The organism is Cohaesibacter marisflavi (assembly GCF_963665895.2).
GTDB lineage: Bacteria > Pseudomonadota > Alphaproteobacteria > Rhizobiales > Cohaesibacteraceae > Cohaesibacter > Cohaesibacter marisflavi.
The window spans coordinates 4,835,307-4,949,978 of sequence record NZ_OY762534.1; the positions used below are offsets into that span (position 1 = coordinate 4,835,307).

The 114,672-nt window shown below is 55.0% G+C and carries 103 protein-coding genes, 1 tRNA gene and 1 riboswitch (1 of these 105 cut by a window edge); of the genes, 60 read left to right on the forward strand and 44 right to left on the reverse strand.

Going from position 1 to position 114,672, the window contains the following annotated elements; genetic code table 11:
- The 11 genes from ACKPCT_RS22445 to ACKPCT_RS22495 all read left to right on the forward strand — a co-directional run bounded on the left by ACKPCT_RS22445 (window position 1) and on the right by ACKPCT_RS22495 (window position 10,412).
- Entirely contained in the window at window positions 1-1,530 is a 1,530-nt protein-coding gene (locus ACKPCT_RS22445) for a CHAD domain-containing protein (protein WP_319568020.1), read from the forward strand.
- Window positions 1,527-2,276 carry a ParA family protein gene (locus ACKPCT_RS22450; protein WP_090075255.1) on the forward strand — a complete coding sequence of 250 codons (750 nt, stop codon included), beginning with the start codon at window positions 1,527-1,529 and terminating at the stop codon, window positions 2,274-2,276. Before ACKPCT_RS22445 ends, ACKPCT_RS22450 begins: the two co-directional genes overlap by 4 nt.
- Window positions 2,276-2,788: a CYTH domain-containing protein gene (locus tag ACKPCT_RS22455; RefSeq protein ID WP_090075254.1), complete on the forward strand. Its 513-nt coding sequence runs from the start codon at window positions 2,276-2,278 to the stop codon at window positions 2,786-2,788. Before ACKPCT_RS22450 ends, ACKPCT_RS22455 begins: the two co-directional genes overlap by 1 nt.
- 450 nt (window positions 2,789-3,238) lie before the next feature.
- Window positions 3,239-3,892 (forward strand): CoA transferase subunit A, encoded by a 654-nt coding sequence (locus ACKPCT_RS22460; RefSeq protein ID WP_319568021.1) that lies wholly within the window; start codon window positions 3,239-3,241, stop codon window positions 3,890-3,892.
- A gap of 1 nt (window position 3,893) precedes the next feature.
- Window positions 3,894-4,544, forward strand: a complete 651-nt coding sequence (locus tag ACKPCT_RS22465; RefSeq protein WP_319568022.1) for a 3-oxoacid CoA-transferase subunit B — start codon at window positions 3,894-3,896, stop codon at window positions 4,542-4,544.
- A 675-nt stretch (window positions 4,545-5,219) separates the two neighbouring features.
- On the forward strand, window positions 5,220-5,564 hold the full coding sequence (locus ACKPCT_RS22470; protein ID WP_319568023.1) for a cupin domain-containing protein: 345 nt from the start codon (window positions 5,220-5,222) through the stop codon (window positions 5,562-5,564).
- Window positions 5,565-5,567: 3 nt separating this feature from the next.
- Window positions 5,568-6,365, forward strand: a complete 798-nt coding sequence (locus ACKPCT_RS22475; RefSeq protein WP_319568024.1) for an SDR family NAD(P)-dependent oxidoreductase — start codon at window positions 5,568-5,570, stop codon at window positions 6,363-6,365.
- Window positions 6,366-7,298 (forward strand): 3-hydroxyacyl-CoA dehydrogenase family protein, encoded by a 933-nt coding sequence (locus ACKPCT_RS22480; RefSeq protein ID WP_319568025.1) that lies wholly within the window; start codon window positions 6,366-6,368, stop codon window positions 7,296-7,298. It abuts the gene before it with no gap.
- A 162-nt stretch (window positions 7,299-7,460) separates the two neighbouring features.
- Complete coding sequence (locus ACKPCT_RS22485; RefSeq protein ID WP_090075248.1) at window positions 7,461-8,942, forward strand: sodium:solute symporter family protein; 1,482 nt, start codon at window positions 7,461-7,463, stop codon at window positions 8,940-8,942.
- 17 nt (window positions 8,943-8,959) lie between these two features.
- On the forward strand, window positions 8,960-9,091 hold the full coding sequence (locus ACKPCT_RS22490; protein ID WP_280141797.1) for a hypothetical protein: 132 nt from the start codon (window positions 8,960-8,962) through the stop codon (window positions 9,089-9,091).
- Between the two features lie 388 nt (window positions 9,092-9,479).
- Complete coding sequence (locus tag ACKPCT_RS22495; RefSeq protein ID WP_090075246.1) at window positions 9,480-10,412, forward strand: BKACE family enzyme; 933 nt, start codon at window positions 9,480-9,482, stop codon at window positions 10,410-10,412.
- Window positions 10,413-10,605: 193 nt separating this feature from the next.
- Here ACKPCT_RS22495 and ACKPCT_RS22500 read toward each other — a convergent pair whose 3' ends face one another.
- From ACKPCT_RS22500 to ACKPCT_RS22515, 4 genes are all read right to left on the reverse strand, one after another.
- Window positions 10,606-12,003, reverse strand: a complete 1,398-nt coding sequence (locus ACKPCT_RS22500) for a bifunctional enoyl-CoA hydratase/phosphate acetyltransferase (RefSeq protein WP_319568026.1) — start codon at window positions 12,001-12,003, stop codon at window positions 10,606-10,608.
- A 159-nt stretch (window positions 12,004-12,162) separates the two neighbouring features.
- Complete coding sequence (locus tag ACKPCT_RS22505; RefSeq protein WP_090075244.1) at window positions 12,163-13,338, reverse strand: acetyl-CoA C-acetyltransferase; 1,176 nt, start codon at window positions 13,336-13,338, stop codon at window positions 12,163-12,165.
- A 322-nt stretch (window positions 13,339-13,660) separates the two neighbouring features.
- Entirely contained in the window at window positions 13,661-14,431 is a 771-nt protein-coding gene (locus ACKPCT_RS22510) for an IclR family transcriptional regulator (protein ID WP_090075243.1), read from the reverse strand.
- A 266-nt stretch (window positions 14,432-14,697) separates the two neighbouring features.
- Window positions 14,698-15,969, reverse strand: coding sequence for an HAD family hydrolase (locus tag ACKPCT_RS22515; protein ID WP_319568027.1), 1,272 nt, complete (start codon window positions 15,967-15,969; stop codon window positions 14,698-14,700).
- A gap of 713 nt (window positions 15,970-16,682) precedes the next feature.
- Between ACKPCT_RS22515 and ACKPCT_RS22520 the strand changes: the two genes are divergently transcribed.
- Window positions 16,683-17,747, forward strand: a complete 1,065-nt coding sequence (locus ACKPCT_RS22520) for an Ldh family oxidoreductase (RefSeq protein WP_319568028.1) — start codon at window positions 16,683-16,685, stop codon at window positions 17,745-17,747.
- Between the two features lie 353 nt (window positions 17,748-18,100).
- Here the strand turns inward: ACKPCT_RS22520 and ACKPCT_RS22525 are convergent, their stop codons facing one another.
- Window positions 18,101-19,033 (reverse strand): cyclase family protein, encoded by a 933-nt coding sequence (locus ACKPCT_RS22525; RefSeq protein ID WP_090075283.1) that lies wholly within the window; start codon window positions 19,031-19,033, stop codon window positions 18,101-18,103.
- Window positions 19,034-19,543: 510 nt separating this feature from the next.
- Here ACKPCT_RS22525 and ACKPCT_RS22530 point away from each other — a divergent pair.
- The gene (locus ACKPCT_RS22530; protein WP_175528197.1) at window positions 19,544-19,708 is read left to right on the forward strand and encodes a hypothetical protein; all 165 of its coding nucleotides are present in this window, start codon (window positions 19,544-19,546) and stop codon (window positions 19,706-19,708) included.
- A 52-nt stretch (window positions 19,709-19,760) separates the two neighbouring features.
- Here the strand turns inward: ACKPCT_RS22530 and hydA are convergent, their stop codons facing one another.
- The 7 genes from hydA to ACKPCT_RS22565 all read right to left on the reverse strand — a co-directional run bounded on the left by hydA (window position 19,761) and on the right by ACKPCT_RS22565 (window position 27,090).
- A complete protein-coding gene (gene hydA / locus ACKPCT_RS22535) occupies window positions 19,761-21,176 on the reverse strand; it encodes a dihydropyrimidinase (protein WP_319568029.1) in 1,416 nt (471 codons plus the stop codon).
- Window positions 21,177-21,194: 18 nt separating this feature from the next.
- Window positions 21,195-21,977 carry an ABC transporter permease gene (locus ACKPCT_RS22540; RefSeq protein ID WP_090075239.1) on the reverse strand — a complete coding sequence of 261 codons (783 nt, stop codon included), beginning with the start codon at window positions 21,975-21,977 and terminating at the stop codon, window positions 21,195-21,197.
- Entirely contained in the window at window positions 21,974-22,843 is an 870-nt protein-coding gene (locus tag ACKPCT_RS22545) for an ABC transporter permease (RefSeq protein WP_319568030.1), read from the reverse strand. The genes ACKPCT_RS22540 and ACKPCT_RS22545 overlap by 4 nt, the downstream gene beginning before the upstream one ends.
- Window positions 22,844-22,845: 2 nt before the next feature.
- Window positions 22,846-23,922 carry an ABC transporter ATP-binding protein gene (locus ACKPCT_RS22550; RefSeq protein WP_319568031.1) on the reverse strand — a complete coding sequence of 359 codons (1,077 nt, stop codon included), beginning with the start codon at window positions 23,920-23,922 and terminating at the stop codon, window positions 22,846-22,848.
- A gap of 35 nt (window positions 23,923-23,957) precedes the next feature.
- Window positions 23,958-25,040, reverse strand: coding sequence for an extracellular solute-binding protein (locus tag ACKPCT_RS22555; protein WP_319568032.1), 1,083 nt, complete (start codon window positions 25,038-25,040; stop codon window positions 23,958-23,960).
- A 151-nt stretch (window positions 25,041-25,191) separates the two neighbouring features.
- A complete protein-coding gene (locus ACKPCT_RS22560) occupies window positions 25,192-26,082 on the reverse strand; it encodes a MurR/RpiR family transcriptional regulator (RefSeq protein WP_319568033.1) in 891 nt (296 codons plus the stop codon).
- A 159-nt stretch (window positions 26,083-26,241) separates the two neighbouring features.
- Complete coding sequence (locus ACKPCT_RS22565) at window positions 26,242-27,090, reverse strand: MurR/RpiR family transcriptional regulator (RefSeq protein ID WP_319568034.1); 849 nt, start codon at window positions 27,088-27,090, stop codon at window positions 26,242-26,244.
- Between the two features lie 150 nt (window positions 27,091-27,240).
- Between ACKPCT_RS22565 and ACKPCT_RS22570 the strand changes: the two genes are divergently transcribed.
- The 7 genes from ACKPCT_RS22570 (at window position 27,241) to ACKPCT_RS22600 (ending at window position 35,078) form a co-directional block, all read left to right on the forward strand.
- Complete coding sequence (locus ACKPCT_RS22570) at window positions 27,241-27,729, forward strand: TRAP transporter small permease (protein WP_319568035.1); 489 nt, start codon at window positions 27,241-27,243, stop codon at window positions 27,727-27,729.
- A gap of 2 nt (window positions 27,730-27,731) precedes the next feature.
- Window positions 27,732-29,012 carry a TRAP transporter large permease gene (locus ACKPCT_RS22575; protein ID WP_175528195.1) on the forward strand — a complete coding sequence of 427 codons (1,281 nt, stop codon included), beginning with the start codon at window positions 27,732-27,734 and terminating at the stop codon, window positions 29,010-29,012.
- Window positions 29,013-29,048: 36 nt separating this feature from the next.
- Window positions 29,049-30,089 (forward strand): TRAP transporter substrate-binding protein, encoded by a 1,041-nt coding sequence (locus tag ACKPCT_RS22580; protein ID WP_090075234.1) that lies wholly within the window; start codon window positions 29,049-29,051, stop codon window positions 30,087-30,089.
- 148 nt (window positions 30,090-30,237) lie between these two features.
- Window positions 30,238-31,434 (forward strand): diaminopropionate ammonia-lyase, encoded by a 1,197-nt coding sequence (locus tag ACKPCT_RS22585; protein ID WP_090075233.1) that lies wholly within the window; start codon window positions 30,238-30,240, stop codon window positions 31,432-31,434.
- Window positions 31,431-32,678 (forward strand): M20 family metallo-hydrolase, encoded by a 1,248-nt coding sequence (locus ACKPCT_RS22590; RefSeq protein WP_319568036.1) that lies wholly within the window; start codon window positions 31,431-31,433, stop codon window positions 32,676-32,678. The genes ACKPCT_RS22585 and ACKPCT_RS22590 overlap by 4 nt, the downstream gene beginning before the upstream one ends.
- 10 nt (window positions 32,679-32,688) lie before the next feature.
- Complete coding sequence (locus ACKPCT_RS22595) at window positions 32,689-33,612, forward strand: N-carbamoyl-D-amino-acid hydrolase (RefSeq protein WP_319568037.1); 924 nt, start codon at window positions 32,689-32,691, stop codon at window positions 33,610-33,612.
- Window positions 33,609-35,078, forward strand: a complete 1,470-nt coding sequence (locus ACKPCT_RS22600) for a pyridoxal-5'-phosphate-dependent protein subunit beta (RefSeq protein ID WP_319568038.1) — start codon at window positions 33,609-33,611, stop codon at window positions 35,076-35,078. The genes ACKPCT_RS22595 and ACKPCT_RS22600 overlap by 4 nt, the downstream gene beginning before the upstream one ends.
- Before the next feature lie 63 nt (window positions 35,079-35,141).
- On the opposite strand, the gene ACKPCT_RS22605 is transcribed toward ACKPCT_RS22600, so the two are convergent.
- From ACKPCT_RS22605 to ACKPCT_RS22625, 5 genes are read right to left on the reverse strand one after another with little or no spacing between them, the layout of a single operon-like run.
- Complete coding sequence (locus tag ACKPCT_RS22605) at window positions 35,142-35,888, reverse strand: copper homeostasis protein CutC (RefSeq protein WP_319568039.1); 747 nt, start codon at window positions 35,886-35,888, stop codon at window positions 35,142-35,144.
- Between the two features lie 36 nt (window positions 35,889-35,924).
- On the reverse strand, window positions 35,925-36,833 hold the full coding sequence (locus tag ACKPCT_RS22610) for an ROK family protein (RefSeq protein ID WP_319568040.1): 909 nt from the start codon (window positions 36,831-36,833) through the stop codon (window positions 35,925-35,927).
- A gap of 11 nt (window positions 36,834-36,844) precedes the next feature.
- A complete protein-coding gene (gene nagA, locus ACKPCT_RS22615) occupies window positions 36,845-38,014 on the reverse strand; it encodes an N-acetylglucosamine-6-phosphate deacetylase (protein ID WP_319568041.1) in 1,170 nt (389 codons plus the stop codon).
- Complete coding sequence (locus tag ACKPCT_RS22620; protein ID WP_319568042.1) at window positions 38,011-39,030, reverse strand: SIS domain-containing protein; 1,020 nt, start codon at window positions 39,028-39,030, stop codon at window positions 38,011-38,013. Before ACKPCT_RS22620 ends, nagA begins: the two co-directional genes overlap by 4 nt.
- 39 nt (window positions 39,031-39,069) lie before the next feature.
- The gene (locus ACKPCT_RS22625; protein ID WP_090075225.1) at window positions 39,070-39,825 is read right to left on the reverse strand and encodes a GntR family transcriptional regulator; all 756 of its coding nucleotides are present in this window, start codon (window positions 39,823-39,825) and stop codon (window positions 39,070-39,072) included.
- A 287-nt stretch (window positions 39,826-40,112) separates the two neighbouring features.
- On the opposite strand from ACKPCT_RS22625, the gene ACKPCT_RS22630 reads away from it, so the two are divergent.
- The 7 genes from ACKPCT_RS22630 (at window position 40,113) to ACKPCT_RS22660 (ending at window position 47,750) form a co-directional block, all read left to right on the forward strand.
- On the forward strand, window positions 40,113-41,009 hold the full coding sequence (locus ACKPCT_RS22630) for an N-acetylmuramic acid 6-phosphate etherase (RefSeq protein WP_090075279.1): 897 nt from the start codon (window positions 40,113-40,115) through the stop codon (window positions 41,007-41,009).
- Between the two features lie 55 nt (window positions 41,010-41,064).
- Entirely contained in the window at window positions 41,065-42,312 is a 1,248-nt protein-coding gene (locus ACKPCT_RS22635) for an ABC transporter substrate-binding protein (protein WP_319568043.1), read from the forward strand.
- Between the two features lie 191 nt (window positions 42,313-42,503).
- Window positions 42,504-43,418: a carbohydrate ABC transporter permease gene (locus tag ACKPCT_RS22640; RefSeq protein ID WP_090075278.1), complete on the forward strand. Its 915-nt coding sequence runs from the start codon at window positions 42,504-42,506 to the stop codon at window positions 43,416-43,418.
- Window positions 43,419-43,427: 9 nt separating this feature from the next.
- Window positions 43,428-44,267, forward strand: coding sequence for a carbohydrate ABC transporter permease (locus ACKPCT_RS22645; protein WP_090075223.1), 840 nt, complete (start codon window positions 43,428-43,430; stop codon window positions 44,265-44,267).
- A complete protein-coding gene (locus tag ACKPCT_RS22650) occupies window positions 44,264-45,298 on the forward strand; it encodes a Gfo/Idh/MocA family protein (RefSeq protein ID WP_319568044.1) in 1,035 nt (344 codons plus the stop codon). Before ACKPCT_RS22645 ends, ACKPCT_RS22650 begins: the two co-directional genes overlap by 4 nt.
- On the forward strand, window positions 45,295-46,272 hold the full coding sequence (locus tag ACKPCT_RS22655) for an ABC transporter ATP-binding protein (RefSeq protein WP_090075222.1): 978 nt from the start codon (window positions 45,295-45,297) through the stop codon (window positions 46,270-46,272). Before ACKPCT_RS22650 ends, ACKPCT_RS22655 begins: the two co-directional genes overlap by 4 nt.
- Window positions 46,273-46,469: 197 nt before the next feature.
- Window positions 46,470-47,750, forward strand: coding sequence for a DUF2254 domain-containing protein (locus tag ACKPCT_RS22660; RefSeq protein ID WP_319568045.1), 1,281 nt, complete (start codon window positions 46,470-46,472; stop codon window positions 47,748-47,750).
- 19 nt (window positions 47,751-47,769) lie between these two features.
- Here the strand turns inward: ACKPCT_RS22660 and ACKPCT_RS22665 are convergent, their stop codons facing one another.
- Together ACKPCT_RS22665 and ACKPCT_RS22670 are read right to left on the reverse strand one after the other, a co-directional pair.
- Window positions 47,770-48,615, reverse strand: coding sequence for a PfkB family carbohydrate kinase (locus tag ACKPCT_RS22665; RefSeq protein ID WP_319568046.1), 846 nt, complete (start codon window positions 48,613-48,615; stop codon window positions 47,770-47,772).
- 100 nt (window positions 48,616-48,715) lie between these two features.
- Entirely contained in the window at window positions 48,716-49,699 is a 984-nt protein-coding gene (locus ACKPCT_RS22670; protein ID WP_090075219.1) for an SIS domain-containing protein, read from the reverse strand.
- A gap of 288 nt (window positions 49,700-49,987) precedes the next feature.
- Between ACKPCT_RS22670 and ACKPCT_RS22675 the strand changes: the two genes are divergently transcribed.
- On the forward strand, window positions 49,988-50,728 hold the full coding sequence (locus ACKPCT_RS22675) for a GntR family transcriptional regulator (protein ID WP_090075218.1): 741 nt from the start codon (window positions 49,988-49,990) through the stop codon (window positions 50,726-50,728).
- A 240-nt stretch (window positions 50,729-50,968) separates the two neighbouring features.
- Here the strand turns inward: ACKPCT_RS22675 and ACKPCT_RS22680 are convergent, their stop codons facing one another.
- From ACKPCT_RS22680 to ACKPCT_RS22695, 4 genes are read right to left on the reverse strand one after another with little or no spacing between them, the layout of a single operon-like run.
- A complete protein-coding gene (locus ACKPCT_RS22680; protein ID WP_090075217.1) occupies window positions 50,969-52,591 on the reverse strand; it encodes a hydantoinase B/oxoprolinase family protein in 1,623 nt (540 codons plus the stop codon).
- Window positions 52,588-54,642 (reverse strand): hydantoinase/oxoprolinase family protein, encoded by a 2,055-nt coding sequence (locus ACKPCT_RS22685; protein WP_319568047.1) that lies wholly within the window; start codon window positions 54,640-54,642, stop codon window positions 52,588-52,590. The genes ACKPCT_RS22680 and ACKPCT_RS22685 overlap by 4 nt, the downstream gene beginning before the upstream one ends.
- Window positions 54,643-54,665: 23 nt before the next feature.
- Window positions 54,666-55,997, reverse strand: a complete 1,332-nt coding sequence (locus ACKPCT_RS22690; RefSeq protein ID WP_319568048.1) for an NAD(P)/FAD-dependent oxidoreductase — start codon at window positions 55,995-55,997, stop codon at window positions 54,666-54,668.
- 12 nt (window positions 55,998-56,009) lie between these two features.
- Complete coding sequence (locus ACKPCT_RS22695; RefSeq protein WP_319568049.1) at window positions 56,010-56,774, reverse strand: SDR family NAD(P)-dependent oxidoreductase; 765 nt, start codon at window positions 56,772-56,774, stop codon at window positions 56,010-56,012.
- Window positions 56,775-57,034: 260 nt separating this feature from the next.
- Here ACKPCT_RS22695 and ACKPCT_RS22700 point away from each other — a divergent pair, with 260 nt between their 5' ends.
- From ACKPCT_RS22700 to ACKPCT_RS22750, 11 genes are all read left to right on the forward strand, one after another.
- Window positions 57,035-58,048, forward strand: coding sequence for a TRAP transporter substrate-binding protein (locus ACKPCT_RS22700; protein WP_090075213.1), 1,014 nt, complete (start codon window positions 57,035-57,037; stop codon window positions 58,046-58,048).
- A gap of 79 nt (window positions 58,049-58,127) precedes the next feature.
- Complete coding sequence (locus ACKPCT_RS22705; RefSeq protein WP_090075212.1) at window positions 58,128-58,730, forward strand: TRAP transporter small permease; 603 nt, start codon at window positions 58,128-58,130, stop codon at window positions 58,728-58,730.
- A gap of 19 nt (window positions 58,731-58,749) precedes the next feature.
- Window positions 58,750-60,054: a TRAP transporter large permease gene (locus tag ACKPCT_RS22710; RefSeq protein ID WP_090075211.1), complete on the forward strand. Its 1,305-nt coding sequence runs from the start codon at window positions 58,750-58,752 to the stop codon at window positions 60,052-60,054.
- 143 nt (window positions 60,055-60,197) lie between these two features.
- On the forward strand, window positions 60,198-61,004 hold the full coding sequence (locus ACKPCT_RS22715) for a DeoR/GlpR family DNA-binding transcription regulator (protein ID WP_244544802.1): 807 nt from the start codon (window positions 60,198-60,200) through the stop codon (window positions 61,002-61,004).
- Between the two features lie 334 nt (window positions 61,005-61,338).
- The gene (locus ACKPCT_RS22720; RefSeq protein ID WP_319568050.1) at window positions 61,339-62,421 is read left to right on the forward strand and encodes a LacI family DNA-binding transcriptional regulator; all 1,083 of its coding nucleotides are present in this window, start codon (window positions 61,339-61,341) and stop codon (window positions 62,419-62,421) included.
- Window positions 62,418-63,677 (forward strand): ABC transporter substrate-binding protein, encoded by a 1,260-nt coding sequence (locus ACKPCT_RS22725; RefSeq protein WP_090075210.1) that lies wholly within the window; start codon window positions 62,418-62,420, stop codon window positions 63,675-63,677. Before ACKPCT_RS22720 ends, ACKPCT_RS22725 begins: the two co-directional genes overlap by 4 nt.
- A gap of 164 nt (window positions 63,678-63,841) precedes the next feature.
- Entirely contained in the window at window positions 63,842-64,912 is a 1,071-nt protein-coding gene (locus tag ACKPCT_RS22730; protein ID WP_319513944.1) for a carbohydrate ABC transporter permease, read from the forward strand.
- Window positions 64,912-65,793, forward strand: coding sequence for a carbohydrate ABC transporter permease (locus tag ACKPCT_RS22735; protein WP_090075209.1), 882 nt, complete (start codon window positions 64,912-64,914; stop codon window positions 65,791-65,793). Before ACKPCT_RS22730 ends, ACKPCT_RS22735 begins: the two co-directional genes overlap by 1 nt.
- 7 nt (window positions 65,794-65,800) lie before the next feature.
- Window positions 65,801-66,799 carry a hypothetical protein gene (locus tag ACKPCT_RS22740; protein ID WP_319568051.1) on the forward strand — a complete coding sequence of 333 codons (999 nt, stop codon included), beginning with the start codon at window positions 65,801-65,803 and terminating at the stop codon, window positions 66,797-66,799.
- Window positions 66,792-67,862: an ABC transporter ATP-binding protein gene (locus tag ACKPCT_RS22745; protein ID WP_090075207.1), complete on the forward strand. Its 1,071-nt coding sequence runs from the start codon at window positions 66,792-66,794 to the stop codon at window positions 67,860-67,862. Before ACKPCT_RS22740 ends, ACKPCT_RS22745 begins: the two co-directional genes overlap by 8 nt.
- 158 nt (window positions 67,863-68,020) lie before the next feature.
- The gene (locus tag ACKPCT_RS22750) at window positions 68,021-69,034 is read left to right on the forward strand and encodes a helix-turn-helix domain-containing protein (RefSeq protein WP_090075206.1); all 1,014 of its coding nucleotides are present in this window, start codon (window positions 68,021-68,023) and stop codon (window positions 69,032-69,034) included.
- Here the strand turns inward: ACKPCT_RS22750 and ACKPCT_RS22755 are convergent.
- Window positions 68,982-69,998 carry an alpha/beta hydrolase family protein gene (locus tag ACKPCT_RS22755; RefSeq protein ID WP_319568052.1) on the reverse strand — a complete coding sequence of 339 codons (1,017 nt, stop codon included), beginning with the start codon at window positions 69,996-69,998 and terminating at the stop codon, window positions 68,982-68,984. The genes ACKPCT_RS22750 and ACKPCT_RS22755 overlap by 53 nt on opposite strands.
- Before the next feature lie 713 nt (window positions 69,999-70,711).
- On the opposite strand from ACKPCT_RS22755, the gene ACKPCT_RS22760 reads away from it, so the two are divergent.
- Together ACKPCT_RS22760 and ACKPCT_RS22765 are read left to right on the forward strand one after the other, a co-directional pair.
- Entirely contained in the window at window positions 70,712-71,668 is a 957-nt protein-coding gene (locus tag ACKPCT_RS22760) for an alpha/beta hydrolase (RefSeq protein ID WP_090075204.1), read from the forward strand.
- A gap of 56 nt (window positions 71,669-71,724) precedes the next feature.
- Window positions 71,725-72,636: an AraC family transcriptional regulator gene (locus ACKPCT_RS22765; RefSeq protein ID WP_319568053.1), complete on the forward strand. Its 912-nt coding sequence runs from the start codon at window positions 71,725-71,727 to the stop codon at window positions 72,634-72,636.
- Between the two features lie 69 nt (window positions 72,637-72,705).
- On the opposite strand, the gene ACKPCT_RS22770 is transcribed toward ACKPCT_RS22765, so the two are convergent.
- From ACKPCT_RS22770 to ACKPCT_RS22785, 4 genes are all read right to left on the reverse strand, one after another.
- A complete protein-coding gene (locus ACKPCT_RS22770) occupies window positions 72,706-75,861 on the reverse strand; it encodes an efflux RND transporter permease subunit (RefSeq protein WP_090075203.1) in 3,156 nt (1,051 codons plus the stop codon).
- 13 nt (window positions 75,862-75,874) lie between these two features.
- A complete protein-coding gene (locus ACKPCT_RS22775) occupies window positions 75,875-77,119 on the reverse strand; it encodes an efflux RND transporter periplasmic adaptor subunit (protein ID WP_319568054.1) in 1,245 nt (414 codons plus the stop codon).
- A gap of 131 nt (window positions 77,120-77,250) precedes the next feature.
- Window positions 77,251-77,799, reverse strand: coding sequence for a flavin reductase family protein (locus ACKPCT_RS22780; RefSeq protein ID WP_090075202.1), 549 nt, complete (start codon window positions 77,797-77,799; stop codon window positions 77,251-77,253).
- Window positions 77,800-77,988: 189 nt separating this feature from the next.
- The gene (locus ACKPCT_RS22785) at window positions 77,989-78,591 is read right to left on the reverse strand and encodes a superoxide dismutase (RefSeq protein ID WP_090075201.1); all 603 of its coding nucleotides are present in this window, start codon (window positions 78,589-78,591) and stop codon (window positions 77,989-77,991) included.
- Between the two features lie 154 nt (window positions 78,592-78,745).
- Between ACKPCT_RS22785 and ACKPCT_RS22790 the strand changes: the two genes are divergently transcribed.
- Window positions 78,746-79,354: a helix-turn-helix transcriptional regulator gene (locus ACKPCT_RS22790; RefSeq protein ID WP_319568055.1), complete on the forward strand. Its 609-nt coding sequence runs from the start codon at window positions 78,746-78,748 to the stop codon at window positions 79,352-79,354.
- A 103-nt stretch (window positions 79,355-79,457) separates the two neighbouring features.
- Here ACKPCT_RS22790 and ACKPCT_RS22795 read toward each other — a convergent pair whose 3' ends face one another.
- Both ACKPCT_RS22795 and ACKPCT_RS22800 read right to left on the reverse strand, forming a co-directional pair.
- A complete protein-coding gene (locus ACKPCT_RS22795; protein WP_319568056.1) occupies window positions 79,458-81,293 on the reverse strand; it encodes an SLC13 family permease in 1,836 nt (611 codons plus the stop codon).
- Window positions 81,294-81,673: 380 nt separating this feature from the next.
- Window positions 81,674-81,880, reverse strand: a riboswitch (cobalamin riboswitch).
- Window positions 81,881-82,015: 135 nt separating this feature from the next.
- Window positions 82,016-83,164, reverse strand: coding sequence for an aminotransferase class V-fold PLP-dependent enzyme (locus ACKPCT_RS22800; protein ID WP_319568057.1), 1,149 nt, complete (start codon window positions 83,162-83,164; stop codon window positions 82,016-82,018).
- A 221-nt stretch (window positions 83,165-83,385) separates the two neighbouring features.
- Here ACKPCT_RS22800 and ACKPCT_RS22805 point away from each other — a divergent pair, with 221 nt between their 5' ends.
- Window positions 83,386-84,738, forward strand: coding sequence for an aminotransferase-like domain-containing protein (locus ACKPCT_RS22805; RefSeq protein ID WP_319568058.1), 1,353 nt, complete (start codon window positions 83,386-83,388; stop codon window positions 84,736-84,738).
- 120 nt (window positions 84,739-84,858) lie between these two features.
- Here the strand turns inward: ACKPCT_RS22805 and rhaD are convergent, their stop codons facing one another.
- The 4 genes from rhaD to ACKPCT_RS22825 form a co-directional block, all read right to left on the reverse strand.
- A complete protein-coding gene (rhaD, locus tag ACKPCT_RS22810; RefSeq protein WP_319567082.1) occupies window positions 84,859-85,701 on the reverse strand; it encodes a rhamnulose-1-phosphate aldolase in 843 nt (280 codons plus the stop codon).
- Between the two features lie 11 nt (window positions 85,702-85,712).
- A complete protein-coding gene (locus ACKPCT_RS22815; RefSeq protein ID WP_090075197.1) occupies window positions 85,713-86,960 on the reverse strand; it encodes an L-rhamnose isomerase in 1,248 nt (415 codons plus the stop codon).
- Window positions 86,957-88,456, reverse strand: a complete 1,500-nt coding sequence (locus tag ACKPCT_RS22820; RefSeq protein WP_319568059.1) for a rhamnulokinase — start codon at window positions 88,454-88,456, stop codon at window positions 86,957-86,959. The genes ACKPCT_RS22815 and ACKPCT_RS22820 overlap by 4 nt, the downstream gene beginning before the upstream one ends.
- Before the next feature lie 510 nt (window positions 88,457-88,966).
- Window positions 88,967-89,043 (reverse strand) — tRNA-Met (locus tag ACKPCT_RS22825).
- Window positions 89,044-89,450: 407 nt separating this feature from the next.
- Between ACKPCT_RS22825 and ACKPCT_RS22830 the strand changes: the two genes are divergently transcribed.
- Both ACKPCT_RS22830 and ACKPCT_RS22835 read left to right on the forward strand, forming a co-directional pair.
- Window positions 89,451-90,116: an alpha/beta fold hydrolase gene (locus tag ACKPCT_RS22830; protein ID WP_319568060.1), complete on the forward strand. Its 666-nt coding sequence runs from the start codon at window positions 89,451-89,453 to the stop codon at window positions 90,114-90,116.
- 266 nt (window positions 90,117-90,382) lie between these two features.
- Complete coding sequence (locus ACKPCT_RS22835) at window positions 90,383-90,958, forward strand: hypothetical protein (protein ID WP_090073123.1); 576 nt, start codon at window positions 90,383-90,385, stop codon at window positions 90,956-90,958.
- Window positions 90,959-91,003: 45 nt separating this feature from the next.
- On the opposite strand, the gene ACKPCT_RS22840 is transcribed toward ACKPCT_RS22835, so the two are convergent.
- Entirely contained in the window at window positions 91,004-91,912 is a 909-nt protein-coding gene (locus tag ACKPCT_RS22840) for a metallophosphoesterase family protein (protein ID WP_319568061.1), read from the reverse strand.
- 1,271 nt (window positions 91,913-93,183) lie between these two features.
- On the opposite strand from ACKPCT_RS22840, the gene ACKPCT_RS22845 reads away from it, so the two are divergent.
- The 6 genes from ACKPCT_RS22845 to ACKPCT_RS22870 all read left to right on the forward strand — a co-directional run bounded on the left by ACKPCT_RS22845 (window position 93,184) and on the right by ACKPCT_RS22870 (window position 97,381).
- Window positions 93,184-93,684 (forward strand): GNAT family N-acetyltransferase, encoded by a 501-nt coding sequence (locus ACKPCT_RS22845; RefSeq protein ID WP_319568062.1) that lies wholly within the window; start codon window positions 93,184-93,186, stop codon window positions 93,682-93,684.
- A gap of 135 nt (window positions 93,685-93,819) precedes the next feature.
- The gene (locus ACKPCT_RS22850; protein WP_407652445.1) at window positions 93,820-94,488 is read left to right on the forward strand and encodes a DUF1285 domain-containing protein; all 669 of its coding nucleotides are present in this window, start codon (window positions 93,820-93,822) and stop codon (window positions 94,486-94,488) included.
- A 9-nt stretch (window positions 94,489-94,497) separates the two neighbouring features.
- Entirely contained in the window at window positions 94,498-95,127 is a 630-nt protein-coding gene (locus ACKPCT_RS22855) for a CoA pyrophosphatase (RefSeq protein WP_090073118.1), read from the forward strand.
- A complete protein-coding gene (locus ACKPCT_RS22860) occupies window positions 95,124-95,387 on the forward strand; it encodes a DUF6111 family protein (RefSeq protein ID WP_319568063.1) in 264 nt (87 codons plus the stop codon). Before ACKPCT_RS22855 ends, ACKPCT_RS22860 begins: the two co-directional genes overlap by 4 nt.
- On the forward strand, window positions 95,387-96,634 hold the full coding sequence (locus tag ACKPCT_RS22865; protein ID WP_319568064.1) for a CCA tRNA nucleotidyltransferase: 1,248 nt from the start codon (window positions 95,387-95,389) through the stop codon (window positions 96,632-96,634). Before ACKPCT_RS22860 ends, ACKPCT_RS22865 begins: the two co-directional genes overlap by 1 nt.
- A 90-nt stretch (window positions 96,635-96,724) precedes the next feature.
- On the forward strand, window positions 96,725-97,381 hold the full coding sequence (locus ACKPCT_RS22870) for an HAD family hydrolase (RefSeq protein ID WP_319568065.1): 657 nt from the start codon (window positions 96,725-96,727) through the stop codon (window positions 97,379-97,381).
- A 90-nt stretch (window positions 97,382-97,471) separates the two neighbouring features.
- Here ACKPCT_RS22870 and hemF read toward each other — a convergent pair whose 3' ends face one another.
- Entirely contained in the window at window positions 97,472-98,389 is a 918-nt protein-coding gene (gene hemF / locus ACKPCT_RS22875) for an oxygen-dependent coproporphyrinogen oxidase (protein WP_319568066.1), read from the reverse strand.
- A gap of 2 nt (window positions 98,390-98,391) precedes the next feature.
- Entirely contained in the window at window positions 98,392-98,853 is a 462-nt protein-coding gene (locus ACKPCT_RS22880) for a tRNA (cytidine(34)-2'-O)-methyltransferase (protein WP_319568067.1), read from the reverse strand.
- Between the two features lie 242 nt (window positions 98,854-99,095).
- Here ACKPCT_RS22880 and ACKPCT_RS22885 point away from each other — a divergent pair, with 242 nt between their 5' ends.
- The 7 genes from ACKPCT_RS22885 (at window position 99,096) to ACKPCT_RS22915 (ending at window position 106,551) form a co-directional block, all read left to right on the forward strand.
- Window positions 99,096-101,012, forward strand: a complete 1,917-nt coding sequence (locus ACKPCT_RS22885; RefSeq protein ID WP_319568068.1) for an ABC transporter ATP-binding protein — start codon at window positions 99,096-99,098, stop codon at window positions 101,010-101,012.
- Window positions 101,013-101,394: 382 nt separating this feature from the next.
- On the forward strand, window positions 101,395-101,919 hold the full coding sequence (gene petA / locus ACKPCT_RS22890) for a ubiquinol-cytochrome c reductase iron-sulfur subunit (protein WP_090073104.1): 525 nt from the start codon (window positions 101,395-101,397) through the stop codon (window positions 101,917-101,919).
- 29 nt (window positions 101,920-101,948) lie between these two features.
- Window positions 101,949-103,202: a cytochrome b gene (locus tag ACKPCT_RS22895; protein ID WP_090073103.1), complete on the forward strand. Its 1,254-nt coding sequence runs from the start codon at window positions 101,949-101,951 to the stop codon at window positions 103,200-103,202.
- 23 nt (window positions 103,203-103,225) lie between these two features.
- Window positions 103,226-104,107, forward strand: a complete 882-nt coding sequence (locus ACKPCT_RS22900) for a cytochrome c1 (RefSeq protein WP_319568069.1) — start codon at window positions 103,226-103,228, stop codon at window positions 104,105-104,107.
- Between the two features lie 214 nt (window positions 104,108-104,321).
- Complete coding sequence (locus tag ACKPCT_RS22905) at window positions 104,322-105,377, forward strand: LacI family DNA-binding transcriptional regulator (RefSeq protein WP_319568070.1); 1,056 nt, start codon at window positions 104,322-104,324, stop codon at window positions 105,375-105,377.
- 301 nt (window positions 105,378-105,678) lie between these two features.
- The gene (locus tag ACKPCT_RS22910; protein WP_090073097.1) at window positions 105,679-106,224 is read left to right on the forward strand and encodes an adenine phosphoribosyltransferase; all 546 of its coding nucleotides are present in this window, start codon (window positions 105,679-105,681) and stop codon (window positions 106,222-106,224) included.
- Between the two features lie 123 nt (window positions 106,225-106,347).
- The gene (locus tag ACKPCT_RS22915; protein WP_090073095.1) at window positions 106,348-106,551 is read left to right on the forward strand and encodes a YgaP family membrane protein; all 204 of its coding nucleotides are present in this window, start codon (window positions 106,348-106,350) and stop codon (window positions 106,549-106,551) included.
- A 161-nt stretch (window positions 106,552-106,712) separates the two neighbouring features.
- Here ACKPCT_RS22915 and ACKPCT_RS22920 read toward each other — a convergent pair whose 3' ends face one another.
- The 3 genes from ACKPCT_RS22920 to ACKPCT_RS22930 are packed head-to-tail and all read right to left on the reverse strand — an operon-like array spanning window position 106,713 to window position 110,874.
- On the reverse strand, window positions 106,713-108,230 hold the full coding sequence (locus tag ACKPCT_RS22920; protein ID WP_319568071.1) for a DHA2 family efflux MFS transporter permease subunit: 1,518 nt from the start codon (window positions 108,228-108,230) through the stop codon (window positions 106,713-106,715).
- Between the two features lie 23 nt (window positions 108,231-108,253).
- On the reverse strand, window positions 108,254-109,423 hold the full coding sequence (locus tag ACKPCT_RS22925) for an HlyD family secretion protein (RefSeq protein WP_175528066.1): 1,170 nt from the start codon (window positions 109,421-109,423) through the stop codon (window positions 108,254-108,256).
- A 5-nt stretch (window positions 109,424-109,428) separates the two neighbouring features.
- Entirely contained in the window at window positions 109,429-110,874 is a 1,446-nt protein-coding gene (locus ACKPCT_RS22930) for an efflux transporter outer membrane subunit (protein ID WP_319568072.1), read from the reverse strand.
- Between the two features lie 123 nt (window positions 110,875-110,997).
- On the opposite strand from ACKPCT_RS22930, the gene ACKPCT_RS22935 reads away from it, so the two are divergent.
- Entirely contained in the window at window positions 110,998-111,600 is a 603-nt protein-coding gene (locus ACKPCT_RS22935) for a TetR/AcrR family transcriptional regulator (RefSeq protein ID WP_090073091.1), read from the forward strand.
- 43 nt (window positions 111,601-111,643) lie between these two features.
- On the opposite strand, the gene ACKPCT_RS22940 is transcribed toward ACKPCT_RS22935, so the two are convergent.
- Entirely contained in the window at window positions 111,644-111,778 is a 135-nt protein-coding gene (locus ACKPCT_RS22940; RefSeq protein WP_407652446.1) for a DUF2256 domain-containing protein, read from the reverse strand.
- 273 nt (window positions 111,779-112,051) lie between these two features.
- On the opposite strand from ACKPCT_RS22940, the gene ACKPCT_RS22945 reads away from it, so the two are divergent.
- Window positions 112,052-112,582: an NADPH-dependent FMN reductase gene (locus ACKPCT_RS22945; RefSeq protein WP_319568074.1), complete on the forward strand. Its 531-nt coding sequence runs from the start codon at window positions 112,052-112,054 to the stop codon at window positions 112,580-112,582.
- Window positions 112,583-112,671: 89 nt separating this feature from the next.
- Here the strand turns inward: ACKPCT_RS22945 and ychF are convergent, their stop codons facing one another.
- The 3 genes in view from ychF to ACKPCT_RS22960 are tightly spaced (at most 50 nt apart) and all read right to left on the reverse strand, a layout consistent with a single transcriptional unit that may run on beyond the window.
- The gene (gene ychF / locus ACKPCT_RS22950) at window positions 112,672-113,772 is read right to left on the reverse strand and encodes a redox-regulated ATPase YchF (RefSeq protein WP_090073085.1); all 1,101 of its coding nucleotides are present in this window, start codon (window positions 113,770-113,772) and stop codon (window positions 112,672-112,674) included.
- Window positions 113,773-113,777: 5 nt separating this feature from the next.
- The gene (gene pth, locus ACKPCT_RS22955) at window positions 113,778-114,545 is read right to left on the reverse strand and encodes an aminoacyl-tRNA hydrolase (RefSeq protein WP_090073083.1); all 768 of its coding nucleotides are present in this window, start codon (window positions 114,543-114,545) and stop codon (window positions 113,778-113,780) included.
- Window positions 114,546-114,595: 50 nt separating this feature from the next.
- Window positions 114,596-114,672, reverse strand: the final stretch of a protein-coding gene (locus ACKPCT_RS22960; protein WP_090073081.1) for a 50S ribosomal protein L25/general stress protein Ctc. 544 nt of this gene lie beyond the right edge of the window; the window shows 77 of its 621 coding nt (coding positions 545-621); its start codon lies off the right edge, out of view; its stop codon occupies window positions 114,596-114,598.

Here is a 114,672-nt window from a genome sequence, read left to right on the forward strand (position 1 = left end):
ATGGCTGAGACAGATGAACATTTACTCCTTATTCCAAACCATTCCCTGGATTGTCTGATTGACGAAGATTTTGGCAAATTGCGCCCGGTCTTGTCAGAGCAGACGGATCCGGTGGATGCCACCCTGCTTGATATGTTTCCCCTGCCGCTGACGCGCTCGGGGCGCTTGCTGCTTGCGAGTGAAGGGCGCTTGCAATTGCTCGACAGGGATGGAGCCCTGATAACGCAAAAGGGCTCGGCTGACGGGGGCTTCCTGCGCGATTTGCGTAAGGGACCGGTGCGCACGGCCCTGAAGGGGTTGCCACGTCTGCGTGCGCTCATGCCCATCTGTCGTCTGCGATGCTGTTTCTCGCAAATGGCGCTGGTGGATGACGAAGGCAAGATCCACATCAAGGTGCAGTTTATCGAGACGCGCATGGTCGGTGGCGCCAATGGACTGATCGCCTTTTTGCGTCCGGTGCGAGGCTATGAAAAGGCCCTTGTGCGGCTGCGCGAAAAGCTCATTGATCTGGGGGGCGGTGAAGAGGGACTGGAAACGTTCCTCTCGGGCCTCTGTATGGGCTTTCCCTCCGGTGTACTCAAGCCCGAGATCACGATCGGAGAGGATGAACCCGCTTTTGACGTGGCGACCGACATCATGGCCGCTTACCTGCCTGCTGCTCGGGTGAACGAGAAGGGTATCGTCAACGATATCGACACCGAATTCCTGCATGATTACCGCATTGCCCTGCGCAAGATCCGCTCCGTGCTCAGTCTGTTCAAAGGTGTCTATTCTGAAGAGCAGACACAGGATCTGAAAAGGCGTTTTTCCGCTCTTATGGCAAAGACCGGTACACTCAGGGATCTGGATGTCTATCTGCTGGAAAAGCAGGATTTCTTTGCGCTCATCCCTGAAGCCTTGCATGGTGGGCTCAAGGAGATGTTTGCGCTGTTTCTGCGGGATCGGGAAGAGGCCGCTGTCGAGCTGGCCGATCACCTGATCAGCGACGCCTATCAGGCGGAAATGCAGGCGCTTTCGGATTTGCTTGCTGCGCCTGCGCGATTGGAAAGAGGGCCCAACAGCAATTTGGGCGCGCATGAGTATGCCTGTCGGCTCATCTGGAAGCGCTATCGCAAGATTTGCAAGATTGCCAAGGGCATAACCGCCCAGAGTGACGATGAAGATGTGCATGAGCTGCGCATTCATTGCAAGAAGTTGCGTTATCTGATGGAGTTTTTCGCTCCCTTGTTTCCGCGCAAGGATATCAAGCAGTTGATCAAGCCGATGAAACGCTTGCAGGACAATCTGGGGGCGTTTAACGACTGTTCTGTGCAGATCGAGTCCTTATCCGGATTTCTTGAAAGCCACAAGTTCCGCAATAAGGCAACGCAGATGAAAGTGGCCAAGAGCGTGGGGGCTCTGATTGCCATTCTGCATCATCGGCAGGCCGAAGAAAGAGCGCATGTGGTTGAGAATTTTGCGCGATTTGACAGCGAAGTGACCCAGCAAACCTTCAGGGCGCTGTTCAAAATGCGGGAGGGGGAAGAATGAAGATCATTGCCTGCTATTCAAACAAGGGTGGGGTTGGCAAAACGGCAACATCGGTCAATCTGGCTTACGCTTTGGCTGATGCAGGCAAAAAAGTGCTGCTTTGTGATCTGGACCCTCAGGGAGCCTCAAGCTTTTATTTTCGCGTCAAACCATCCAAGAAGCTGACCGATGAGCGCTTCTTTCAGGATGTGGAGCGGTTCACCAAGTCAATTCGGGGCAGCAACTACGACAATCTCGATATTTTGCCGGCGAATATGACCTTTCGGAATTTCGATGTGTTTTTGGCGCGTATGAGAAACAGCCGGTCGCGATTGAAGAAGGCGCTAAAGACGGTGAAAAAAGACTATGACGTCATTTTGCTTGATTGCCCGCCCAATATCTCGACGCTTTCCGAAAGCGTATTCAAGGCTTCCGATGTCATTCTGGTGCCGGTCATTCCTACGACCTTGTCTCAACGCACCTTTGAGCAGTTGGTCGACTTCTTCCATGTCAACAAGATTCCGCTCAAGAAGCTCTCTGCCTTCTTTTCCATGGTGCAGTCAGTCAAGTCGCTGCATGGAGAGCTGATGGACGAATTGTCCGGTCAGTATAAGAAGCAGTTTCTATCGGCTCAGGTGCCCTTTGCTTCGGATATCGAGCGTATGGGTATTCATCGGGCTCCGGTTCTGGCGAGCGCGCCCAAGAGTTCTGCATCCAAGGCCTATAAGGCTCTCTATCGCGATGTGAAAAAGAAGGTGGATTTGTAATGAGCAAGGCTGTCGCTGAAGAGGCCCCTACGGCTGTGGAGATCGAGCGTAAGTTTCTGGTGGCCGAGCTGCCCGATCTGGCTGGTCTTGAGAGTGTGGATGTTGCGCAAGGATATCTGACCCATTCGGACGATTCCGTTGAAATCAGGCTGCGCAAGAAGGCAGCCGGTGCAACTGCGAACTATTTCATGACGCTGAAATCTGATGGTGCTCTGGAGCGCAAGGAAATCGAAGTGGCAGTGAGTGCGGAGCAGTTTGAAAGCTTCTGGCTGGCAACGATGGGGCGTCAAGTCGAGAAAACGCGCTATGTTGGCGCGCTGGGGGATGGCCTTCACTATGAGCTGGATGTCTTCCATGGTGGCCTGAAAGGGCTTCTGCTGGTGGAAGTGGAATTCCCGTCCGTTGAGGCGGCCAACGACTTTGTGGCTCCTGACTGGTTCGGTGCAGATGTGACCAGCAACAAGGGATACAAGAACAAGGCGCTGGCTGTGAAGGGTATGCCGCAGCCATGACGCCTCCCTGAGGGAGGAGGCTCTCCTCTCTGATGCCGATTGATAAACGGGTTAGAAACCGCCTGATGCGCAAGACGCATTGGGCGGTTTTTGTTTTGCGCAGAAGTTATGTAAAAGTGCGTAAGTTTAAGTTGTTATATATTCTTGTTGGCCGGCTAGTAAATGCCGATTGAAGGGATTTTCTTATTTCTAACTTTGAGATTTTTTCTGGGTGTCTTAGTAAAAATCGGTGAATTGGCTGCATTTTTGGGCAATTTGTTATGTGGGTTGCCATTATTACTGGTTGACCGAATGGTGGTTCGTTTGTACCGTAATGTGGATTTTGATTGCCGGCACATTGAAAAGAATAGGTCGACTGTATGCAGTCAGAATGATGGCCAGTCCGATATCCTTTTGGAATAGGACTTTATGGGGCCTGAGGTGCTACAGCGGAGGAAACAGGAGTAGCCGATGAAGACAGCAACAAAACTGGAAGATGCTGCTGCGCTGATCCCCGAAGGAGCGGTTTTGCTCATCGGTGGATTCATGGCGGTTGGAACGCCCGAGCGCATGATTGATGCATTGGTTGAGCGGGGGGTGGGCGGCTTTACCGTCGTGGCAAATGATACGGCCCTGGTCGGAAAAGGGATCGGGAAATTGGTAACCGCCGGTTTGGTCAAGAAAGTGATCGCCAGCCATATCGGTCTCAATCCGGAAACCCAACAGAAGATGATTGCAGGAGAAATCGAGGTGGAACTTGTACCTCAGGGGACGCTGATCGAGCGCATTCGCGCGGGTGGTGTCGGCCTTGGAGGTGTGCTGACCCAGACCGGTCTGGGCACGCCCGTGGAAGAGGGCAAACAGATTGTTGAAGTGCAGGGCGAGAGATATCTGCTGGAAGAGCCGATTCGGGGAGACTTTGCGCTGATCAAGGCCAAGCAGGCTGACTATAAGGGCAATCTTGATTATGCCCTGACGGCGCATAACTTCAATCCGGTCATGGCCATGGCTGCCGAAACAGTGATTGCGGAAGCCGAAGTCATTGTACCGATCGGCGGCATTCATCCTGATGCGGTGAAGACACCGGGTATTCTGGTCGATCACATTCTGGAAGGGGAGCTTTGATATGAACGCCAAAGAGATCATTGCCCGCCGCGTGGCTATGGAAGTGAAAGACGGGATGCTGGTTAATCTGGGTATCGGACTGCCCAGCATGGTAACCAACTATCTGCCTGATGATGTGGATGTGATGTTTCAGGCCGAGAATGGTGTTGTCGGCCTTGGTGGCAGTGCTATGCCGGGCTTTGAAAACAAGGATCTGACCGATGCTGGAGGCGGATTGGTGATGGCAGTGCCGGGCGCCGCTTCGATTGATTCTGCCGTTTCCTTCGGCCTCATCCGGGGCGGTCATCTGGACATGACAGTGTTGGGTGGTCTGCAGGTGGATGAACGTGGCTATCTGGCCAACTGGATGGTTCCGGGCAAGATGGTGCCGGGTATGGGCGGCGCGATGGATCTGGTTGCTGGTGCTAAACAGGTTATCGTTTCCATGGTGCACACCGCCAAGGGAAGCCCCAAGATTGTGCCGGAATGCACGTTGCCTCTCACTGCCGAACGCCGTGTTTCGCTGATTGTTACAGAGATGGCTGTTATCGAACCGACCGATGAAGGACTGGTTCTGCGCGAGCTTGGTCCGGAGGCAACGGTTGAGCAGGTTATTCAGGCAACAACGGCCAAGCTGATCATACCGGAAACGGTGCCGCGAATGGCGCTTTAGGTCAGCGGTTGCTGCGCGGGATTGAACGCTTTGTCGCTCCGTTCCATTTACACAAACAGGCGTGAATCAGACATCCCGGATCTTAAGAGGTCCGGGTTTTTTGCATGTAAACCAAAAGGTTGCAAAGTGGTATGAGTTCGCGTTTAGCGGTATCGCATTGTGGTACATCGGTTATACATGTAATAACATAAGTAAAAACAGTTATCTTGTATTGGTTTGTGAGCATAGGTCTGCGGACAAAATAATTATAGTGAATTTTTCTCCTGTAATGCAGTATTAGTGTATCGATATACGGGACATTTGCTTGTGTTTTTGGATGGGCGTTTGTACCGTAATATGGAACAGGAGGAGGAACTATCCTGATGAAATTGAGGGAGTTGACGCATCGGCAGTGCTGATGACGGGAGGAGTTTGTGCGTTTGATCCGGTTTCGTGAAGGAGAAAGCTGGATCTCATTAACGCATTGAAGAAAATAGATTTCTCGCTTTTCACCCCCCCCCATATTTGATGGTTTCTTTTCGCCAGGTTTGGGTCGCTGCGCGCTGCATCGAATTGATCGCTGCGACCGAAATATCGGAAGCTTTCGTTCTGGTGCAGAGGGGGGGGCTTCGCAAGGCAATCGGGCGAGCCAGGAAATGAGTTTGACCCGCAGAATGAAACGAATGGAGGAAGGTAATGCATCTAAAACGTTTTGCAGATGCTCCTGCCTATGAAGCGCCCAACCATTTCGGTTGTTATGGCTTGCGGCTTCAGGGCTTTGAGGAAAACGGTCCCAAAAATCAATGGATTGGCTTTAGCCAGTTTTTCCCAGGTGGTGGCGCCGGGCCTGACTCTACGCCGTTTGAGAAAGTCTACATCATGATCGAAGGGGAAATGACCCTGATCATTGATGGTGAGGAAACGGTTCTAAAACCTCTGGACTCGTGCGTCATTCAGCCCGGGGAGGTTCGTGTGCTCGAAAACCGTACCAACATGACCGCTAAGATGATGGTCGTCATTCCTTATCCTCCGGAGGCTTGAATTATGAATGTAATGGCTAACCCCCTTTCCATGTTTGATGTGAAGGACAATGTTGCTTTGATTACCGGTGCGTCCGGTGCCTTTGGTATGGTGGCTGCGCGTATTCTGGCTGGTGCAGGCTGCAAGCTGGTGCTGGTTGCTGGCAACCAGACCGCGTTGGATGAAATTTCCAAGGAATGCACCGATATGGGAGCTGATGTCACCTGCATCAATGCGCGTCCGACGACGGAAGAGATCTGCAGTGATTTGGTCGCAAAAGCGGTAGATGCCTATGGCCGTCTGGACATTCTCGTTGTCGCGTCCGGCATGAACAAGGTTGCTCCGATTACCGAAATGGAACCAGCTACCTTTGAAGCCGTGATGGATGCCAACGTCAACCAGAGCTGGCTGCTCTCGCGTGCAGCTGCTCGGCAGATGAAAAAGCAGGGCGACGGAGGCAAGATCGTACTCATGTCTTCGGCTCGTGGTCTCCTTGGTCATCCGGCTGGTTACTCTGCTTATTGCGCTTCCAAGTCTGCGGTTGATGGCATCGTCAAGGCGCTTGGCTGCGAGCTTGGCAAGGATGGCATCACAGTCAATGCGATTGCGCCGACCGTATTCCGGTCTCCGCTGACGGCGTGGATGTTTGAAGACAACGACAATGCCAATGCCGTGCGTGCAGGTTTTCTGTCTCGCGTGCCAATCGGGCGTCTGGGCGAGCCGGAAGATCTGGCCGGTCCTTTGCTGTTCCTGGCCTCGAAGGCCTGCGACTTCTACACCGGTCACATCTTGTATGCTGACGGTGGCTATACGGCGGGCTAAATGATGAGCAGCAATATCCGTACTATCGCCGTTATTGGTGCTGGCCTGATGGGGCATGGCATTGCCCTCACCATGGCGCGTGCCGGCTATGATGTGACGATCACGGATCCGGTGGCTGAAGCGCGTGCTTCAGTCATCGAACGGATCAGGCAGAGCATGAAGGCCATGGGCGTTGCTGATGGTGAAATCGATGCTGCTGCTGCGCGTGTATCGGTCGCAGACACCATGGCCGAGGCTGTGGGCAATGCCGATGCCGTGTTTGAAGCGGCGCCGGAAAAGCTCCCACTCAAGCAATCGATTTTTGCTGAAGTGGAAGCCAATGCGCCCGAGCATTGCATTCTGGCCTCGAACACGTCGGTCATTCCCATCACCGAAATCATGAAGGATCTCAAGCTGAAGGGGCGTGCGCTGGGCACCCACTGGTGGAACCCGCCGCACATGATTCCTTTGGTCGAAGTGGTCAAGACCGAATGGACCGAGCATGACAATGCTCAGGCCATGATGGATATCTTGCAAAAATCCAGAAAGACACCGGTGCTTGTCGAAAAGGATGTGCCGGGCTTTATCGGCAACCGCTTGCAACATGCGCTCTGGCGCGAGGCAATCAGTCTCGTGGAGAAGGGTATTTGCGACGCGGAAGGCGTGGATACAGTCATCAAGTCCTGTTTTGGGCGACGGCTGTCCGTTCTGGGACCACTGGAAAATGCCGATCTGGTCGGCACGGATCTGACGCTTGATATTCACAATACAGTTCTGGCCGATCTGGAGGATCGCAAAGGGCCGTCACCTTATCTCGAAAAGCTCGTTGCCGAGGGCAAGCTGGGCATGAAGTCGGGAGAGGGATTCCGCAAGTGGACGCCGGAGGAAGCGGACGCTGTACGCAATAGGGTAGCGACCCATTTGCGCAAACTTGAGGGAATTTTGGAGGAATAAGGGGTCCAGACAAGACCTCGGGCAGGAGATGCTGTCTCCTGCCACACAAACTGAGGTGAGATGGCTTGCGCCACCTCGCTTCACGTCAAATGCCGATGCTGAGCGGGTGTGTCTCGTGCGGTATGTCTACAGGCAAGACTTCAGGGAACAGGAGGATGTAAAGTGAACTGGGGAATCATTGTTGCCGTTTTGGCCTATGAGATCATATTGATCTTTGGCCTGGGTCTCTATTTTAATATGCAGATGAAGCGCAAGGAAGGAGAGGGGAGTTTCCTTCTGTCCAACCGCGATTTGCCGGTCGCTGTTGTGGCTGTAACGATGGCTTTGACCGTGCTCGGGACGCCTCATATTTTTGGCATCTTCGAGATGAGTTGGTTCATCGGTGCCACCAGCATCTGGTTCGGTCTTGCTCACGCTGTGCTGCTTGTTGTGACCATCACGACAACTGCTCTTTGGGCGCGTCGCACGAACGTGACGTCCATGCCTGAGTTTGTCGCTCTCATTTTTGGCGAAGGACCTCGCCTCATGGTCGCCGCAATCATGGCTGGACTGATCTGGGGACTGCTTACCCTTGAAGGTCAGGGCATGGGCATTGTGTTTGCTACCATGACGGATCTTTCCATTCAGGAAGGGGCTGTTGTTGGTGGTATTCTTGGCATCCTCTATGTGGTTTTTGCCGGCATGAAGGAAATTGGCTGGGTCAATCTGGTCAACTGCATCATCATGTATGTCGGACTGGTCGTTACGATGTTCTACATCACTGCAGGCATGCCTGAGGGTGGATGGCAGACTGTCGCCGACTATTATGTCAATCAGGATCAGGCCGAAATGCTCTCGATTTTCGGCACGCCCGATCTGCTGATCACTTTCGGTCTGGCAACAGTTCTCTCGACCACATTCTGCCAGTCAATCAACCAGCAGCTTCTGCAACCAGCCATGGCTGCCAAGAATGAGAAAACCATTCGCCGCACCATCTGGATTGCAGTTCCTTTGAACGGCTTGTTTTGCGTCTTCATGGCCGCCATTGGCCTTGCTGCAAAAGCCAATCCGGAATTTTTTGAACTCGGTCCGAAAATGGCTGCTCCTGCCATGCTGGTGAATATTCTGCCTGGCTGGCTCGTCGCGTGGCTTGTTGCTTCGTTGCTGGCTGCAATGTTGTCGACCTTTGCAATGTCGTCGATGGCTCCCGCAACCATCTTTGCCAACGATGTATACAAAAACTTCTTCAACCCTGATGCGACCGAAGAGCAAATGCGAAAGGTAACCCGAATCCTGATTGTGATTTTGGGTGTTGCGGCCTTCCTGGTTGCTGGCTATCTGCCTGCGATCGTCTCGGCTATCAACTGGGTGTTTGCTTGGCTGACGCCAGTGTTCTGGTTGGTCATTATCGGCCTGTTCTGGAAACGGAACTCCGCTGCCGCGATGATTACGATGGCTGCAACATGGGTCGTCAACTCTCTTTGGAGCTTCACTGCGCTTCCCGAGATGGTCGGCTTTGCTGGCATGCCAAACGTTTACCCGAGCCTGATCGTTGGTCTCGTCCTTGGTATCGGTCTTCATGCAATCCTGCCAGGTAAACCCGGTCTGTTCCGCGGAGGAAATGACATTGCGGACTTGGCCACGGCAGAAGCTGCAACGGCATAATTGAGGGAGAGATCATCATGTTGTTCTGGAATTTGTTTATCCAAGCGGCCGTTATTGTTTACGCGATCATGTTTATCGGTGTCGGCCTGTCCTGGCTGGCTCGCAGAAACAAGAAAGATCAAGGCATGGCAAACGAGGGAGAAGTCTGATGGGTGTTGAAGCTGGATGGATGTATATGGTCATGGGTGTAATGGGCGTATATGGCGTCGCCATGATCGTCGGGCTGATCTTCAAAGCGCAGCGGAATGCAGCGAAGCGCTAGCTGAAAAGCGCTGCAAACTCGAACAGAGTGCGGTTAAGCAGCGTAACGGACGTTTTCGTCTTCCCCGGCTTTGCAGCCCCCCTCCTACCTCTTAAGCGGCTGTAAAGTCTCTTTCCCCCGGAGCTTAGGCTTCGGGGGATCACAAAATACAGGGCCGACACGGCAATCTGAGCGCAATGCTTCGCGGCGCCGGTCCTGTCAACGAAATGAAAATCCGAACCGTTTCCGCATTGCATAAGACAGAAGCCGGAAACTGAAAGTAAGGGAGCCCGATAATGGCACGTCAAAAGAAAACCGTGATTACCTGTGCGATCACCGGCGGCATTCACACGCCAACCATGTCCGATGCTTTGCCGTATACGCCAGATGATCTGGCTACCCAAGCGATTGCAGCCTCAGAAGCTGGTGCCGCTATTCTGCACTGCCACGCTCGCAAGGCTGAAAATGGCTTTATCTCTATCGATCCAAAAGATTTTTCGACCTATCTGCCTCGCATCAAGCAGGCCACGGACGCTGTGATCAACATTTCCACTGGCGGTAGTGTTCTCAATACGATTGACGAGCGCATTGCTCCTGCTCTGGCTCATTCCCCCGAAATGTGCTCCATGAATATGGGCTCCATGAACTTCTCTTTCCATCCGTTGGCCAAGCGTTATGACGAGTTCAAGTTCGACTGGGAAAAAGACTATATCAAGAATTCAGACGGCTATATCTTCCGCAATACTTTTGCCGATATCGAGAATGCCGCTACCCAGCTGGCGCCGCATAAGATCAAGTTCGAGCATGAATGTTATGATGTCGGCCATCTTTACAACCTGAAATTCTGCATGGATATCGGTCTGTTCAAAGCCCCGATTTTTATCCAGTTTATCTTCGGCATTCTGGGTGGCATCGGCTCTGATGTCGACAATCTGATCTTCATGAAGCGCACGGCTGATCGCCTGTTTGGCGATGATTATCGCTGGTCTGTGCTTGGGGCAGGTAACGCGCAGATGTCTCTTGGCACGACTGCAACGCAGATGGGTGGCAACGTCCGTGTCGGTCTGGAAGACAGCCTGTTTATTTCCCGCGGCAAGCTGGCAGAAAACAACGCCCAGCAGGTCGCCAAGATCCGCCGCATCATCGAGGATCTGGGCTGCGAAGTGGCGACACCGGATGAAGCGCGCGAAATGCTGGATCTCAAAGGTGGCGATCAGGTCGGCTTTTAGGAGCCGATCTCCGATTTCTGCGTGGTGAGCGGAAGGGGATGTAGGGGAGACCGATTGTGCATTTGATCGGTCTCCCCACGACGGGACGTTTACCACGCGCCAATTGAAAACCCTCCCGCCATGGTTGGCGGGAGGGTTTTTGCATGCGTCTATCCCTATCCCCGTCTCTGGGGGAGCAGTTGTGGCTGGTCGCTTATGAAATCTTGCCGATGCGGGCGTGATGCAGGGATGCGATGGCACAGGACGCCAGGCGGGCCAGATCGCCATCGGAGCGGGAATTGAGCACGATGGGTACCTTGGCGCCCAGAACGAGCCCTGCTGGCTCCGCATGGGAAATATAGGCCAACTGCTTGGCGAGCATATTGCCTGCATCAAGATTGGGAACGACAAGAATATCCGCTTGTCCGGCAACCTCGGAGGTAATGCCCTTGGTGCGCGCTGCAGCCAGATCGATGGCATTGTCCATGGCCAGCGGTCCATCAACGATGCCACCGGTGATCTGTCCTCTCTCCGCCATCTTGGAAAGAAGGGCTGCATCCATCGAGGAAGGGATATCCGGATTGACCGTTTCAACGGCAGAGAGTACGCCAGCTTTTGGCACCTCGATGCCGATGGAAATGGCGACCTCTATGGCGTTGCGGACAATATCGGCCTTGGTTTTCAAGTCTGGCTGGATGTTGATGGCGGCGTCTGTGACCAGCAAAGGGTGGGAAAGGCCGGGGACATCCAACACAAAGACATGGGTGAAGCGGCGGCCGGCTCTGAGACCCCGTTCCTTACGCAAGGCTGCTCGCAACAAGTCGTCGGTATGCAGATGTCCCTTCATAAGGGCACCGGCGGTGCCATCGGCGATATAATCGACAGCTTTGCTGGCAGCTCGGGCATGGTCTATCTCGTCGATAATTTCGATGCCCTCAAGAGATTGGTCCAGCTCTTTGGCCACAGCATGAATGCGCTCCTTGCTGCCAAACAGGATCGGTTCGATGATGCCCTTTTTGCGGGCAAGCAGGGCGCCACCCAGAGACCGCTCTTCCTCTGGGGCAACAACTGCCGTTATCAACGGATCAAGCGCCTGTGTCCGTTCAATAATGGCTTCAAAATGGGGGTGGTGATCGAGGATCAATTCCGGTGCGGGCAGGGCATTGAAGCGCATTTTCGTTTTCGGCGCATAGAGATCGGCTTCACCAGAGACCAAAAGTCTGTTGTCTGCAGTTCGCGTTACCCTGTTTTCAAAGCGGATGACATTATTAGGCAGTTTCGCGATGACCTTGACCTCGACAAGGAGTTCGTCACCGGCGTAGCAGACTTCATGGAAATCCAGCGTCTGCTTTTTATAGACCGAGCCGGGGCCCGGGATCTGGTTGCCCATCACGGCAGAGATCAGGGAGCCGATCCAGAGACCGGGAGCAAAGGTTTCCGGCAATCCTTCCTGTTCCTGGGCGTAAGCGGCGAGATGATAATGGTTCAGATTGCCGGAGACATTGGCAAATATCAGAAAATCCTGTTCCCTGGCGAGGCGGGTCAGGCTGGCGCTGTCGCCTATTTCAATTTCGTCGTAGGTCTTGTTCTCGGATATGAAGCGATCGGACATCGGCGGCTCCGTCTGGGGCTGAAATGTTTTTGTCTTCAGGTCTATGATAGCAAGGCAAAGGTATCCTGATATCTGAAAAAAGGCGGCTTTGAACGTGAATTCAAATCCGCCTTTTTGCTCTTTATACCTTAAAAGAAGCGACCCTGCAGGATTATCCGCTTATGGACGTTCCACGCAAAGGGCAACGCCCATGCCGCCGCCGATGCAAAGGGTTGCAAGACCCTTCTTGGCGTTGCGGCGTTTCATTTCAAACAGCAGGGTGTTGAGGATACGGCAGCCGGATGCGCCGATTGGGTGGCCGATGGCAATTGCACCGCCATTGACATTGACGATCTCCGGATCCCAGCCCATTTCCTTGTTAACGGCGCAAGCCTGCGCTGCGAAGGCTTCATTGGCTTCCACCAGATCAAGATCTTCTGCCTTCCAGCCCGCTTTTTCCAGAGCCAGACGAGAGGCATAGACCGGCCCCATGCCCATGATTTTCGGATCAAGGCCAGCAGTTGCGTAGGAAACAATGCGTGCCAGTGGTTCGATGCCGCGCCTTTCGGCGTCTTCTGCGGTCATGCAAAGGGTGACGGCCGCACCGTCATTGATGCCTGACGCGTTGCCTGCGGTAACGGTGCCTTCCTTGATGAAGGCTGGGCGCAGTTTTTGCAGGTTTTCGATTGTGGTGCCGGGACGAATGAATTCATCCTTGTCGACAATGATGTCGCCTTTGCGGTTCTTGACTGTGAAAGGAACGATCTCGTCATCAAAGCGACCGGCTTTCTGAGCGGCTTCCGCGTTATTCTGCGAGCGCAGCGCCATTGCATCCTGCATCTCGCGGGAAATTTCCCACTGATCAGCCACATTCTCGGCGGTCTGCCCCATGTGATAGCCGTTGAATGCCTCCCACAGGCCGTCCTTGATCATGGTGTCGATCATTTTCAGATCGCCCATTTTCTGGCCCTGACGGATATAGGCAACATGAGGAGCCTGAGACATGCTCTCCTGACCGCCAGCAACGACAATCTTGGCATCGCCGAGCATCACATGCTGTGCAGCAAGGGCTACGGCGCGCAAACCTGATCCACAAACCTGGTTGATGCCCCAGGCGGCGCTTTCAATCGGGAAGCCAGCATTGAGATGGGCCTGACGGGCCGGGTTCTGTCCCTGGCCTGCATTGAGCACCTGACCCAAAATGGTTTCAGACACTTCTGAGGGATCAACGCCAGCGCGCTCGACAACGGCTTGCAATACAGCAGCGCCCAGCTCATGGGCTGGAACCTTGGCAAAAGATCCTAGAAAACTGCCCACAGCGGTACGCGCTGCAGACGCAATTACGACATTGGTCATGATGGAAGCTCCTCCGACTTATTACGACTGCGGCGTCACAGGACCTGTCGCAGCGTATGATATTTGCACCAAATAACGGTACATTAGAACCGCTATGCGGTCAACGTGAATTGGCTCAATTCCACGGCCAAATTGTCTTCTTACATACGTGTTTGCACGTTAAGCGGGGAGTGTAGTGGGACTTCGAAAGTGTTTGTATTAGGAATTCTGATATTAGGCCTTTTGGTATTATGCATTCGTTGGCATAGACTTAGGCATTAAAAAAGCCCTCGCAGGGGAGGGCTTTCAGGTCATTTCGTGCTTTTGGAATGCGCTCGGCAGATTAGTTGCTGCGGCGTGTCATGCGCTTCTTGACATGGGCTGCCGTCTTTTTAAGCGCCTCTTCTATCTCTGTTTTCTTGTCCGCATAGCGGCTAGAGGGTACCGGAACGGAAATGGCGTGCAGATCACCGAACCAGTCTCTGAAGGCAAAGCCGATCGCCGAGATGCCTGGCGTATGGTGGTCTTCATCAAATGCCATGCCAACAGCCCGGATCTTGCGCAGGTCGGCCAGCACGGCATCCATGTCGCCCTTGACGCCCCACCGTTCCCATTCACTCTGAACCAGCTGTTGGGCCTTGTATTCTTCCATCAGGCTCAGGCAGGCTCGGCCATTGGCTGTGCTTGAGAGCGGAAAGGCTTCGCCAACCGCTGATACTGTACGCAAACGATGGGTGCCGGGCACCTGATCAAGAAAGATCATCGCGTCACGTCGGAAGACCGACAGGTCGGATGTCTCGCCGGTAGACTGGGTCAGCTCCGTGAGCAGCAGGCGACAATATTCCACGATATTGTAGCGGGTCGCTTCTGCCAGAGCGTTGAGCTCCGGCCCAAGGCGCAAACCGCCTCCTTGAGAATCTGTGATGATGAAATTCTCTTGCTGTAAAGCGTTCACAATGCGCTGCACAGTAGAGCGAGGCAGGTCGACGCGCTGGGCAATCTGCCCGAGGCTCATGCCCGACTGACTTGTTTTAAGGGCGCGCAGAATGTCTGCCGCTCTTGCTATGACCTGAATTCCGCCACGTGAATTCTTTTCTTTTTCATTGGTGGACATGACGTTTCCGTTAGACTCGTTGCGTTCGATTATAAGTGAATATTAAGATGCAGAAAATAGCAACCCATAATACGATACAAGCTGTATCATTTGGCGGAATTCTGGGGGTATTGGGGCAAGATTTTCGCGGTGGTACGAAAATGTACGGATATTTTCGGCGTTTCTGAAGGGATATTGCGCATCCCGAAACCAGACAAATCAGGTTGATAACGGTTCCGGGAAACGACTCTTTTTCACCAAAGACATTCTAAAGGATGAATGCAATATCAGTCTACCGTTTCCTCGCCTTCCAGCTGATCAATTATATCCAGCAGTTCGATCGGGCGGGTAATCCTGTAATCCGGTGTTTCCAGATCGTCCTTGGGCGTCTTGTCATGGCGCGGTGCCCAATCCAACCAGACAGTCTTGATGCCCAGCGCTTTGGCGCCGCGAATGTCGCGGGATAGATTGTCACCCAGCATGACGATATGCTCGGTGTCCTCGCGCCTTAGGCCCAATTGCATCAGGGCTTCGATGAAGATGCGTGGGCTTGGCTTGGTGATGCCACAATTTTCGGAAATGGAAATTGCGTCAAACTTTTCCCAGAAGCCGTTTTTCTTGAGCACATTGTGAAAACTCTGCTCCAGCCCGTCGGCGACCAGAGCGATCAGATAGCCTCTCTCCTTGAGGCCCTCAAGTAGCTGGCGACTGGTTTCGATGGACTTGGCCGAGAGGACCAGATTTTCCCTGTCTTCGCTGTAGATCCGGGTGCCTTCATCGATCAGCGTGTCGCCACTATCAAGCAGAACCGCCTTGATGCCTTTCTTGTTCTTGCGCAACAGCTCGGTTTGATCGCGCAACAGGCGCGGAATGAGAATCTCCAGTTCCCCCCAGCTCACAAAGGGAACTTTTGAAAGATCAAAACTCTTTTCGAAGCTGTAGCTTGGTGTGAAGCATTTCTTGCGCAAAAAGTCGTGGGCCAGAAAGTCGTCATAAGGGGAGAGGAAACTCATATGGTCGGTGAATTCGGCCGGAATTTCAAAGCCGATGATTTTGTCGGGATTGGTGCAGACATCATTTAGCCAGTCTTGCTTTGCAATGATTTCTGCGGAGGTAGGCGCCAGTGCGTGCTTGCCCGGCTCGCAAAAAAGCCGGATCTGACGATCCTGCCAGTTGCTCTGGCTGATGTCGATCATCTCGCCATGGGCGCTGGCGGTGATATGGATCGGTGTGTTGTTCTCATTGAGATAGATCCAAACATGGTCCAGCTCATACAAATGCTGAATGTCGCCATTCCACCAGATGGCATATTCCAAAATGCTGAAGGTTCGGTTGGGCGCCCGCGTAAACGGGTTCATGTGTTTAAAGCTCGGCGAGGTCTCCCCGCGCTTGAGGTGAGAGATGCCGACGACTGCGGGTTCGAAAGGCTCAAGCTTGTCACATAGCAAGATGGGCGCCAACTGACGCGCCAACAGTGCGGTGGCGGCGTCGATCCTTTCAGGAAGCTGAGCGGGCCTAAAGGATCTTTCTTTATCTGCGGTGCTGTCCTGATGCATCATACTGTCTTTCTATTATGGTTCGTTCTGGTTTTTCGAGCGCTCTTTGCGACGGCGAAGAACGCTTGCTGCGGCCCGCATTCGTTATTGTGTGCTTGGTGCGATCTACTGCGTCTGATCCGATCTAATTTATCGATAGCGATGGGCCTCCCTTGTGCGCCATGGCAAAAGAGGGAAAAGGGTATCTGACTGATCTGGCTTTCTGGCGCAGCATCGGTGACGCACGGTGCTTATTGGATCACATGCGTGGAATGCTCCTTCACAAGGCATTGGCCGCAATTGCCCGGCTGGGTTTCCAGCCCCCTATTAAACGCCCAAGTAAAGGACTTTGAAAGCGCATAGTTTTCTTTTTTTGTCAGGATTGTTTCATTTTGTGGATTCTTGTCCAGAATTTGTTTTCTTTTTTCCCTTTCAATAAGCACGCTGTGCTGTGATGCAGCCGGGCAGCGTTGAGTGTCTGATGGAGGGAAAGCTACAACGGGTTTGCCGCCTGACGGTTTCGTGCATTTGTTATTCGTGAATGATCCGATTATTATGCATGGTTTATCCGTTTGCCTTCTGCCCGAAGAGAGGCTTGGTCGCCGCTCAGTCCAGCTATGGATTTCCATGCTGGCACGGGGGCCGTGGGCCGCTGGAATATGAAAAAGGGCACTGGTTCAGGCCATTGGGGGAATGGGGCTGGTGCCATAAAGAGGACTGGGGATGGGAGGAGAAACATGTTCGATATAACACGTGTCTATGGGGTTGAATCCCTTGTCACATTCGCTGCTGAGGCGTTGGAGGCCGTAGGGCTTTGCGCAAGCATGAGCAAGACTGTGGCGTCGGTTTTGGTTGAGGGTGATTTGCTGGGCCATGATACGCACGGCTTGGCGCTTTTGCCGGGTTATCTGGCGTCGGCGCGCGATGGCGGGATGGCCCTTGATGGGGCGCCGGACATTCTGAATGAGCGGCCAGTCGCAGCGCTCTGGGACGGACGCAAGCTGCCCGGGCCGTGGTTGATCACCCAAGGTCTGCAAATTGCCATGGAGAAAGCCGAATATTTCGGCACCTTCACCTTGTCCATCAGGAATAGCCATCATACTGCAGGCCTGGTCTCTTACCTCAAGCCTGTTACTGATCGAGGTCTGATTGGGCTTGTGATGGCATCTGACCCCACCGAGCAATGCGTTGCGCCGTTTGGATCTTGCCAGCCGGTGCTTTCCACCAATCCTTTTGCCATTGGCTATCCTGCGCGCGGGGGCGCGGTGATGCTGGATATGAGCACTTCGGTGACAACCAATGGCATGGTCAAACGTCTTCATAATGAGAAAGCCCAGTTTGCGCATGACTGGCTGATTGACGCGGATGGAAATCCGAGCCGCGATCCGGCCATTCGCTATGCAAGGATACCCGGTGCCATTATGCCGCTTGGCGGCTTTGATGCGGGGCACAAGGGTACGGGGCTTGGTATGACGGTGGAAGCGCTAACGCACGGCCTCTCGGGCAACGGGCGCCACCGCAATCCGCAAGGCTGGCAAAATAATGTCTTCATTCAGGTGATCGATCCGGCTGCCTTTGGCGGCGGCGACAGCTTTGCCATGGAGGCCGGGTTTCTGGGAGATGCTATTCGGCACAGCAAGGCCGCTACGGCCAATGGCCCCGCACCAAGGGTTGCCGGTGAGCGTGCTCAGGCCTTAAGGGCAGATCGCCTCTTGCAGGGGATTCCGCTCTCGGAAGGCATTCTTGCCGGGCTTGCCGAATGGGCCGAGACGCTCGGCCTTCAAATGCCCCAGAATAGTTGACCATATGCCCAAACAGGCTCGACTTTCTTGATTGATCGTGGGCGTTTAAAAAAGAAATGCAGCAATCGCAGGGAGGCGAATTGCTGCATGAAAGTCGTTTATTCTATTGGACCGAAATAGTGATCACCATGAATTGGGTGATGTGTCATCCTTCAACGATCTGGACGTTGAGGATGGCGTTGCCTTTGGGACTGGGCATGAAAAGGGAATAGCGTGAGCCTGCCCCATTGGTGCTTCATGATCAGGGGAGCCCGTTGGGCGGCTCAGGGCCTGATCAGGAGACTGATGACCACGCCCGTGGCCATCAGATTGCTTTGCTGAATGCAAGAGCGTCCTTGCATTCTGTTTATGGCTTACATGGCACCATATTTGTAGACGCGTGGTTCTGCTTCCAGGACTTCATCTTCGTCGATTTCAGCAACGCAGCGTACCATGGAGCCGTCGCCCATATGCCAGCGGATTGGCAGGGCGAAGAAGCGGAATTTCTTACCCTTCACCTTGTCGAGGTCGCCGCCCAGGTTTTCAACGCCTACAATGCCGTTTCCTAACAGATATTTGTGGCAAGGTTCCCAGGTGCCGCAGTTGCCGGTTGCTTCCAGCTCACCGAATTTTTCGTCGTATTTTTCCTTGCCATGTACCTTGATGTAGGTTTCACGGTCGAACTCTGCATAGGCTTCTTCGCCAAACTCGTCGATGAATTCTTCCACGATGGTGCGTCCGGAATAGCCCGGCAGGTTCATGCAGGTGCCGTTGTTGCCCATTGAGGTGTGCAGTGGATGGTCTAGGGCCTGCTGGTCAAGAGCGACCACTTTGACCTTGTGCTTGACGAACCATTTGCCAGCGTCGATGCCGGTGCCCAGAGAATAGTGATAATAGTCTTTGGAATCGTCGAATTTGCGATGCATGCCGGTGTTGAGGCAGACAACCATGCCTTCCAAATCTTCCGGCTTCATGCCAGCGCGCTCAACAGCGGCTTCAAGGTCTTCCGGCATGATCAGTTTCCAGCGATCAACGCGCACGTCAAGGCAAACAGCATCGCCGCAATAGGCATCAACCGGCAGTTCGTGGGTGTATAGAGCGCGACTGCCGTCGAACATGCGTTCCATGACGTGGCGCGGTGCATCGCAGTGGGTGCCGGTGTGCATGGTGCATTTGATCGACTGGGTAAGAACGCCAGCTTTAGCCATGCTGTGCATGGGGGCAATTTCCGGTTTGGAGAAATATGGCCACAGGGGCATATCACCAAAAAACGGATGGCTCAGATCTACGAAGACTTTTTTTCCCATTTTTAACTCCATCATTATCGCTCTTTTCCTAAGAGCATTCTTGACGTTACCGCGCTCTCAGATCTGCCTCTGATTGCTCGAAGAAGCGCGGGCACAAGTTTTGGGGACGCGAGCAAAAGCCAAAGAGACACTGCAAGATGCCTCATCAACAGTCCGCACCATGTGTCGATATGAAGACACAGGATTACGTTTGTGACAGGTGACAGTGATCGTCCGGATAGCAGCTGAATCTGATTGGAAAATCGCGTCGCGAACGACTTCAGTCACCTTGGGTTCCTCCACTTCGGCTGGTTGACAAAACCGACCTATCCCACTTTGTGAGATAGTCGTATCGTATCGTGGTTTAACTTGCAATAGTGAAACCCCTTACCCTACTCGCATGGCGATACACTTCTTGTAATTGTGCGTATTTTCTTCTGATTGGCGGATTTACCCTGCGCGCGAATATTTGCCTCGAGGGGGCATGAATGCCGCGTTTCTGCGGCTTATAAAGCGAGCTAGTCGCAAGGAATGGCGCTGAAACAGGTGTTGAAAATTGCGCTGGAACTAGCTGAAACAGGCGCAGAAAGGCATGTACGGCAGGAATTCGGGGACGCAAAAGGGGTCAGTTGTACCGCAGGGAGCCGGGACGGCATGGCCGGAGCCTTCGGGCTCAACGGCGATGTCTATCGATGAATGCAAATGGGAAGAGGCGACAACCGGATTGGATGTCGCCTCTCAAGATTTGTCAATCAACAAAGGCGGAGTAGTCGCGCTTGAGGAACTGGCCATCACCGACCGAGCCGGTGATCTTGCCCTCTTCACAAGCGACTTTGCCGCGCACCAGTGTCATGACCGGCCAGCCCTTGACCTTGTGGCCCTCGTAGGGGGTATAGTCGGCGGCGTGGTGCATGCCAGCTTGCGTAATGGTTTCCTCACGGTTCGGGTCCCACAAAACGACGTCAGCATCAAAGCCCGGAGCGATGGAGCCCTTCTTGGGGTAGAGGCCATACATCTTGGCGTGGTTGGTCGAGGTGAGGGCGACGAACTCATTGAGCGTGATACGGCCCTTGCCAACGCCTTCGGAATAGAAGATCTGCATGCGGTTTTCCACGCCCGGCAAACCGTTTGGTACCCAGCGGAAGGATGTCTTGGCCTTGCCGGTCATCTTGCCTTGCGGCCCCTCATAGAAGAAGGGGCAGTGATCGGACGAGAAAGTCTGGAAGACGCCGCCGCGGATGCCTTCCCAGATGGCGTCCCAGCTGTCGTGATCGCGCGGTGGTGGCGAGCAGACATATTTGCTGCCGCTATCATCCATGTTGAAGCCCTTCATATCATCCTGCGTGAGAGCGATATATTGGGTGCAGGTTTCACCATAGATCTTGATGCCCTTTTGCTGCGCCCATCTGATTTGTTCCATGGCTTCGCGACCGGAAACATGCACGATCATGATGGGGACATCGAGAAGCTGGGCGTGACTGATGGCGCGATGGGCCGCTTCCCGCTCAACGATCTGCGGGCGCGAGACACCGTGGTAGTAGGGCGCTGTCTTGCCTTCGCGTTCCAGCTTTTCGGTCATGTAGCGGATGGCGTCGTAGCCTTCGGCATGGACCATGACCAGCGCCTTGCAATCCTTGGCGCAGTCGAAGACTTCCAGCAACTCGCGGTCATTGAGCACCATGTCATCATAGGTCATGAAGACCTTGAAGGAAGTGTACCCGTCGGCCACGAGGGCAGGCAGTTCCTGACCCAGAACTTGCGCGGTCGGATCGGTGATGATCAGGTGAAAGCCATAATCGCAATAGGCCTGCCCTCGGGCGCGGGAATGATAGTCCTCCACGGTTTCTCTCAGGCCAGCGCCGCGTGGCTGTTGGGCAAAGGGAATGACGGTGGTGGTGCCGCCAGCGATGGCAGAGCGGGTGCCGGTTTCAAAGCCGTCCACCATTTGCGGAGTGCCGGGTGCAGAGGGCTGGGCGAGGTGAACATGGCTGTCGATGCCGCCGGGCATGACCAGCAGACCGGAGGCGTCGATTTCCTTGTCGGCGGAGCCAAGATCCTTGCCGGTTGCAACGATCACACCATCCTTGATGGCGATATCGGCAGAAAAGGTGTCTGCCGCCGTAACGCATGTACCGCCACGGATCAGCAGGTCAAAATCAGCCATGAGCTTGTCCTTTCCAGGTTATTTCTGAGATCTCCGGCGTATGAACTCGCCAAACCCGATGAGTGCGATGTTGGCAAGCACCAGCATCAGCGCGATGGAATCCAGCGCTGGAGAGACATTGAAGCGAAAATCCGATGCCACAAGAATCGACAGTGGCTGCTCGCGTCCACTGAGGAAGGAGGTGAGCACATACTCCGCCGAGGACAGCACAAAGGCGATGAACCATGAGGCCATCAGGCCGTTTTTCATCAGCGGCAGAGTGACCCGTTTGAAGGCCGAGAAATGGCTCGCGCCAAGGTCAAAAGCGGCTTCTTCCAGTCGGTTGTCGATGCGCATCAGAACCGAGGCATTGACCAGCGTGGTAAAGGGCAGGATGACAATGGTCTGGCCTGCGATGATCGTCCAGAGGCTGCGCCCGATGCCAAGGTCTGCCAGCAGGATCAATTGCGCGACCGCAAGAATGACCTTCGGGATGAGGAAGGGCATCAACACGAAGACGAGCAGCAAGAAGCGATAGCGCATCGGGTAGCGGGTCAGCGCAAGGGCTGCCATGGCACCAAGGATGGTGGAAAAAAGGGCCGTAGGGATGGCTACAAGGAATGTCAGCTTCAAGCCGCCGAGCAGGCGCCCGTCTGTGAGGGCCTGTGCATACCAATCGGTAGTAAAGCCTTGCAGCGGGAAGGCGATGATCTCCGATGAGTTGAAAGAGAAAATCGCGATTACGGCGATGGGCAGATACATCAGGATATAGACAATCCAGATCCAGCTATAGGCGAGGATATTTTGTTGTCTCGAGATCATGCTTCTCCTCCTGCCATTGCCTTGCCCAGGGTGGAGCGGCTGATCAAGATGGTGGCGAGCGCAAAGAAGAGGGCCAGAATGGCCAGCATGGTCCATGCAATGGCCGAGCCGAGCGGCCAGTCAAAGGCGGTGCCAAACAGATCGTTGATGGCGCTGATGATGGTAATACCGGAGGCGCCACCAACCAGCTGCGGCGTCAGATAATCGCCCACGACCATGACAAATACCATGAGCGTGCCTGCGATGAGGCCGGGCATGGTGAGCGGCAAGGTGACCCGTACAAAGGCGCTGCGCGATCCGGCACCCAGATCCTGAGCCGCCTCCAGCAGGCGGTCATCCAGCGCTTCAAAGGCAAGCCAGAGGCCGATGACCATGAAGGGCAGATAATTGTAGGCCAAGACAATATGGGTGGCGAGTGGCGAGAAGAGCAGGGCGTCAATCGGTTTGTCGACCAGCCCAATCCACATCAGGAGGCTGTTGAGCACGCCTTCTGCCCCGAGCAGAACTCGCCAGGCAAAGATGCGCACCAGATCTCCGGTATAAAGCGGAACCAGCAACAGCGTCAGCAGGGCGGACTTGTAGATGGTGACGCGCTTGGCGATGAACCATGCCACCGGATATCCGATGACGGCGGTGATGGCGGCAATGCCAGCGCCGGAGAGGAACGCCTTGAAAATCAGCCAGCGATAGGTGCTGCTGCCAGCGATGCGGGCGTAATTCTTGAAGGTCGGATCTTTTATGATGGCCACAAAGCTGACAGAAAAGAAGGAATAGGCAAAGAGGATCGCCAGCGGCGCGATGCATAGCGCTGCAACTGCGGCAAATACCGGAACCGAGAGTGCGTTGCCGATAGTGATGCGCTTCATGGCTATTCCGTTCCTTTTGAAGCGGTGATCCATGCGCGGTCGAGATCAAAGGCGAGGGCAACATCACTGCCGGTTTCCGGCGGAGTGATATCCTGAATCATCATGTCCAACGCTGTGCCATCGGCAAGGCAGGTTTCCACCAGCCATTCAGCGCCGCGGAATACGGTGTGGGTAACCTTTGCCGGAATGCCGTTGCCAGAGGAAAGCGTCATGAGCTCGGGGCGCAACACGAGGGCGGCCGTATCGCCCGCCTTCAAATGCGGGGCGGCCGGAGCGGTGAAGGAACCAACGGCGGTTTCTATGGTTGCCTTCTGGCCCGGCTCGATGGCGGTGATCTTGCCTTCGATCAGATTGGCACCGCCGATGAAGTCGGCCACATAGGCGCTTGCAGGATGACGATAGATTTCCGTTGGCGTGCCCTGCTGCTCAATGGCGCCATCATTCATGACGATGATATGATCGGAGAGCGCGAAGGCTTCTTCCTGATCGTGTGTTACATGCAGGAAGGTGGTGCCCAACCGTCGCTGCAGATCCTTCAGTTCGATCTGCATGTCCTTGCGCATGCGCCGGTCAAGGGCCGAGAGAGGCTCGTCCAGCAAAAGGATGCGCGGTTCATTGGCGATCGCGCGGGCGAGGGCCACGCGCTGCTGCTGTCCGCCGGAGAGCTGGCGCGGTCGACGGTCTGCCATTTCGCCCATCTGGACCATGGCAAGTGCCGCTTTGGCCTTCTCGTTCATTTCGCTCTTAGACATGGCGCGATAGGCAAGGCCGAAGGCGACATTTTCCTTGACTGAAAGATGGGGGAAGAGGGCGTAGCTTTGGAAAACGGTGTTGATGGGCCGCTGGTTTGCCGGGGTTCCGGCCAGTGACTGCCCATCGAGTTCTATGACACCGGAGGAGATGTCTTCAAATCCTCCGATCATACGCAAGAGGGATGTCTTTCCGCATCCCGAAGGCCCTAGAAGTGTCACGTAGGTGTTTGATTCAATTGTGAAATCGATGCCACGTACGGCATGTACGGAACCATATTCCTTGTGAACCGCGATCCCCGTTAAAAGAGGAGGGGTTTTCTTATTCATTTCAGATGCCTTGCAGGATGCGGAAAGTGAGAGTTTTAGCTGGCTTTGACTTCGTTCCAGAGAGCGACCCACTCGTTGTAACGTGGTGGATTCTGTTTCCAGACGAAGGAGTCCATGATGCTGAGATCGCTGATGAAGATCTTGTCTTTCTGTTCATCAGAGATCAGGTCACGGGCAGCCGAGGTGCTCTGTGCGTAAGGACCGCCAACGGCCAGTTCCTTACCATAATCCGGGCCGAGCAGATAGTTGACCAGCTTGAAGACAGCGTCGAGTTTTTCGCCCTCAACACCAGCAGGAACTGCCAGCGTATCGCACCAGCCGATGACACCCTGTTTCGGCTTTGCCATGCCCATGTCAAGGCCGCGGGCCTTCAGGTCATAGTAAGGCGGTACCCAGGAGAAGGCGCAGACGACTTCGCCGGATGCAAACAGGTTGGTCAGATCGGAAATGGAATTCCAGTAGGTACGAAGCAGTTTCTTCTGCGCCATCAGGGCTTTCTTGATTTCAGCCAGCTGCTTGTCGTCCATGACGAACATTTCTTCGCGTGGAATGCCCAGATACATGGCGGCAATCATGATGCCTTCCAGCGCATAGTCGCGCATGGCCAGCTTGCCCTTGTATTTGTCGCCTTCAAAGAAGACGGACCAATCGGGTTCTTCATCCATCAGGTCGGCGCGGTAAACCACCGGGTTGATGCCCCAGTAGAATGGAATGCCGTAGGTTTTGCCATCTTTCTTGCCCAGCGGAGAAGATTTGAAGGCGTCATAAAGAAGCTTGCCGTTGGTGACCTTGTCGAAATCGATCGGCTGCAGCAGGCCGGATTCGACATAATATTCGACCTTGTCGAGGCCCGGAGTGATCAGATCAACGGAATCTGCACCGCCAGCGCGCAGCTTGGCGAATTGTTCATCGTCGGTGCCAATGAAGGTTTTTGCAATGTCGATGCCTGCGTTGGCGTCGAGGAAGGCCTTGAGATAGTCCGGCTTGGCCAGATTTTCCCAGGTCATCCATGACACTTCGGTTGCAGCCATGGCGCGATTGATTGGAGACAGCGCACCCAATGCAGCGCCCGCTGCCACGGTCTTCAACAGATCGCGGCGATTGATGTGAAAAGCCATAAAATGTTCCCTTTCAAGTCGCTCCATAAGGGAGCGTTGCTTGCTCTGGTGAGGTCGATCGTCGTTGTTTGCGATCGCTCTGATTAAAATACTTTTTCATAAAAAGATCAATATGAAAATATTGTTTCATTTTTGAGCAATTGACTAACTTTTATGCATTATCTTTTCCGATGAGCGGCGCGCCGAGCTGATCCAGTCTGCTATGCAGGGCTTCAATTTCAGTGAGGCGCTCAACAGACTCTTCACCTAGGGATTGGCTGACACCCGAGCAGATATAATTGATCAGGCTCATGGGGGTGGCGTAGCTGTCAAACATGGTGTGCCCGCGGCAGTGACAGCGCAAGGTGAGAGTAGCCAATTGGGAGGTCCGGCCAGCGGTCATATCGGTGATCAGGATGCTGGGCGCACCGGCATCGTGAATCGCTTCCATTACATCGCGCAGCTGTGCCGGTCGGCGGCGAAATCCGAAAATGAGGAAGGTGTCTTCTGCCTTGTTCATGCCGGCCAGTTCTTCACCAAAGGACATGCCTGCACTGGGAATGAGGCGCACGTCGGGTTTGATGTTGATAAGCAAAGCCCGGGCATAAGTGGCCAAAGCCATGGAGTTACGGAAGCCAAGAGACCAAATGCGTTTGGCGTTGGTCAGCATGCTGATGGCTTGTGCCAGGGCGTCTGTGTCGAGCATCTCGGCAGTTCGGGTAAGGTTTTGCAAATCCTGCGCAATATGCAGGCCGAAGTCTCCCTGAGAGAGGCGCTTGGTACCTATTCCTGTGAGCTCATATAGGGGAGAGCCCCAGTCCTCCGCTTGGCGATTCATAACGCGGGCTTCGTTGTAATTGGCGTAGCCAAGGCGTTTGAAGAAGCGTGCTGCGGTGGCCTTGGAAATGCGTGCCCTGTCAGCCAGTTCGCCGGCGGTGAAGCTTGCCAGATTGCTTTGCGACTCGATTACAACGTCAGCCAATCGACGCTCCGAGCTGGTAAGCTGATCGTAGATTTCCGAAATTCTGACGTCAATTGCTTTTGGCTTGTTTTGCTCGCTCATATGGCATCATCACCCGATAATGAAAATTAATTTTCAAAATTTCAATTTAACGCTTCATTTCTACCACTTTTTTTGCGGGTAATGAAAGCGCCAATTTGGGGAAAATCGGAGGGACTGAAAAGGGCGGGCGGGTAAGGGCAAGTCGGTCAGGCCTATGCCTTATTCGAATTCTCCCAATGCTTCATGCTGGCGTTCGATGCGCTCCAGATGAGCCCGTCCGCGCGTTCCTGCCCGGTTGAGCGAGGATATTGCGATATAGCGGGCAACCGAGAGGGCGGCTGACAGGCTGTCAAATGTGGTGCTTGTTTCCACATGGGTTGTGAATGTCCAGTCGGCCAATCCGGGTTGACCGCGTGCGGTGGGGTCGATGAACAGCAGGATGGGGATCTGCTTTTCCTTGCTGGCCTTCATGATGGCTTCCAAGCGGACCGGTCGGCGGCGCAGGGCAAATACGATGAGCAGATCATCGGGCAGGAAATCACCGATATATTCGCCAACCGTTTCCCCTCCTGTGGGCATCAGCTGCACGTCGCCACGGAATTGCAACAGCTGCCAGCGCAGATAGTTGGCGAGCATGTTGCTGTTTCTGTAGCCGAGCAGATAAATGCGCCGCGCTGCGAGGATTTTTTCACAGACCGCATCAATGTCTTCCGGGTTGAGGCGCATCAGGCTGTTTTCCAGAACGCTGACCTCTTCCTTCAGATAGTCGGAAAGCGGAATGACATTCTTCCGGCTCTTGCGTTCCAGATAGAGCGGCGAGCCCCAATGGGTGCGGTCGCGGGCGAGCAGTTTGGCTTCTTCGAAATTGGCAAAGCCGAGGCGACGAAACAGGCGGGTTCCTGCGGCTTTCGAGACGCCAGCAAGGGAGGTTAGCTCTGTTGCCGTATAGGAGCTAAGGTCACCCGGAGAGTCGAGGATGACATCGGCAAGCTTGCGCTCGGATTCGGGGAGTTGATCATATTCCTCATGGATGCGGACTTCGATCGATTTGGCTCTGCTGTCGTTCATTGTCGCCTCGGCGTTTTTGTTTGTGCCTACAATATTTGAAACTTGAGTATCAATCAATATTGACTTTTTGTTACATCTGTTTCAGTCTCGTTGTATTGGCAGGCTATCTGGAGTGGATGCATGGACTTTCTCGCTAAAAGAGCATCTCTGATGAGTAGGCGTCTTAACTGGTTCGTTGAGCGCCTTTGCGTTGCCTTGATGGTTTTGCTGGTGCTTGATGTCTGGCTGGGTGTGCTGGTCCGTTATGTGCTTCCGCTGGACTGGACCTTTACCGAGGAACTGGCGCGCTATCTGATGATCTGGATGGCGCTTCTGGCGGTTTCCTGTGGTGTGGCGCACCGTGAGCATATCGGGGTGCTGGTCTTTTTCGAGCGCTTCCCGCCTTCCATGCGGAAATGGCTCGCGGTGCTGTTTGATCTCATTGCCTTCGCCTTCTTTGCACTGATTTTCTTTTATGGCATCGGCTTTGTCGAGCGCGGTTTCAGTCGATACACGATGATTGCGCAGATACCGAAGGGGTGGCCCTTTTTGGGCGTGCCGATTGCTGCTGTTTTTGCCTGTTGCCAGCTGGCGCTGGTGGCTGTCCATGACTTTTTTGCAAGCGACGGTGTCGCCGCTGCCGACCGAGTGGAGATTTAAGCATGATTTGGGTTGCTGTTACCTTCTTCGGGCTGTTGGCGATTGGCATGCCGGTCGGCTTTGTGCTGGGTGTGGCCGGTATGGTTGGCATCATGGATATGGGGGGCGGCAAGTTCCTCTCCATGGCGCCAGACCGGATGTTCGCCGGGCTGGATCTGTTTCCGTTTCTGGCCATGCCTTTCTTTATTCTGGCCGGTGAGATCATGAACCGTTCGGGCATTACCAACAATCTGGTCAAGTTCGCTGATGCGCTGGTGGGCTGGATGCGCGGCGGTATGGCTCATTCCAATATGGTGGCCTCGGTGATGTTTGCCGGTTTGACGGGCGCTGCCACGGCTGACGCTGCCGCCTTTGGCAATACGCTGGTGCCTGCCATGGTCAAGCAGGGCTATTCCAAACCCTTTGCCTGTGCGGTTACGGCGGCAGGGTCCATCATTGGCCCGACGATTCCGCCTTCGACGCTTGCGGTGATCTATGGCTCGATCATGGGAGTTTCCATCGCAGGGCTGTTTGCGGCAGGCATTTTGCCGGGACTGCTCATTTGCCTGATCTGCATGGCGGTGATTGCGGCCATGGGCGAGAAGCTCAATCTGCCCAAGTCGAAGAAGCGCCCCAGCCTTCTGGCGATCTTCAGCGCCTTCCGCGAGAGCATTCTGGCTCTGGTGCTGCCGGTTTTCATTCTTGGCTCCATTCTGGGAGGCATCGCCACGCCGACCGAGGCAGCCTCCATTGCGGTTGCCTATGCCTTGTTCGTTGGCGGGGTGATCTATCGGGCTCTTACCTTTAAAGATCTTTACGAGATGATCGTCAGAACGACCCGTATCACAGGGATTATCTTTCTGATCATCGCGTCGGCCTCCATTCTGGGGTGGTGGCTCACCTTCAACCAGATTCCGCAGGCAATCGCCACTTTCTTCCTTTCGGTCAGCGATAATCCGCAGGTGATTGTCGGCATGATCCTTCTGTTGCTGCTGTTCATCGGCCTGTTCATGGACATCAACGCAACACTCATTATCCTGGCGCCGGTTTTGGTGCCTCTTACTCAGAGCATCGGGATGAACCCGGTTCATGCAGGGATCATGATCATTTTGGCTCTGAATATCTCACTCATGACGCCTCCAGTCGGTGCGTGCCTGTTTGTGCTCGCATCGGTTACCAAAGAAAAAATAGAAAATATCACCAAATCCCTTTGGCCTTTTCTCCTGGCAGAGATTGCGATCCTGATGTTGGTCGCATTTTGGGAGGACATGACCCTGTTCGTGCCAAGGCTATTGGGGCTGTAATCCAGAGCACTGATACAATTCAAATGGAGCAATAACATGAAACTCATGAATTCCGTTAAGTCTGTGGTGTTGGGAACCATCGCAGCAACTGTTTTGGCTGGAACGGCCTTGGCCGCTGATGTGACGATTCGCATAGGGCATCTGAACCCGGCAGACCCGACCGAAAGCCATTCTGGTGCGATGACGGCTGTCTTCAAGTCGTTGGTTGAAACCGCGTCAAACGGCGAAATCGAAGTGAAACTCTTCCCCAATGGCCAGCTTGGCAAGGATAACGAAGTGATCCAGCAGGTGCGTGATGGCATCGTGGAATCCAGCATTTCGTCTGCTGGTGGTGTTGCCCAGCATTATCCGCTGGTTGGTGTGTTCGATATTCCGTTCGCCTTCCCCAATATCTATGTTTCCGACAAGGTGATGTCGCTGGAGAGCGATTTCGGCAAGAAATTCGCAGCCGATATGGATGCCAAAACCGGTCTACATACGCTTGCGATTCTGGATAGTGGTGGCTTCTTTGCCTTCACCAACTCCAAGCGTCCGATCAAGACCGTGGAAGACATGGATGGCTTGCGCATCCGCACCATGACCCTGCCGACACATCAAGCCATGGTCAATTCACTTGGTGCACAGGCAACGCCTCTGCCTTGGGCCGAGGTTTACACTGCGCTCCAGACCGGTGTTGCCGATGGCGAAATGAACCCGATCCCCATCATCGCCTTTGCCAAATTCGACGAAGTGCAAAAATATCTCTCCATCACCAACCATGTCATCACCCCATATGTCTGGTTCATGAATGGCGAGTTCTATGAGGGCCTCAAGCCTGAGCATAAAGCTATTGTTGATTGGGCGTCTGAAGTGGCCACCAATGCCGGTCGCGGTATTTCCCGTATCATCGAAGCATCTGACAAGGGTCTGCCGAAATTGGCTGAGAAAATGGAAATCAATGCGGTTAGCCCGGCAGAAGCCGAGAAGTTCGCAGCCATTGCGCAGCCAGCTGTTCGCAAGTTGATCGAAGAGAAATTCGGTGCCGAAGGCACGGACATGCTCAATGCCCTGATGGCCGATATCGACAAATATAAATAATGGCACGATTACACCTTGTCGGCGGGCATTCTTGCTCGCCGCCCTTTCCGTCCTTGTGAGCGGTTTTTCTGTTCCTTGCCCTGGATGGTGCGTATCGATGGCACGGCGAGGATCAAAAGAGCCGATCAAACCAGAATAAGAAAAGACAATGATGAAGATTTCTCTTGAACGAGCGGCGCGGAATCCTCTTGCGTCCCGGACGCTTCCTTCTCTTCCTTTCGAAAAGGATGGCATGGATATCGCACGCCGCACGATTGGCTGCTGGCCGGGCTATTCGCCGTCGCCAATCCGCGAACTGTCCGATCTGGCCTCAGAGCTCAATGTTGGCAAAATCTATTTCAAGGATGAATCCGTCCGCTTCGGGTTGGGCAGCTTCAAGCCTTTGGGAGGTGCCTTTGCCGTCAGTCGTGCCTTGAGCCGCCATCTGACCGAAGAAGCGGGCGAGGTGGCTCCCGATCTTACTTCTCCAGACATGAAGGCGCGGGTTGCAGGGCTGACGGTTACCGCCGCGACAGATGGCAATCACGGCCGCTCGGTGGCTTGGGGGGCGCAGATGTTTGGTTGTCGTTGTGTGATTTTTGTCTGCTCATCGGTCACCCAGCAGCGCAAGGATGCCATTGCCGCCTATGGGGCGGAGATCCGCGAAGTGGATGGCTCGTTTGATGATGCCGTGCGTCTGGCTGGCGTGACGGCCAAGGAACAAGGCTGGTTCGTTATTCCCGATACATCGGATGGCGAGACGGTGACGGCGCCGCGTGATGTAACTCAAGGCTATATGATGATGGTTGATGAGGCGCTGGAACAGCTCAAGGATGAGCCACCCGTCACGCATATTTTTCTGCAGGCTGGTGTTGGCGGCATGGCATCGGCCAGCGCGGCCCGTTTCTGGCAGGCTTATGGCGACAAGCGTCCGGTGACCACGCTGGTGGAGCCGGAACAATGCGCCTGTTGGTATGAGAGTCTTGTTGCAGGTAAGCCGGTGCCCGTAACCGGTGATATCGACTCGGCCATGGCCGGACTTTCCTGCGGTGAGGTATCGCTCATTGCCTGGCCAGTGCTCAAGACCGGCGCCGATTTCATGGTGACGCTCAATGATGGCGCCGTGCCGGTGATGATGCGTTATCTGGCCGAACGCGGTGGTGATGATCGCCCCGTTGTGGCTGGTGAAACGGGCATCTCCGGTCTGGCTGGCCTTGTTGCCGCCGCGCAGGACGATGCGTTACGCAAACAAATGGGGCTCGGACCTGATAGCCGCATCTTCGTAGTCAACAGCGAAGGGGACACGGATCCGGAAGCCTACAAGACAATTGTTGGCAAATCAGCAAGTGAGGTACTTGAACAATGACACACCCGACTTTCAGCAATCTGCGGATCGATATCGACCGCTTGCTCGGGCGCCTTATGGCTTTGGGGCAAGATGGCGCACTTGAGGGCGGCGGCGTGTGTCGGTTGGCGCTCAGTGACACGGACAAACTCGGCCGCGACCGGGTTGTCGGCTGGATGAAAGAGCTGGGGCTTACAGTTACCGTCGACAAGGTCGGGAACCTCAAGGGCGTTTTGCCCGGTCGTGAAGATCTGCCGCCGGTCATGATTGGTTCCCATATCGATACGGTGGCCACCGGTGGTCTTTATGACGGCAACCTTGGTGTGCTGGCCGGGCTGGAAGTGGTTTCTGTGCTCAAGGATAGTGGCTATGTGCCGCTGCGTCCGATTGTGGTTGCTGCCTTCACCAACGAGGAAGGCTCGCGCTTTGCGCCTGATATGATGGGCAGCGCGGTGGATCGCGGCTCTTTGCCGCTCGATGAAGCCTTGGCTATCAAGGATGCGGAGGGCTTTGTTGTTGGCGAGGAACTGGCGCGCATTGGCTATGCCGGTGAAACCGATCCGGGCCATATCGATCCTTATTGCTTCTTTGAAATCCATGTGGAGCAGGGGCCAGTTCTGGAAGAGGAAGGCGATCTCATCGGGGCTGTCACCGGTGTTCAGGGTATTTCTTGGACCGAATATGTCATCGAGGGTGAATCCAACCATGCCGGCACAACGCCGATGCGTTTGCGCCACGACGCCGGGTTTGCTGCCGCGGCAGTTGCTGTTGCCGCCCGCAAGGTGGCTGGCGCAATTGGCGATAGCCAGGTCGCGACTGTTGGTGTCAATGAGCTTGACCCCAATCTGGTCAATGTGATCGCGCGCAAGGCTCGCATGACAGTGGATCTGCGCAATATCGATGAAGTCAAGCTGCAGCAAGCCGAAAGCATGCTGGCCGCTGAAATCGAAGCCATCTGCAAGGCTGAAGGCGTGAGCTATACCGCGCGCAAACTCGCTCGCTTCGAGCCGGTGATGTTTGATAGCTCCATGGTTGATCTAATTGCTGGTACGGCCAAAGAGCAGGGCTATGCCGTGCGCCGGATGCCTTCTGGCGCCGGTCATGATGCTCAGATGTTTGCACCCAACTGTCCAACCGCAATGGTCTTCGTGCCCTCAAAGGGTGGCATCAGCCACAATATTGAAGAATACACCGCCCCCGAAGAGCTGCAGGCAGGCGCCAACGTGCTGCTGCAAGCTGCATTGACTAAAGCTGAAGAAAAATAAGGATAAGGCTATGTCCCGTCCATTGAAAATTGCTGCGGCCCAGCTTGGGCCTATCGCGCGTGAAGAAACGCGTACGGAAGTTGTTGCCCGTTGCCTCAAGCTGATGGAAGAGGCGCATGCGCTGGGCGTTGAGCTGATCGCTTTCCCGGAGCTGGCGCTGACCACCTTCTTCCCGCGCTGGTATTTTGAAGATCAGGCCGATATCGATGCCTTCTTCGAAACGGAGATGCCAAGCGCTGAAACCCAGCCGCTGTTTGATGCTGCCAAGAAATACCAGATGGGCTTCTATCTCGGCTATGCAGAACTGGTCAAGGAAGGCGACACCACGCGCCATTTCAACACCACCATCATCGTCGACAAGACCGGTGAGATTGTCGGGAAATATCGCAAGGTCCATCTGCCCGGTCATAGTGAATATGAAGATTGGCGTCCTTTCCAGCATCTGGAACGGCGTTATTTTGAAAGCGGCGATCTGGGCTTCCAGACCTTTGATGCCTTTGGTGGCAAGATGGGCATGTGCATCTGCAATGACCGTCGCTGGCCAGAAACCTATCGCGTGCTGGGCCTGCGCGATGCGGAGCTGGTGATGATCGGCTACAACACCCCGGTGCATTATCCGCAAGCGCCTGAACATGATCATCTGCAGGACTTCCATAATGAACTCGTCATGCAGGCGGGGGCCTATCAGAACGGCATGTGGATCGTCGGCGTGGCCAAAGCTGGCAAGGAAGAAGGCTGCGATTTGATCGGTGGCTCCTGCATCATCGATCCGACCGGCCAGATCGTGGCGCAGGCCAAGACGCTGGAAGACGAGCTCGTCTTCTTTGAAGCTGATCTGGATCGCTGCGACGAGATCCGCAAGAACGTGTTCAATTTCCAGCGTTACCGTGAACCCGAAAACTACACCCCGATTACCGAACCGAAAAAATCATGACATTTGTGTTCAAACCTGAAATCGCCGACGAGAAAGCCCTCAAGAAGGTTGCTGAGTCTTTTCGCCGATACGATATTCGCCTGCCACTGTTTGCCGAGCTGATAGACCCGGTTGCACATCTGGGAGATATGGCGGCGGATCTGAAGAGCGTTGATCCCGATGCAGCGGATTCACGCAACCTGTTCCGCGTTCATTGGCACAATGATGCCGAGCGCAAGGGACTGGTCGATGTGCCTGATCACATTGTGCTGCCCAAGGAACTGACAGGCGTTGATGCCAAGATCGTCATCGCCCTTGGCAACCGCTTCCCCATGATCAAGGCACATAAGGTGTTGCCAGCCTATGCCTGCCTCGTGCAGCGGTTGGTGTCGGGCAATTTCGACCCCTATTCCCAGCGTGCGGTCTGGCCTTCCACGGGCAACTATTGCCGCGGTGGGGTTGCCATTTCGCGCATTCTGGAATGCCACGGGGTGGCTGTTCTGCCCGAGGGGATGAGTCAGGAGCGCTTCAACTGGCTGGAAAGCTGGACGCTCAGCAATGACGACATCATCCGCACGCCGGGCTGCGAGAGCAACGTCAAGGAAATCTATGATGCCTGCAACCAGCTCAGTCAGGATCCGGACAATGTGATCCTCAACCAGTTTGCCGAATTTGCCAACTATGCAGCGCATCGCGCGGTAACCGGCGCGGCTCTGGGGCGTATTTTCGATGCCCTCAACGGGGACGGCACACTCACTATGGCCGGTTTCGTTTCAGCCTCCGGCTCTTCGGGGACGCTGGCTGCCGGTGATCACCTCAAGCAGCATTATGGTGCCGACATCGCCGTGGTTGAAGCGCTTGAATGCCCCACCCTGCTTTATAATGGCTATGGCGACCATAATATTCAGGGCATCGGCGACAAGCATGTGCCGCTCATCCATAACGTGATGAACTCCGACTATGTCATCGGTCTTTCCGAAGCCGGGTCAGACATGCTCAATCTGGTGTTCAACCGTCCGGACGGGCAGGATTATCTGAAAGACTATCGTGGCGTTGAGCCGGAGCTGATTGAGCAACTGTCCGCATTGGGGCTGTCTTCCATTGCCAACGTGCTTGGCGCCATCAAGCTGGCCAAATATCAGAAGCTGGGGGCCGATGATGTCATCATGACAATCGCGACCGACGGGGCTGATATGTATAGCACCGAGCAGCCGAAAGCCTTGCAGAAATATTTCGGCAATCGCTTCGACAAGACTGTTGCAGCGCAGGCCTTCGGCGCACAGATCATCGGCGCTTCGGTGGATCATGTGTCAGAGCTTACCCGCATTGATCGCGAGCGCATCTTCAATCTGGGTTATTATACCTGGGTCGAGCAGCAGGGCGTTGAGCTGAAGGATTTTGACAGCCGTCGGGATCAGGCTTTCTGGGATCAGTTGGTGGATGATCTGCCCCAGTGGGACAAGCTCATCACCTCCTTCATGGGCTGATAGCGTCAGGTCAGTCTTGACTTGAAAATCAAAGCGCGAGGCAGGCTCCTGTCTCGCGCTTTTTTATACAGCAAGGAGACCGGTTTTTAGCGCTCTGATCTTGTCAGGATCGGTTTGCCGCTCGGAGGGCAGAGAGAAGCCAAGGTCTGCAACCTTGCCCGTCGGGCCTTGCGGGCTTGAGCAGGAGGCGTGGATTTCTCTGGCGCCCATCTTGATGAATGGCTGGACTGTGTCAGCGTTGATACCGCCGCCGGGCATGATGGTTATGGTATCGCCGCCTTGCCGGATCAACTCTTGCAAGTGATCGATTGCCTCAGGGGCCGAAGCGGCCCCGCCCGAGGTGAGAATGCGCTTGATGCCAAGGCTGGCCGCCTGATCCAGTGCTTCGGTAAAATCCGACACCATGTCAAAAGCGCGGTGCAAGGTGATGTCCAATGGCCCTGCTGCCTTGATCAGGGTTTCAAGCGTACCGAGGTCCAGTCGCCCATCCTCTTTTGAGGCCCCGATAACAACACCGGCAAGGCCTGCGCTTCTCGCCGCCACGATATCATGCGCCATGATGGCGATATCCTGCGCATTGAAACAGAAGTCACCGCTGCGCGGGCGAATGAGAGCATGAACTGGAAGCGGGCTTGTTTTTGCCGCGAGGGCCATGAAGCCGATGGATGGAGTGAGTCCGCCGGTGGCAAGGGAAGAGCAAAGTTCGATGCGGTCGGCGCCCGAGCTGATCGCGGTTTGAAGGCCGTCCCTATTGTCCACGCAGATTTCCAGCAGTGTTGAGCCTTTGCCGTCGTGCTTGCTGGAAGTCATGGCGGAGTGCCTCCGTTCATCTGTTGCAAAATGGGGCTATGTGCTTTGCCTCATGCCCAGAATGGCCGCACCGATGAGGCCCGGTTCCACCTTGTTTTGGGCAGGAACAACCAACGGGGTCTCCGGGTCAACCAGCATCCGGCTTCTGACCGCCCGGTCGATGGCGGTGATCAGTTTCGGCTCGTTGGAAAGGCCGCCGCCCACAGGGACGACCGACGCTCCGACGGTATTGATGATCAAGGCCAGAGGAGCGGAGAGAATATCGAGATAGATATCGATGGTCCGGCAGGCCGCTGGTGCGCGATCGTGCCAGCTTTTCAGGATTTCTTCCGAGGTGGCATCGATGCCATGGATGTGGCGATGGATCTTTTCAAGGCCACGGGCGCCGCATGTGGCGTCGATGCAGCCTTCCAGCCCGCAACCACAGGCGAAGCGGGGTAGGGTTGCTGGTGGTGAGCCTGCCATGGTGGCGGCAACAGGACCATGACCCCATTCGCCAGCATAACCGCCGTTTTTGTTGATCAATTGCCCGTCAATGACGAGGCCACCGCCAACGCCCGTGCCAAGAATAACGCCGAAGACCACGCGATGGCCAGCGCCTGCACCGAATTCGGCTTCCGCAATGGCAAAGCAGTCGGCGTCATTGGCTATAGTCACCGGAAGGCCAAGGGCCTTTTCCAGATCAGCGGCAATCGGGCGACCATGCAGGCAAGGGATGTTGGCAACTATGCCAAGGCCAGTTTTCGGATGCTGGAAACCGGCAATGGAAATGGAAACCCGCTGCGGTGGTGTCTTCGTCTTTGCGATGACGCTTTGCAACGCCAAGACAAAGGCCTCGAAATCAGTGCCCGGCGTTGGAATGCGCAGCTCGGGGCTGATCCTTTGAGGATCGTCCACCAGAGCCCCCTTGATTGTGGAGCCGCCAATATCAAAGCATACGATCATTCAGCAGGCCCCTAGTTGCTATTATTGTTGTTATGGGCGCAGGTGCCGCCGATCCATGTGGATTGCAAGCAAAGCGTTTCATTCAGCAGGAGGAAATCAGCATCGAAGCCGGGTTTGAGCCAGCCCTTGCTCTGCGCTCCAATGGCTTCGCTCGGATAGCGGGAGGCCATTTTCAGGGCTTCTTCCAGTGATAGTGGCAGCGTTGCGAGCGCTTTGCGGACCATGGAGATCATGTCGATATCGGCGCCAGCCAGCGTGCCATCAGCAAGGGCGAGACGCCCGTCGCGGCGGAAGGTCTGGCGGCCGCCGAGGATGAATTCCGTTACGTCTGTGCCCGTTGGCGACATGGCGTCGGTAACGAAGAAAATGCGTCCCGGCCCCTGTTTGGCATGAAGGGCAACGCGCATGTTGGCGTTGGCGATATGGTAGCCATCGGCGATCATGCCGCAATAGGCCTTGTCGGTGGTCAGTACAGCGCCCACCAGACCGGGCTCGCGGTTGCGCATCTGGCTCATGGCGTTGAAGAGGTGGGTTGCCATGCTGGCCCCTGCCTCAAAATAGGCAAAGGCGGTTTCGGCATCGCAATCGGTGTGTCCGAGGCTGACATGCCAACCCGCCTCCACTAGGGCCTTGACCTGATCAATGGTGACATTTTCCGGTGCGATGGTGATCATGCTCTTGCCGAAAGTGCCTTGCGCGGCAAGGAGAACGGAGAGATCCTGCTCTTCCATCGGGCGGATGAAATCGGCCACATGCACGCCTTTGCGTGGCACGGATAGATGTGGGCCTTCCAGATGAAGGCCGAGGAAACCGGCGGTCTTTGCTTTTGCTGCCTGTTTGCCTGCCTCCAGCGCCCGGTCGCGCACGTCTGGCCCGTCGGTGATGAGCGTTGGCATCAAGGCCGTGGTGCCAAAGCGAGCGTGTGCCTCACAGATGGTTGCGATGCCCTCTTGCGTGGGTGTCTCGTTGAGCAGGGCACCACCGCCGCCATTGACCTGCAAATCGACAAAACCCGGCACGATCATTGGTGACTTGTTGGCGTGCTGCGTATAATGGGAGGGGATTGAATCCTGCTTCACGATGCCTGTAACCGTGTCTCCATCAACAAGCAATGCCGCTTTTTCCGTGAAGCGATTGCCATCGAAAATGCGGTCGGCGCAAACGGCTGTCGGCTTGGTCATCGCGTCACCGTTACTTTCTTAAGTGCAGCCGGATTGTCCGGGTCCAGTCCGCGCTTGAGAGAGAGCTGCTCCACGAAGCGATAGAATGGCACGATCAGGGCCAGTGCATCGGTCAGCGGATGACCCGTGGCGACAAAGGGCAGCTGGATGGCATCGGCTGATTGGTCGGATGAAATATAGCAATGCGGGTTCTTGGCAACAACGCCCTTGACGATGTCAACGATAGAGCTTTCAGCGGCGTCGCGTGCGGCAAAGGCAATGACGGGGAAGTCCCGATCCACCAGCGACACCGGCCCGTGCAGCATTTCAGCCGAGGAATAGGCTTCAGCATGCAGCTCGCTGGTTTCCTTGCATTTGAGGGCGGCTTCGGCCGCGATCGCCATAGTCGGGCCGCGCCCGAGCATATATAGCGACTGGGCCTTTGCCACAGGTTCCAACATATGAGACCAGTCGAGGCTTTCGGCCTTTTCGAGTTGTTCGGGCAGACGCTCAAGCGCTGTTTTCAAGGCGTCGTCTTCAGCCCAATAAGCGATGAGGGCGAGGCCGGCGACAATCGAGTTGACGTAGGATTTGGTCGCTGCAACGGCATATTCCGTGCCAGCCCTGATGTCTAATGCATGCTCACAGGCCTGCGAGAGCGGCGAGGGAAGGGTGTTGACCAGGGCGGCGGTGAGGGCTCCTCCCTTGCGCGCTGTTTCGGCCATGGCAACAATGTCGGAGCTGGCACCGGACTGGGAAATGGCAATCGTCGCCGCTCCTCCCATTTTCATCGGAGCGCCATAGATGGAGGCGATGGAAGGACCTTGCGAGGCGACGGGCAGGCCGAGCACCAGTTCGATGGCATATTTGAGGAAATAGGCAGCATGGTCTGAAGACCCACGGGCGATGGTGACGACGACCCGAGGGTCAAAGGCCTTGAAGGCCTTGGCGATGGGGGCGATGGTTTCAGGTGCGGTTTCGAGCAACCGGGCGACGGCTACCGGAATCTCTTCGGTTTCTTGTCGCATTTTGGTCATGACAAACAGCTTTCTTTTTATCGCAAACCCGATTGGGGCTTATCTGGGAAAACTCATTTCCGCGACGAAATCATAGGTGTCGCCACGGTATAAAGATTTGGTGTATTCGATGGCTCTGCCGCTCTGCAGGTAGGAAATGCGCTGGATGCTGAGCCCGGCGATGCCCGGGGTGACCCCGAGCAACTCTGCCTGAGGGGCTTCCAGATTGACTGCGGAGATCTTCTGAACCGCGCGCACGGGGCGATTGCCATTGCGCTCCAGAATGTCATAGAGCGAGCTTTTGACTTCTTCCGGATCGGGTAGAATATCGACGGGCAAAACGGCCCGTTCCAGCGCCATGGGCTGGCCATTGGCCTCACGCAGGCGATGCAGGCAGGCAACATGACCGCTTGCGGAAAGGCCTAGGGTCAGGATTTCATCCGGCGAAGGGTGCCGAATTTCACGCTCCAACCAGTTGGAGGATGTTTTGAGGCCGCGCGCCAGCATGTCCTCTGTGAAGGAGGTGAGATGGGAAAGCGACTGTTCCACCTTGCTGGCTGGTTCGCGCACAAAGGAGCCGGAGCCCTGACGTTGCTCGACGACGCCCTTTTTCACCAGCTCCTGAATGGCCTTGCGCACGGTAACGCGGGAAAGTTCGGCCAACTCGGCGATTTCCCGCTCGGCAGGCAGCGAATGGCCCGGCAGCAGAAGCCCCTGTTCAATGCCCTTTTCAATGCGGCGGCTCAGGACAGCATAGAGCGGTCCTGTCTTTTTGCTGAGCCACTCTCCGGGCCGAAGGAAGTCTTCTACAGTCATTCGGGGTGTCCCCATGTCGCTATGAATGCCTCGCCAGATCTGTCTTCCCAAGCGCTGGCAGACCGGGCGTATGCTTTGATTATGAGGTCAGCCCCGGTTGCGCGTTGGTCTATTTATTTCATACCGCAATGATGCAATTAAAGGAAGACCAAAACAATACCAAAATTGCATATGCATAAAATTTTTGCCCACAATGCATGAAATTGCGCCATATTTTGCGATAGACATTTGGTACCTAATAGGTATTATATTGAGATGTAAAAAACAGGGAGATGGCCGTGGTCAGTATGACTGAAAAGCTGCATGCCGATGCTGTTGGTCTGGATGCGCGGGCGCCGCTGGAGGTTGCGGCTCTGCTCGTTGAGAGCCAGGTTGAGGCTGCGACAGTCGTTGCTGATGTGCTTCCTGATCTTTGCGTTGGGGCGGATCATATGGCCGCTTCGCTCGCCAGCGGTGGATCCCTGATTTATGCCGCTGCAGGCTCGTCTGCCCTGATGATGCTGGCCGATGCTCTCGAACTTGGCGGTACATTCGGAATTGAAGCCGGTGCGGTGCGGGTTCTTATGGCGGGTGGTATCCCGACCAATTTCCAGATGCCTGGCGATACCGAAGATGAGACGGATAGTCTGTCCATTGCTCTTGCCGATATTGGGGCTAGTGACACGCTTGTGGCCGTGTCTGCCAGTGGTTCCACTCCCTATACGCTGGAAGCAGCTCGGATTGCGAAGCAAAAAGGGGCGCGCATTATTGCGATAGCCCATAACCCGAATACGCCGCTGCTCGCGCTAGGGGATTGCTCTATTCTCTTGCAGACTGCCCCGGAGGTGATCTCCGGATCGACCCGCATGGGGGCCGCAACAGCGCAGAAAATAGCCATGAATACTCTATCCACCTTGATGGCGATCCAGTTGGGTCATGTGCATGATGGCATGATGGTCAATCTCAAGGCGGATAATCTCAAGCTTAAGAAACGGGCGAGCCAAATCGTGCAAGTCATTGCCGATGTGCCCGTCGAACAGGCAGAAAATGCAATGTCGCTTGCCAGCGGCAATGTGAAACTTGCCAGTCTCATTGCGGCTGGCAATCTTTGCGTCGAGGAGGCGCAAGCCCTGCTTGATAAGGCAAAAGGCAACTTGCGAGGCGCTCTGGGGCGGCTCGCAAAACCAGACCAGATTCAAGAATAACAATTCGGAATAACCGAGGATCGGGCAACCCTAAACAGAGAGGTTCAACCTAGTTATGAAGTTCACTCCAATTGCTATACTGGCTGCAACATTGCTCAGCAGCGCCGCTTATGCGGAAGACGTTACCCTGACCATCGAAAGCTGGCGGAACGACGATCTGAAACTCTGGCAGGACAAGATCATTCCTGCGTTTGAAGCCAGCAATCCTGGCATCAAGTTGAAATTCACCCCAATGGCTCCGACCGAATATAACTCGGCCATCAACTCCAAGCTCGGTGCGGGCACGGCTGGCGATCTGATCAGCTGCCGTCCGTTTGATGCCTCTCTTGCGCTTTACAAGGCTGGCTATCTGGAAGATCTGACCTCAATGGATGCCATGAGCAACTTCTCCGATGTTGCCAAGGCTGCCTGGCAGACCGATGACGCCGCGCATACTTTCTGTGTGCCGATGGCATCTGTTATTCATGGCTTCATCTACAACAAGGATGCCTTTGACGAGCTTGGCCTTACCGCTCCGGAAACCGAAGAGGAATTCTTTGCTGTTCTGGACAAGATCAAGGAAGACGGCAGTTATATTCCAATGGCTATGGGCACCAACGACCAGTGGGAAGCTGCCACCATGGGCTATCAGAATATCGGCCCAACCTACTGGAAAGGTGAAGAAGGCCGTCTGGCTCTGATCAAGGGCGAACAGAAGCTGACTGACCCGCAGTGGGTCGAGCCTTATGAAGTGCTCCACAAATGGGCGCCTTATTTGGGCGACGGCTTTGAAGCCCAGACCTATCCGGACAGCCAGAACCTGTTTACCCTTGGTCGTGCTGCCATCTATCCTGCCGGTTCTTGGGAAATTGCCATGTTCAACGAACAGGCTGATTTCAAGATGGGTGCCTTCAAGCCCCCTGTCAAAGCCAAGGGTGACACCTGCTATATCTCCGATCATGTTGATATCGGCATTGGCATGAACGCCAAGACTGAAAATCCGGAAGCGGCAAAGACTTTCCTTGCATGGGTTGCTTCGCCGGAATTCGCGGAAATCTTCGGCAACGCTCTTCCCGGTTTCTTCCCGCTCTCCAGTGCGCCGGTTGAAATCAGCGATCCGCTTGCAGAAGAATTTGTCAGCTGGCGCGGTGATTGCGAAACCACCATTCGCTCCACCTATCAGATCCTGTCGCGTGGCACGCCAAACCTTGAAAACGAAACATGGGGCGCTTCTGCTGCCGCCATCAAGGGAACGGCTACGCCAGAAGAGCTCGGCAAGAAACTTCAGGATGGTCTGGATAGCTGGTATAAACCCCAGAAATAATCCATCCCGACTGTGAAAATGCGGTCAGGCAGAGATTTCTGTCTGGCCGACTTCGACGATGAGTCGGCCTCTGAGCCTTCTCTTCCCCTTTGGGGAGAGTGCCCTCATCGACACCCTTCAGAGCCCTCGCGCCAATGGCCTGCTGCCGTATCGGCGTTCTGGAAACCGGGTTTTCGCTACTGGAGATCGTGATGCAAGCTTCCCGCTTCCGATGGCATATTGTCATTTTTCTGGCACCAGCGGTTATTGTTTATACGGCGGTTATGATTTTCCCGCTGTTTAATACCCTACGCCTGGCCCTTTATACCGATGTCGATCAGGTGCGCACCTTTGTCGGACTGGACAATTTCAACATGCTGTTCGGCGATCCGCGTTGGTCCGAGCAATTCTGGAATGCGCTGGGCAACAACTTCAAATTCTTCTTCATCCATATGCTGGTGCAGAACCCGATCGGGGTCGCGCTGGCGGCGCTGCTCAGCCATCCGCGTTTGCGCTTTGCTGCGCTTTATCGCTCGGCCATTTTTATTCCTACGATCCTCAGCTTCGTGATTGTGGGGTTTGCCTGGAAGCTGATCCTGTCGCCGATCTGGGGCATTGCACCTTCCATGCTGGATGCGGTGGGGCTTAAGTCTTTGTTCGCTCCATGGCTTGGCAAGGAAGCCTATGCACTGATAACGCTATCGCTGATTTCTGTCTGGCAGTTTGTCGGTATTCCGATGATGCTGATCTATGCGGCGCTGCTCTCGATCCCTGAAGAAATTCTGGAAGCAGGGGAGATTGATGGCATTACGGGCATCAATGCTTTCTGGAAGATCAAGTTGCCACTGATCCTGCCTTCCATTGGCATCATCTCGATCCTCACTTTCGTGGGCAACTTCAATGCCTTCGACCTGATCTACGCCGCCCAAGGGGCATTGGCCGGACCTGATTTCTCGACAGACATTCTGGGCACCTTCCTTTATCGCACCTTCTTCGGGTTCCAGCTTCAACTGGGGGATCCCTATATGGGGTCGGCCGTGGCGGGGACCATGTTTGCGATCATTCTGGTCGGGGTGTGCATCTATCTGTTTGGCATCCAGACGCGCCTGCGGCGCTACCAGCTTTAGGAGGGCATCATGAACAAGGCACGATCCAATCCTGTCAGCGCTGCCGCCATGCATGGTGCGCTCATCATTTACACGCTGATTGCGCTGTTTCCGGTGTTCGTCATCCTGATCAACAGTTTCAAGTCCCGTCGGGCGATTTTTCGCGAGCCGTTATCCATGCCCAATAGCGACAGCTTTTCGCTGATCGGCTATGAAACGGTGATGAAGCAGGGGGACTTCTTTCTCTATTTCCAGAACTCGATGATCGTCACGGTTGGCTCTCTGTTTCTCATTCTGCTGTTTGGCTCCATGGCGGCCTTTGCGCTTAGCGAATATCGCTTCAAGGGTAACATGATCATGGGGCTCTATCTGGCTCTTGGCATCATGATCCCAATCCGCATTGGCACGGTGGCCATTCTGGAAATGATGGTTGCCACGGGGCTGGTCAATACGCTCTGGTCTCTGATCCTCGTTTATACGGCACAAGGGTTGCCGCTGGCGGTGTTCATCCTGAGTGAATTCATGCGGCAGGTGTCTGATGATCTGAAAGATGCCGGACGGGTAGACGGGCTTAGCGAATATACCATTTTTGCCCGTATCGTCGTGCCGCTGGTGCGGCCAGCCATGGCGACCGTTGCGGTGTTCAACATGATCCCGATCTGGAATGATCTGTGGTTCCCGCTCATCCTTGCGCCTGCGGAAGAAACCAAAACACTGACGCTGGGCAGCCAGGTCTTTATCGGCCAGTTTGTCACGGATTGGAATGCGGTGCTCTCCGCTCTGTCCATGGCGATTCTGCCGGTTCTCATTCTCTATATCATTTTCTCGCGGCAATTGATCCGCGGCATCACGTCAGGGGCAGTCAAATGATCCGGACACTTATTGCAGGGTTGGGCAACATGGGCTACGCCCATGCGCTCGCCCATCACAATCATCCAGACTCTGAAATCGTCGTGCTGGTCAATCGTACAAGCGAAGTGCCGGAAGGGCCCTTGTCTAGCTATCCGGTATATGATGACTTCTACCAGGCTCTGGCCGCGAGCAAGCCCGATCTGGTGGTTATCGCAACCTACACTGATACCCATGTGGATTTCGCCTGCGCGGCCATGGAAGCCGGGGCCCATGTGTTTGTCGAAAAGCCACTGTCCATGACTGTGGAAGGGGCCAAACGGGTGGTCGAGACCGCCAAGCGGACAGGCAAAAAGCTGGTGGTGGGCTATATCCTGCGCCATCACCCCTCATGGGTGCGTTTTGTTGCCGAAGCGCGCAATCTCGGCGGGCCTTATGTCTTCCGGCTTAATCTCAATCAGCAATCAAGCGGCCATGAATGGGGAACCCACAAGGCTCTGATGCAGACCACCAGCCCGATCGTGGATTGCGGGGTGCATTATGTGGATGTGATGTGTCAGATCACCGATGCCAAGCCGGTCAAGGTCAACGGGATCGGTCTGCGCCTCTCCGATGAAATCGGACCGGACATGTATAATTATGGCCAGCTCCAGGTGACTTTCTCAGACGGCTCGGTTGGCTGGTATGAAGCGGGTTGGGGGCCGATGATGTCGGAGACAGCCTTTTTCGTCAAAGACATTGTTTCTCCGAATGGGGCTGTCTCCATTGTGGATGGCAACAAGGGAGCGAGCGCCGATGTGGATGGTCACACCAAGGTCGGTGGCATTCTGGTGCATAGGCCAGAAGGGGATCAGCATATCGATCTGACGGGTGAGCCGGGGCACAATGAGCTGTGTGCTGCCGAGCAGGCTTATATCCTGAAGGCCATACGCGAAGACATCGATTTGACCCGCCATATGGAGGACGCTGTTCAGTCGCTGGCCGTTTGCCTTGCTGCTGATGAAAGCATCCGAACCGGCAAGACTGTACTTCTTGAGGACAATACGCAATGAGCGCGCTAACTCTGAAAAATGTTTACAAGGCCTTTGGGGATACCGAGGTGCTCAAGGATATCAGCATCGAGGTGGAGCAGGGGGAGTTCGTGGTTTTTGTCGGACCTTCCGGCTGCGGTAAATCCACCTTGTTGCGTGTGATTGCCGGCCTTGAGGAGGCTACGGCGGGCGAGGTGCATATCGACGGCAAGCTGGTCAACACGGTGCCCCCCTCCAAGCGCGGCATTGCCATGGTGTTTCAATCCTACGCGCTTTATCCGCATCTCAATGTGGCCAACAATATGTCGTTGGCCTTGAAGCAGGAAGGGGTCAGTAAGGCCGAGATTGCCGAGCGCGTGCAGGAAGCGAGCCGCATGCTGCAGCTTGATGACTATCTCAAGCGCTTCCCTTCCGAGTTGTCCGGCGGACAGCGTCAGCGCGTGGCCATCGGTCGGGCCGTAGTGCGGCAGCCAAAGCTGTTCTTGCTCGATGAGCCGCTGTCCAACCTTGATGCCGCCTTGCGGGTCAGTACGCGGCTGGAAATTGCAAGCCTGCACAAGCAGCTCGATGCGACCATGATCTATGTGACCCATGATCAGACCGAAGCCATGACGCTTGCGGACAAGATTGTGGTCTTGCGCGATGGACGCGTGGAGCAGGTGGGCAGCCCGATGGAGCTTTACAACAAGCCCGCGAACAAGTTCGTGGCCGGGTTCCTTGGCTCCCCAGCCATGAATTTCCTGCCAGCTTCCCTGCTGAAAGACGGGGACACGCGTGTCATCGGTTTGCGCCCGGAATATATCTATCTCGATGAGAATGGACCGCTTTCGGCCAAGGTACAGCATGTGGAACAGCTTGGCGGGGATACGAATGTGATCGCGATGGTTGGCGAGCATATGGTGACGGTGCGCCTGTTCGGCCAGCATGCCATTGCGCCCAATCAGCAACTTACGCTCGGTTTTGACCCTGCGACGCTGCATTATTTTGACGAATAGGCATTACACTGCGCTTGGCTGATTTTGAGCCGTAAGATAAGACCAAATAGGCACATTCAAGATTAAAGGGCTGTCTTCATGAGAAGGCAGCCCTTTCTTTGCGTGAAGGGGAAGGGAACCAAAGCCCGGCTTTGCCCGTTTATTCGATAGACCGGTCTCTGGCAGCTCATGCTGTTTTGTTGAGGAAAGGAACGGGAATGACAAAATGGCAGTGGCTTTTGCTGCAATTGACACGTCGGCTATGGGTGCGCGCAGCGCTTATTGGTCTACTGGGAATTGGCGCTGCCATAGTGGCGACATTGGCCGAAACGCTTGTGCCGTGGAATCCGGGTGTTGATATCAGTGCAGATGCGGTGAACAGCATTCTGACCATCATTGCGTCGAGCATGCTGACCGTCACCACATTCTCTCTCAGTGTGATGACCTCGGCCTATCGCTCCGCCACGAGCAATGCGACACCGCGCGCGACCCGATTGCTCATTCAGGATCATATGTCACAGAATGTCCTGTCTACCTTTATCGGGTCTTTCCTTTTCAGTATCGTCGGCATTGTTGTGCTCAAGACGGGGGCCTATGGTCCGCAGGGACGTGCCGTGCTGTTTGGGGTGACGATCCTTGTTATCGCGCTGATCGTTGTCTCTTTGCTGAAATGGATTGATTATCTCACCCAATTGGGGCGCGTGGAAAAGGCGGCCGATCGGGTTGAGCAGGCAACACGTCAGGCAATATCGCTACGCCTTTCCCAGCCATTTCTGGGAGGTCAGCCGCTCAGGCGCGAAGAACGCGTGCCGGAAACAGCCAAGACTATCTGCTCCAATCAATCTGGCTATGTGCAGCATATCGACATGCAGCATTTGCATGATTGCGTGAAAGAAGCTGGCGCGCGTGTCTATCTTGGCGTTGTTCCCGGCCATTTCGTCTTCGATCATGCCCCGTTGGCTCGCATTGTGCTGTCATCCGAGCGTCCGGATGGTGAGGAGGCGGATGAGCAGGCCATGGAAGCTGTCGGCAAGGCCTTAAAAGAGGCAATTACCATAGGGCAGGAGCGCAGCTTTGATCAGGATCCGCGCTTTGGCTTCTGTGTGCTTGGCGAAATCGCTACACGCGCGCTTTCGCCGGGTATCAATGATTCCGGCACCGCCATCGATATCATAGGGCGCCTGACGCGTCTGCTTGGCCTCTGGTCCGATGAGCAAAGCGAGGCTGTAGCGGAAGTGGAATTTCCGGACATCTATGTGCCGCCCATTGAAGAGACAGATCTGTTCGAGGATGCCTTCATGCAGATTGCGCGGGATGGCGCCAGCCACATAGAAATACAATTGCGTTTACGCAAGGCGCTTCGGGCTCTTGGTCAAACTGGGAGCGTGGCTTTCCGGCAGGCTGCCAAAGAACAGGCCGCTCTGGCGCTCAAAAGAGCCAATGCGGCCTTGGGGATGGAAGAGGATAAAGCGCGTCTTGGCGCTGTGACCATCGAATAAGGAAAGCGAGCGGAGGCTTCTAGCCCTCAACCTTGTAGGGGTGGCCAAAGGCGCCGAACACCGTGCAGGTTTTGGCAGCGAAGGTGGCCGCCTGATCAAGGGCTTCTTCGACTGCATTGCCCATCAGGGTGCTGGAGATATAGCCCGCGATGAAAGAGTCGCCCGCGCCAAGAGTATCAATCACTCTGGTTGGCTTGATGCCCTGACGGTAACGTTTGCCATCCACCATCCAGAAAGCTCCATCGGAGCCGCGCGTGACGCCAACGGTGGAAACGCCCAATTTGTAAACCGTGTCGATCAGATCGTCGATCTCGGAATCATTGAGGGCCGAGCCAGAGAAGAAGGCTGTCGTGATATGGGGGGCGATGCTTTTGACGTAATCCAATTCATGGCGCCATGAGAAATCGAAGGAGACGCTTTGAGCTCTTTCGCGGATGTTTGGCAACTCATGGTCGAGGTTGCTGAAAAGCGAGCTGTGTACATGGCCATAGCGTTCAACGGCGTCGAGATCGGCTTCTTCCATACGCAGGCCCAAACGTTTCTGGATGCCACCCTTGTTGGATCTGAGGAAAACGCGGTCGCCCTTTTCGTCAAGATGCACGATGGCCTTGCCATTTTCCCCATAGGCCTGTCTGACGCGCTCAAACCAGACATTTTCTGCCGCGAGCGAAGCCAGAACATGGCCACCTTCCACATAATTGCCGACGATGCCGATATAGCCTGCATCATCAAGGCCGAAACGTTTGGCCAGAACAGCGACATTGAGTGCATTCCCGCCGGGAAAAAATTCGTTTCTGTCGAGATAGAAGTCGACGACATTATCTCCGATGCCAAGCAGGGTTGCACGGTTTGGGGAAGGGGTCATATCGCAGCCTCTCGATTATTCTTGCTGTTCCGACGCGATTATTCTTGATGATCTTTATATTGAAAAGCAGGTGGCGAAGGCCGCCACCTGCGTAAACAGATTAGTATTCCATGCGCCACATGTAGCGACGAACGGTCAGCGGATGACCGCGGGAGTCGCTGAGTGCAACGGCATAGGTGCGCAGCAGGGCGGTGAACATGATCGGAACCAGATATTCCGCTGCATCACCGGCAACCTCTTCAACGCCGAATTCTTCAGCATCGAGAACCAGCAGGCGTTTGGAATATTTCTCGGCAAATGCCAGAGCGCGTTCGTCCATCTTGCGGGAATTGGCAAGGGTTTTCAAAACGATGAACGGAGTGTCGAAATCGGTGATTTCGAAAGGACCGTGGAAATATTCGCCAGAATGGATCGCTGCGGAGTTAACCCACTGCATTTCCTGCAGAAGGCAGATAGCAAAGGAATAGGCAATGGAGTAGCAGGAACCGGAGCTCATCGTGTAGATGACTGGTTCGCGCTTGTAGGATTCAGCCCAGGCTTTAGCATTGTCTGCGTGAGCAGCTTTGACTTTTTCTGCCTTGTCATGAAGCGTTGGCAGTGCGGCTTTGACCTGATCGATCTTGGTGTTGCCTTCCAGCTCTTTCAGGGAGCCCAGAACCAGCTGCACCAGAAGCAGAGCGTTGTGCTTTTCACCAACGGTCAGCGGATCGAATTCATAATAGATGGACTTTTCAGCAGCTTCATCAAGCTCGGATTCCGGCTTGTGGGTGAAGGCGATGGTCAGGGCACCAGCTTCGCGTGCATAGCGGGTTGCAGCGATGGTTTCTGGGGTGTTGCCCGAATGGGAGCAGGTAACAACAACGGAATTCTTGCCGAGACGAACAGGCGCACGAGCAAGGAATTCAGCGGAGCTGTAGGAATAGGCTGCGACGCCTTTGGCCTCGCGGTCCATGATGTACTGGCCCTGCATGAGAAGGGCGTTGGATCCCCCACATGCGACAAAATAGAATTCCGTGACTGACTCGCGTGCTGCAACCGCAGCAATAGCCTCATCAAGGCCGGTATTTTTTACTTGATCATTCATGATGAGATCCTTATGACGTTATATGACGTCCTATTATTTATTCCCTCGTTGGAGCCGGAGTCAACACAGCTTTTGCAGTTGTTGGCTAAAAAAGCTGGAAAATGGCAAAGGCGCTTTCGTCTTTGCGCTCCATTCGGTTAGTCTGGCGGGGAATCGGACCGCAGATTGGAGCGCGCAAGAGGCATAACTTGATTTTATGCGCCGCGCGATTTTAAGGTGCGAGGGCCGAATAGGGGACGTGGGGTGTGGGCGTTCCGCATCCGGAAGCCGAAACTGAAAGTTAAGCGATTGTCTGAGAATTCGAATCCACTTGCCAAGAATGCAGCGGCCCCACTCTATGAGCAGCTCAAATTTGCGCTCAAGGAAATGATTTCGTCCTGCGCACTCGGGCCCGGCGATGCGATTCCGACGGAGACCGAATTGTGCAAGCGCTACGACGTCTCTCGCATCACCGTGCGCCGCGCGATTACGGAGCTTGAGGATGAAGGAGTTCTGGAAAAGCGGCATGGCAAGGGCACCTTTGTCACCCTGCCAAAGATGGAAACCAGCCTGCTGAATCTTGGCGGTTTCTCTGAAAGCTTTGCCTTGCGCCGCTATCGGGTGGAAAAAGAAATTCTTGAGATGGGAGAGCAGGACGCCGACGAGGATCTTGGCGACAAGCTGGCTATCGCGCCGGGGAGCAAACTGCTTCACATCAGTCGCCTGATCACAGCCGACAGCACGCCCATCACGATTGAAAGCTCTTACTTCTCGTTGGATCTTTTTCCCGGATTGCTGGATGAGATTCATGATGACACGTCGCTCTATAGCCTGATGCAGACCAAATATGGTCGCGAGGTGAAACATGCCAAACGGGTCATCAATTGCCGGGTTTCAACGCCGAAAGAATGTGAGATTTTCCACTGCAACAGCGGGGACATCATGTTCGAGGTGGAGAAGACGGTGTATGGCGATGAGCGGGAAACGCCGCTGCAATATTCCATGCTGCTTACCCCGAGCGCGCGCATGAATCTCGTCATCGAAATCTGAGATAGCCTTTCCTTGCCAAGAGAAATCACATGGCCGAACTGGGTCTTTTCTGTCCGGTCAGGTGTCGCGAGTTTGCCGAATTGCTGCGTCATGCGTTTTTGTCATCTAAGGGGCTGAAAGGACTTGCGGCCAAAGCCATGTGCGTGGGCAGCGGGCGGCTGGTGGTCCGCTGCATCTGTTTCTTGAAAAGGCAAAAAGGGTGGGATCTCCAGCTGGTGCCAGAGATCCCGAGGTTGCTGCTTATTGCGTGTAACCGTAAACCTGTTTTGCATAATCCTTGGAGATGCGGTCTTCTGCGAGATCGCGCTCGATGGCTTCCTCGGACCGCTTGGCCGGATCGCCATAGCCACCGCCGCCGGGGGTGACGATTTCGACGACTTGGCCGGGTTTGAGATCGGCCATGCCCTTGAACTCGGTGCGTCCGTCGCCAAAGTCCAGATGGGTCATCTCACCTGGCTTGCCGCCTTCCAGTCCCCATGCGCAGGAACTGACGCGGGAGGCTTCGACCGAGAAACGGCAGGGCTGTTCCACGCGATAAACGCGCCGAATGCCCATGCCGCCCCGATATTGCCCACCACCGGCAGATCCATCCACCAGCTCGTAGCGCAGCAGCGTGAGCGGATATTCCAGCTCAAGTGCTTCAACGGGCAGGTTGGAAGTGTTGGTCAGGTGTACCTGAATACCGGACAGACCGTCCTTGGTCGGGCGAGCACCACCGCCGCCGCCAATGGTTTCCAGATACACCCAGATGGACCCGTCTTCGCGGGTGCCATTGAAAATGGCGCCTGTGCAGCAGCCGTTACCCGCAGCAGGCACCTTGCTCGGGATGGCCTTGGCAAGAGCGCCTTCGATAATGTCGGCAACGCGCTGGCAAGCCGCGATCCGGCCTTCAACGGCAGCGGGATGCTTACAGTTGAGAATTGAGCCTTCAGGCGCGGTGACCGTCAATGGGCGGGCAAGGCCTGCATTTGGCAGGATGGTCGGATCGACAACCGCCTTGACCGCATAGTAGCAAGAGGCCAGAAGCGAGGTATAGATCATGTTGAGGCCTGAGCGCACCTGCGGTGGGCCATCAAAAGCGAGCGTCATTTCATCTCCGGCGACTGTGATGTCGACCGAGAATTCCATGCGTTCCTTCCACTGGTTGCTGTCGAAGATATCAGAGAAGGAATAAGTGCCATCGGGAATGGCAGCGATACCGGCGCGCATCTTGCGTTCGGCATAATCCTGCAGCTCTTCACCGGCTGCGAGCACTTTCTCCGTGCCATATTTGGCGCAGAGATCCTGCATGCGCTGAACGCAGAGGCGGTTAGCCGACATCTGGGCGCGCAAGTCGGAGATGCGCTCGTGCGGCACCTGACAGTTCAGCAGGAACAGGTTCTGGATGTCTTCCTGCAGCTCGCCAGCCTTATAGAGACGAACCGGCGGAATGCGGATGCCTTCCTGGAAGATATGTTCATGGCCGAGGTCGGCAAAGTCGGAATGGTGGGCGGTGTTCACGGCCCAGCCAACCAGCATTTCTTCGACATAGATCGGTTCTGCCATCACGATATCAGGCAGGTGGGTTGCGCCGCCTTCGTAGGCATCGTTGCCGATGAAGACGTCACCGGGCTTGATGTCGGCGATATCGAAGCGCTTCATGATATGAGGCAGAATGCCGATGAAGCTGCCAAGATGCATCGGGATATGCTCTGCCTGACACAGGGTGTTGCCCTTGTTGTCGAACAGGGCCGTGGAGCAGTCGCGGCGTTCCTTGATATTGGTGGAATATGACGCGCGCACCAGTGCTTCGCCCATTTCTTCCACGATGGAAGACAGGGCGGAGCCGATGACTTCTACGGTGATTGGATCGATCGTGCTCATTGGGCGATCTCCACAATAAGATTGAGGTTGGCGTCCACGGTGGCGGTCATTTCAGGCAGGATGACGCTGGTTGTGTCCATCTGCTCGATGATGGCCGGTCCGGAGATCTGGTTGCCATGTTTGAGAAGCTTGCGGTCATAGACCGGGCTGGTTACGAAGTCGCCTGCAGAGGCCAGCCATACGTCGCGTTCGCCGATCTTGGCGGCATCTGCCGAGGGACCGTCGAACGGATAGGACTGGAGCTGGGCTTTCTTGACTTCGCCGATGGCCTCGAGTCTCAAGGTGACCAGCTGGATTTTTTCGCCTTTGGCGATGAAGCCAAAGCGCTGTTTATGGACGGCTTCGAAGCCTTCTTCCAGCTGCTTGAAGGTATCAAGGGTGATCGGACCTGCGGGGACAGGAACGGAGAGTTCGTAATTCTGGCCGGCGTAGCGCATGTCCACTGTGCGGACTTCCTTGCGGCGCTCTTCAGGAATGTTGTCGCTGACAAACCATTCCTGAGCCTGAGCGGACAATTCTGCAAAACCGCCTTCGACGGCGTCCAGAGAGTTGGCGTTCAGTTCTGTGAGGCGAGAGATGGCAAAGTCGGCACGCAGATCAGTGAGCAGCAGACCAAGTGCACAAAGAGCCCCCGGCGTCAGCGGGATGATCATGCGTGAAATATCAAGCTCCTGCGCGAGGCGAGCCGCATGCAGTGGACCGGCGCCGCCAAAGGCCATCAGGGTATAATCACGCGGGTCATGGCCACGCTGCACGGAGATCACGCGGATGGCTTTTGCCATGTTGGCAATGACAACCTGCAAGATGCCGTCAGCGGTTTCCATGACGCCCAGACCAAGCTGGTCTGCAAGGCGCTGAACCGCTTCCAGAGCCAGATCACGGCGCACCTTCATGCGGCCACCAAGGATCTCGACCGGGTTGAGGGTCTGCAAAACGATATTGGCGTCGGTCACGGTTGGTTCTTCGTTGCCATTGCCATAGCAGACCGGGCCCGGATAGGCGCCAGCCGAGCGTGGGCCAACCTTCAACAGGCCGCCGCTATCGACATGGGCGATGGACCCACCACCAGCCCCGACGGTATGGATGTCGAGCATCGGTGCCTTGATTGGATAGCCATGCACGTCGGCTTCACCGGTCAGATTGCAGGTGCCGTTCTGCAGGAGGGCAACGTCAGAGGAGGTGCCGCCGACATCAAAGGTAATGATGTTGGGGAAGCCTGCCATTTTGCCGATTTCCTGCGCGGCGACAACGCCGGTGGACGGACCGGAGAGCACGGTGCGTACAGGCAGGTCTGCGGCTGCGTCAAAACCGATCACGCCACCGTTGGACTGGGTGAGCTGTGGGGCAACCTTGAGGCCGACTTCTTCAAGACGTTTGCGCAGTCTTTCGATATAGCGCTTCATCACTGGGCCAAGATAGGCGTTGACCACTGTGGTGGAGAGCCGTTCGAATTCGCGGAATTCAGGTGCGACTTCATGGCTGGTGGAGACGAAGACGTCTGGCAGCATTTCTGCGACGATCTTCTTGGCCAGTGCTTCATGCTCGGTGTTGAGGAAGCCATATAGAAAGCAAATGGCAACGGCCTTCACATCCTGCTCGGCAAGCAGTTGCACTTCTTTCTTGAGGGCGTCCACATCCAGAGGCAGGTCGACGGTGCCATCGGACTTGAGACGCTCCGGTACCTGACGGCGCAGGTCGCGGGAGACCAGCTGCTCGGGTTTGTCGACATTCATGTCATACAGGCTTGGACGTTTCTGGCGGCCCAGTTCGAGAAGATCGCGGAAACCATCGGAAATCAGCAGGCCGGTCTTGACGCCGCGCAGCTCGATAAGAGCGTTGGTGGCAACCGTCGTTCCATGGCCCAGAAAGCCCAATTCACTTGCGGTCGTATCAACCTGCTCCAGGCCTTCGACAACGCCCTGTGCGATGGCACGGGACGGATCGTCGGGAGAGGATGACAGTTTCCAGATTTCCAGGCGTCCGGTTTCCTCTTCAAACAAGCAGATGTCGGTGAAGGTGCCACCAGAATCTACTCCAATTCTCCAAACCATTGTATTCTCTCTCTTATATGGAACTATGCTGACTGACGCAGCTTCGGTGATTGGGTTTTGCCAAACCGGTCAAAGCGAAACGGTTTTGGATCCACCGCTGGTTTTACGCCCCTTACGATCTCTGCGATGAGTTCGCCCGCGCCCGGTCCGATGCCAAATCCATGTCCAGAAAAGCCGGAGGCGATATGTAGGCCGGGGATCTGCTCGATCGGGCCGATCGCCGGCACCGCGTCGGGGGTGGTGTCGATAATGCCTGCCCAATTATGCGTGATGTGCGCAGAGGCAAACTTCGGGAATGCCGTCTTCAGGGTTTTCAAGGCCCTGATGTTGAAAGGCATGTGCGGAGCCGGATCAAGAATGCGCACCTTCTCAAAAGGCGTTTCTTCATTGAGGGACCAGGTGCGGGGAACCCGGAGCTCGGAAAAGAACATTTTGGTCAGGCGCACATTCAACTCGCGCCAGCTCTTCATGAGAACCGGTAGGTAGTCAAAGAAGAGCCGGAAATGATCGGGGGTGAGGGGGGCAATATTATAGTTTCTGAGTGCCACGAAATGCGCACCATCTACTGTTTCCCTGAAGGCAAAATCGCCACCACCCACTGCCATGGTCGGCACATCGGACACGCCTTCCACGCGGGCAGCGGTGCCCAGAACCTTCAATTGCGGGAAATTGAGCCCCAGATTGCCAAGGAACAATCGGCTCCATGCGCCAGCGGCAAGGATGGCGGTTGGCGTCTTGATGGGGCCATGTTCTGTCACGATGGCTGAAAGCTTGCCCGCTTCGGTTTCAATGCCGCGCACCGCGCAATGCTCAAGGAATGTTGCGCCCAGCTTCTGGGCGGCTCCGGCAATGGCTGGCGCTGCCTTGCCCGGTTCGGCACGGCCATCGTCGGCGGTATAAAGGCCCATGCGAAAGCGGGGAGCGATGCCGGGCAGGAGCTCTTCCAGCTCCTTGGGGGCAAGCACTCGACTGTTGAGATTGGCGGCCTGGCCGATCTTGCTCCAGTCTGTCAGTTCCTTTTCTTCGGCGCGGGTGCGGGCGACATAAGTGATACCGGTCTCACGAAAGCCCGTATCAATGCCGTATGTTTCGTCCAATTTCCGCCACAGGCTGAGAGATCGCATGGTCAGCGGCAGCTCGGCTGCATCGCGGCCCATCTGACGGACCCAACCCCAGTTGCGGCTTGATTGTTCTGCGCCCACGAGGCCCTTTTCGCACACGACCACCTTGAGGCCCGCTTCGGCAAGAAAAAGCGCCGCCGAGGTACCTGCAATGCCTGCGCCGATGATGACCACGTCGGCACTCTGGGGCTGGTGGGTTTGCGGTGTGATGCGTTCTAGAAGTGGTACAGGCATGGTTTTTGTCCTCTAGAGCATGTCTTCGAGGCGACAATTGACCAGCATCTCTGCCATGGCCGCATTGTTGGGAAGTTCGATTGCGGTGCGGACCAGATGGGCGATGGTTTCCGGCTGTGTCATGTCTTCCGGAGAGACCTTGGCGGTGTAGGAGCTCATGTCCGAACGGACAAAACCGGGGCAAATTGCAGTCGCTCGTATACCTTGTTCCCAGGTGACATGTCTGGTTGTGTGCGTAAGCCCCATGGCTGCGAACTTTGACATGTTGTAACCGACAAATTCGTTACGTACCCGCTTGCCAGACAGGGAAACGATATTGATAATACGTCCGTGTCCTGTCTTTGCCAGGTGGGGCAGACACAGCCTTGTCATGCGTAGGGGCGCCTTGACATTCACTTCCAGAAGTTCATCTAGCGCATCTTCATCGTCGTCCAGCAGACTGAGTCGATTTCCGTTGCCAGCATTGTTTACCAGCGCATCAATGCGGCCGAAGTGGTTCACTGCTGATTCAACCCATTCCTTGGCGCTGACTTTGTCATAAGCATCAAATCTACCAAAATGCATCGTTGAATCTTGCTTGCCGTGCACCTTTTCTAGCATAGATACATCACGGGCCCCAAGAGAAACTCCATACCCATTTGCGCGCAGATGGCACGCAATTGCGGCTCCAATGCCCCGATTTGCCCCGCTAATGAGAGCAATTCTTGTATTTTGCGTCTTGCTCATCGTGCTTTTGTCCCGTGATGGAATTGGTGGATGATGAGAGGATATATCCATAATCGATGCGCAGTAAACCGAAATTCTATCATTTTCTTTCGTAACCCACCGGGAAAACGAGCATGAAGCGCTCAATTTTTGAGCATTTGAGCTTATTTTTAGCAATTAGTCGGTTTTTGGTACCGGTGTCTATTAGGTATCTTGACAATATTTGGAATTTTGTGGCTGCATATGGGAGAAATGGGGACACACCTTTCATTTCGCTCTTAATAAAGAGCCGGAAGCGGAACCACTGGGTCGAATGCCGACTGGAGGATTAAATGACGATTTCAAGACGTGACCTTCTTAAATACTCAACCATTCTGGGCGCAGCCACCTTGGTTGGAACACCTGCCTTTTCTGCTGGCGTGAAATGGGATCTGGCTGACGAATATGGCAGTCAGTCTCTGACCGGTCAGGCCTGCAAATTCTTTATTGATGAACTCAAGAAAAAAGTGGGCGATGCTCTGCAGATCACCTACCAGGGCGGTGGCGCTCTGGGGTACAAGTCTGCTGACCATTTCGACGCTGTCGAAGATGGCGCGGTTCAGATCGCCATTACCCTGATGACGCAGTTGGGCGGCATCGATCCTTTGTTCAACCTTACTTCCCTGCCTTTCATGGCGCGGTCTCCTGAAGAAGCCATGTTGCTTTGGAAAACTGCCAAGCCCGAATATTCCAAGATCTTTGAAGATCATGACATGAAGCTGCTTTGGGCTATGCCAAACGCGCCGTCCGGTATCCATGCCAAGATGCCGATCACCTCGGTTGATGCCATCGAAGGTCTTCGTATCCGCACCTATGATGTGAACGGCACCCAGACGCTGGTCAATGCTGGCGCGTCTCCGCTGCAAATCGCCTGGGGGGACCTTATCCCTCAGCTTTCCACCGGTGGTATTGATGCGGTTCTGACCTCGGCTGATGGTGGCATGCAGCTTTCCATCTGGGATTATGTCTCCGACTTTACCGAGATCAACTATGCCATGGGGCTGTTTGTCTGCCACGTCAACAAACCCGCCTTCGATGCGCTGCCTGCTGACGTCCAGACTGCGATCATGGAAATCTGTGATGCTTGTGATGCCTACGCCTGGAAGATTGTCGTCGATTCCATCGAGAAGTCCTACAAGGTCATGGCTGATCATGGCATGACAATCACCCATGACGAAGATGTGCCTGATGAAGTCTTTGAGCTGCTGCAGAATGCGGGCAAAAAGGTCAGAGACGAATGGCTCTCTGAAGCAGGCGAAAAAGGTGCCACTGTGCTTGAAGCCTTTGAAGCCCAGAAATCCAGCTAATATTACGCCGGTGCCTGCCTCATGCAGGCACCGGTTTCTATTTCAAGTCACGCCTCCCTTTTCTTAAGGTCACGACTAGATGTCCACGAATCCAGGATTTGAAGCACCAGAAGACGAAGTGGCTTCTGATGTTTCTCCATTTACATTCCCATCTCACCCGAATGATCCGGTCTGGCTGGCAGTTCTAAGCCGAATTTCCAGCAGCCTGAATCTCTTTTGCGCTGTGATTTCGGCCGTCATAATCGCCCTGATGACGCTTTTGATCATCCTTGAAATCTGTCTGCGCTTCTTCTCCCTTTCCACCTTCATGGCGGACACGCTTGTTGGCTATGGCGTTGCAGCAACCACATTTCTTGCTGCCGCTTGGGCTCTGGAACATGGGGCAATGATCCGGGTGACAGCGCTGACCAATCTTTTGCCGACTTATGGTAAGTGGATTGCCGAGGTGTTCTGTCTGATTTCGGTCGAAGCCATTCTCTGGTTCCTGATTAGCTACCAGTGGCACTCTGTTTACAAATACTGGGCGCGCGGCACGGTCGGGCAACACTATATCAAGATCCCGCTCTGGATACCTGAGAGCTTCTTCCTCATCGGGCTCGTGCTGTTGAGCCTACAGGTTCTTGTCAGAGTGCTCCGGCTTTTCGCCGTTGGGCATACATCAGAGCGTTCGCTCACCATTTGAGTGTTGAAAGGGTATAATAATGTCTGTTGCTGTTGCTTCAGTTCTTCTTTTGGCGCTTCTCGCCTTGTTCCTGGGCGCTGGAACCTGGATTTTTGCCGGCCTGCTGCTTTCTGGCGCCGGGGCCATGTGGCTTATTCTTGATTTTCCGTGGGTGCGCATCGGGGCCATTGCCACCAAGGTGATTTCCTCCTCCGCTGTTTCCTGGGAGCTGGCGGCCATTCCCATCTTTATCTGGATGGGGGATATCATTTTCCGGACTGATATTTCCGAACGCCTGTTCCGCGGTCTGGCGCCTCTGGTTGCCAAGATACCGGGCGGGTTGCTCCACACCAACGTATTCGGTTGCACCCTGTTTGCAGCAATCTCCGGCTCTTCGACAGCCACCACGGCCACCGTGGGCAAGATTACCGTGCCGGAATTGAGAAAGCGCGACTATAGCATGTCGCTTGCTGCCGGCTCTCTGGCCGGGGCAGGGAGCTTTGGCTTGCTGATTCCGCCCTCGATTGCCATGATCATTTATGGTGTGCTGGCAGAGGTTTCCATTGCCAAGCTGTTCATCGCCGGTATCGTTCCGGGCATGATGATGGCAGCCCTCTATTCAGGGTATATTGCTATCATGTCGATTGCCTTTCCGCATATGGCACCGAAATATGATGGTGATGTCTCTGGTCGGGCCATGCTCAAGGGACTCGGCGAATTGGTGCCGATTGCCACATTGATGTTTGTTGTGCTCGGTTCGATCTATTCCGGTCTTGCGACGCCATCTGAAGCGGCGGCTGTCGGCGTGTTCTGCGCTATTGTGATCACCTTCGTGACCGGCCAGTTCAGCGTCAAGCTGCTCGTGGAAAGTCTGATGAATACGCTGCGCATCTCCTCCATGATCTGCATGCTGATTGCTTCCTCGGCCTTTCTGTCGGCGGCCATTGCCTATATGCATCTGCCGACCATGATCACCGAGATGATCGCGGGGCTTAATCTGTCGCCATACGGTGTGCTGTTGATCCTTGCTGTTCTGTATATCGTGCTGGGCATGTTTCTTGACGGCACCTCGATGACGGTGATGACCGTTCCGATTGCTGTGCCTTTGATCATGCAGGCTGGCTATGATCCGCTCTGGTTCGGGGTCTATCTGGTGATCATGATTGAAATGAGCACCATCACTCCGCCTATCGGGCTCAATCTCTACATTCTCCAGGCTCTGACAGAGCGAAGTCTTGGCGCCACGATTCTTGCTGCGGCTCCTTTCTTCTTCCTGCTGTGTCTGGGGACTGCGTTGTTGGCCGTTTTTCCGCAAATCGTCCTTTGGCTGCCGTCTGCACTATAGTTGGATTAGGTCTGGATTGGATAAAATCGTCCATTTCCCCAATCTCGATTTTCGGTATAGGTTCAAGTCAGGGTTGAATGAAGTATTTTTCCTAGTTAAATACTCCGTCAGCCCTGACGATCCTGAAACAACTGGAGTTTATCTTGGTCGAAACACCTGTATCTCTGTCTGAAGAACTGTTGCCTGCTGAGCGACGACAACAATTGATTCAGTGGTTTCAAACCAATGTGTCCGGTACGAACCAGGAATTGGCACGTATGTTCAATATTTCCGTCTCCACCGTGAGGCGGGATCTGGATTCGCTGGCGGCCGAGGGCATTGTGCGCCGAACCCATGGCGGGGCGGTACGTATTCGTTCCAGAACCAATTTCGAACCCTCGACCGATCTGGCGCGCCGGACCGCGATTGAGGAGAAGAACTCGATTGTGCGTCACACGCTGCAGATGATCGAGCCCAAGCAGAGCATCATTATCGATTCGGGCGCCGTGATTGCGCATATGTTGGCCGAGGAACTCTCGGTCCAGTCCATCCCGCTCACCGTCATCACCAACGACCTCTATGTTGCAACGACCCTTGCCTACAAGGAGCATATCAAACTGATTGTTCCCGGGGGCTCCTGTCGCTTCGGTTCTTACGGATTGCTCGGACAGCCGGGACTGGATTTTCTGGTTGATATCCGCTGCGATTGCTTCTTCATGTCTGCACAGGCGCTGGATCTGGAATGCGCATCGGAAACTCTGCTTGATGTAATGCTGATGAAAAGGGCGATGATCGAGGCGGCTGAAAGAACGGTTCTGATGCTCGATAGTAGTCGTTTCTTTGATCGTGCGCTTTATCGCACAGTGCCGACCGAGACATTTGATACCATCATCACAGATGAAGGGTTGTCTGAAGAGGCGATTGAAAAGCTGCGTCTGCGCGGGATCAATCTGGAAATTGCCAAGCTATAAGGTGGGTTCCCCCTTGGGGCATGCGTTCATGCTATGCTGAAGAGCTGAAAGAGAGTTTTCTCTTTTGAGCGATAAAATGGGTGTGTTGGACGCGCTTAGAAGATTTGTCGATCCAAATCGTCACAGCAGAAATTTCTCTCCTTTTTCATCTTGAGCAAATGCGCGTCATTTCAAGCTTTTACGCGTTTGTTGACTTGCTTTGCTCTCGGTTCCTATACCAAGGATGGTTGGGTATTGCCTTGACACTCACTCTTTTTGACTTTATGACATCGATGTCAGACACCGATGTCATTTTATGATTTCGGTTCGTCATCAAGAGAAAGACGAGAGCAAAGTGGCAACCATTTACGATGTAGCCAAGCTGGCAGGTGTATCACCCAAGACCGTTTCGCGGGTGTTGAACGGGGATGCGCCGGTCAAGAAACAGACCCGTGATGCCGTGGATGCCGCCATGGCAGAGTTGGGCTATGTGCCCTCCAATGCGGCGCGCATGATGCGCTCGAACAAGTCAGGGCTGGTTGGCTTGATCACTGGTGCTATTTCGCATGGCATCGAACCCATCGAGCCGGAAGGCTTGCCTGATCTTTTCATCGTGCAGGGTATTCAGCATGTCATGGGCTCCAGCGGCAAGACATTGATGATCTCCGATACCGATGGTGTTTCCGATCAGGTGCCGCATCTGATCCGTACCTTTCTGCAGCATCGGGTCGAAGGCATCATCTATGTGGCCGATCACCACAAGCAGGTGACTTTGCCCAAGGTGCCGGATGATTTTCCGATTGTGCTTGCTAACTGCTTTGATCCTGAGGGGCATCCAAGCGTGTTGCCTGATGACAAGCAGGGGCAGAAAGATCTAGTGGCCAAGCTCATCCAGAGCGGTCATCGGCGGATTGGCTATCTGACGCTGGACCGCACACTCGTTGCAACGGGATTGCGCTATCGCGGTTATCGCGAGGCGTTGGCCGTGGCTGATATTCCTTATGCCGATGAGCTGGTGAGCATGGGCTATGAGGAAGGGCAGGAGCGTGAAAGCCAGATATTGATGCAGGCGCTTGATCGCCTGCTTTCTCTTGAAGAACCGCCAACCGTCATCTGCTGCGGCAATGATGAAATGGCGCTGCGTCTGTATGGCCTGTTGCGCTCGCGCGGCATCCGGGTGCCGGAGGATATCTCGGTTGCTGGCTATGACAATTATCGCGTGATTGCCGAAACTCTGTTTCCGCCACTCACCACGGTTGAGTTGCCCTATTTCACCATGGGGCAGATTGCCGCCCGGCATTTGCTGGCTTTGATGTCAGAGCAGGAGGAAAAGCCGGAGCTTCCGGGGCTGGTGGGTAGCCCTGTGTGCTGGCGGTCATCGGTGACAGCGCTCAATACAGTCAGTGTTTTGAATTCTAAAGGGAGGAATAACCAATGAAACTCACGAAGATACTTGTTGCTTCATTCTGCGCGTCGACACTCATGTCTGGTGCAGCCTTGGCGCAAACCGATCTGACCATGTGGTATCATGGTGCGGGTAATGATGTTGAAAGCAAGATCATTAACCAGATCGTTGATGACTTCAACACCAGCCAGAGTGACTGGAAAGTCAACATCGAAAGCTTCCCGCAGACAAGCTACAACGATTCCGTTGTGGCGGCTGCGCTGGCTGGCAACCTGCCTGATATCATCGATGTTGATGGCCCTATCATGCCGAACTGGGCATGGTCTGGCTATATGCAGCCCTTGCAGATTGATGAATCCAAGATCGAGAATTTCCTGCCCGGTACAAAGGGCGTGTGGGATGGCAAGCTCTATTCCATCGGTCTTTGGGATGCCGCTGTTGCGCTTTACGCCCGCACCTCCACTCTGGAAGAGCTCGGCCTGCGTACGCCAACACTGGATAAACCATGGACAAAAGACGAGTTCATGGATGCCCTCAAGAAGGCCAAGGCTTCAGGCAATTATAAATATGCGCTGGATCTTGGTATGAATGATCAGGGCGAGTGGTATCCTTACGCCTATTCTCCATTCCTGCAAAGCTTTGGCGGCGATATCGTGGACCGCTCCACCTACAAGACCGCTGAAGGTGCCTTGAACGGCGACGCCGGGCTGGCCTTTGGCGAATGGTGGCAGAGCCTGTTCACGGAAGGCTACGCACCGGGAACCTCTGAAAGTCCGGCTGATCAGCAGACCGGCTTCATCGATGGCAGCTTCGCCTTCCAGTGGAACGGCAACTGGCGCGCAGTGGCCACAATGGCCGAAGTGGATGATGTCGTTTTCCTGCCTGCTCCTGACATGGGCAATGGTCCGATGATCGGGGCCGGTTCCTGGCAGTTTGGTGTTGCCAAAACATCCGAGCATCCGGACGGAGCTTCTGCCTTTATCGAATTTGCTTTGCAGGATAAATATCTGGCGGCCTTCTCCGATGGTATCGGCCTCATTCCGTCCACGGCCTCTGCGGCTCAGATGACGGAAAACTACAAGGATGGCGGGCCGTTGGCTGTCTTCTATGATCTCTCCAACGCACAAGCAAAGGTACGTCCGGTGACGCCGGGTTATGTGGTCCAGTCCAAGGTCTTCACCAAGGCCATGGCAGATCTGGCCAATGGCGCCGATGTTGCCGACACTCTTGATGCGGCCGTTGACGAGATCAATGCCGACATCGAGAAAAACAGCGGTTACGGACACTGATCCTGTTTCGGGCCCGCTTAGCTGCGGGCCCTTGCTCTTTTCGTTGAGCACTGAACCACCGTGTGGCTTGCTTCCTTATGGGAATGAGCCCCTATCCGGGTGGCCCTGTCGGAAGATGTCTTCCGGCGGATGCCTGCTCTTACCCAGCTGAACCGGAGATTATGATGGCTTCGAAGCTTACACGCTCGAATGGGGCAGGATGGGCTTTTGCCTTGCCTGGCTTTATCTTGCTGTTTCTCTTCATTATTTTGCCCTTCTTTTTCGCCTTCTGGTTTTCCCTGACCAACCAGCGGCTGATCTCGCCGAATCCGACCGAATTTGTCGGATTGTCGAATTACGAGAATCTGCTTGGTGTCTCGATCCTGACGCTGGAGCCTGAGCGCGATGAGGCCGGACAAGTCGTGCGGGATGACGATGGGGCAATTTCCTATCCCCGCGTGCGCACGATCACGCGCAATCCAGACTTCCCGCAATATAAGGGCATGCGGGAGTGGTTCCGCTGGCAAAGTGGCGAGAATGCCCGCGTTGTGGTGGCCAAGGATGTGGTCTTCATGAAGGCGCTCACCAACACCATGCTGTTTGTGTTGATCATCGTGCCGTTACAAGGGGGCGGAGCGCTGGGGCTTGCTTTGCTGATCAACCAGAAATTACGGGGGATCAACGCTTTCAGGGCCATCTATTTCACGCCGGTGGTCATTTCCATTGTCGTGATTTCGCTGCTCTGGCGCTTCATCTATGACGGTGATGATGGGCTGCTCAACAATGTTCTGGCCGCGCTCACCTTTGGGGCATTCGAGCCGGTAGACTGGCTGGGCAATACGGATACGGCGCTGGGGTCCATTATCGTCATGTCGGCCTGGCAGGCCATGGGCTTTCATATGGTGATCTGGCTCTCGGGGCTGCAAACCATTCCGGCAACGCTTTATGAAGTGGCCGCTATCGAGGGTTCCTCAAGCTGGCAGACCTTCCGCTATGTGACATGGCCGGGACTGCGCAACACGGCGGTTCTGGTGTTGATCGTGATCACCATGCAGGCCTTTGCGCTGTTTGCCCAGATTGATGTCATGACCAATGGCGGACCGCTGGATTCAACCCAGACGCTGGTATTTCAGGCGGTTGAGCGCGGCTATGGCAAGCAGGATATTTCCGGCGGGTCGACCATTTCGGTCATCCTCTTTTTCATCGTTCTGCTGATTTCGCTGGTGCAGCGCTATCTGACGAGGGAGAAACGCTAATGGCACAGGTATCTCCAAAGAATGAAGGTTTGCTGCTGGTGTCCCGCTATCTGGTGCTGGGGCTGGTGGCGGCGATCTTCCTCTTCCCGCTTATCTTCATGATGGTGTCATCCCTCAAACCGGATGCGCAGTTGCTGGCTGATACCAGCTCTCTCAGAGCATTTCTGCCGGTGGGAGACGTGAGTCTTGATAACTATTTCGCGGCGTTTGATCGGGCGCCGATCGGGCGCTTCATGCTCAACTCGGTACTGATCACCGTAACGACCGTCATCCTGTCGATCATTATCTGCTCTGTTGCGGCCTTTTCCTTTGTCTATCTGGAATGGACGGGACGCAATGTGTTGTTGTCGATCATTCTGGCAACGCTCATCATTCCGTTCGAGACCATTGCCGTGCCTCTTCTGCTGCTGGTCTCGCGCCTGCCATGGCTGGGGCTTGAAGGCATGGAGTGGGGGTGGCTCAACACCTATCGGGTACAGATCATTCCTTGGATTGTCGATGCGCTGACGGTCTTCCTGTTCGTGCAATATTTCAAGGATCTGCCGCGCGAGCTGATCGAAGCGGCACGAGCGGAAGGAGCCAGTTGGCTGGCAGTCTACCGGCGGGTCGTGATGCCCCTGTCCGGGCCAGTGCTGGCGACAGCAGCCATTCTCAAGGCACTCAAGATGTATAACGAGCAATATCTCTGGCCGCTGATCGTTGTTCAGGATGAAGCGCACAGACCGATCATGGTGGGGCTTGGCTATTTCTTCCAACTGGATGTCGCGTGGGGTGAACTGATGGCCTATCTGACGCTCATCTCCATCCCCGTTCTGCTCTTCTATCTGATCATGCAGCGGGCGTTTATCGCCTCCATCGCGTCCACCGGGGTCAAAGGTTAAAAGAACAATGGTAATAGAACTTGAAAAGCAATGGATCTGGGACAGCTGGTACGCCCATGACGGCACCTGCTGGCATGGATATTTCCTCAAGGCTGACAAGGCACTGGGGGATTCCGATCTCAGACACCTGAATGTATCCCAAGGGCATGCGATCAGTTCCGATCTGGTCAATTGGACCCATCTGGGCACCTGCTTTGCTCCGTCTGAAGGCCCTGCCTTTGATGACAAGACGACATGGACCGGCTCTGTGTTGCAAGGGCCGGACGGCACATGGCATCTCTTTTATACCGGCACCTGCAAGGCTGAGAATGCGCTTTATCAGCGGATCGGGCATGCCACATCAAAAGATATGCATAACTGGACGCGGGTTGGTGACCAGCCCTGTCTAGATCTCGTTGGCCCTGTCGCCAGCGCGTATGAAACCGAGCATATGGTTGGTCATTGGCATGATCGGGCCATGCGCGATCCGTGGGTCATGAAAGATCCTGATGGCCATGGCTGGTTGATGTATTTCACCGCCCGGGCACCGGATATTGCCGAGGCCAATGCGGCGGGAGCCATTGGTTTTGCGACCTCGCCGGATCTTTATAACTGGACACTTCAGCCCCCTGTTTTCGTTGGCGGGTTCGGCCAGTTGGAAGTGCCGCAAGTCTTCAATGTCGGGGAGCGTTGGTATTGCCTCTTTTGCACATCGGCAGAGCATTGGTCTGAAGAGCAAAAGGCCACGGCGGGCACGCCACCCGTTACCGGCAACCATTATCTCATCGCCGACAATCCGCGTGGGCCGTGGACCGTGGCGCCGGGCTTTCTGGATGGCGGGCTACCATGCCGCCGTTATGCTGCGCGGATTCTCAAAACAGATGAAGGGCTGGTCATCCTTGGCTTTGATGACAATGGACGAGAGACTTTCATCGGCAAGGTCAGAGATCCTGAGCCGGTGAGTGTTGATGAACAGGGTTATCTGCATGTGGCCGGAGAGGGCCAGCAAGGGGGGAACCATGGCTGACGTCATTCTCAAGGATATTCGCAAGAGCTTTGGGCGGGTTGAAGTGATCAAAGGCGTCGATATTACCATCGAGGATGGGGAATTTGTCGTCTTTGTCGGCCCTTCTGGCTGCGGTAAGTCAACTCTGTTGCGCATGATTGCCGGGCTTGAGGACATCACCTCCGGTACGCTGGAAATCGGTGGCTCTGTGGTCAATGACGTGCAGCCCAAGGAGCGCGGCATCGCGATGGTTTTCCAGAGCTATGCCATTTTCCCCCACATGACGGTGCGGGAAAATATGGCCTTCGGCCTTACCATCGCCAAGGCGTCCAAGGAGGAGAAGGAGAGCAAGGTGCAGGAGGCGGCGCGTATTCTGCAAATGGAAGATCTTCTGGATCGCAAGCCAAGCCAGCTGTCCGGCGGACAGCGTCAGCGGGTTGCCATCGGGCGGGCCATCACGCGCAAGCCTTCGGTCTTCCTGTTCGATGAACCGCTCTCCAACCTTGACGCCGCCTTGCGCATGGATATGCGCATGGAAATCGGTCGTCTGCATGAACAACTCGCCGCGACCATGATCTATGTGACTCATGATCAGGTGGAAGCCATGACCCTTGCCGACAAGATTGTCGTGCTCAAGGATGGCAAGGTGATGCAGGTTGGCAAACCCATGGAGCTATATCACGAGCCCGCGAACAAGTTCGTTGCTGGATTTCTGGGGGCTCCGTCCATGAACTTTCTGGAGGTCGATGTTCAGGAGCTCGGTGAAGGCAGTGCCGTCGTCAGCAATGGCGCTCTTGAACCGACCACCGTTAAAACGCGCGGGCGCACCTTCACCAAGGGCGGCAAGGCCACGATGGGCATTCGGCCACAATATCTGAAGTTGGCAAAGGCTGGTGAAGGCATGTTGCATGGCGCGGTTACTCTCACCGAACGCCTCGGTACGGAAACCGTTGTTGATGTGTCTCTGCTAAGCGGCGGCAAGGTGATTGCATCCTTTGATGAGGATTTGATCCTGACAGCAGGTGAGCGGCTTGATCTGACGTTTGATGCCGATCAGGCACATTTGTTCCATGCGGATGAATAGTCGGCATTTCTTTCTGCTCTAAATGAAAAGCCCGCTGGTGTCATCCGGCGGGCTTTTCCATATGGCGTCTCTGCGCTCTTGTCATTGCATCTTGCCTCGATGATGGTTATGTGAAATGGCTGCGCCTCTTTTCAAAACGCACTCGTGAGAGATCCGCCATGCCTGCAATACCCGTTCCTTTTCTCGCTACAGCGTTGCTTTTGGCTCTGCTGATTATTCTGTTGAGGCGGCAAACATCCAGCCAAACTTTTCTGATTTTTCTTGCCGCTGCTGCGTTTCAAACTGCGATTGTCGGCTTGCGATGGAGCTGGGAAAGCGACTGGCTTCGAACCTTGCAGCCGATCTCTGCATCGCTGGTGCCGATCTTTGCCTATTTCGCCATCGCTGATCTTGATAATCGGCCTGTTGTCTGGTGGAAGCATGCTGTGGGGCCCGTCGCAGTCATTCTGGCTGTGTTCTTGCTGCCTTTTGCCATCGATCCTTTGCTCAGCCTGATCTTTCTTGTTTATGCATGGCTTGTTTATGCAAGCCAGCCGGAAAGCGGGATCTCGCCCAATGCCAGGTTTGGCAGCGAGATGACCATATCGCGCATGCGCAAGGGGCTGGCATTTGTATTGGCCATGAGCGCTGTTTCGGATCTGATTGTCTCTGCGCTTTTAAGCTCGGGATATACCGTTTTCGCCGCGCCTGTCGTTGCTGTGACGGTAAGTGTGGTGCTTTTGGTCATCATGGTTGCGCTTCTGGGGCGGACGGGCATGGAGATGCCGCCAGATCTTGATCCCAACACCGCTGAGGACGCACCCGTTGCGGAAGTCGCTTCGTATAAAGAGCAAGATGATGTGCAAGTGGTTGAAACGCTGGCTATTGTTGAGGCGCTGTTCAATCAAGGGCTCTATAAGGATTACGACCTGACGCTGGCGCGTTTGGCGCGACGGGCTCATGTGCCAGCCCGGACCATCTCCCGGGCCGTGAATGATATTTACGGTGTTACGATAACGGATCTGGTCAATCGCTATCGTGTTGAGGAAGCCATGCGTCTCTTGAGGGAAACCGACATGTCAGTGACGGAGATCATGCTGGAGGCCGGCTTCCAGACCAAGTCCAATTTCAACCGCGTTTTCAAGGCGCTTGCAGGGCAGACACCAAGTGCTTACCGGACCTCAGAAAGGTGAGGATGGTTTGGGCAATCTGTTGGTGCAGTTGCTCTCTTGGTGCGGTTTCTCCTTCACAGACATAGGCATCCTGTTCCAATAGGGCGCTGGCTCCGGGTTTGCAGCGGCTCATGAAGGAGAAATGCGTCGCTCCGATGACCTCTGCATAGCGGCTGACCGAAGTTGGCAGCAAGGCGGCCTGCTGTCGGCTCTCCCAATCGATAGGCAGTGCCGGATCTTCCACGCCGGAGGCGAGGGCCAGTAGCGGAATCTCGATGGAGGCAAGGCTATCGGGTGTGAAAGCGTGAATGCCCTCCATATCCAGCAACACAACAGAAGAGACACGCTCATCTTTGGCTGAGACTGAGGGCATGCTGTGTGTCAGCCCTCCCTTGCGATAAACGGTGCAGACCATTTTGCTGGTATCATCCCCGCAGGCATCGAGAAGACGGGACGGGCTAAATGTTCCTCCTGCAAGAAAGAGCGCGGTTGAGCCGCCCAGCGAGTGGCCAATGACGGAGATGCGGGATTGATCGATTGTCGGGCCGAAAGAGCGATCTTGCAGCAGGGCTGAGAGAACGCGCGAAACCTGACGGGGGCGCTCTGCGAGATCTTTGGCCCAAGACGGGTTCATATCAGGGAAACTGGTGCCGGAGTGATTAAAGGACGCAACGACATATCCCGCCCTTGCCAGATGGCCAGCCAACCAGGCCTGATTGCGCCAGAGGCCGCTATAACCATGAGACAGGATCACCAGCGGATGTGGCGCGTCCGCGATGGGAGCCTGTTTGATGACATCAACGCCGAAGAAGACCTTGTTCTCGGCAACCTTGGTGATAGGGGCTGTTTGATCGGTCGGGTACCACATCATGACATCGCTGCCTGCCAGTGAGATTTGTCGGAAGCCGGTCATATGGTCGGTCGGTGCTGCAGTGCCTGAATGGCTGAAAAAGAGAATCGCTAGAAGGGAAAGAATCAGACGCATTGTGCCTCCAGTAGGTTTGAGAATATCGATGAAGGCATCATGGGTCGGGTATATTTTTCGCGAGACCTCAAACGCGATTGAGGACCTGAGAAAATAATAAAGATATGATTTGAAAAGGGTTTTATTGCCTATTTTCGTGCGGGATATGTCTGGTCTGGCCAGATGCATTCGGGCAAAAAAATAGCTGAACCGAAGTTCAGCTATAAAGTTTTTTCTGCGCTAGTGCGCAGAGCAATCACCTTCCAGAGGGGAACAGCTGGCTACAATCTCAAAGAGGGTCAATACCCAAAAGTGATAATTGCCTACAGCTTGTGCAAAGCATGCATAATATTTATGCAAACTGCAATGAGTATTAGCACATAGCTGATGCCCATTTCCGGTATAAGACGCTAATCGTTTTTAATAAGCTTCCAGAAACCGCGGTTTTTTGCACTTCCTGGGGTGTTCAGGTTCCCGGTCGTTGTTAGAGCCTGCGAATTATCATCTGCAAAAATATGGTGGATCAATATTCCCTATGCCAGTTGAAAGAGCAGACGTCTATTGATTATCGGGAATCATAGCGCCGACGGGATGGCGACTGGAGTTCAAAAAAACCAAACTCTGGAGAAATAGGCAAGTATTCTGCAATATTGATCTACCGATCGAGCACATGATGGCGATATACAACAATAATCCGACAATGCGTCGATGAATGAATGTTGAAAGGACAGGTTATGGAACTCACTCAGGATTGGGATAAGACCTTCCCCAAAAGTGACAAGGTCGATCATCGCAAGGTTACCTTCACCAACCGCTATGGAATCACGCTAGCCGGGGATCTCTACACGCCCAAGAATGGCAAGGCTCCGTTTGCTGCTCTTGCCGTTAGCGGCCCGTTCGGTGCTGTGAAAGAACAGTCATCTGGCCTTTATGCCCAGACCATGGCCGAACGCGGATTTGTTACTCTGGCTTTTGACCCGTCCTATACGGGCGAGAGCACTGGCGAGCCGCGCAATGTTGCCTCTCCAGATATCAATAGCGAAGATTTCAGCGCTGCGGTGGATTGTCTTGGTCTACTGGATAATGTGAATCGCGATCGTATCGGCATTATTGGTATTTGCGGGTTCGGTGGCATGGCTTTGAACGCCGCAGCCGTGGATAAGCGCATCAAGGCTGTGGTCGCAAGCACGATGTATGACATGTCCCGTGTCATGTCTAAAGGCTACTTCGATAGCACCACGGCCCAAGAGCGTACTGAAGCTCTTGAGCAGTTGGGGCGTCAGCGCTGGGAAGATGCCGAGAAAGGCAGCCCGGCCTATGGTCCCGTTTCCCTTGAGCTTCAGGGTGGTGAGCCAGAATTCGTCGTGCAATATGCCGCTTACTACAAATCCAAGGACCGTGGCTTCCATCCTCGTGCAATCAACTCGAATGCTGCGTGGACGGTGACCAATCCGCTGTCCTTCATGAATATGCCGCTGTTGAGCTATATTGACGAGATTTCCCCGCGGCCCATGCTTTTGATCCACGGTGAGAAGGCCCATTCGCGCTATTTCAGTGAAAGCGCCTATGAAGCGGCTGCCGAGCCAAAGGAACTGGTGATTGTTGAAGGAGCCACCCATACCGATCTCTACGATCAGATGGACAAGATTCCTTTCGACAAGATCACGGGATTCTTTAACGACAATTTGTAATGCACCCTCCCAAGCCGCTCTCGGGCGGCTTGGGTTTTGAGCCGAAGGATGGATTGATGCCAAACCATCATGTACCAAGCGCAAGCATGCAGCCTCTCGCACAGATCATCGATCTTTGGACGGCAGAGGCGGAGAATGTTGACACCCCCATTCCCGGGCTTGGTTTTTTTCGGCGTCCTCTTCCAACGGAGCCTGATCTCTGTCTGGTGGAACCTGCTCTTCTGGTTGTCGTGCAGGGAGCCAAGCAGATGCTGGTTGGTGGGGTGCCCTATCGTTATGACCCTTCGCGCTTTCTGATCACGTCGCTCGAGATTCCGGGCCGTACCCAGATTATCGAAGCAAGTCCGGAGGCTCCTTGCCTCGGGTTGATCCTGACGCTTGATTTGCGTTTGCTGGCAGAAATGGTTGCGCAGAATATGATTGCGCCCTCGCAACGGCTCAAGGATCGCAGCAGTGTTGCTGTCGGAGAGTTGACGCCCAGGATCTTTGATCCTGTTGAGCGGCTGGTAGCATTGCTTGATGAGCCAGATGCAATTCCGGTTCTGGCACCTTTGATCAAGCAGGAACTCCATTACAGACTTCTGATGAGCGATCAGGGCATGCGCCTCTGGTCCTTTGCCGCTTCTGGCAGCCCAAATCATCGTATCATGACAGTTCTTAACTGGATGAAGCTGAATTACGCTGCGTCCATGCGGGTAGATGACCTCGCAGCCCGTGCGCAAATGAGCGGCTCGGCCTTTCACCAGCACTTTCGTGATCTGACCACGATGAGCCCTCTGCAATATCAAAAATGGCTGCGGCTGAATGAAGCGCGACAGCTGATGCTCAATAGTCGCCTTGATGCCGCGAGCGCCTCATTTGAGGTGGGCTATGAAAGCCCCTCCCAGTTCAGTCGCGAATATGCCCGCCTGTTCGGCCTGCCTCCCAAACGCGATATCGAGCAGCTAAGGACGCATGGGGCTGTTTAGTCGATAAAATTCAGATCTTTGTGAGGCAGAGTATGATGGCCTATTGGTTCCAATAGGCCATCAATGCTGTTATTCAGCCGGTTGAGTGGCTGCTTCGGATGGTGTCTCCGTTTTCGGGCCAAGACGCTTGTAGGTTCCGGTCAGCTTCATCACGAAGACAAAAAAGACCGGAGCGAACAGCACGCCAAGGATCGTTGCCGAGATCATGCCTCCCACCACATTGATGCCGATGGCATTCTGGCTGGCGGCCGAGGGGCCGGTTGCCGTGGCCATGGGAACAACACCCATGGTGAAGGCCAGAGACGTCATCAGGATCGGACGGAAGCGGAGGCGACAGGCTTCGACGGTTGCCTCCAGCAGTCCTTTCCCTTCGCTGATGAGATCCTTTGCCACTTCGACAATCAGAATCGCGTTCTTTGCCGACAAGCCGACGATGGTGATCAGCCCCACGGTGAAGAAGACGTCGTTGGAAAGCCCTGTCAGAGTGACCGCAGCCACGGCGCCAATGGCGCCCATAGGCACGATCAGCATGACCGAGAAGGGGATCGACCAGCTTCCGTAAAGGCCTGCAAGGCAGAGGAAAACGAAGAGGATCGACAAGCCGATCAGGATTGGTGCCTGATTGCCGCTTTCAATTTCCTGCAGCGACTGGCCGGTCCACTGATAGCCAAAGCCGGACGGCAATTCAGAAGCCAGCCGTTGCATCTCTTCCAGAGCCTCACCGGAGGAATAACCCGGAGCGGCTTCGCCATTGATGCGGATGGTCGGGTATCCGTTATAGCCAACGATCTGAGACGGTCCAAATCCCCAATCCATTGATGCGAAAGAGGAGAGTGGGACCATACCACCCTGCACATTGCGCACATTGAGTTTCATGACTTCATCAATGCTGGCTCGGGTGGATGGCTCGGCCTGTACGATGACGCTTTGCATTCTTCCCTCGTTAGGGAAGTCGTTGACATAGCCAGAGCCAAGGGCAACCGAAATGGTGCGGTTGATCTCGCCAAAGGTGACACCGAAAGCGTTGGCCTTTTCGCGATCCACCTTGAGGTGTAGCTGCGGTCCGGGGGAGAGACCTTCAATATACATCTGACCAAGGATCGGGCTTTTTGCTCCAGCTGCCATGATCTGCCCGGCAGCTTCCTGAAGCGCGGCGTTGCCCTGGTTGGTTCGATCCTGAAGGCGGAAGGCAAAACCGGAGCCGGTGCCGAGCCCGGGGATTGGCGGTGGCGAAATGGCAAAGGCGAAGCTGTCTCTGAGCGAGAAGAGCATACCGGAAAACTGCCCAGCAAGCGCTCCAGCACTGAGATCGGGCCTTTCCCGCTCGGCCCAGTCCTTGAGGGTAATGAAGCTGATGGCCGAATTTGGCCCCTGTCCCGAGAAGGAAAAGCCCTGAACGGTCACGATATTGTCGACGGCTTCATGAGACAGGGCAAAACCCTCTGCGGCCTTGGTGATCTGCCGCATACGGAAGGAGGTGGCTTCAGGCGGTGATTGCATGCTTGCAATCAGATAGCCCTGATCTTCCTGAGGCAGGAAGGCGGATGGGATCTGGACATAGAACCAGCCAAGCCCCGCAACAAGAGCCGCATAGATGACCATCATTCGGCCTGCACGTCGGATTAAACCGCCCACCAGCCGTGAATATCCCTTAGATGCGCGGTCAAAGGTCCGGTTGAACCAGCCCGCAGGGCCTTTTCTGGCATGGCTGTGGCCCTTGGCAATCGGCTTGAGGAAGGTCGCACAGAGCGCCGGTGTCAGGGACAAGGCGAGGAACGCGGAAAAGAAGATCGATACCACCATGGTCAACGAGAATTGCTGATAGATGATGCCGACCGAGCCGGGAAAGAAGGCCAACGGCACAAAGACAGCCATAAGAGCCAGCGTGATGCCAATGATCGCACCGGAAATCTGGCCCATGGCCTTTTTCGCAGCTTCCTTGGGGGGGAGCCCTTCCTCTGACATGATGCGTTCCACATTCTCCACCACCACAATGGCGTCATCCACGAGAATGCCGATGGCAAGAATCATGGCGAACATGGTCAGCACGTTGATCGAATAGCCCGCTCCGAGCATTACCGCCAGCGTTCCGGCCAATGCGATGGGGACGACCAACATGGGGATCAGCGTGTAGCGAAAGCTTTGCAAGAAGACCAGCATGACGATGAAGACCAGCACGATAGCCTCAAGCAACGTATGCACCACCTTCTCGATGGAGGCGGAAACAAAGGGCGTCGTGTCATATGGCACTTCATAGCTGATGCCTTCCGGGAAACTTGGTTCCAGCTCCGCAAGCAATGTGCGCACCTGTTGCGCCGTCTCAAGAGCGTTGCCCGTGGGAGAAAGCTGAATGCCGATTTGGGCGGCGTCCTTGCCGTTGAGGAATGATTTGAAGGAGTAGAATTCCGCGTCGACTTCAACCCGAGCAACGTCGGAGAGGCGCACGAGTGCTCCGTCATCATGGGCTCGCAGAACAATCTGCCCGAATTCCTCCGGTGTGCGCAACTGGCCTGTTACCAGAATGGTTGCCTGTGTCTGTTGTCCGTCCGGGGCCGGATCAACGCCGACGGAACCTGCGGCGACCTGAGCATTTTGCTCCGAGATAGCGGCCGTGATGTCCGTTACCGACAGATCGAGACCCACGAGCTTGGCCGGATCGATCCAGATCCGCATGGCGCGCTCTGCAGAGAAAAGCCGTGCCTTGCCTACGCCGGGCACCCGGCGGATTTCGTTGAGCACATTGCGAGTTGCATAATCCGCAATCGAAACGGCGTCATATCCGGATCCTTCCGCACCCACCATGGAAATGAACATCAGATAGCTAGAGCCGGCTTCCTCAACGAGCAAGCCTTCTTGCTGCACCCGAGGAGGGAGGGAAGACTCGACCCGTCTCAGGCGGTTCTGTGTGTCCACCACGGCTTGCGCCACGCTTGTTCCCGACGCGAAGGTTACCGTGATGGTGACTGCGCCGGTGGATTCAGAGGTCGATTCAAAGTAGATCATCCCGGGGACGCCGTTCAGCTCCTGCTCAATCGGCTGGGTGACCTGCAGATACAGATCTTCCGAGGATGCCCCTGCAAAGCGCGTGGAAATGGTCACCTGTGGCGGGGCCACATCCGGATATTGCGAAATCGGCAAGGAGGGAAGCGACAGCAATCCGGCGATGGTGATGAAGATGGCGATCACCCAGGCGAGAACCGGGTTATCAATAAAAAATCTGGCCATGTCGGGTCTCACTTCATCCGTTGTTGGGCAACGCATCAACGCGCTGTGTACAGGCTTCGGGCGGGGTGGCGTCCTGCTTTGCCGGATCAGTCCAGCAGACCGGAGCGACAGGCGCACCCGGGCCGATCTTCTGGAATCCGTCCACGATCACCATTTCGCCGCCTTGCAGACCACTGTCGATGAGGATGGAATTGCCCGTGGTACGTCCCGGCTTAACCGGGCGTGTTTCAACAATCCCGCTGTCATTGACCACCAGCACCTGCGCGTCTCCGGAAGCGGTGCGGCGCACTGCCTGTTGGGGCAGAAGGAGTGCGTCGTCCTGCGTTGCCTGTTCGACAGAAACGCGGACATACATGCCCGGCAGCAAGGTGCCTTCGGGATTGGGGAATTGTGCACGCAAGGTTACCTGACCACTTGAACGCTGAACGGTTGACTCGGCAAACAGCAGCTGGCCGGAATGGGGATAAAGAGACCCGTCGTCGAGATAGAGATCTACCTCGGCCGTTGCCGGAGCAACCTCATTGAGGGCCCCATCAGCAAGGGCTCTGCGCAAGCGGAGCAGCTCGGAAACGGGCTGCTGCATATCCGCGTAGACTACGTCGAGCTGCTGAATGGTTGTCAGGACCGCGCCTTGGGCCGCGACCAGAGCCCCTTCTGTTACCTGCGTACGTCCTGTACGCCCGGCGATTGGGGCGCGAATTTCCGTATAGCTGAGATTGACTTCAGCGGCGCGCAGCTGGGCCTGCGCCTCGGCCAGGCTGGCTTCGGCTTGCAGACGGTTTGTCTGGGCAGTTTCCAGATCAGCCGTGCTGGCGACATTGCGTTCCTTTAGCTGGACAAGTCGCTTTTCGGTCTGGCGGGTGTCTGCCAGAACGGCTTCCGCCCGGGCAACCGAAGCCTTGGCGGCTTCCACCGCGATTTCATAAGGCGCGGCATCGAGCCGGAAAAGCAGGTCTCCCGCTTCCACAAGGCTGCCCTGTTCGAAAATACGCTCTTCGACGATGCCGCCCGCGCGGGCGCGCACTTCTGCAATGCGGGTTGCGCTGACACGGCCGGGCAGTTCGGAGGAGATAGCAACCTGATCGGGTTGCACCACCACGATACCAACGGGCATGGGAGGTCTGCCCTGCGCCTGTGCAGGCATCACCAGCATATGAAGGAGGGAAAACGCGCCCAGTGCTGAGAGGATACCGCGTTTGAAAGCAGCGGCTGGAGACGAGACGTCGGGGGTCCGATATCGGATTGGAACTGTTGGCATGGTCAGCCTTCTCTGGGAAAGGCCGGTCATTCGGGCCAGTCCGTTTCAGGTTTTAAGGTGCAAAAAGAGTGAGATCCCATCATCATCAACAATGGACAATGGGGGGATGGCGTTCGCGCGAAATGCCGCGATCAGCCAAGAAAGACGGATGTATAGTGCCGTTTATGCCAGATGAGCGGGGGCAGGCTATTGTCCAGAATCATGCTACGGATGCGTCCGGCAAAGAGGCGATGGCCCGAGAGTTCGACTTCTGCGGTGACCTCACAATCGAATGCGGCAACTGCATCGAACAGGCAGGGCATGCCGCTGGACCATTGCGACCAGTTGCCATGATCAAAGCGCTTTTCTGGCACTTCCTTACCCGCAAAGGCATCCGCTGTTGCCTGCTGCTTTTCAGAAAGTTGCGCAAAGGAGAATTCCTTTTCTGCACTCATGATGTGGGCAAGAGACGCGTTTGAATCAATGGACACGAGGATCGTGGGAGGATCGATCGACAGAGAAAAGGCTGCCGTCACTGTGCGCCCTTGTCGGGCTTGCTCCTTGCCAGCGGTGACAACACAGACGGATGCGGCCAGTGCCGCCATGGCGCCACGGAACTCAGTGCTGGATATGCCGTCCCTCTGCTCGGTATCGGGCAGCGGTGCATGGTGGGCGGTGTTTTCGCGGGAGAGAAAAGTCATTGTTTGTCTGCACCCTGTCTCGGTTCATTTAATTTGGAAGGAGGAGGAAATTGGGGCATCAGGCAAGGAAAAAGAGACCACGCCGCCTTGCAGCTGGCGTGGCTCATCTTGAATCTGGAAAAGCGGGTCAGTTGCTGTTTCCATTGCCCTCACGCCCCGAGCTGCGAGACGTGAAGACAAATCATCACCTTAGCCAAGGTTTGCTTCGGCAAATTCGTAGTTTGCGAGTTTGTCGAGGAAGTTGGTTACATAGTCAGGGCGACGGTTGCGGAAGTCCACATAGTAGCTGTGCTCCCAAACGTCGAGGCTGAGAAGGGCTTTGCCTTCGCCGGTAGCCAGCGGGTTGACGCCGTTCGGGGTCTTGGTGACTGCGAGCGTGCCGTCTGCCTTCTGAACCAGCCATGCCCAACCGGACCCGAACTGGGTGGTTGCTGCGGTCTTGAAGTCTGCCTTGAACTGGTCAACGGAGCCGAATGCTTCGATCAGTTTGGCTTCCAGTTTGCCCGGAATGCCGCCACCATTCGGGGACAGGGCGTTCCAGAAGTGGATGTGGTTCCAGTGCTGACCAGCCTGGTTGAAGATGCCCTGGCGGGCGTCATTGCCATAGGTCAGAGCAATAATTTCTTCCAGAGATTTGCCCTGAAGATCTGCATTGGCGTCAACGAAGCCGTTGAGGGCCGTTACATAAGCCTGATGATGTTTGTCATGATGCAGCTCGAGGGTTTCCTGGCTCATGCCAGCTGCTGCGAGTGCGGAATGGGAATAAGGAAGAGCTGGAAGTTCAAATGCCATTGGTTTTCTCCTTTGGTCGGCCCGAGCTTGCGTTTTCGAGCGCGTTCTGATATTAAAACAAGTAACTACTTTGAAAAACAAATGGCCGAATATGTCAAGTAAAAACTTGGAAAAAAGAAAAAACTCCTCAGGATTAGCCGGTGAAAGGGTGTTGATGACCCTTAAGATGAACGGTGCCATGACGTCTGCCCAGATGGGGAAACGCCTGAAGACCACGGGAGAAGGGGCTCGGCAACATCTGATCAGATTGTCTGAAGAGGGGCTTGTTGCCGAAGAACGCCGCGTCGAGGGTCGCGGGCGCCCGTCGGTCTATTGGTCCCTAACGCAAAAAGGACATGATCATTTCCCGGATTCGCATTCCGATTTGGCGGTTGATCTGCTGGATTCAATACAGACAACGCTGGGGCCGGAAGCGCTGGACAAGATTGTCTCCTTGCGCGGGGCTCGGGCTCAAGAGCGCTATCGCGCGGAGCTGGATCGGTGTTCTTCGCTGGCCGAGCGGGTTGAGCGGCTGGCTGAATTGCGTACGGCCGAAGGCTATATGTCGACGATGGAGGAGAGGGCGGACGGCAGCTTGCTGCTATATGAAAATCACTGCCCCATTTGTGCAGCTGCGCGTTTGTGTCGGGGCTTTTGCCGTTCCGAGCTGGAGGTGTTTCGCGCCTTGCTCGGGCCGGGCGTGGCTATCGAGCGCGTCGAGCATATCCTGAGTGATGCCCGCCGATGTGCCTATCAAATCACCGAGCAGAAGCTTGAGGCATGAGGGTCGTTTTTGGCTGCGATATGTCCAGCCTGTTCTTGAGGCTAAAGGTACATTTTAAAAGGCCGGTTTGTTTGAAACCGGCCTCTTTTTTTGTTTGATGCCATCAGAATGGCAGGAAAACAGGAATAATAAACGCCGACAGAATGATGGACAGGATCTGCAAAGGCACGCCAATGCGGACATAATCCATAAAGCGATAATTTCCGGGCCCCATCACAAGTGTGTTGATGGGGGAGGCGACCGGAGTACAAAAGGCTGTTGAAGCGGCAATGGCCACACTCATCAGCATCGGTTCTGGCCGTACGCCCATGATACCGGCAACCTGAAAGGCGACTGGTGCAATCAGCACGGCGGTGGCTGTGTTGGAGGTGAACTGACTGAAGATTGAAGTGAGCAGGAAGAGGGCGATCAGCATAATATAGGGGGAACGATCACCCGTGAGCGCCACGATGCTATCCACAATCAGCGCCAATCCGCCCGTCTTGTCCAAGGCGGCCGCCATGGGGATCATGCCCGCAATGAGCACCAGACTGGGCCAATTGATGGACTCATAGGCACGCTTTGGCGAAAGGCAGCCGGAGCAGACCATGGCGGTTGCTGCCAGAACCACAGCTGTCACGCTCGGCACGATACGGAAAATGATGAGCGCAAGCATGATGGCCAGAATACCAAGCGCCATCGGCGCGAATTTTCGCCGTGGCAGGTAGCTTTCCATTTCCTCGGGAAAAGACAGGAGCAGAAAGTTTTCCCGATAGGTCCGCATTTCCCTGATCCGCCCCCAGTCACCCACGACGAGTAACTGGTCGCCAAATTCCAGCTCCGTTTTGCCGAAACTGTCATGTAGGGGTTTGCCTCGGCGCATGGCTCCAACAACACTCAAGCCGTGTTTCAAGCGAAAGCCAGCTTCCAGAATGGTTTGACCGACAAGGTTGGATTCCTGCGGAATGACCAAATCGGCCATGCCGAGTTCGCGCGCTGAAAGGTGATAGTCATGTTCCCCCAGGGGCGTTATTTTTACTCCCAGAAAGGCGGCCTCTTCCTCGGATAGTGGCGCATCGACAACGCCGAACAGGACATCGTCTGCCTCAAAGGTCGTTTCCGTATCCACCGAGATCACTTCAGGCTTGTCGCCTTTTTCGCCTCTGCGCTCCAGTGCAAATAGTGTGATGCCAACGGCGCTGCGCAGTCTGGCACTGACCACGGTTTCTCCCACCAGCTTTGACTCGGCATTGACGGTGAGGCGAACAATCTTGTCCTCGATATCGTAAGTCCTCAGCAGGCTTTGCAGTGTCCGTCGACCCTTGTTGGTCACATGTTCGCCACTGGCTTTTCTGGGAAGCAGAAACCGGCCGTAGATGAGCATATGTATGATGGCCATTGCCAGCATGATGAGGCCGATGGGGGTGAAGATGAAGAAGTTGAACGGCTCCATACCAGCCTTTTGCAACTCCGCATTGACCACAAGGTTGGGAGGCGTGCCGATCAGCGTTAGCATACCGCCGATGAGGGCGCCATAGGCCAGTGGCAAAAGCAGGCGGGAAGGCGAGATGGCTGCCCGGTTGGCCAGACGAATGGCAATCGGAATGAAGATAGCGCCCGAGCCGGTAACGCTCATGACCGACGCCAGCGCAGCAACAGCCAGCATGAGCAGTGTGATCAGTTTCCATTCCTTGTCGCCGGCAATCTGAACGATCTTGTCGCCCACGGCATAGGAGATGCCGGTTTGGGCCAACGCCTCGCCGACAATGAACAAGCCGGCGATCAGAATGACCACGGTGGAGCCGAAGCCGGAAAGCATTTCCGAAGGGGTAAGAACGCCGCTCAGGCCAAGAGACAGCATGACGATGATGGCGACAAGATCCAGTCGTAGCTTGTCGGCAAGGAAAAGAACCACCGCGACGCCGAGCACGATGAAGGTGAAAATCATATCCCAGGGCATAAATTACTTCCTGTTGGATGAGGCAAAGAACTGACAAGGACAGCGCATTTAAGGGAGCAAAGGGACAAAATGTCTGCTCCCTGCAATGGCAAATACCTGCAAGTCGGCCCGCTTTCTAAAAATGGGTTACAGGTGGGTGCTCAAGCGCAGCTCTGGAAATGGACCAACGAAACGGTCTGAATGATCGGTTTTCAATTGGTGGTACCACTTTCGGCCTGGGGTCTTTGGGGGAGAGTTTGTGGCATCAAGCATAATCCCGTGCTCCTTTTGCGACAGGGCTCAAGGAGGTGGGAATGGAACGGTCAATGTGGCTCGCCTTCTCAGCAAGCGGAAGCAACAGATCTGCCATGCTACCCTCTACCAGGACGCCCCGCCCGGGTTGGTTGAAACAGTGATCGGCAGGTCTCCTGGCTCGCGGGTCGTCATACTCTCCCACCTTCCCGGATCCTTCCTGATCCAGTGGTATCATGGGGAATACTCGTCGCTTACAGTTGCGGGGACAGCTCCGGATTTATGGCCGATGAAAACCGGTCACGCACCGGATTCCCTTTTCATTCCATAAGGAAACCGATAAGTGCCATTCTCTCCATCTAAAGTCTAATGTCAACGGAAGTTCGTTCACGTGTGCGATAGGCGCACAGATTTAGAGCGCCTTTCCTGAGTTTTTAGCGCATCAAGTGCCACTGGTCTTGATGTTCGGTGCGTGCCTTCTGGCTGGTCGCTTAAGGGCACAGCGTTTTGATTGCGTCGGCAAGTTGCTCAAGATCGCTTTCTGTGACATGCAGATGTGGAGCGAAGCGCAAGGCATTACCCCGGCGACTGATATAGATCTTTCTGGCAGCCAAATCTGCGGTGATGCTGGGCGAGAGGGCTTTTTCTGAGGAGGCGCCCAGAATATGCGGGCTGCGGAAGGCTTCCGGCACGGGCTGAAACCCGACCGGTTCCAGCAATTGGGCAATGCGCTCATTGATACTGCGAAGAGAGGTGGCGATCGTCTCTATGCCCCAATCTCCCAATTGGCGCAGGCCGATAAGGCCCGCTGGCAGTATGGTCGGAATGGATTTCTGTCCCATGTCAAAGCGACGGGCGCCCGGTTGGTACTGATCGGTGTAGTTGACCAGATTCTCGAACGCCTCGGCCCCATCACGTCCCAGCCATGTTTCCTCCAAAGGGCGTGCGTGGTGCCATTGGGGAGCGGCGTAAAACAGGCTGAGGCCATAGGGAAAGAGCAACCATTTATAGCCCGCGGCGATCATGAAATCCGGTCGGACCCTGTCAAGATCCAACGGCATGGCACCCAAAGACTGGGTAACCTCGAGAACGAGGGAGGCGCCGACTGACCGGGTGGCATCGGCGATGGCTTCCAGATCCAGAATGGCACCATTGGTCCAGTGGCAATTGGGCACAGCGACCAGCTTTGTTTTGCTGGTTATTCGGTCAAGAACCGCGCGGGTCCAGTCCAGATCTTGTGGCGTTGGGGCAATGATCAGTTTTGCCCCGGTTGTCTCGCTTGCGCGCAACCATGGCAGATAGTTGGAAGGAAATGCTTCGTCGAGCACTAGAATTTCGTCGCCTTTGGACAGAATGGTTTCAAAAATTCGCCCGACGGCTGATGTGCCATAGCTGGCGGAAGGGATCACGGCGTAACAATCAGCATCTCCACCAAAGGCTCTCGCGGCCCGTCGCCGGAATTCCTCTGCCGGCTCGAAAAAGTCAGACGGCGTGCGGTTCCAGGGATGACATTTTGATAAGGCGCCCTCAGTGAGCGCGGCGCCAGCTTCGTGCAGAAGCGGCGCGTTGTAGGCGCAATTGAAATAGGCAATGTCTTGCGGAATATCGAAAAGATGTCTTTGGGTCGGAAGGAGTTTCATGGCGGTTGCCTCATGCAGAAATGGCAGACATGGATCAGTTTGATTTGCTACAATGTGTAAATTGTCATGAGATGATCGAGCAACGGATAGAATGTATATAAGACAATTATTAGAATAACTTGCCAGTATAGTTTCTCTGGGCCTTTCAGGCTAAATTATAATTGTGATACAATATAAAATTGTATCAAGTGACCAGCTGAGAATACTTCCGGACGGGTGCCATGCGAACCAAGTTTCGAAAAGTTGTTGCCGAATTGGCTCAGGATATACAGACAGGCAAACTGGTGCCGGGCGATAGATTGCCCACCCATCGAGAGCTTGCCTACCGCTTTGGCTTGTCTCTGGGTACGGCAACACGTGTGTTTGCCGAATTGGAGGCGATGGGGCTGACCGTGGGGGAAGTCGGGCGTGGCACATTCGTGCGCATGCAGGGCGAAGGGCGGGCGGTAGACTTCGCCTTGGCCGATCCGGATCAATCTATCGTGGATTTCAGTCTTAACCGCTTCATCCTCCCCGAGCAGGAAGCGCTATTCGCTGACTCTGTTGCCAGAGTGCTGGCCGACAAGGGCTGTGATAGTCTTGATTATCGAAACAGCGTTGGAGCGGAATATGATCGCTGCCGGATCGCTGATTGGCTTAATGATGATCGGGAGGGGGCTCCGTTTGATCTTGCGCAGTTGACCATCTGTTCCGGGGGACAGCATGCGCTGATGCTGGCACTGATGAGTGCCTGTCACGCGGGGCAGGCGGTCGCCGTGGAAGACTACACCTATCCGGTCGTTCGGCTTGCGTGCGAAATGCTTCACCTCGACGTGGTCACTGTCGAGAGTGACGAAGAAGGCATTTGCCCCGCATCGCTGGATGCGGTTTGTGACGACGAAAGCGTGCGGATGCTGTTCACCATGCCGAATGTTCAGAACCCGACGTCGGTTACGATGTCCGTCAAACGGCGCCATGCGATTGCGGACGTCCTGAAAAGACGCAATATTCTGGCTCTGGAAGATGATGCCTATGGGTTCCTGCTGGAGCAGCCGCCAGTGTCTCTCAGAGACCTCGCGCCTGATCATGTCTTTTATAGCCGGACATTGTCAAAGAGCTGGGCTCCGGGATTGCGCATCTGTTATCTGGTGGCACCAACAGCCTTTTCAAGGCAGATCGACAAGGCGCAGAGGGCAACTGTCTGGATGAGCACACCCTTGATGGTTTCCGTTGCGACCGATCTGGTCGCAACAGGCCATTATGAAGCGGTTGTCAGTCTGAAGCGGCGTGAGATTGCCAAGCGGCAAAAAATCGTCCGGCGTGTGTTGGGTGGATTTGCCCTGATAACGGACCCTTGCAGCATGCATGTGATGCTCAATTTGCCCTCGGGCATTCGCACTGGCGAATTTCTGGCTGCGTTGAAAGAGAGGAATGTGGTTGTTTCGCCCCTTAGGCAGTTTGTCGCCAGCCGTGATTGTGTGAAAGTCCCTGAAGGTATTCGCCTTTGCATAGGCTCGCCATCCAACCGCAAGAGTCTGGAAGAGGCACTCGTTTGCGTTCAGAAGGCGCTCAAGTCTTTTAACGCTGGGCCCTGATGCAATGGTTTATTCGCTCTGGACGTGGGGATGACGTGGTTTCATCCTGGGTATTTATGTTTTCCAATGCATGAAAGAGGCCCTTGGTTTTCCTCCCGAGAGGGCCTCTTTCGTTGCCTTTTAATCGTCCAGGAAGTCAGGTTTCTGGACGAGCAGTCTTTCGAAATAGTCGGTGAGTTGGCCGAGCAGTTCTTTCGAGATGGTTTGTTTTTCGCCACCGGCGGACAGCACCTTGCGGTGGATGCCTGCGGCTTTCTCGATGGTTTCGATCAGCCCGAAGACGGAATCCGGTGTGGCTTCGGAGGCGAAAATGCCGTGGTGCGACCAGGAAATGATGCGCCCCTTTTCCATTTCCTTGATGGAGGCATCTGCGATCTGCGTGGTGCCGGGCAGCATGGGGGGAACGATGCGCACGCCATCGGGGAAGATCACGATGCATTCGGGCATCTTGGTCCAGAGCGCCATCGTCAACTCCTTGCTATCAAGGGGCAGGATGTAGCTGAGGGCAATGAATTCGGGGGCATGGCAATGCATGATGATCCGCTCGCGGCCTTCAGAGACGCGCTTGCGGACCGCATGGCCAGCCAGATGGGTGGCAAATTCCGAGGTTGGGCGTCCGCCATTGCTAAAGCCCCAGACGGTCTGATAGGCAGAGCCGCCCTCAACGATGCGGACGATGCCGAAGACCTGATCGGGAAACTCCGTGGCGTGGCGGAAATATTGCCCCGTGCCTGTGACGATGAAATATTCCCCATCGAGGGTCGGCTGCGGCTGGGGCAGTGTGACGGGGGCAGCGGGTGTCACGTTCGGGTAGCGGCGTGCTAGCACGCTTTCCACTTCATCGGTTGGCAGGCGCCATGAAATATTGCCACCGTTGGCTTCATTCCATCCCATTTCCCAGCAAAGGCGCGCCAGAGAGGCGACCTGTTGCACAAAGGGGATCGGGTGCGAAAATACAGTCATGCTTTTAATCCTTATCCGCGGGGGGCCACACTGGCCTGATAGCTGTTGAGGTCGGCGATGAGCGCCTTGCCAGTTGGAACATTGTTGCGCGCGCAGAATTCATCCCAGATCACGCCATAAGGCAGATCCTTGAGTTCTTCGGTCATCAGGAAGCGTTGGGTGAAGTCGAGTTTTTCCTCGATCGACTTCAGCTCGGCCTGTGGCATGAGAAGGGCACGCAGCAGGGCTTTCTGCATGTTGCGCGTGCCGATCACCCAGGAGGATGTGCGGGCGATGGTCGCATCGAAGAAATCCAGCCCGATATGGGTGCGTGGCAGAAGGTTGCCGAAGACCAGTTCCTGCGCCATGGCCAGAATATCGTCGTTGAGCAGGATCACATGGTCGCTATCCCAGCGCATCGGGCGGCTGACATGCAGCAGGATTTCCTTGACCGACTGGGAGACGGAGGACAGCTTGTCGGCCACATTCTCGGTCGGGTGGAAATGGCCCATATCAAGGCACAGGAGTGTGCCCTTGCGGATGGCATAGCCCATGTAGAATTCATGGCTGCCCACGGTGCAGGCTTCCACCCCGATGCCGAACAGTTTGGCTTCCACGGCATCGAGCATATGGGCGGCATCATAGGGCTGTGCGATCATCTCGTCGATGGCGCTTTCCAGACGTTCGCGGGCGGCCAGCCGGTCAATCGGTGTATCTTTGTAGCCATCGGGCACCCAGATATTGTTGACGCAAGGGCTGCCCAGCTCTTCGCCGAATTTGGCAGCAATGGCACGGCAGCATTGACCATGGCGAATCCAGAAGTTGCGGATGTCCTTGTCCGGATGCGAAAGGGTCAGATTCTCATCCACCTTGGGGTGGCCAAAGAAGGTCGGGTTGAAGTCGAGCCCGAGGCCGTTGTCCTTTGCCCAATCGACCCAACTGGCAAAATGGTGATAGTCCAGTTCGTCCCGGGCCGGCGTCTCGTCTGTGTCGAGATAGCTTGCATGCAGATTGAGGCGATGCTTGCCCGGGATCTTGCCATAGGCAAATTCGAGATCGGCGCGCAGCTCTGCTGCTGTGCGGGCGCGTCCGGGATAGTTGCCGGTGATCTGGATGCCACCGGCGCTGCCGCCTTCGCTTTGCTCAAAGCCGACAACATCATCGCCCTGCCAGCAATGCATGGAGATGGGAATATCGGCCAGCTGTTTGATGGCAGCATCGGCATCTACGCCCCATTCCGCAAAAGCGTCGCGGGCGGCATCATAATTTAGGCGGGTCATTTGGCCAGTTCCTTTTCTTTGTGAAATAGCATGTGATAACGCTGGCGAATGCATGTCTGCTTGCGGGAGGTATGCGGCTGATATTGGGGCAGGTCTTCGCTGTTGCGAATGATCCGCCGCCCTTCATCAAGATCCGCAATCCAGCCAAGGCCAATCATCTGCACCACGGCGTTGCCCAGAGCGGATGCCTCAAACGGCCCGGCGATCACCGGACTGCCGAGGAAATCGGCGGTCAGCTGGCAAAGCAGGCCATTGCGGGCACCGCCGCCAACGATATGCAGCTCTGAGATCGGTTTCCCCTTGGAGAAGTCCATGAGTACGTCGGCGAAATTGAGCGCCAGGCTTTCGAAAATGCAGCGGGCCAGCTCGCCCCGGCTCTGCGGCACGGGTTGGCCCGTCTCCCGGCAGGCTGTCTGTATGGTCTGGACCATGGAGGCTGCGCGGAAATAGCGATCGGCCATGGGATCGATGAGGGATCGTCCCGGTTCGGCTTGTTCGGCGTCGGCGACCCAGTCGGCAAAATCGCTGTCAGGGGCCAGTTCTTCGCGCACCCGCTGGATCAGCCAAAGGCCGGACACATTGCGCAGCTGGCGATAGGTGTCAAACACGCCGCCCTCATTGGAGAGGCCATGGCGGAAGGCATAGTCGGAGAGATCGGGCACCTGCGCCTCGCGGCCCACCAGCGCCCATGTGCCCATGGATATAAAATAGGGCTCTGGCGTCAGGGAGGGCAGGGCGGCAACGGCGGAGGCCGTGTCATGGGTGCCGCACAGAACGACGTTCGGGGTTTGGTCTGCGCCCTCGCCAAGGCCCCATTCAGAGCACCAGTCCGGTTTGAGCGGTCCGAGGATATCGCCAGCATTGCGAATGCGCGGCATCACTTTGGGGGGCATGGCGACTTGCTGAAGGAGATCCGGATCCCAGCTTTTGTCATGCACGCTGAGCATCTGGGTGGTGGTGGCATTGGTATATTCGCTGGACCAGATACCGCTCAGCTGGAAATGGATCCAGTCGGGCAGCAGCATGAAGCGGTCGAGCCGGCTGTAGCTTTCCAGCGGATGATCCTTGAGGGCATAAAGCTGATAGAGACTGTTGAGTTCCAGCGACTGGATGCCGGTCTTCTCGAACAGCTCATGGGCGCTGATCCCGCTTCTGCGATAGAAATCGGGCATGATGCCTTCGGTGCGGGCATCTCGATAGCTTACAAAGGGCAACAAGGCCGCTCCATCCTCATCCACGGGCACGAAATCAACCGCCCAGCTATCGACGCCGATGGAGGCGATGGTCGGATCTGAGGCGAAGGCCTTGCCAATGCCTTGCCGGATGCCACCCCAGAGATAATCAAGATCCCAGCAAAGGCGACCATCAATTGACTTGGGGCCATGAGGAAAGCGATTGATCTCTTGCAAAGAGAGCTGTCCATCAGACAGCGCAACCTTGAGCACGCGCCCCGATGACGCCCCCAGATCCACCGCAACAACGGCCTTGGTGACCATGATCTCCTCCCAAATGTGCAACGCCTTTGGCTCTTCCAAAGATGATCCTTCGATCGAGCGCTACGCATTTAGTTAGCCACTGGCTGCACATTCAGACAGGGTAAAAAAGTCAATTTTTAGCTATCTGTTGGCGAGATATGACTAGTCAATATGATTGATATTATAAATCAATAGGTTGATCTCTATTGTAAAAGGCTCTGAAAGTCTTTGTCAGTTTTCTATCGGGTTGGTGGGCTGATCTCCCCATTTAGGCAAGCGGGGCATCGATGCCCCTTATGCTTTCCAAGTAAGGGGATGGGATGTCTTCTTTGTATTTGAGGGAGAGTTATAGAATGCTAATGTCTAAAGCGACTTGTACAGACTGAAAAGGCGCGCCACATTGTGTTTGTGAAAAGCGCTTGGAGAAACGAAAAAGAGAAAGAAATGTAAGGCTTTTGCAGAAAAAGTGTAAAACCACAACCAATTCAAGAAAGCGAATTGTTGTAAGCTCCTGAATTTAAGGGTGAATTTTGGTAGCGGAGGAGGGACTTGAACCCCCGACACGCGGATTATGATTCCGCTGCTCTAACCAACTGAGCTACTCCGCCGAACCGTTTGCTTGCCCGTTTGGGCGCGGTGTGTGAGGCTTATAGGCATCGTGTGTTGGGCTGTCAAGCTGGCTTTGCAGCATGTAGGCAGAAAATTTTCTGTTGTGAATAAAGCCCTTGGCGATAGCGCAAGAGGAAGCGGAAGAATACGTATCTTGTCAATTGGCGATGAACGCTGGCCCGCTTCATACGATTGCGAGGCGGGATTGCTTTATTTCTTCCCGTGAAAGACTTCCTTGCTTGGAAGACCTCTTGTTTCTTATATAGGCTTAGTATTATGCGGTGATTGCAGGAGAAATGGACGTGCAGACCAGATTGAATTGCGTGGATATGGGCGAAGGAGAGGGCGCGCCCGTCGTGTTCTTGCATGGCTTTGGTGGTGATGTGAGCAGCTGGTTGATTTTCAGGTGGGGTTAGCAGGGTCCTGGCGCTCTCTTGCGTTCGATTTGCCGGGACATGGCGGCTCGCTGGACTATCCCAAGACATGCAATGCTGTGGTCGCCGCAAAAGCGGTTCTGGATGATCTGGAAGCAATGGGTATTGGCAAGGTGCATCTGGCGGGGCATTCCATGGGCGGGGCTGCAGCTGCCGTCATCGCCCTGAGGCGGCCTGAGCTTGTCGCGTCTCTCAGCCTTCTGGCTCCGGGGGGCTTCGGACCTGAAATCAATCAAGCCCTGTTGCGCCGCTATGCAGCGCAGACAGATGAAGAAGGCTTGCAGATGGTGCTGGAGCAGTTTTTCGGCTCCGAGTTCCGGTTGCCCCGTGCCATGGCTGGCTATGCGGCGCAGCTGCGTCAGGATCCGCATGTGTGCGAAAGTCTGAAGCGGACCGCTGAGGCCATTCTCGATGGCAAGAGGCAGAAGACGCTGCCTCTGGATGAGCTGGGGGGCTTGTCACTTCCGATCAAGGTTATCTGGGGGCGTCAGGATCGCGTCATACCTGTCGGGCAATGCGTTGGCCTGCCTGCCATGATAGCCGTGCATATTTTCGAGAAAGCCGGCCATATGGTGCATCTGGAGGCCAGCCGCGAGGTGTTGGCTCTCATCCGGCAATCCATTCGCTCTGCTCGTTAAGAGAGCGTCGGCTGCTGTTGGTTAATATTGATTGCTTTAACCATGTTTTGCTGTCCTCATCTCTTAACAATTGCTTAACGTTAAGCGAGAGCATATATTGATAGTCTGTATTCGAGAGATGACAGAAGCGGTCGTTTGAGGTCTTTAGAGAGGGGACATCAGTCAGATGCGCTTTTGATTCGCTCAACTTATTGCAATGGATGGGGACGAGGAATCAGGTTTGCCTCTGGCGAAAATGGTTTTGAGCAGACGGACGGGATTCGGACATGGAAGAGCAGCAACATACTGAAAATAAAAGAAGTCTCGACCGTGCCATTCGTGATGTCCGGATCGCTGATGTGGAACAGAGCAGCGTGGTTGTCGAGCTTGGTGACACCGAGCGTGCCCGTTTGGAGATTCTCCATGAGGCACTCGAGGATGTCGCCAAAGAGCTGCCCGAAGATATGGAAATGCTGACCTTCCAGATCGTTCCGGGTCGTAAACCGCGCTTCTGGATCGACATCACGAGCTTCGTCGAAATGGCCCGCGACAAGAGGACTTATCGCTTTCTTAAGGATACCCGGCTTGGTCGGGTTGTGCTGGCTCAAAGTCAGGACGTGGATGATGTGGCCGATTCCGTGACCCATTATCTGGCTGAACGCATCATTGAGCGTGAGAAGGCAATCGAGTCCGATTACCTGCTCAACAAGATGTCCGATAAGGCGATCAATCCCAAAACTGCGGCTTTGGCCAAGCGTAGCCAGTCGGGAGGTTCCAACGCCATCTGGTGGTTCCTGTGCGGTATTCTTGCTGGTGCAATTGGGCTGGTGCTTTACGCCTGGTTCCTGCCAACCAATTTCTAGATGATGAGTGTGCCTTGCGCTGTGAGGTGCCGCATTGCAGCGTCTTTATCCGTTGGGAATGGAGAGTATTTGATTGCCCAACTCGCTGATCAGCTTGTCTTCAGAGGAATAGCCGCGCTCGATGAGCCTGCAGCTCCAATTTCCAGGCTCTCCATCGATATCAAATAGATTGAAACGTGCAGCCGGCTTATGGCTGTTGCCAAACCCTTGCGAGGCGCTGGGAACGCAGATGACCGGAATGCGCCCATTGGGGCCTTCAGTGCTGTCTTTGGTCAATAGGTGAGTGTGGCCGTGCAAAACCAGCTCTGCACCATGCTTGGCCAGTGTTTTGCGGAAGCGCGAGCCGCCGATCAGCCGCTTGTGCCAATGCGTGGAGCGTTTCAACGGCGGATGGTGAATCATGACAACGCGAAACAGGCCCTTTTCCTTGCACTCATCCAGCAGCTTGGCGAGCTTCTTGGCCTGAGATTTACGGAAATAGCCGGTTGCCAATAGAGGCAAGGTTGCCCGGGCTGAATTGACGCCGATGATGGCTATCTTCTCGCGTACTCTGAGATAGGGGAAGGTCAGCGGGCCAGAGTGGACAACGTCGCCGCTCATGAAGGGGCGCCAGGCTTCTTCGGCTTTCATGCGGGCGTTGGGTACATAGGCATCATGGTTGCCGGGAATGACCGATACGTCTTCGGGCGAGCCCAATGTGGTCAGCCAGCGCTTTGCGTTGGCGATCTCCGCAGGCAGGGCCAGATTGACGAGATCACCGGTTACGGCCAGATGGTCAGGGCGCTGCTCCTGCATGTCCGTGATGAGATTGTCCAAAGTGTCTGTGGTCAGCACACCCTTGCGGTTTCGGCGCCAATTGACATAGCCGAAAATACGCTTGTTGGCGAGCTGCCAGGCTGTCGCTTCGGGCAGGGGGCCAAGGTGGGGGTCTGAGATATGCGCCAATCTAAACATAAGATAGCGCATAGTTCTTTTTATGCTGCACGTCCAGATGCTTTTTGTGCTTCACCCCAATTACTCGATATCGCTCATGGCATTGGAGAGATGGGCACTGGGTCGGCAATAAAAAAGGCAAGAGCCTTGCGCTGGCTCTTGCCTTTTTTGAGTGGCCGCATTTTGTTCGTTTCGGCTGATTGGGGACAGCCGAAAAGCGCGTGTTAGCCCATCGGATTGATGAGGGTGTTCACGACTTTGCGGTCGGACATATTGACTGCTGGTTGCCAGTGATAGCGAGCAGTTTTTTTGCTTTTCTTCAGGAACTTCATCATGGCCTTGCTCCGGTTTGATGAATTTTTAGACATAAACTGCTGAAAAAAGCAGCACATATTTGAAATTTGCGCTCATATTCCTGATAAACCAATAGGAATATAGTCGAAATCTTGCATGTCTGCCATGCAATTTCTGGTTTGTTGGAAATATATAATAATATCAAATTGTTAATAAATAATATAAGCAGAATTGACTTTCACTTTCTGGTTGATAAGTCTTCGTTGGCGGGTTTCGCAATTAAGGGCTGAATTTGTCTGAAATTTTAGCATGATTATAAAATGTGCAATTTTGGAGGATTGGCTGCCTAGAATTTTGGCGCGCAAAGCGGACGCTTTTGCTGGCCCTTGTTGCTCTCTTGAGAGCGATTGAAATCATCTTTCATTCAGGCTTGTTCAGGCGGTGTAAGATTGCGCGTCTGTTGCTCGGGCTTTGCTGTTTGTACTTATGCAAAAACGCCTGGCGAGCGCGGGCGGTCCGCACAAAATTGAAAGTCCTGTCAAACGCGTCATTTGGGGATGGATCGGACCTGCGGGGCGCTGTTGTGGTGATTCCAGTCGTTAGGGAATGATGTCACTCGGCATTGGGGGAGCCTTTGAGCGTCGGGGATAGGTAATAGCGGCTCGCCAGCGCTCAACCGGCCACGATGAGGCAGAAGGGGTTAGTTGTTCGGTGAATTGTGCTTTTTAATTAGATTATTTGGAATTTAATTTTGTTATTTTGTTGTTTGAAATATTATGTGACGTATAGACAGCGTCGGAAGACTGTGGTAGCTGGGAGCTAACGAATAGGAGAGACCTTCAATGATGCTACGACGACGGAAACCATAACAATAGTTGGCGCAAGCGTATTTGAGCATGGCGTTTCATAAAGGAAAGCTGCTCTGCTTCGCAAATGCGCCAATCCGAGCATCAAACAAGGCAATGCCGCCCATGCGGTCACAAAACGGAAATCCCCCAATGTGTGAGTTAGACTTTACCCTTGAGCGTGAGCTCCCGCTTCATGTGAGTGCGATTGAACAGCTGCATCGTGATGCGTTCGGTCCCGGTCGTTTTGCTAGGACCGCATTCCGTGTGCGCGAAGCGGTTGAACCTGAGGCCTCCTTAAGCTTCGTGGCTACCTCTCATGGCCATCTGGCTGGCTCTGTGCGGTTGTCTCCCATCCGGATCGGGGGATGTCGGGCCCTGCTGCTGGGGCCTCTGGCCGTCAATCCCGATTTCAAGAATAAGGGAGCAGGTAAGCTTCTGATGGAACGGGCCATTCATGACGCCAAGGATCTGGACTATTGCGCCATCCTGCTGGTTGGCGATTATGACTATTATGCGCGGTTCGGCTTTGAGCGCGTGCCCATGGGCGCTATTGAGATGCCCGGACCGGTCGATCCTCTGCGTCTTCTGCTGTTGCCTCTTGATGACGAGGCTGCAGGGCAATGCAAGGGGATGGTCAAGCCGGGTGTTTGATCGAGCCGTCTGGATCACCCAATGTTAGAATTTCATTGCGCTCGCTGACTAGCGTCCTATATTCATTGCGGTTTCCCTGCGTCGCGGATCATTGTTTAGTCGCGTGACCAGGGAAGATCTGGATTTTGGAACGCAATGAACGACAAGCAGCATCAGCAAAGAACGCAGAGGGGCGCTACGCCCCACGGCGAGGATGAGGCCCTGTTGCCAACAATGCCTGCCAGCCTGTCTGCTCTGATGGAGCGGGCAGGAGTCAACCGTGCCCTGCCGCCTGTCGAGACATGGCATCCTGAATTTTGCGGTGATATCGATATGCGTATTGCCAGCGACGGGACATGGTTCTATCAGGGCACGCCCATTCTGCGCGACGCTCTGGTGCGGCTCTTTGCGTCTGTGCTGCGAAGGGAAGAAGACGGGCAGACCTATCTTGTTACGCCGGTTGAAAAGCTGCGCATCACTGTCGACGATGCTCCCTTTCTGGCTGTCGAGATGGCTGCAGAGGCAGATATGCCGGATCACAGTGGACGTCTTGTTTTTCGCACCAATGTTGACGATCTTGTTCCGCTTGATGCCGACCATCCACTGCGCTTTGCGCTTGAGGATGGGACCTACGGTCTCAAGGCCTATCTGCGCGTGCGCGGTGGGTTGGAAGCTCTGGTGACACGGGCCTTGATGTTCGATCTGGTGGCTCTTGCCGAGGAAGGAACGGGAGACACATGTGGGCATTTTGGTGTTCGCAGTGGTGATGCCTTCTTTCCCATCTGTTCAATGGAAGAATTGGCCATGCTTGAAGGAATGGCTTGAGGGAATGGAATGACGGATTTTTCAGCTCTTGAGTTTCGTCAGCGGGTTGTTGAGGCGCTCGCGCGTGATGCCGAGAGCCATCGCTCGCCGGTCGAGCAGACGCCCATCAAGGATCTGGCGTGGCATGAAGGCGAGGTCGTGGCACTCAGAGATGCGGCGGTCCTCATTCCGATTGTTGATAGGGGGCAGGAGGCGACGGTCATTCTGACCCAGCGCACCAGCCATTTGCCTTCTCACGCCGGGCAGATTGCCTTTCCCGGGGGCAAGGTGGATGACGGGGATGATTCTCCGCAAGGGGCTGCCTTGCGTGAAGCGGATGAAGAGATCGGCCTTGCCTCACGCTATGTTGATACTTTCGGATTGCTTCGCCCCTATATTTCCTCCACCGGATACCGGATTTTTCCTGTTCTCTCGACCGTTCAATCCGGCTTCGATTTGGTGCCAAACCCTTGTGAAGTCGACGAAATTTTTGAGGTGCCCCTGCGTTTTCTGATGGACCCTGCCAACCATCAGCGCAAGAGTGGGGAGTGGCGGGGAAAAACGCGCCATTACTTTGCAATGCCTTACAAGGATCATTATATCTGGGGTGTTACCGCTGGTATCCTTCGAAACCTCTACGAGACGGTCTATCATTCATGATCCGCGTCATCATAACGCAAGTTATTCTGTTCCTGCTGCCATTCATTCTTTATGCGGCTTACCTTTTTCTGACAAGAAAGATCAATAAGCGGGCATGGATTGACGCACCCCGATACTGGCTCGTGCTGGCAGGCATTCTCTTCTGTCTGTCTGGCTTTATCACCATGTCGGTGGTCAATAACAACCCGCTAAGCGGCACCTATGTTCCAGCCCATTTTGACGGGGACAAGGTTGTGCCCGGGCAGATCATGAGTGAGTGATGAGCGCGCAAGACCATAGCTGCGGTGTTGCGGATGATCCCGCTTTCGGGTGGCGCAATGATCCTTCGTTGCAGATAGTTTTTTCTCTGGTCAATCGCGACGGGGAAGAAGTGCGTGTTGTGGGTGGCGCTGTGCGCAATTCATTGCTTGGAGCCAAGGTGTCCGACATCGATTGCGCTACCACGGCCGAGCCGCACACCATCATGGCATGGGCCCAAGCGGCGGGCATCAAGGCGATCCCGACCGGCATTGACCATGGAACGGTGACGCTGGTCATCGACGGGCGCCCCTTTGAGTTGACCACCCTGCGCACCGATGTTGAAACCGATGGACGCCACGCAGAGGTGGCTTTCGGGCGTGACTGGGGCGAGGATGCTCACCGGCGCGACTTCACCATGAATGCCGTCTATATGGATGCTGAGGGGCGACTATATGATCCTGTCGGTCAGGGCATCAAGGACGCGCGTGCGCGGCATGTGCGATTCATTGGTGATGCAGACCGAAGGATAGCCGAAGACTATTTGCGCATCTTACGTTTTTTCCGTTTCTTCTCCCAGTATGGCGAGCGATTGGAAGAGGGCGACTATCAAGCCTGTATTGCTGCGCAAGCCTCGCTGCCAACGCTCTCGGCGGAGCGGATCGGGGCGGAGATGGTCAAGCTTCTGGAAGGGCCTTTTTCGCTCAAAGCTCTGGATGCCATGCATCGGGGAGGCATGCTCACGGGGCTTTTGGCCTGTGTGCCCCATCTGGCACGCTTTGCTCGTTTGAAGCAGCTGGCTACACAGCTTTATCTCAAGCCGGATCTCAATCTTCTTATGACTGCGCTCTGCGTTGATGTGCGCGAGGATGCCGAGCGGCTGGCCAAAACCCTGCGACTGCCCAACCGCAATCGCGACGCGATGATGCGCATGGCGAAGACTGTGCGCAGCATCAAGACCATTAATGAGCAGGTGCTTGAACAGCTGGCCTACGCGCATGGCAAGGAGACCGCACGGGATCTGGTGCTGCTGGCGCTGGTCAGACGGCAGATTGCCCCTGACCTGACTGAGCTCTCGATGCTGCTGCGCGATATTGCTCTTTGGACAGTGCCTGTTTTTCCGCTCAACGGACGTGATCTCATCGATAAAGGCATGAAGCCGGGGCCCAAGATCGGCAACCATCTGGGGCAACTGGAAAAGGCTTGGGTCTCCAGCGGATTTGCGCTAAGCAAAGGGCAATTGCTTTCCATGGCAAGATCCTTGCGTTAGATGCCTTTTCGGCCTGCGCTCTCTTCTGCGAGACGCGATCTGGTCGAGCTGTATCGCGAGCGCTTGCCTGCAACTGTCCGGAGTTGTCTCTTGTTTCCTGCTCTTGTTATTTTTGATTGCGATGGCGTGCTCGTTGATAGTGAGACGCCTGCCAATGAAGTGCTGGTCGCCAATCTCGCGCGCCATGGTATGACTCTCACGATTGAAGAGGCCGAGCGAAAATTTGTCGGCGGTACTTTGCAGACCGAGTTTGAAACGCTCAAGGCCATGGGGGCCGATCTGCCTGACGATTGGTGCATGGAATATCGCAAGGAGCTGCATGGTCGATTGCGCGAGGGTGTTGAGCCTATTGCCGGTGTGATTGCGGTTTTGGATCTGCTGGATGAGAAAGGCGTGCCCTATTGTGTTGCCTCCAATGGGTCGGACGAGAAAATGTCAATCACACTAGGACAGACCGGCCTGTGGGAGCGGTTTGACGGGCGTCGCTTTTCTGCAAGGACCATCGGCATAGCCAAACCCGAGCCGGGGCTCTATTTGGCTGCGGCCGAAGCAATGGGCGTGACTGTGGATCAATGTGTCGTGATTGAAGACAGCGCTAGCGGAGCGTTGGCGGCGCAAAGGGCAGGGATGCTCTGTTTTGGCTATGCGCCCAAGGGCACTGGCCAGGCCCTTGCTGCCCATGGCGCCCGCATTTTCAGGGATATGAGCCAATTGCCCGAATTGCTGAACCAGCATGGTGAGGGATAAGCGAAGCGACGCCGCTTCGCCCTTTGTTTATTCTTGCCGTGTTCAGGCTTGCTGGGGTCTGGCTTGATGGGGGCAGGCTAGCCGTCTGGCCTATGGCCATTTGACCTCTGGCGGCATGGACGACAGGATGGAATCCACATTGCCGCCGGTCTTCAGGCCGAAAATGGTGCCTCTGTCATAGAGCAGGTTGAATTCCACATAGCGCCCGCGCTGGATCAACTGTTCCTCACGTTCTGCATCGGTCCATGGCTCTCCCATCTGGCGCCGCACAAGCATTGGATAAATGTTTAGGAAGGCCAGTCCGACATCCTGCGTAAAGGCGAAATCGGCTTCCCAGTCACCGCTATTGTGGCGATCATAGAAGATGCCGCCAATGCCGCGGGCTTCATTCCTGTGCGGTAGATAGAAATAGCGGTCGCACCATTCCTTATAGGCTTGATAATCGGCTACAGAATGCTTGTTGCAGGCCTCCTGCATGGCCTTGTGAAAGGCGATGCTGTCTGGGTCTTCCTGTCTGCGGCGATTGGCCAGAACGGGCGTCAGATCCGCACCGCCACCAAACCATTGACGAGTGGTGACGATCATGCGGGTGTTCATATGCACGGCGGGAACATGCGGATTCTGCAAATGGGCAATCAGCGAAATGCCCGAGGCCCAGAAACGAGGATCTTCCGATGCACCGGGGATCTGGTCGCGGAACTGGGGCGCAAATTCACCATGGACCGTGGAGACATGCACACCGACTTTTTCAAAGACGCGACCCTTCATGATCGACATCTCTCCGCCGCCGCCTTTGGCTCCGGAATGGTCGGTGCGTTCCCAAGGGGTGCGAACAAAGTTGCCCGGTTCTTGCAAGGGGCCGGATCCCTTCAACTCCTGCTCGATTGCTTCCAACTCGGTGCAAATGCGATCTCGCAGGGTTCGGAACCAGTCGGTGGCGCGTTGTTTCTTGGCCTCAAGATCGGCTGGCAGGCCTTCGGGGATGGTGCTGTTTGCTGTTTCACTCATCGTCAATAAGATCTCACTTGCCGTAGGGCTTCGGTGGTTATCATTGCTGTCGAGATGGCCAGATTCAGCGAGCGCTCGCCCGCGCGCATGGGAATCGTGATGCGCTCGGTCACATAGTCATGCACTTCATCAGGAACGCCAGCGGATTCTCTGCCAAAGAGGATAATGTCACCGGCCTTATAGGTGATTTCATAAAAGGATTGAGACGCCTTGGTGGTGGCAAGGAGCAGCCGTTTGCCGTTTTCCTTTTGCCAATCCTTGAAGTGGTTCCATGAGATATGCTTGGTGAAACTGGCGCGTTCGAGATAGTCCATGCCAGCGCGGCGCAGGGTTCGGTCATTGAGCGTGAAACCACATGGTTCGATGATATGAACATGCAGATCCAGACAGGAAGCCATTCTCAGAATGGTTCCCGTGTTCTGCGGTATGTCCGGCTGGAAAAGGGCAATATCTATAGTAGTCATGGGTTGGTTTTACAGTCTTGATCCTGAATCACAATGGAAATGTTATGGCTGTCGACTGGAAATCGCCTGCTTCCCAAGTGTATTAGGTTGCGCACCAAGGCAATGTCTTTCTCTTTGCCCAAGCCTTCAGCAGCGTGTGATTAATATCACAGCACAGTTCATAACTGTGTTTAGAATTATTCATGCTTATTTTGTCATCAAAGCTGATATAAGCTGCGCATAATCTGCATCAAAGCGTGGGCGTGGCGATCCGATGGTCGGGTATCTTCTCGCGTGTGCGTTTTCTCACCCCTTTGTCCGTCGTAACAGGACCGGATCTCTCCGGTAGCATCGTGATGTTTTCCTTTTTTGAAAAGCTGGTTGACCCGTTTGCCGACTATAGTCTTGAGCAGCCACCGCAAGGGTTCTGGGCTTTCATGTGGTATTACACCCGCCCTGTGGCTCCCTATATGGTCGTCGTTTCCGTGATAACCGCGTTGATCGCGATTATCGAAGTCAGCCTGTTCGGTTTTGTCGGTGATCTGGTCAACTGGTTCGCCGATAGTGATCGAGCTACTTTCATGACTGATCATGGTGGCGATCTCATTTGGATGGGCGTGTTGTTGCTCATCATCATGCCGGGACTGGAGGCAATTTGGCAGATCCTCTTCCACCAGACTGTTATGGGCAACTATCCCATGTCGATCCGCTGGCGCCTGCATCGCTATTTGTTGCGCCAGTCGATGGAATTCTATCAGGACGAGTTTGCCGGTCGGGTGGCGCAAAAGGTGATGCAGACGGCCCTGGCCGTGCGCGAAGTGGTATCGCGTCTGGCGGACGTGTTCGTCTATGTCTGCGTTTATTTCCTCTCGGCGCTGTATCTTGTCAGTACGGCCAAGTGGCAACTCGCCTTACCGATGCTTCTATGGATCATTGGCTATATCGGAGCTTTGGTCTATTTCGTGCCCAAGATGCGCGATATCTCCCGTGATCAGGCGGATGCGCGTTCGGAGATGGTGGGAAAGGTGGTTGACGCCTATTCCAATATTTCCGTCGTCAAGCTGTTTTCCCATGCGGCCCGCGAGGATAATTATGCCAAGCAGTCGATGACCGGCTTCATGAATAATGTCTATTCGATGATGCGTCTGGTGACGATCATGGAGATCACCCTCAAGACGCTGAACAATCTGCTGCTGTTCAGTTCGGTCGGGGTTGGCATCTATTTCTGGCAAGTCGAGCTGGTCCTGCCGGGGGATATTGCTCTGGTGGCGGGGTTGGTCATGCGCTTGCGTGGCATGTCCGAGTGGATATTGTGGGAAGTCAGCGGGGTGTTCGAGAATATCGGTACCGTGCAAGATGGTATTGGTACGATTTCCCAGCCGCAATTGGTGCGTGATACCCATGATGCGAAACACCTGATCGTTGAGCGCGGGGAAATCACCTTCGACAAGGTCTGTTTTGACTATGGCAAGGATGAGCCGGTGATCGATGGTCTGGATCTGACCATTCGTCCGGGAGAAAAGATCGGGCTTGTTGGTCGCTCCGGGGCTGGCAAATCGACTATGATCAATTTGCTGTTGCGCTTCTATGACCTCAATTCCGGCTCGATCCGTATTGATGGGCAGAATATTGCCGATGTCAGGCAGGATAGCTTGAGGGCGCAGATCGGGGTTGTCACCCAGGATACCTCTCTGCTGCATCGCTCGGTGCTTGAGAATATCATCTATGGGCTTGAAGGGGCCAGCGAAGAGGCCGCCTACAAGGCTGCGGAGCAGGCGCAGGCGCTTGATTTCATCAAGGATCTGGAAGACCGCTATGGCAACAAGGGCCTGTATGCCGAAGTGGGTGAACGCGGCATCAAGCTTTCCGGAGGGCAACGCCAGCGGATCGCCATTGCTCGGGTTCTTCTCAAGAATGCTCCCATCCTTGTGCTTGACGAGGCCACTTCAGCTCTTGATTCCGAGGTGGAAGCAGCCATTCAGGATAGTCTTAACCTGCTGATGAAAGACAAGACCGTTTTGGCTATCGCGCACAGGCTCTCAACCATTGCTTCCATGGACCGGTTGATTGTCATGGATGGCGGTCGCATCGTGGAGATGGGAAGTCACGAGGAACTGCTCGCACAGGGCGGACTCTATGCTTCTTTGTGGGACAGACAATCAGGCGGTTTTATCGCCTGATTGCCAAAATCGGGTATTTTGGCCGATGATGGCCTGTTTTCCACTAGAATCATTCCAATCCAAAGGTCGAAGACAAGCGGAAACGCGCTTTGTGGGAACTGCTTGGATAAGTAGTAGTCCTGCGGTGTTTCGCTCAATTTTTGCCGATATAAGACGAATTTGTCAGGCCAAACTGCTGAAAATCGGCAGTTTCTGCGATTTGCCTCTCTAGACAACATCAGCGATCAATGTAAAAAGTGTTTGACTGGTCTCGGTAATGTGAACGAGCACCGGTGAAATTGGCTCGCCGCGATTTTGGGACTTTATCGTTTCGCAAGGGACGTGATTATTTGGAGGCGCAGGCGAGCTGGAAGTTGGACACTGGCTAGAAGAGGACCTCGTCTTGGCTACCAGCGAAAGGGAAGAACCAACCCGCCGCGATTTTCTTTATATCGCGACCGGAGCGTTTGGGGCCGTCGGCGCAGCTGCGCTCGCTTGGCCATTTATTGACCAGATGAACCCTGATGCCAGCGCTGTGGCGCTTTCATCCATTGAAGTGGATATTTCCTCAATTGAAGAGGGACAAAGCCTCACTGTCAAATGGCGCGGCAAACCGGTATTCATTCGGCATAGAACTCCGACTGAGATTGAAGAGGCCAAAGCTGTTGACGTGGCTGACCTTCGCGATCCTCAGACCGATGAAGAGCGCGTCAAGCCCGGCAAGGAACAATGGCTGATCATGATCGGCATCTGCACGCATCTGGGGTGTGTGCCTGAAGGACAGAAGGGCGACTATGATGGCTGGTTCTGCCCATGCCATGGATCGCACTATGATTCCGCCGGTCGAATCCGCCAGGGTCCTGCTCCACTGAATCTGGAGTTGCCACCCTATGAGTTTGTTAGCGATACCCTGATCAAAATCGGCTGACGCCCGCAAATGTCTTAAGGAGACCAGTCATGAGCGGACATTCGACCTTCGAGCCGCAGAACGGGTTTTTGAAATGGATGGAAAGTCGCCTGCCGATTGCCGGTCTGGTGCATTCTTCCTTCATTGCTTACCCAGTTCCCAAGAACCTTAATTACTTCTGGACTTTCGGCGCCATTCTCGCCGTGTGCCTTGTGGCGCAGATCGTGACCGGCATTGTGCTGGTCATGCATTATGTGCCCAACACCACGCTGGCCTTTGCCTCTGTCGAGCATATCATGCGCGATGTGAACTGGGGCTGGATGCTGCGCTATATGCATTCTAACGGCGCGTCCATGTTCTTCATCGCCGTTTATATCCATATTTTCCGAGGCCTTTATTACGGGTCCTACAAAGCCCCGCGTGAGGTGGTCTGGATTTTGGGTGTCGTGATCTTCCTGCTGATGATGGCGACCGGCTTCATGGGCTATGTGCTGCCATGGGGACAGATGTCCTTCTGGGGCGCGACGGTTATTACCAACCTGTTCTCGGCCTTTCCTTATGTTGGCGACGCAATCGTGACGCTGCTCTGGGGTGGTTTCTCGGTTGATAACCCGACGCTCAACCGCTTCTTCTCCTTGCACTATCTGCTGCCATTCATGCTAGTTGGCGTGGTTGCCCTGCATATCTGGGCTTTCCATGTGGTCGGCAACAACAACCCGACCGGGGTTGAGGTGAAAGACAGCAATGATACGGTGGCCTTTACCCCGTATTACACGATCAAGGATATCTTCGCGATTGTCGTGTTCCTTGTGTTCTTTGCATGGATGATGTTTATGGTGCCAAACTTCATGGGCCATCCGGACAACTATATCCCGGCAGATCCGCTTGTGACGCCTCCGCACATTGTGCCCGAATGGTATTTCCTGCCGTTCTACGCGATCCTGCGTGCTATTCCTGACAAGCTAATGGGCGTATTGGCCATGTTCGGTGCGATCGGCGTGCTCTTCGTGCTGCCGTGGCTCGATACCTCCAAGGTTCGTTCCATGAACTATCGTCCGCTGGGGCGCCAGTTCTTCTGGATTTTTGTCGTGGTCTGCATCGGGCTTGGCTATCTGGGTGGTAAGCCGGCTGAGGGAGGCTATGTGCTCTGGGCGCGTATCTTCACGGTTTACTATTTCGCCTACTTCCTGGTCATTTTGCCGGTGCTCGGGTTCATTGAGAAACCGAAGCCACTGCCCGCGTCGATCAACGAAGCAGTCTTGGCCAAACATGGTGATTCTGCTGCTGCAGAAGCAAGAGCCTGAACGAGCGAGGAAAGGGACAACCCATGATTACGCTTACCAAAACTGCGGTTCGCGCGCTCGTTGTTGCTGGCGCCATGGCGGTTACATCCGTCGGGGCGATGGCTTCGGGTGATGGCGGCCACAAATACGAAAAACAGGACTGGACCTTCTCAGGCCCGTTCGGGAAATTTGATAAGGCACAGCTGCAGCGCGGCTTCCAGATCTATCGTGAGGTTTGTTCAAGTTGCCATTCACTGGACTATATTGCATTCCGCAATCTGGGGCAGGAAGGGGCGCTTGGCTATACCGACGATGAAGTCAAAGCGATTGCTGCTGACTATGACATCGAGGATGGACCGGATTCCGAAGGGGACATGTTCACCCGTCCGGGCAAACCCTTTGATCATTTCCCATCGCCTTTCCCCAATGTGGAAGCAGCTGCTGCCGCCAACGGTGGCAAGGCTCCGCCTGATCTTTCCCTGATTGCCAAGGCGCGTGCTGCGTCTGTCGGTCCTGATGTCGGGGTGGAAGTGTTCAACGACATTCTGCGTATGATCTGGCACCCGGTAACCGCCTATCAGGAATATGGGCCGGATTATATCTATGCCCTTCTGACCTCTTATGAGGAAACGCCTGAAGAGCTGGAAGAAACTGTCGGCGACAAATATTACAATCCGGCATTCGGATCTGGTGTCGCGATCGGCATGGCTCCACCGCTTTCTGACGAGCTGGTGGATTATACCGATGGAACGCCGATGACAACGGAGCAATATGCCAAGGACGTGACATCCTTCCTGATGTGGGCCGCAGAGCCCAAGCTGGAAGAACGCAAGCGGGTGGGCGTGAATGCTCTTATCTTCCTTGTTGTCTTCTCGTTCCTGATGTTCTTTACCAAGCGCAAATTGTGGTCGAAAGTGAAGCACTGATCACGAAAGCGTCTGGATTAGAAGTCAAATGAGGGCCCCTTTTCGGGGCCCTTTTTTGTGTGCTGGTTGAAAGGCTTGATCGAAAGGGGAGGCGCCGGATCGGCGTATGCTCAGATGATCTGCTACGATTGTGTAAAGGAAAAAATCTCGGGAAGCTTGTAGATATATTAAATACTATATATGGAAGTATAAAATTTAGCTATAGAGAGGCTGTATGCCAGCAAAAACCGAAAGTAGAAAAAACAACAACAAAAACGGGCGCGTATCCCTTGCCATGGTTGCTGCGCATGCTGGCGTCTCTATTGCCACCGCCTCAAGAATTATCAATGGCATCACCAACAAGGTATCAAAGCAAACCGTAGAGCGCGTTCGGGCTTCTGTGGAGGCATTGCACTACCGTCCGGCGAGCATCGGAAGGGCATTACGCTGTCAGGAAAGTCGCATTATTGGCCTGCTGGCCGCCGCCATCGAAAATCCGACCATGGCTGCGATTGCTGCTTCTATAGAAAGGGCGCTGCGGGACGAAGGCTATGTCATGTCCGTTTGCGATACCTATGAGCGCGCCGATGTGCAAGATGAATATCTGCTTGAGATGCAATCCCAACTGGCGCGGGCGGTCATCATCGTTGGGGCAGTGGGAAGCCCGGTTCTCGACCGGATGCGTGAGAGTGGCCCGCCGATGCTGTTTGTCAATCGGCCCGATCCGAACGATAGCAATAGCCCCTATATGGGTATCGACAATTACCGGACCGGGCGCGACGTGGCTGATCTGCTGATTGCGCGGGGTATTCGCAACGTGGCGCTCATTCATGGGTCTCTTGATCGTACGGCTGCGACCTATCGGCGTCAGGGCGTTCTGGATGGACTGGCTGAAGCGGGGATTATGGAGCGCGATATCCTGCATGCGCATGTTGAAGGGCTTAATCATCTGGAAGTGGGCTATGCAGCCATGGCTCAGATTTTGGAGCGCGATAACCCGCCGAGGGTCATCCTTTGCATGAGCGACATGTTGGCTTATGGGGCCTATCGACAGGTTACCGAACGCGCTATGGACCCTGTAAGGGACTTCGGCTTTATCGGGTTTGATGCTTGCCCTCTCAATCCATGGATTGCGGGATGGCTGAACTCTATTGGCGTGTCTGCCGAACATTATGGACGCGGCAGTGTTGCGGCATTGAAAGCGGTCTGGGATGGCGAGGAAAGACCTTCGCCCCTTTTTCTTCCCCATTCCCTGCATTTGAGCGGGCAGCCTCTCCCTGGAGAAAAGTGAGCAGGCTTGCGCCGTAGCCGAGCGGTTTTGCCCTTGCGGCTTTGACCTGTGAAGCTTGTGATCCCGAATCGGGGCGGCTTTCGCGGGCGAGGTCCGGAGGCTTTCGCTTTATGACGCTGCATGCGTTGTTTCTGCGCCCATTTGGGAGGGGTTGCTTGCACTTTTTGAATTGCCTTGTCCGGATTTCTTGTCCATATCTAGGGGAGGGCAGATCCAGCAACTGGATGCCGATAAAGGGTACGGCTGCGTCCAACAGGAAGCCGGTGCTTATCTACGAATTGCGAGAAGCGGAGCCTAGCGAATGCAAAGCAGCGAAAAACTTGATCTCAAGAGCCTCATCCGATCCATTCCGGATTATCCCAAGCGAGGCATCATCTTCAGAGACATTACCAGCCTCATTTCCCATGCTGACGGCTTCAAGCAATCCATCCGTGATCTTTCTGCACCCTATCTTGATAAGGGCATAGAGAAGATTGTTGGTATCGAAGCGCGCGGCTTCATTTTCGGAGGTGCAATGGCGGATTATCTGGGCGTGGGATTTGTTCCCATCCGCAAGCAGGGCAAGTTGCCCGGCAAGGTGGTTGCTCAGGATTATTCTCTGGAATATGGCACCGACCGGATCGAGATGCATGATGATGCGGTTGCGTCAGGAGAGAAGGTGCTTCTCGTTGACGATCTGATTGCGACCGGCGGCACGGCTGTGGCAGCTTGCGAGCTTTTGCAAAGTGTGGGTGGTCAGGTTGAAGGGGCGGCTTTCGTGATCGATCTTCCTGACCTTGGCGGCGTGTCGCTGCTCAAAGAGCGCGGCATTGATGTGCATACATTGGTAGCCTTTGAAGGGCTCTGATCGCTTTGTTATGCCGGTGCGCAGGAGTCTGCGCTGTGACTTAAGATCGCATATAAGTGTTTTACCTAGGGTGAATGCTTATATGGGAGTAAGATGCAATTCTTGCTACAAAGGAGTCAGATCATGACTGTGAATGTTGGAAAGCTCGATCGGATCATTCGTGTGATCGTGGGTATCGTCTTGCTTGCGATCGTCTTCATCGGACCGCAAACCCTGTGGGGCCTGTTGGGAATCATTCCACTGGCGACCGGTTTGTTCCGCTTCTGCCCGCTTTACACCCTTATCGGGTTCAATAGCTGCCCGGCGTCTGAAAAGACAGATGCCTGAATAGATAGGGTCATTCCCGCCGGATATTACCGAGATTTGGGTCTCAGGTAGTGCCGGTTGCTATGAAAACGCCCGCCCCGGATCAGTATCCGGAGCGGGCGTTTGCTATTTTGCGCGGAGCCTATCTCCTTTGAAGTGGCGTAAGGCGCGACCCGCGCTTTTTAGTGTTGCACAATGTTGGCGCGTGGAGCCAACCATGGCAGCAGGGCGGCAAAGCCGAAGACGACGGTTATGATGCCGAACATTTCCAGCGTCGAGAGCAGCACACTCTGATGGTAGATCGTGTAGCTGAGGCTGCCGACAGCTGCGTCGTGGGACATCCCTCCTTGCATCATGTCGTTGATGACCCGGTCGGTGTTTGGCATCATGTTAACGAGCTCATTCTGCTTCACGCGTGCGGTATTCTGCCATTGGGTCTGCACCAGAGACGTGGCAAAGGCCCCTGCGAGCGTTCGCATGAAGTTGGAGAGCCCGGCGGCGTTGGCTTGCTCATGGGGCTCCACGGTGGCCAAGGCCAGCCCTGTGACAGGGACGAAGAACATCACCATGAATGGCCCAGTGAAGAGCGTTGGCCACGCCATTTGCATGAAGGTTACATCACTGTTGAAAGTCATGCGCCATGCCATCATCGCGCCAAGCCCCAAAAGGCCCGTCGAGAGAATTATGCGGGCATCAACCACTTCGACCACCTTGCCAACAATGGGTGCAGATACCATAGCCAATATGCCCATGATGCCGGTGGCATAGCCAGCCCAGGTGGCGGTGTAGCCCATATTCTGCTGCAGCCACAAAGGCAGGATCACCACTGAGGCGAAGAAGGCGGCAAAGCCCCCGGCAAAGGTTACCGAGGCAGCCGTAAAGCCCCTGTGCCTGAAGATGCGCAAGTCTACGATGGGGTTTTCATCGGTCAACTCCCAGATCAGGAACGAGAGGAAGCCTATGACGGCAATCGCTCCGAGGATGCAGATTTCTGGCGAGGAGAACCAATCCTTGTCTCGCCCTTCTTCGAGCATGATTTCCAAAGCCCCGACCCAGATGATCAGCAACCCAAGGCCGACGGCATCAATGCGCGCCTTGGTTTTGGGGTCTGGCTGATGTCTGAGGAAGGCCCAGACAACCAGGCCTCCGATAATGGCTACAGGCACCTTGATATGGAAGATCCACTGCCAGCCATAGCTATCGCAGATGATGCCACCCAGAATAGGGCCTGCAATCGGGCCGATAAGGGTCGTCATCGCCCAGAGCACCGAGGCCGCTGTGGCTTTCTCCTTGGGGAAGATGCGCATCAGCAGCATCTGGGAGAGAGGCATGATGGGGCCGCCAACCAGACCGAGCATGACGCGCCCGAGAATGAGTGTGTTGAGCGAGCCGGCCATGCCGCAATAAAGGGAGACCAGCGCAAAGGCAAAGAAGCAGAAAATGAAGGTTCGGGCGGCACCGAACTTCATGGCCAACCAGCCTGTCAGAGGCACAGTGATGGCTTCCGCCACCGCGTAGGAGGTGATGACCCATGTGCCTTGCGACATGGAAACACCCAGAGATCCGGCAATCGTTGGGACCGATACGTTTGCAATCGTGCTGTCCAGCACGACAAGAAAGTTGCCTGTGCCGATCGCCAGAGCAGCAATTATTAGGCTGGCCCCTGTTAGGGGCCGGCTGTTGCTGTCATCGTTCGTCATCTTTTTATGTCCTTTATGTCCGACTACTCAGCGACATGAATGTCGGCTTCCATGGACAGGCCCACTTCCAGGGGATGGTCTTTCAGTTGTTCTGGATTAAGTGCGATGCGGACCGGTAGGCGTTGGACCACCTTGATCCAGTTGCCGGTGGCGTTCTGGGCAGGGACGGCGGAGAAGGCCGCGCCGGTCCCGCCAGAGAAGCCCACAACGGTGCCCTCAAATTCGACATCGCTGCCGTATAGGTCGGAATGAAGGGTCACAGATTGGCCCGGCTCAACCTTTTCCAATTGCACTTCCTTGAAGTTGGCATCGACATAGACCTCGTCAAGGGGGACGACGACCATCAGGCGCATGCCCGGCTGAACCCGTTCTCCGACCTGCACGCGGCGCATGGACACGACACCGTCGACCGGTGCGCGAATGACCGTGCGGTCCAGATTGACTTGAGCCTGATCTCGTTGAGCCTTGGCGACCAACACTTGGGGGTTGTTCTCCACTGATGCACCTTCGATCATGGCTGCGTTGGCCATTTGCTGACCTTCCGCGGCTTCAAGTCCTGCGCTTGCCGCTTCGAGAGCCGCTTCTGCTGCTCCCAGATTGGCCTCGGCATTCTTGAAGGCGGTTTCGGCCATGGTCAGCTCATCGCCAGAGACGGAGCCGTTTTCGACCAGAGTCTGGCGGCGTTCGAGGTCGATCTTGGCCTTGGCGAAATTGGCCTCGGCCATTTCATGTTGGGCTTCAGCGCGCTTCTGATCGGCCTTGCGGCCTTCGATCTGGGCGAGCAGGGTCTTGTCCGTAGCGTTCAGAGCCTTGACGGCCCGCAGCGACTGCTGATAGCCGGCTTCGGCCTGTGCCAGATGCAGCTTGGCGTCGGTATCATCCAACACCACCAGAATATCACCTTTGGCGACATGCTGGGTATCGCTGACTCGTACTTCCTTCACCGGAGCGGCAATCAGTGGTGTGATGCCTGCAATATCTGCGCCCACATAGGCGTTGTCGGTGATGGCATGCTTGGACGCATAGAGCGTGTCATAGGCGTAGTAGGCGCCAGAAAGGGCCGCTACAGCGACGAAGAGGCCAAAAAACAGGGGCCAGCGTTTGCTTTTCTTTTCAGGCATTTCTGTCTCGCGATCCTCATAGATCTTTTCGATCTTGTTCTCGAGTTTTACATCCGTTGGTACTTTTTTCATGTCACTCACTTGGTTTTCTCCATGTCACGAAAGCCTCCACCAAGAGCACGGACCAACTGAATATCGAGCGCAAAACTGCGCGCTCTCAGAGCAGCCGCGGCACCGCGGGCGCCAATCATGGCGTCCTCGGCGGCTAGGACTTCAAGATAGGTTGCAAGGCCGCCTTCATAGCGGTTCTTGACAATGTCATAGGCATTTTGCGCCGCTTGCACGGCATTGCGGGTTGCTCTCAGGCGCACGGAGAGCTGGCGTTTGCTCACCATGGCGTCGGCAACATCTTTGAGCGCTCTTGTGAGCGTCTGATCATAGGTCGCGACCGCCATCTCCTGGCTGGCTTTGGATCTCATGAAACCAGACCGCAGGCGTCCACCGTCCAGAATCGGCAACGAAACAGCCGGGCCGATGGAGCCGAGCGTTGCGTTACTGGCGTGCAGCATATCGAGCCCGAGGGCTTGGCGGCCAATCATGGCAGAGAGGTTCACGTTCGGGTAGAAGGAGGCTTTGGCCTCATCTACGCGTTTGACAGCTGCCTCTGCCCTCAGACGTGCGGCAACAATATCCGGGCGGCGTCCCAGAAGGTCGAGCGGCAACTGGTTTGGTAGGCCATAATAATGACCGCCGTTGACCCTTGGACGTTTGATGGACAACCCGCGGTCCGGTCCTTTGCCCAGAAGTGCTGCCATCTGGTTCTTTGCCAGAGCGATATTCTCGTCAATGGCAGCAAGGCGGGCGATCGTGCTTTGCTGGTTGGATTTGGCTCTTTCGAGTGCGCTTTCATTTTCAAGCTGCTGATTGAAGCGGGATTGCATCAGCTTGAGACTGTCGTTGCGGACACGCAGGGCGCTGGAGGCTGCATCACGGCTGGCATAAAGCGATGCTAACTGCGCATAAGCCTGTGCGATACCGGAGGAGACGGCAAGGCGCGCTGCTGCAGCCTCTGCTTCGGCTGCTTGCTGTTCGCCCTTGGCCGCGGCCAGGGCGGCCCGGTTCTTGCCCCAAAAGTCGATTTCCCAATTAAAGTTGAGCGTCGCGATGCCACCATCATTCCAGCCTTGAGGCACGAATGCTTCATCCATCAGATAATGGTAGCTCTGGCGTTCCTGATCGACAGACGCCTGCGCACCAACATTGGGAAGCAGGCTGGCCTTGGACATGCCGGTCGCGGCTTTCGCCAATTTGAGGCGCGCCTGCGCGAGACGGATATCGTTGGCTTGCGAAAGGCCTTCCTTCATCAACTGGTTTAGCTGTTTGTCTTTATAGGCTTCCCACCAATGGTCAGATGGCCATTGGGCAGCACTGGAAAGAAGCAACTTTCCGGTCTGATAGCTTTCAACCGATTTCATCTCGGTGAGCGGGGTGTCTTTTGGCGGAATGGCGCAGCCAGCCAAGAGAATGAGGATGCTCAGGGCCATTGGCGTGGCGCGATGGTGGTTCAGATTGAAATGCGACATAGTTGGGAAATCCAAATTGGGTTCAGGGTGCGGTAAAACCGTACAGTACGTTTTAGTTATATTCTTCACTTGCGCTCGTCAAGCTAAAACTGTACTCTTGTGTTCACTTATAGGGAGTGTCGCATGCGCGTTAAGACAGATGAAAAACGGCTCGAGATTCTGCAGGTTGCTGCCAAAGTCTTTGGCCAGAATGGCTATCATGGGGCCAGCATGTCAGCGATTTCCGCGGAGCTTGGGGGGTCAAAAGCAACACTTTATGGTTACTACAGTTCTAAGGAAGAATTGTTTGCCGCCGTGCTGATGCAGTCATTGGATGATCAAGGAACCGCTGTATTCCGGATTTTCGAGGACCGGGACAATGATGATCTGGCGGGTCAGTTGAAAAAATTCGGACGCGACTATCTGGACTTCATCACCGATCAGGAAACCATGGCGCTTTTTCGCAGCGCCGTTTCTGAAGATTTCGAGGGTAAGCTGTCTCAGTTGCTTTATAAGAACGGTCAGGGACGTGGCTGGGGTGAGGTGGAAGACTTTATGGCGCTCAAAATGCAGCAGGGGGCCATATCGGGGCCTTCTGCCCAAATTGTCAGCCTGCATCTAAAGGGGCTGTTAGAAAGCGGAGTTGCCGAGCCGATTATGTATCGTTGTCCCCCATTGCTTGATTTCGATCTCGCGGTTGATGCAGCTGTCGATGCGTTCATGAATGCCTATGGCGGGGCTGGCTGATGGGCATACAGGTTGTTTTGCATTATGTGCGCGTGATCTTGCGCTATCTTTGCCGCCGGCAACGCTCAGAGCAATAGAGAACCTGCGGCCAGGAACGTACCCATTTCTTGCGCCAGTTGAATGGCCTGAGGCATACCGGACAGATTTTGCTGGGTAGAGGCGGCTTGCTCCTGCTCATAGGCGCTGGCTCCTCTTCTTTTCCTTAACGACTGCCATAGCGTTTGTTGCTGCCAAAGAAGTTCATTGGCGGCGTAATGAAATATTTTCATTTACACTATGGCTCTACCGGAACTTATACGGGTTTGAACCGTTGATCGGATGACACCATTTTAAGGAAAACAACAAGGGATCGGGACGAAGGGGTTTGCAAGAAAATCCAGCCTGCTCCCTTCATTGATTTCATTATTTTCAGGAGAGCCCAATTAAAGATAGTTATGATATTGCCGTCATCGTGGGGAGTTTGAGAAAAGACTCCATCAACCGCAAGGTCGCTAATGCGATCGTCAATCTGGCCCCGGAAAGCTTGTCTTTCCGTTTTGTGGAAGTGGGCTCATTGCCCTTCTATAATCCGGATCTGGATGGCGAAAATGCACCCGAAGAATGGAAATCCTTCCGCGCGTCTTTGGCGCCTGCCGATGGCGTTTTGTTTGTAACACCGGAGTATAACCGTTCTGTGCCTGCTGCCTTGAAGAATGCGCTTGATGTCGGGTCGCGTCCTGCTGGCGAGAGTTCCTGGTCTGGTAAACCTGCGGGTATCGTATCTGGGTCTCTGGGCGGTATTGGCGGCTTTGGCGCCAACCATCACTTGCGCCAGTCCCTGACCTTCCTTGATATGCCTGCCATGCAGCAGCCAGAAGCCTATATCGGCGCATTCGGTGGTCTGTTTGACGACAAGGATCAGATGACAAATGACGGTACGCGGGACTTCCTCAAGCAGTTTGCTGCGGCCTTTGCCGACTGGGTCAAGCTGCACGCCAAGTAAGCCCGCTTTGATCAGAGTTTGTTACTGCTAGCCCATAAAAAAAGCCTGCCCGGAATGGGCAGGCTTTTTTGTTTGGCTGTTCCAGTTCCTCAAGTGTTGAACTTGAAGAGCATGACGTCGCCGTCTTGCACAATATATTCCTTGCCTTCGTCGCGGGCTTTGCCAGCTTCTTTGGCCGCTGTTTCGCCACCAAGGGTCACATAGTCATTAAAGGCGATGGTCTGGGCGCGGATGAAGCCGCGTTCGAAATCGGTATGAATGACACCGGCGGCCTGTGGGGCCTTGCAGCCTTTGGTGATGGTCCAGGCGCGGGTTTCTTTCGGGCCAGCTGTGAAATAGGTGATGAGGTGCAGCAGGTCGTAACCGGCGCGGATCATGCGGTCGAGACCGGGCTCTTCCAGGTCCAGCGTTTCCAGGAATTCTTCCTGTTCTTCTGCATCCAGCTGAGAGATTTCAGCCTCGATCGCTGCAGAGATGACAACGGCGCCTGCGCCCTGTTTTTCTGCCATGGCTTCAACAGCCTTGGAGAATTCATTGCCCGTGCCAGCGCTTTCCTCATCCACATTGCAGATATAGAGGACGGGTTTTGTCGTCAGCAGGTTGAGATCGTTGACGGCCTTTCGTTCTTCATCGTCGGCCATGTCGAGCATACGGCCCGGTTTGCCATCATGCAGCAGCTCAAGCAGGCGATCCATCAGGGCGGCTTGCGCCTTGGCGTCTTTGTCTCCGGTCTGACCGCGCTTGCGCAGGTTGGCCACACGGCGCTCAAGGCTCTCCATGTCAGAAATCATCAACTCGGTTTCAACGGTTTCAGCGTCGGTAACCGGATCGATCTTGCCTTCCACATGGGTGATGTCTTCATCTTCAAAGCAGCGCAGCACATGCACAATGGCGTCCACTTCGCGGATGTTGGCCAGAAACTGGTTGCCCAGACCTTCGCCCTTGGATGCACCGCGCACGAGACCGGCGATGTCAACAAAGGTAAGGCGGGTCGGGATGATTTCCTTTGAACCGGCAATCTTTGCGATGGCATCCATGCGCGGATCCGGAACGGCAACATCGCCCGTATTCGGTTCAATGGTGCAGAAGGGATAGTTGGCTGCCTGTGCCGCTGCGGTTTTGGTCAGCGCGTTGAACAGGGTGGATTTGCCGACATTTGGCAATCCCACGATACCGCATTTAAAACCCATTGCTCTTAGTCCTTGTTTCTGGTGACCAGCTGTTTCAGCGCTTCGGCCATCGCATTGCGTGGGGGCTCCGCGTTTTTGTCGGAGCGGGCGCTGTTGCTGCCCTTGTTCGGTTTATCCGAGCTGCTTGATGATGCCTTGCTGCCCGGTTGGGAGGGCTTTGTGTCAGCGCTTGCGGATTGTGACTTGCTTTTCTTGTGGCCATTGACGGGAGGGGCCAGCCTCTGGTTGAAATCCGTCATGAAGCGGCCCAGATCATTCTCGATGAGGCTCTGGGCTGTGTAGGCCAGAGCGTCGAGTGTTGGCTCCAGCCACTCTCTGTCCACTTTGGCGAAATCGCCTAACACCCATTGGGTGACCCGTTCCCGGCCCGGATGGCCGATCCCCAGACGGATGCGGTGGAAATTGTTGCCGATATGCGCACCAGTCGAGCGCAGGCCGTTATGCCCGGCGACGCCGCCGCCCAGTTTGGCCTTCACCTTGCCGGGGTTGAGATCCAACTCATCATGATAGACATAGACGTCTTCAGGCGGGATCTTGTAGAAGCGACAGGCTTCCGAGATCGCACGGCCGGATTCATTCATGAAGGTGGTAGGCTTGAGGAGCAGGACTTTATTCGAGCCGATAAGGCCTTCGCTGACCTCACCCTGAAACTTGCGGCGCCATGGACCGAAATTATGCTGGCGGGCAATCTCATCGACTGCCATGAAACCGATATTGTGGCGGTTGCCTGCATATTGGGGTCCGGGATTGCCAAGTCCGACGAGCAGATACATGGATTAACCTCCCGAACCCTGAACTTGTGGGGTCTGAAACGCAGAGCCGATTACTCAGCTTCTGCTTCAGCGCCTTCTTCTTCTTCACCTTCAGCTGGTTCGTTGAAGCCAGCAGGTGCTGCGATGG

Excerpts from the sequence above, each read along its gene's own strand:
- ACKPCT_RS22545 (WP_319568030.1), bottom strand. The coding sequence starts at position 22,843 with ATGAAGCGCATCACTATCGGCAACGCACTCTCGGTTCCGGTATTTGCC.
- ACKPCT_RS22800 (WP_319568057.1), bottom strand. The coding sequence starts at position 83,164 with ATGAAACTCCTTCCGACCCAAAGACATCTTTTCGATATTCCGCAAGAC.
- ACKPCT_RS22490 (WP_280141797.1), top strand. The coding sequence starts at position 8,960 with ATGTTGTTCTGGAATTTGTTTATCCAAGCGGCCGTTATTGTTTACGCG.
- ACKPCT_RS22460 (WP_319568021.1), top strand. The coding sequence starts at position 3,239 with ATGAAGACAGCAACAAAACTGGAAGATGCTGCTGCGCTGATCCCCGAA.
- ACKPCT_RS22920 (WP_319568071.1), bottom strand. The coding sequence starts at position 108,230 with ATGACGAACGATGACAGCAACAGCCGGCCCCTAACAGGGGCCAGCCTA.
- ACKPCT_RS22685 (WP_319568047.1), bottom strand. The coding sequence starts at position 54,642 with ATGGTTTGGAGAATTGGAGTAGATTCTGGTGGCACCTTCACCGACATC.
- ACKPCT_RS22655 (WP_090075222.1), top strand. The coding sequence starts at position 45,295 with ATGAGCGCGCTAACTCTGAAAAATGTTTACAAGGCCTTTGGGGATACC.
- ACKPCT_RS22475 (WP_319568024.1), top strand. The coding sequence starts at position 5,568 with ATGAATGTAATGGCTAACCCCCTTTCCATGTTTGATGTGAAGGACAAT.
- ACKPCT_RS22575 (WP_175528195.1), top strand. The coding sequence starts at position 27,732 with ATGATTTGGGTTGCTGTTACCTTCTTCGGGCTGTTGGCGATTGGCATG.
- ACKPCT_RS22445 (WP_319568020.1), top strand. The coding sequence starts at position 1 with ATGGCTGAGACAGATGAACATTTACTCCTTATTCCAAACCATTCCCTG.
- ACKPCT_RS22855 (WP_090073118.1), top strand. The coding sequence starts at position 94,498 with ATGACGGATTTTTCAGCTCTTGAGTTTCGTCAGCGGGTTGTTGAGGCG.
- ACKPCT_RS22510 (WP_090075243.1), bottom strand. The coding sequence starts at position 14,431 with ATGTCCACCAATGAAAAAGAAAAGAATTCACGTGGCGGAATTCAGGTC.
- ACKPCT_RS22530 (WP_175528197.1), top strand. The coding sequence starts at position 19,544 with ATGGCGCTGAAACAGGTGTTGAAAATTGCGCTGGAACTAGCTGAAACA.
- ACKPCT_RS22740 (WP_319568051.1), top strand. The coding sequence starts at position 65,801 with ATGGTAATAGAACTTGAAAAGCAATGGATCTGGGACAGCTGGTACGCC.
- ACKPCT_RS22760 (WP_090075204.1), top strand. The coding sequence starts at position 70,712 with ATGGAACTCACTCAGGATTGGGATAAGACCTTCCCCAAAAGTGACAAG.
- ACKPCT_RS22525 (WP_090075283.1), bottom strand. The coding sequence starts at position 19,033 with ATGGGAAAAAAAGTCTTCGTAGATCTGAGCCATCCGTTTTTTGGTGAT.
- ACKPCT_RS22695 (WP_319568049.1), bottom strand. The coding sequence starts at position 56,774 with ATGGATATATCCTCTCATCATCCACCAATTCCATCACGGGACAAAAGC.
- nagA (WP_319568041.1), bottom strand. The coding sequence starts at position 38,014 with ATGACCAAGCCGACAGCCGTTTGCGCCGACCGCATTTTCGATGGCAAT.
- ACKPCT_RS22785 (WP_090075201.1), bottom strand. The coding sequence starts at position 78,591 with ATGGCATTTGAACTTCCAGCTCTTCCTTATTCCCATTCCGCACTCGCA.
- ACKPCT_RS22550 (WP_319568031.1), bottom strand. The coding sequence starts at position 23,922 with ATGAATAAGAAAACCCCTCCTCTTTTAACGGGGATCGCGGTTCACAAG.
- ACKPCT_RS22465 (WP_319568022.1), top strand. The coding sequence starts at position 3,894 with ATGAACGCCAAAGAGATCATTGCCCGCCGCGTGGCTATGGAAGTGAAA.
- ACKPCT_RS22820 (WP_319568059.1), bottom strand. The coding sequence starts at position 88,456 with ATGGTCACCAAGGCCGTTGTTGCGGTGGATCTGGGGGCGTCATCGGGG.
- ACKPCT_RS22555 (WP_319568032.1), bottom strand. The coding sequence starts at position 25,040 with ATGGCTTTTCACATCAATCGCCGCGATCTGTTGAAGACCGTGGCAGCG.
- ACKPCT_RS22705 (WP_090075212.1), top strand. The coding sequence starts at position 58,128 with ATGTCCACGAATCCAGGATTTGAAGCACCAGAAGACGAAGTGGCTTCT.
- ACKPCT_RS22780 (WP_090075202.1), bottom strand. The coding sequence starts at position 77,799 with ATGACTTTTCTCTCCCGCGAAAACACCGCCCACCATGCACCGCTGCCC.
- ACKPCT_RS22880 (WP_319568067.1), bottom strand. The coding sequence starts at position 98,853 with ATGACTACTATAGATATTGCCCTTTTCCAGCCGGACATACCGCAGAAC.
- ACKPCT_RS22795 (WP_319568056.1), bottom strand. The coding sequence starts at position 81,293 with ATGCCCTGGGATATGATTTTCACCTTCATCGTGCTCGGCGTCGCGGTG.
- ACKPCT_RS22925 (WP_175528066.1), bottom strand. The coding sequence starts at position 109,423 with ATGAAAAAAGTACCAACGGATGTAAAACTCGAGAACAAGATCGAAAAG.
- ACKPCT_RS22480 (WP_319568025.1), top strand. The coding sequence starts at position 6,366 with ATGATGAGCAGCAATATCCGTACTATCGCCGTTATTGGTGCTGGCCTG.
- ACKPCT_RS22500 (WP_319568026.1), bottom strand. The coding sequence starts at position 12,003 with ATGTCCGATCGCTTCATATCCGAGAACAAGACCTACGACGAAATTGAA.
- ACKPCT_RS22605 (WP_319568039.1), bottom strand. The coding sequence starts at position 35,888 with ATGACTTCCAGCAAGCACGACGGCAAAGGCTCAACACTGCTGGAAATC.
- ACKPCT_RS22930 (WP_319568072.1), bottom strand. The coding sequence starts at position 110,874 with ATGTCGCATTTCAATCTGAACCACCATCGCGCCACGCCAATGGCCCTG.
- ACKPCT_RS22755 (WP_319568052.1), bottom strand. The coding sequence starts at position 69,998 with ATGCGTCTGATTCTTTCCCTTCTAGCGATTCTCTTTTTCAGCCATTCA.
- ACKPCT_RS22900 (WP_319568069.1), top strand. The coding sequence starts at position 103,226 with ATGATTACGCTTACCAAAACTGCGGTTCGCGCGCTCGTTGTTGCTGGC.
- rhaD (WP_319567082.1), bottom strand. The coding sequence starts at position 85,701 with ATGACTGTATTTTCGCACCCGATCCCCTTTGTGCAACAGGTCGCCTCT.
- ACKPCT_RS22665 (WP_319568046.1), bottom strand. The coding sequence starts at position 48,615 with ATGACCCCTTCCCCAAACCGTGCAACCCTGCTTGGCATCGGAGATAAT.
- ACKPCT_RS22650 (WP_319568044.1), top strand. The coding sequence starts at position 44,264 with ATGATCCGGACACTTATTGCAGGGTTGGGCAACATGGGCTACGCCCAT.
- ACKPCT_RS22495 (WP_090075246.1), top strand. The coding sequence starts at position 9,480 with ATGGCACGTCAAAAGAAAACCGTGATTACCTGTGCGATCACCGGCGGC.
- ychF (WP_090073085.1), bottom strand. The coding sequence starts at position 113,772 with ATGGGTTTTAAATGCGGTATCGTGGGATTGCCAAATGTCGGCAAATCC.
- ACKPCT_RS22895 (WP_090073103.1), top strand. The coding sequence starts at position 101,949 with ATGAGCGGACATTCGACCTTCGAGCCGCAGAACGGGTTTTTGAAATGG.
- ACKPCT_RS22470 (WP_319568023.1), top strand. The coding sequence starts at position 5,220 with ATGCATCTAAAACGTTTTGCAGATGCTCCTGCCTATGAAGCGCCCAAC.
- ACKPCT_RS22850 (WP_407652445.1), top strand. The coding sequence starts at position 93,820 with ATGAACGACAAGCAGCATCAGCAAAGAACGCAGAGGGGCGCTACGCCC.
- ACKPCT_RS22585 (WP_090075233.1), top strand. The coding sequence starts at position 30,238 with ATGATGAAGATTTCTCTTGAACGAGCGGCGCGGAATCCTCTTGCGTCC.
- ACKPCT_RS22865 (WP_319568064.1), top strand. The coding sequence starts at position 95,387 with ATGAGCGCGCAAGACCATAGCTGCGGTGTTGCGGATGATCCCGCTTTC.
- ACKPCT_RS22700 (WP_090075213.1), top strand. The coding sequence starts at position 57,035 with ATGACGATTTCAAGACGTGACCTTCTTAAATACTCAACCATTCTGGGC.
- ACKPCT_RS22790 (WP_319568055.1), top strand. The coding sequence starts at position 78,746 with ATGACCCTTAAGATGAACGGTGCCATGACGTCTGCCCAGATGGGGAAA.
- ACKPCT_RS22805 (WP_319568058.1), top strand. The coding sequence starts at position 83,386 with ATGCGAACCAAGTTTCGAAAAGTTGTTGCCGAATTGGCTCAGGATATA.
- ACKPCT_RS22840 (WP_319568061.1), bottom strand. The coding sequence starts at position 91,912 with ATGTTTAGATTGGCGCATATCTCAGACCCCCACCTTGGCCCCCTGCCC.
- hydA (WP_319568029.1), bottom strand. The coding sequence starts at position 21,176 with ATGGCTGATTTTGACCTGCTGATCCGTGGCGGTACATGCGTTACGGCG.
- ACKPCT_RS22815 (WP_090075197.1), bottom strand. The coding sequence starts at position 86,960 with ATGACCCGCCTAAATTATGATGCCGCCCGCGACGCTTTTGCGGAATGG.
- ACKPCT_RS22610 (WP_319568040.1), bottom strand. The coding sequence starts at position 36,833 with ATGATCGTATGCTTTGATATTGGCGGCTCCACAATCAAGGGGGCTCTG.
- ACKPCT_RS22680 (WP_090075217.1), bottom strand. The coding sequence starts at position 52,591 with ATGAGCACGATCGATCCAATCACCGTAGAAGTCATCGGCTCCGCCCTG.
- ACKPCT_RS22845 (WP_319568062.1), top strand. The coding sequence starts at position 93,184 with ATGTGTGAGTTAGACTTTACCCTTGAGCGTGAGCTCCCGCTTCATGTG.
- ACKPCT_RS22750 (WP_090075206.1), top strand. The coding sequence starts at position 68,021 with ATGCCTGCAATACCCGTTCCTTTTCTCGCTACAGCGTTGCTTTTGGCT.
- ACKPCT_RS22835 (WP_090073123.1), top strand. The coding sequence starts at position 90,383 with ATGGAAGAGCAGCAACATACTGAAAATAAAAGAAGTCTCGACCGTGCC.
- ACKPCT_RS22775 (WP_319568054.1), bottom strand. The coding sequence starts at position 77,119 with ATGCCAACAGTTCCAATCCGATATCGGACCCCCGACGTCTCGTCTCCA.
- ACKPCT_RS22710 (WP_090075211.1), top strand. The coding sequence starts at position 58,750 with ATGTCTGTTGCTGTTGCTTCAGTTCTTCTTTTGGCGCTTCTCGCCTTG.
- ACKPCT_RS22745 (WP_090075207.1), top strand. The coding sequence starts at position 66,792 with ATGGCTGACGTCATTCTCAAGGATATTCGCAAGAGCTTTGGGCGGGTT.
- ACKPCT_RS22935 (WP_090073091.1), top strand. The coding sequence starts at position 110,998 with ATGCGCGTTAAGACAGATGAAAAACGGCTCGAGATTCTGCAGGTTGCT.
- ACKPCT_RS22770 (WP_090075203.1), bottom strand. The coding sequence starts at position 75,861 with ATGGCCAGATTTTTTATTGATAACCCGGTTCTCGCCTGGGTGATCGCC.
- ACKPCT_RS22450 (WP_090075255.1), top strand. The coding sequence starts at position 1,527 with ATGAAGATCATTGCCTGCTATTCAAACAAGGGTGGGGTTGGCAAAACG.
- ACKPCT_RS22725 (WP_090075210.1), top strand. The coding sequence starts at position 62,418 with ATGAAACTCACGAAGATACTTGTTGCTTCATTCTGCGCGTCGACACTC.
- ACKPCT_RS22765 (WP_319568053.1), top strand. The coding sequence starts at position 71,725 with ATGCCAAACCATCATGTACCAAGCGCAAGCATGCAGCCTCTCGCACAG.
- ACKPCT_RS22625 (WP_090075225.1), bottom strand. The coding sequence starts at position 39,825 with ATGACTGTAGAAGACTTCCTTCGGCCCGGAGAGTGGCTCAGCAAAAAG.
- ACKPCT_RS22540 (WP_090075239.1), bottom strand. The coding sequence starts at position 21,977 with ATGATCTCGAGACAACAAAATATCCTCGCCTATAGCTGGATCTGGATT.
- ACKPCT_RS22940 (WP_407652446.1), bottom strand. The coding sequence starts at position 111,778 with ATGAGCAGGAGCAAGCCGCCTCTACCCAGCAAAATCTGTCCGGTATGC.
- ACKPCT_RS22645 (WP_090075223.1), top strand. The coding sequence starts at position 43,428 with ATGAACAAGGCACGATCCAATCCTGTCAGCGCTGCCGCCATGCATGGT.
- ACKPCT_RS22455 (WP_090075254.1), top strand. The coding sequence starts at position 2,276 with ATGAGCAAGGCTGTCGCTGAAGAGGCCCCTACGGCTGTGGAGATCGAG.
- ACKPCT_RS22515 (WP_319568027.1), bottom strand. The coding sequence starts at position 15,969 with ATGATGCATCAGGACAGCACCGCAGATAAAGAAAGATCCTTTAGGCCC.
- pth (WP_090073083.1), bottom strand. The coding sequence starts at position 114,545 with ATGTATCTGCTCGTCGGACTTGGCAATCCCGGACCCCAATATGCAGGC.
- ACKPCT_RS22590 (WP_319568036.1), top strand. The coding sequence starts at position 31,431 with ATGACACACCCGACTTTCAGCAATCTGCGGATCGATATCGACCGCTTG.
- ACKPCT_RS22620 (WP_319568042.1), bottom strand. The coding sequence starts at position 39,030 with ATGACCAAAATGCGACAAGAAACCGAAGAGATTCCGGTAGCCGTCGCC.
- ACKPCT_RS22910 (WP_090073097.1), top strand. The coding sequence starts at position 105,679 with ATGCAAAGCAGCGAAAAACTTGATCTCAAGAGCCTCATCCGATCCATT.
- ACKPCT_RS22580 (WP_090075234.1), top strand. The coding sequence starts at position 29,049 with ATGAAACTCATGAATTCCGTTAAGTCTGTGGTGTTGGGAACCATCGCA.
- ACKPCT_RS22505 (WP_090075244.1), bottom strand. The coding sequence starts at position 13,338 with ATGACCAATGTCGTAATTGCGTCTGCAGCGCGTACCGCTGTGGGCAGT.
- ACKPCT_RS22640 (WP_090075278.1), top strand. The coding sequence starts at position 42,504 with ATGCAAGCTTCCCGCTTCCGATGGCATATTGTCATTTTTCTGGCACCA.
- ACKPCT_RS22735 (WP_090075209.1), top strand. The coding sequence starts at position 64,912 with ATGGCACAGGTATCTCCAAAGAATGAAGGTTTGCTGCTGGTGTCCCGC.
- hemF (WP_319568066.1), bottom strand. The coding sequence starts at position 98,389 with ATGAGTGAAACAGCAAACAGCACCATCCCCGAAGGCCTGCCAGCCGAT.
- ACKPCT_RS22860 (WP_319568063.1), top strand. The coding sequence starts at position 95,124 with ATGATCCGCGTCATCATAACGCAAGTTATTCTGTTCCTGCTGCCATTC.
- ACKPCT_RS22630 (WP_090075279.1), top strand. The coding sequence starts at position 40,113 with ATGACTGAAAAGCTGCATGCCGATGCTGTTGGTCTGGATGCGCGGGCG.
- ACKPCT_RS22565 (WP_319568034.1), bottom strand. The coding sequence starts at position 27,090 with ATGAACGACAGCAGAGCCAAATCGATCGAAGTCCGCATCCATGAGGAA.
- ACKPCT_RS22660 (WP_319568045.1), top strand. The coding sequence starts at position 46,470 with ATGACAAAATGGCAGTGGCTTTTGCTGCAATTGACACGTCGGCTATGG.
- ACKPCT_RS22670 (WP_090075219.1), bottom strand. The coding sequence starts at position 49,699 with ATGAATGATCAAGTAAAAAATACCGGCCTTGATGAGGCTATTGCTGCG.
- ACKPCT_RS22690 (WP_319568048.1), bottom strand. The coding sequence starts at position 55,997 with ATGCCTGTACCACTTCTAGAACGCATCACACCGCAAACCCACCAGCCC.
- ACKPCT_RS22600 (WP_319568038.1), top strand. The coding sequence starts at position 33,609 with ATGACATTTGTGTTCAAACCTGAAATCGCCGACGAGAAAGCCCTCAAG.
- ACKPCT_RS22520 (WP_319568028.1), top strand. The coding sequence starts at position 16,683 with ATGTTCGATATAACACGTGTCTATGGGGTTGAATCCCTTGTCACATTC.
- ACKPCT_RS22560 (WP_319568033.1), bottom strand. The coding sequence starts at position 26,082 with ATGAGCGAGCAAAACAAGCCAAAAGCAATTGACGTCAGAATTTCGGAA.
- ACKPCT_RS22905 (WP_319568070.1), top strand. The coding sequence starts at position 104,322 with ATGCCAGCAAAAACCGAAAGTAGAAAAAACAACAACAAAAACGGGCGC.
- ACKPCT_RS22570 (WP_319568035.1), top strand. The coding sequence starts at position 27,241 with ATGAGTAGGCGTCTTAACTGGTTCGTTGAGCGCCTTTGCGTTGCCTTG.
- ACKPCT_RS22915 (WP_090073095.1), top strand. The coding sequence starts at position 106,348 with ATGACTGTGAATGTTGGAAAGCTCGATCGGATCATTCGTGTGATCGTG.
- ACKPCT_RS22595 (WP_319568037.1), top strand. The coding sequence starts at position 32,689 with ATGTCCCGTCCATTGAAAATTGCTGCGGCCCAGCTTGGGCCTATCGCG.
- ACKPCT_RS22635 (WP_319568043.1), top strand. The coding sequence starts at position 41,065 with ATGAAGTTCACTCCAATTGCTATACTGGCTGCAACATTGCTCAGCAGC.
- ACKPCT_RS22730 (WP_319513944.1), top strand. The coding sequence starts at position 63,842 with ATGGCTTCGAAGCTTACACGCTCGAATGGGGCAGGATGGGCTTTTGCC.